We start from the raw sequence: 115343 nt of genomic DNA on the forward strand, positions 1-115343 counted from the left end.
ATGCGGCCATCAACGACTTTCGACAAAACCTCGATCCGCTGCAAATCGCGCTCGCTCATCGTGATCAATCCCATCCGCAATCTCCCCGGTATCATTCAGATCCGGGGAGTGTGACATTCCAACTTTGCAGAAACAGGACACTTTAACTTTGCGGCTACATACGATAATCGCATAACATATATTATGGAACTTAGTTTGTCCAAAAGGCGATGTTTTTTCGATCCTCACTTGATCTAAGCGATACGCGCAGGTGCAAACGGTGGGTGGTTCTATAAGTCGTCACCCTGGGGCATTCTCCCGATCCAGACCATCGAGGCGCTTTCAGGACGAGCAGTTATGAAAGGTTTTCTCCGTAAAAAAGCATCATTACAGTGAAGACGAGAACACCAAAGCCTGCCAGGCCGAAAGCGCGAAAAGAGGAAGCTCGACCTTTCTTAAGCAGCGCTGCCACAAAAGCGCACAGAGACCAGAGTGCCGTGAAAATTATCAATAACCAGGAATACACAAACGGACCAAGGTCGTAGCCTCCCCCGCCAATTGATGGTTTAGAACTTGTATCGACTTGAGCTGCTATCAGAACCGACACAGGGACAGCTAGCATCAGCAGCCAAATATAGAGCGACTTGTGTTTCATACGGTTTAAATCGCTTTTTTTGGAGGTCGATCCGCCAGTTCTGGCGTATATGTTTGACCCGGTGTGGCTCGTCAATATCGTGATACCTGCTCTACTAGACTGCACGGCGAACGCCAAGGGAGCTTTCCATCCCCGGCAGGAACAACTCAGTGGCGCGGGACAGACATGTCGGTGCTTGAAACCTAACGCGAGACGTCGACTCGAGTTCGGGCGAGGGTATCCTCCCCGATAGGCGGGTTTCTCTGCTATGTAACTTTGCCTTGCTTGGCCAGGAAATCAAGAAGAGCGCGCACTCTGGAAGGCAGCGGGCCACCCTGCCCTATATGAATGGCATGAAACTCCTCCCGGTCCCCAGGATTATACTCGTCGAGCACCGGCACCAGTCGGCCGGCCCTCAAATCATCGCGTATCGTGAAGTTGGCGAGACGGGCAATTCCATTTCCAGCGAGTACCAGTTGGCGCAGCGCCTCGCCGTCATTGGCCTGGACACGGGCGACGACTGGGGCAAAAATCGTCGCGCCTTCCGATATTAACGGCCAGCCATCCATCGAGCGGGTGTAACCAAGGCCCAGCCTGTCATGCCTTTCAAGCTCCTCGATAGTCCGGGGAAGGCCACGCCGGTCGACATAGGAGGGAGCAGCGACGATCGTCATTGCAGTATCGCCAAGCCTACGCGCGACGAGGCTCGAACTTTTAAGCGGGCCTGCTCGAACTGCAACGTCCACTCGCTCCTCAAGCAGATCGACGACAAGGTCGCTTTGTACGATATCGACGGTAATCGCAGGATATCGCTCCAGGAATTCCGGGAGTATGCCGGCGAGGACATGGGTGGCATAGGAGGCGCTGGTGCTCAGGCGGAGGCGGCCACTGGGCACCTCACCCGCACTGGCGATCCGCTCGGCATCTTCGATGTCTGCCAGGATACGCGTAGCGCGCTCGAAAAAGACGCAGCCTTCCGAAGTCAACTTGAACACGCGTGTCGAGCGATTGATGAGACGGGTACCCAGCCGCGCCTCCAGTCTCGCGACCAGTTTGCTCACCGCCGACGGCGTCATTCCGACGCTGCGAGCAGCTGACGAGAAGCCACCGCGCTCGACAACCTGCACGAAGACTTCCATTTCTCCGGATCGATTGACTTCCGCTCGAGCCATCTGGTCCCTGATTTCACAAATGTTGTTCCCACCCGCAATCTATATCACGAAAGCCGGATCTCCTATCTCTTCCCCATCAGGTGGCGCAAGTCGCTTCCATTTCTCAAGAAAGGAAGACCAGATGGAATATCGTTCTCTTGGCCGATCAGGCCTCAAAGTCTCGGTCCTGAGCTTTGGTGCAGGCACGTTTGGAGGGGCAGGTCCCCTTTTCAGTGCGTGGGGCACGACCGATGTCTCCGAGGCAAGGCGACTTATCGATATCTGCGTCGAAGCGGGCGTTAATCTGTTCGATACCGCAGATGTCTACTCGAACGGTGCATCGGAGGAGGTGCTGGGTGCAGCGCTGGAAGATCGTCGCGAGACCGTGCTGATATCGACGAAGACCAGCCTGCCTATGGGAGAAGGGCCGAACGATGCTGGTTCCTCCAGGTTTCGCTTGATCAGATCGGTCGAAGACGCACTTCGCCGGCTTCGGACGGACTATATAGACATTCTGCAACTTCATGCCTACGACGCCCGGACACCCGTCGAAGAAGTCTTGTCGACCCTCGATATGCTCGTTCGTGCGGGAAAGGTCCGCTATGTCGGCATCTCGAACTTTTCGGGATGGGAAATCATGAAGTCGCTGGCGGTTGCCGACGCGTACGGATGGCCTCGCTACATTGCCAATCAGGTGTACTATTCCCTTCTCGGCCGAGACTACGAGTGGGATCTGATGCCACTGGGTATGGATCAAGGCCTTGGAGCACTCGTCTGGAGTCCGCTTGGCTGGGGGAGGCTCACGGGAAAGATCAGGCGCGGCGCTCCCCTGCCGGAGAGCAGTCGTCTTCACGAAACCGCAAGCTTTGGTCCTCCGGTCGATGAGGAGAATCTCTACCGCGTCGTCGATGCCCTTGAAGACGTCGCAAGACAACTCGACAAAACAGTTGCGCAAGTGGCGCTCAACTGGCTTACAGGCCGGCCCACGGTATCTTCCATTATCATGGGAGCGCGAAACGAAGAGCAGCTCCGGCAAAACCTCGGAGCGGTCGGTTGGCATCTCACCGATGATCAGATTGCTCTCCTGGACAATGCGAGCGTCTTGACGCCGCCATATCCGCATTTCCCCTATCATCGTCAGGAGGGCTTTGCCCGCCTTAATCCGCCGATGGTAGGTTCCAAGATGCGTGGATATTGAGCGTAATGTTGCGATTAATGTGGTGGATCCGGCTACAAAAGTTATGCAGAAAGACCAACCCACACCGCTGTGAGAATACCAGCGCTATTGGCACTGCGTTACTTTGTCGGCTGAGACCGTGCGCTCAGTTTATGTCCGTCCGGATCACGAAGATAAGCGACGAAGGCCCCGTTCGGGCGCTCATTCGGCGGGTTCTCGATCGATGTGCCGCCGTGCATAACACCGGCGTCGTGCCACGCCAAAACATGCTCGCGGCTCAGGGCGGCGATTCCGATTGTCCCGCCATTGGCAACGGTCGCCGCCTTGCCGTCGATCGGTTTCGTGATCATCAGCCGTCCGCCTTCGTGAACATAAATCAGTCTGCCTCTCGCATCCATCTCGCCGGGTCTGCCGCCCAATGCAGCGAACGTGGCGTCGTAGAAGTTTCTTGACCGCTCCAGATCATTACTTCCGATCATGATGTGCGTGAACATGGTCTCATCTCCCGTAAGGCAGTGCGCTGGCAGCAGGGGGCGAGCTCCCCCTGAGCCAGGAGCTCAATTGTCCGCTTTCACCGTACACCGTCCCGGGGGCCTCGCAAAGCGTGGCGAATTTGAAGGGAATTATCGTCCCAGGCTTTCTCAAAGAGTGGAAGAAATGTATTCAAAAAACAGCAGGCCGTAAGCCTTCCACCGCCTGGTCCGTGAGATGCGAAATCCTATATTCATCGATCAGGTCGCGAATACGCTGCGCGACGAAGATTGCATGCTTGGTAACCTGCGGCAGTTCTCCGAAAGTGCCGCGCGCAAGCGGACCGGCAATAAAGAGTGAAGTCGTGCTTTCGCCTGAAGCCGATACGGGATTAGACTTGGCATCGACCAAGATGCCAAGTCCGGTCGAGCAGGGTTGCAACAGGCCACCCTGCTCCAGTTCTCGAAGCATGGCTTGGCTTTGAAGGATGCCGCCATGCGCCGGGCCCGTGGTAACGACGATCGCGTCGACATCGAGCGCTTCGAGAAGGCTAGTGCGCTGGGGTCGAAGCATTGCCCTGTAGCCGGCACCAATCCGCGGTATGCAAGTGAGCGAGGCAGCCCGAACATTCATTCGGCCGCTTGCGATCAGTTGCTCCACAGCAGCTTCCACCTGCGGAGCGATGCGAAAGCGATGAACATCCCAGACCGGCCGCAAGTGTCGGGCAACGCGCCGTCTCTCAATGACAGGCAGATTTTCCCATATGTCCCTCCCCTGCGCCCTCAGCGCATCCACGACGCTATGCCACGTCATTCCCCGTTCCTCTGCTTCTCGCAGCGTGTGGCGAACCTTATGGAGCAACTCGCTTTCAGAGGTGAACGGTTCAGACAGGAAATCGCCGAAAGGCTCCTGCCCGACAGGGCCATGGCCGCGAGACCGCAAGCCTCTGCGAGAGAAAGACGTTATCTGGCCAACATGGCCCCTTCTCTTGAGCGATGCAACCACATCGGCGGAGGTCAAGCCATTTCCGACGATGAGAACTCGATCTCCAGTCTCGACGGCGTCGATCGGTTAGCCCGACGAAATCGCCAAGGCGACCCTCTTCCTCGCCTCCGACGATGCGAGCTTCGTAAACGGCGCCGAACTGTTTGCCGATGGTGGCCAAGCCCAGGTCTAAACCCTTGGACGGGAGCGGGCCGCGCCCGCTCTTTTTTCTCCTGGGGCACCAGCGTTTACAGACCCATCAGAATGCACCAATCTGTTTCGATGAAGTCGCTCTGGTTCAAACGGCCTCCAAAAAGCAACGTTGAATCGCTGACTGGTCAGGACTTCAATGAATGAGATACGTTGGCTTCGTTTATCGCGGAAGACGATGATAAACTTATTCTGATGATTGAGAGAAAATATGGAAATTGAATCCAATATCGACATCGTATCCAATGAGTTGGAATCCATTACCATTACTCGGGTTGAGGCCAAGAACCCAAAGTGCGTTGCTTTGTTCGCAGTCGGTCGTGGCGGTAATCCGTCACGCCACCGTCATTTGCTGCAGACCTTGGCTAACGGGAATTGCACGGTCATCGCACCACACTTTGAAATGCTGACCTCAATCGCCCCGACCAAGGCCGAGTTGGACATGCGCATCCGCAGGCTCGAAGCATCTATAGACGATTGCACCTCCAGCAATCTCCCCATCGTGGGTATCGGGCATTCCATTGGAGCTACGGCCATGCTCGCCCTTCAAGGTGCCGAGGGCGAAACCCTTGATGGGCAGCAACTGATTACAGGCTCCACGCCACGCCTCGAGCGACTGGCCGTCTTGGCTCCGCCAACGGACTTCTTCCGCCGACCAGGTGCGCTTGACCGTATCAAGATGCCGATGAAAATCTGGGTGGGAGCCAAGGACACAATCACGCCCCCGGCCCAGTCTCGTTTTCTCATGGATGTTCTAACCGCCCAGGCATCTGTGTCGCTCCAAGTTGATCCCGATGCCGGCCATTTCACATACATGGACGAATTGCCACCAAATGTCCCGGAACCTCATCCAGATCGACACACTTTTCTCGCTGGCTTGGCCGATCAAGTAACCGCGTTCTTAGTCGCATAGCGGCTAATGCGGTTAGCAGATAACCGTCATGCCGCGACCGTGGGACAAGCATTGCTTTTAAAACACCCGGTAGGTCCGCATGCTGTCAGCGATTTGTCCACGCGCCCTGGCAGATAGCCTTGAACAGGTCGTTGACGCGTCACTCGACGCTAACGTCTTTCCACTTGGTCTATTGGTCGAGGCAAGTGGCTCGCTGCGTTGCCTCAATGCTCGCTGATAGTGCGGCGAGTTGCGAGGGCCGGCCACCAGTCGCGTTCAGATCCGCATGGGCAAAATGATCGAACAGGCCGTGATTGAATAAACTGTTAGCTCTCACGGAGCCGAGAGCTCGATCCACTGGTGTGGAATACCGGGCACGTCAGTTTCAGCTTTAAGGCCAGCTCGGCCACCCTGGCACAGAGAAGGGAGAAAAAGCCAATCCCTCAACCAAACCCTGATCAGAAAATCGTACTCGAAGGTGGCGCACTTCTCCTTGGAAATCGGCTCAGTTCCTCGTTGAAACCGATGTCCAGGGGTCAGGCACGGTCGTAAGTGAAGGACGTCAGCAATGTCGTCACGAAGTTGCTCGCCCGTTCCTTTACAAGCACTTCAGTCCACTCGTCGGTTCCTCGAAGTCGAAGATCGGAGTGGATGCTGTCGACCGCAGCTTCTTCAATACGTTTTATATGGGCCTTGAAATTCGCTTCTCCACCGTCATGGTACATGTCGCGAATGACCATGCGCAGGATTTCCTGGATAGCGATTTGCCACGACGTGTTGATTGCCTGGAGCTCGTTATTATCCGGTGCCATGGGGATGCTTTCGTTAGAGTGTCACCAGCATGACGCCGTCATGTTGTGGGGTCGGCGTGCAAGCGCAAGGTTAGGCTTGTCTTGCCTTGCGGTTAGCGTAGCGCCGGTCGCGTTCAGCCTTTCGCATCGTCTCATCTTCAATGACCCGGGCTATACGTGCCTTTTCGGCACTCTCCCGCGCTTCGATTTCTGCGACTGCGACCGCCTCAATCGCTGCCTGGCGCTCCAAAGCGTCGGTCTCGATACGCTGCTGTTCCTCAAGCTTCGTGCGCTCGCGTTGAAGACGTCGCTCTTCTCGAGCTGTGGCAATGGCTGCTCGTTCTGCCTGTCTTGCCAGCCTGGAAGGTTCTAAAGCGGTCTTTGCCGCGCGGTACGCATTGAGCAGAGCAGCTTTGGCTTCGGTAGATGCGGCGCGACGGTCGGCGACGTCATTGTTTCGGGCGTTCTTCATGGATATCCTGATAATGAGTGGAAGAGAGATCATCGCGTTTTGGCGCGTTTTATGACCAGACTGATGGAGCAGTGGCCCTGCCTTCTTGGCAAGACGTGCCGCTGGCAGCCATTCGGTCTACGGGGCGTGGGCGCCGTATTCCGACACTACCGCAAGGTTGCTTTTGACAGAAAATAACATCTGGATGCCGGTGAAGCAGATCGTCGTCTGCGAGCCGGATCCACTTTGTTTTTCTGCTCTTGCAATCTCAATTGGTTCGGCTTGAAACCGAAACGAAAAAGGCCAGGCAAAACGCCTGACCTTAATGAAGCAGCTTCCGACAGTGCCAGTACATCCGTGGTCAAAGGGAAGCAAATCTTGATTTATGCGGCCTGCAGATTGGTAGCAGACATCTTGCCCGACTTGTTGTCGCGCTCGAGTTCGAAGCCGATCTTCTGGCCTTCAACGAGCTCGCGCATTCCGGCGCGCTCGACAGCGGAGATATGAACGAACGCATCAGCGCCGCCATTGTCGGGCTGGATGAAGCCGAAGCCTTTGGTGGAATTAAACCATTTTACTGTGCCAGTGGTCATGTTGAACCCTTTCAAAGCATAGAGTGTAGGACCGCGAAGCTGATGCTGCGCAGCGAGGAAACCGACTATTTTTGAAATGGAAGTTCGCTTAAAGCGCGGTGCCAATCGCGCGGTAGACAAAGCTCGGCAAGCAAAAGATCGATGATGTATGTATAACGGACTGAAGTCGTCGCGTCAACGATTAGTTTTCAAATAATGCAAAGTCACCTTTAGGTTGTGCGGCGCGTCGGGACGCAGGGTGCCAACTCCTGCCCGCGTGGTGCCGGTTTTTCTATGCGTGGCAACGGTCTGATTGTATCTCTGAACCCTAGGTTTTCTCCAGGGTCCGTGCAGCCGACAAGGGCATTAGCCTCATGTGAGAGACCGGACGGGCGTTTCCATATCAATAAAAAAATGCCGGCCGCGGCGGCGGCCGGCTCATTTTGGCGATATCTGCCTCACATTGCTCAATTCAAGGGGAAACGCTCAGGTCGGAAGGTTGCGAGCATGGGATGTTCGGTGCCTGTCGCAACCTCGAACGCGAGCAGCTCGCCCACGATGAGGCCGAGTGTAGCACCGCTGTGGCTGAAGGCCACGTAGTAACCGGAAATACTCTTGATGGCTCCAATCACCGGCTCGCCATCGCCGGGGATCGGTTTGCCACCAACGTCGATGGAAGCCACCTCGAGTTTCGGATTGCCTTCCATCACCCGCGCAGCCTCAACCAAAAGCTCTGAAACAACGCTATCGTCGATATCATAGCTGCCGTCTGCACGCACTGTCACACCCTCATCGGCCGCCCAGTCGGCATCCAGGGAGAATGTGCGGCCCGGCGCCGGGCGAACGGCGACGCGCGGTGTATTGAGAACAGCGCGCAGGGGATGGGCGAGCGGTCTCGTCTGCACGAGAAGGGCGATCGGTGTCCCGTCGGCAATGGTCTGTCCGCTTTCCGCAGCCATCTTCGGGACGGCAGGACCGGTGGCAAGCACGACGGCATCCGCCCGATGGAGAACAGCATTTGCAGTTTGCGCGCCAATGACACGACCACCCTCGATCACCACCCGTGCAGCACCTTGGTCCGTTACCAGAACGCCACCGAGTGCGAAAAACTCCTCAAGCAGCACACCAATCAGCGTCGGCAAATCGACCCAGCCTTCGCCGGGATTGTAGATTGCGCCCTGTGGAGTGATTGCGCCGGCGTCGACACCGGGCACGACGCGGGCGACTTCGGCTGCTGAAAGGCGCTGCGCATCATAGGCAAGCGAAACTTCGTGGCGATAGGCCGCGTCGATCTCGTTGCGCTCGTCATCCGCGTCCCAGGTCAACCCGCCATCAAAGCGAAGCCATTCTGCGCCGGGATTCTGCGCCGCGAGTGTGCGATACCGGTCGATGCCGGCCATACGCAGCCGATGATAGGGCTCAGAGCGCATGCGTGCCGAGTTCAGCCAGGACAGCGAGCGGCCGGAGGCACCATTGGCCGGCGGCCCGTCATTGAGGATCGTCACCTTAATGCCGCGCCGCGCAAGCTGTACGCCAGTGGAAACGCCGAAGATACCGGCGCCGATGATGACGGCCGAAGAGATGGTGTTGTCGGTCATGGAATTGGCTTTCAATCAATTGTCATACGGATGGGGGTAAGGCATCGGGGATCTCCCAGCGACCGCTGGCTGCGGAGCGGAACAGCGCGTCAATCGCCGTCATATTCGCGATTGCGTCGCCAAGCCCCGTCTCGAGTGGTCCGCCGGAGAGGACAGCCTCGGCGAATGCATCGGCCTGTTCGCGATACTGGTCGACAGGCCCGATCGCGATCTCCTCGCGGCCGCCGCCGGCAAGATCGCGACCATCATCAAAGACAAGAATGGTCGGCTCATCAGCCGGTGCATTGAAGGGAATGGGGATTTCCAGACGCCCGCGCGTTCCAAGCACCGTGACCTTCTGCGTGAGGGAGAGTTGTGTGGAACAGGTGAAGGCAAGCTGCCTTCCCTCTGGAAACGCCAGCAGCCCGCTCGTCAGCCGGTCCGTGCCGAAGACGGGATCGCGCTCCATGAGGGCGATCGCCCGTACCGGTTCCGCGTCGAACAGGAACCGCGCCGTGTTGATGGCGTAACAACCAACGTCGAACAGACCGCCGCCGCCAATATCAGCCTGGTTGCGTACATTCCCGGGGTCGTCGAGATAATAGGAAAAGATCGTCTGGATGGCCCTCACCTCGCCGAGGCGCCCCTCGTCAATCAACGCGCGCGCCTTTTTCCATTGCGGATGGTGGCGCACCATGAAGGCTTCCGCGACCGGCAGGCCCGCCGCCTTTTGTGCCGCTGCCAGTTCCCTCGCCTGCTCGGCATCAAGCGCGATCGGTTTCTCGCAGAGTACGGGTTTGCCCTGCGCCAGTGCCTTTATCGTCAGTGGCACGTGCAGATGATTGGGCAAAGGGTTGTAAATTGCGTCTATTTCCGGATCGGCAAGCAGTTCCTCGTAGCTGCCATAGGCCTTGGCGATGCCGAAGCGGGCCGCCATCTCCTTCGCCTTCGCGGCATCGCGCGAGGCGATTGCCGCAACGCGCCCCAGGCGGCTGGACTGGATGGCGGGAATGACCGCCTTGGCAGCAATGCCTGCGCAACCGAGCACACCCCATCGTATCGTTTGTGTCATTGGTTTCTCCTCCCGGCGCTCAGAGCACTTCCGCTAGGAAGCGCTGGAGACGCGGGCTTTGCGGGTTGTCGAATATTGCCTCTGGCGTGCCGGCTTCAACGACGCGCCCCTCGTCCATAAAGACGACCTGATCGGCCACCCGGCGGGCAAATCCCATTTCATGCGTGACGACGACCATGGTCATGCCACGCGTGCCGAGCTCAGCCATGAGGTTGAGCACGCCCTTGACCAATTCCGGATCGAGCGCACTCGTCACCTCGTCGAAGAGGATAACCTCCGGTTCCATGGCAAGCGCACGGGCAATGGCAACGCGCTGCTGCTGCCCGCCGGAAAGACCGCCCGGACGGTGGTGCTGGCGGCTCGCAAGGCCGACATCGGCAAGCCTTGCCTTGGCAATGCGCTCGGCCTCGGCTGCGGGCAGGCCCTTGATCTTCGTAAGCGACAGCATGACGTTTTCCAGCGCCGTGTGGTCGGGAAAGAGGTTGAAATGCTGGAATACCATGCCGACCCGGCGGCGCAGCGTTTCCGGCTTCATTGCGAGAATGCTTTCGCCATCGATAAGAATATCGCCGCTCTTCGGCTCGACCAGACGGTTGAGCCCACGCAGCAAAGTCGATTTTCCGGATCCGGACGGGCCGATGATGCAGGTGACGCTGCCTGGCTTGACTAAAAGATCGACACCCCTCAGCACATCAAGATCGCCATAGGCCATGCCGAGACGGCGCACATCAAGGCTGCCGCCCTTGAACGAGACGCCAGTCGCGCGAGCTGCACTGTCGAGTTCACTGACTTCCTCCAGTCCGCTGGTGAGGACGGCGGGGCGCTGCTTGCCAACCCGCAGACGATTGTCGATCGCATTGACGACATGGGTAAGCGGCACGGTAACGACGAGATAAAATACGCCTGCCAGCAGGAGCGGTGACAGATTGCCGGTCACCACCGCCTGGTCCTGGCCCACGCGAAAGATCTCACGCTCTGAGGCCAGAAGCCCGAGGAAATAGACCAGGCTCGAATCCTTGACGTTGCCGATGAACTGGTTGACGAGGGCCGGCAGAACGCGGCGCACGCCTTGCGGCACGACGATAAGGCGCATGCCCTGGCCATAGCTCATCGACAATGCCCGGCAGGCCTCCATCTGCCCACGGTCGACGCTCTGGATACCAGAGCGGAAAATCTCGCCGATATAGGCACCGGCAATCAGGCTGAGTGCCAGAATGCCGAGCGGATAAGGCGATGGACCGAAGAGCTCGCGGCCAATGCGGGCAAAACCCTGGCCAATGAGGAGAATTGTGACGATGGCCGGCAGGCCGCGGAAAATATCGGTATAAAGACGAGCGGGAATGCGCAGCCAGGGCGAGCGGGAAATGCCCATGATCGCGAGCATCATGCCGATGGCGACGCCAAGCACAGTCGAGGTCGCAGCCAGGATCAGCGTATTCTTGAGACCAACGGTGATCATGGTCGGCAGCACTTCGGCCATGGCATTCCAGTCGAGGAAGCTACGGCGCAGGTTTTCAAGCCAGTTCATCAGGATATCCCTTGAAAGAAAGGCCGGTCCGACCGGTAAAGGCCGGACCGGAAGGTGGCATCACTGCTTGGGAAGATATGCCTGCGGCATCGGCGTGCCGGGGAACCATTTTTCGTGCAGCTTTTTCCAGGTGCCGTCCTGCATGGCCTCTTTCAGGCCCTTGTTAAGCGCCTCGCGCAGCGCATCGTTACCCTTGCGGATGACGAAGCCGGCGGGCGCGTCGAAGCTCGGAATGTTGACTGCGACTTTTAGCGCCGGATAACGGGCGGAATAGTCCTTTGCAGCCTCGAAATCGAGGAAATGTGCATCGACCGTCCCGTTGTTGAGTGCGGAAACGGCAGAATTGTTATCCGGGAACTTCACGAGATCGGTGCCGGCAAAATTCTTCTCGGCATAGATTTCCTGAAGTGTACCCTGCACCACACCGAGACGCTTGCCTTTGAGACCCGCTGCATCGGTGATGCCTGGCTCCGAAGTGAGGACGCTCAAGAAACCTGCAAGATAACCATCAGAGAAATCAATGGTCTCCTTGCGCTTGGCAGTCGTGCCGATCGCAGCGGCCGCAACATCGAAGCGGCCGTTGGCGACAGAGGGCATCAGGGCCGAGAATTCCTGGCCGGTGAACACCACCTGTTCCTTCTTGAACCCAAGACGTTCGGCTACGTTGAGGAACAACTCTATGTCGAAACCGGTAAAGTTGCCGTCGGCGGTGGTGAAGGCATACGGCTTGGCATCGCCCATCGTGCCGACACTGATGGTGGCGGGATCGATGAGGCCAAGCGGATTGTCGGCAAGTGCGGGCGTCGCCGCGCCTGCAAGGACACTGAGTGTGATCGCGGCCGTGGTCGAGCGAATTTTTGCGAAGGCGGATGTTAAGGCTTGGGTAAATTGCATTGTTTTCTTCTCCTCTGGTGTCGTTGTCTGCGATAAATTCAAGGCGCACGGGTCCCACCCGGTCGGCGTATGATGTCACCTACCCGGCCCACGCAGTTCGCATGTCGGAAGTCTTTTTATGTTTGAGACCGGTCTCAATTAGAAAGAGACCGGTCTCTTTGGATATTGGCAATTGTTATCTTCGCATTTGCCAGTCGTCAAGTTCTCTTGTAAGGCTACCGCTTATGGACAAGATCCCACCTAAAACTCCTTCCGTGACAGTCGCTGACGTCGCACGCCAAGCCGGCGTCTCAAAGGCAACGGCTGCACGCGTACTGGGTGGCTACGGAACCGTCAGCGACCGGGTGAGAGAGGCGGTCCTGGCAGCGGCTCAGTCGCTCGATTATCGCCCCAATGAGCTTGCTCGCAGCATGACGACAGGTCGTTCAGGCACCATCGGCGTCGTGGTGGGAGATATTGAAAACCCCTTTTTTAGCCTTGCCGTGCGAGGCATCACGGATATTGCCCGGCAGGCAGGCTTCACCGTCATCCTCACTAACTCGGGTGAAGACGTCGTTGCGGAAAGAGCGGCCATCCGCACTCTGCTTGCCAAGCGTGTCGACGGTCTCATCGTCTCGCCGGCCAAGGAAAACGATGTCGAGCATCTGCATGAGGTTATTCGCTCGGGGCTGCCGCTCGCGTTGCTCGATCGTGGAAGCGACACGCTCGATGTCGACACCGTTATTGCCGACGACCGGCATGCTGCCGAGAATATTACACGCCGGCTGATTGCGCTCGGCCACCGCCGCATCGCCTATTTAACCGCCTGCGACACGCCGGATCAGCGGTTCCGCAGTGCAGACGACATCAGTACCGGTTCGGTCAGGCGACGCATCGAAGGGTATCTTGGTGCGTGCAGTGAGGCTGGTCTGACCAACATGGAAAGCTGGGTACGGGTCGGTGCCGTCACGCAGCAAGAGACGCATCGCATCGTTACCGAAATGCTCCAGTCGGCGCAGCGTCCGACGGCAATCATTGCATCGGACAGTATAATCGGCCTGGAGGTGTTCAAGGTTCACCGTCAACTGGGGCTTAGCATCCCGGACGACCTGTCGCTGGTATCGTTCCATGATGCGGATTGGACGTCTGTAACAACGCCTCCCGTGACCGTCGTGCGCCAACCCGTCTACGATCTCGGTGCGACGGCGGCCAGGTTGCTGGTCGACCGGCTAAATGGCAAAGGTCAGACGGTCCGCAAGGTCGTTCTGAAAACCGAAATCGTTGAACGTGCCTCCATGCGGGAAGCACTTTGACTCGGTAGACGGTGTTGAAATGCTGCTTTGATCCCTCCGTCTTTTGTGACGGCCCCTCGCCGATCGATCCGCTGTCACTATTATCGCCAACGTAAAAACGGCGCTGGTCCTCGGTCAGACAGAATCCGATAGATCGGCTCGCAGCCGGCCCCTTTTAGTATGGCCGAGTGGTTGCCTCTTGAGATCGAATGTCGTTCGATTCGCCATGGTGTAGATTTTTTGCAGTGAAAATCTCGTTTCGACCGACGCTGATGACCTTGATTGCCGAGCAAAAATGCAGTTGCCGCCGCAGGGGCAGGATGTCCGAAACATTCTATAAGTATCTGATTGTAATTTATAAAATGGCCGCCTCTATTCCCCTGTCAACCACGGATGTCAATATCCGGTTAACCGTAAATAACTGGACGGCGAAACAGAATCATGTTGTACCTTTGGCGGACGATGGTCGGCAAACCGGCGAATGCCCGCCAAGAGGAAAATATGGCGATAGCAAAACACGCAGAAATGACGAGCGGTCAGAAGGAAGACGCGGGCGCCAAGATCATGCGCCATGCGGGTCTTCTGTCTCAGCAGTTGCAGGACCTTCGCACCCGCATGTATCCTCCGAAGTCGGAGAAAAGCCTGCGGCCGTTCCTCACCAACGAAGTCTCCAAGCTGACCTCAATACCCGATTCTACGCTGAAACTCATGTCGAGCGAAGGCCGTGGACCGATCCCTGGCCGGCTGGAAAATAACCATCGTGTCTATACGCTTGCTCAGATCAATGAATTGCGCGAGCTCTTTGCCGCCCAGAAGCCTTCTGAAGCGCTGAGATTTTCTCCTCGCCGACGCGAGGGCGAGCATCTCCAGGTCGTTGCGATCGCCAACTTTAAGGGCGGCAGTGCCAAGACCACGACCTGCGTCCATCTTGCGCATTATCTCGCGCTGCAGGGCTACCGCGTCCTTGCTCTTGATCTCGATCCGCAGGCATCACTTTCTGCACTGTTCGGCGCGCAACCTGAGTTTGACGTTGGTGCCAACGAAACGATCTACGCTGCTCTTCGCTACGACGACGCCGAGCGCCGGCCAATCCGCGATATCATCCGCAAGACCTATTTCGACGGGATCGATCTGATACCCGGCAACCTCGAAGTGATGGAATATGAGCATGAAACGCCGCGGGTTCTGGCGCAGAAATCGGGCTCGGGAGCGATCTTCTTCGAACGGTTGAAGCTTGCTCTTGCCGAGGTTGATCAGGACTATGACGTCGTCATTCTCGATACTCCGCCGTCTCTCGGGTTTCTGACGCTGAGTGCGATTTATGCTGCGACCAGCATGATTATCACGGTACACCCGGCGATGCTCGATGTCGCATCCATGAGCCAGTTTCTCCTAATGATGGGAGATCTGATAAGCGTGCTCAACGAGAGCGGAGCACAGCTTGATCAAGATTTCATCCGCTATCTCATTACCCGCCATGATCCCAACGACGCACCACAGTCTCAGGTCGTTGCGTTGATGCGCCATCTCTTCGGAACGGATGTGCTTCTTCCGACGCTGATTGAAAGCACTGCTGTCGAGGCAGCAGGACTTGCAAAGCGCTCGATTTACGAACTCGAAATGGGCCAGATCGGCCGTGACACGCATAAACGCGCACGCGAGGCGGTTGATGCCGTCAACGAAGCGGTCGTGAAACTCATCAACACCAGCTGGGGACGCACATGACCAACAAGTCATCGCGTAAATCCATCGTTGCAAATTTTGGCCTGCTGTCGGCGGAACTTGAAAACCGGCTGGCGACCGATGCTCCTGTCTCCCCGCAGCAACCTGCACCAACTGCACGTGTCGGTGCCGGCGTGATCGGTGCGGCGCACAGGGCGATCGACGACATCAAATCGGAACGCGACCGCCTCAAGGCGCTTGTTGAATCGGGTGGTGGTGCGATCAGAGAGCTCGACCCGTCAAAGGTCGATCCCTCTCCCTTTCCCGATCGTCTTCCAGATGACGATGCATCGGATTTCGAGTCTTTCAGGAACTCGATAAAGTCCGAGGGGCAAAAGGTCCCGATCCAGGTCCGCAAGTCACCAGCATCGCCCGATCGCTATCAGGTTATCTACGGCCATCGCCGGCTTCAGGCAGCCCGCGATCTTGGAATTCCGGTCAAGGCGATCGAAGTCGAGATTTCCGACGTCGAGCTTGTCATTGCGCAGGGTATTGAAAATGCCGATCGCCAGGATCTGACCTGGATCGAGCGCACCCTGTTTGCCCGCCGTATGGATGATGCCGATGTGAAGCCTCGTGATATCAAGGCGGCATTGTCTATCGACGATCCCGAGCTTGCACGAATGCGAGCGGTTTATCGCGCCCTTCCGCTCGATATCGTCGAGACAATTGGTCGGGCAGCCAAGGTCGGTCGTCCAAGGTGGGTGGAGTTTGCAAAGGCTTTCTCCGAACAGCCTGACCTGCACGATGAACTGCGCAGCGTGCTTTCGGCCGCTACGCAAAGACGGCTTGGATCCGATCAAAAGTTTCTTGCCGCCTTTAACGCCCTGAAACCTGCCGCACCGTCGAAGGCCGGCAAGATGATTGCCGGCGCCGCAGGCGAACCACTTGGCAGCTTTTCTCGCACGAACAGGGATATCCGTATTTCTGCGGATACACCGGCCGGAGCAGAATTCCTGCGTTTCATCGAGGCGCAGCTGCCATCACTGGCTGAGCGGTTCACGCGTGAAAGATCAAAGATTTGAACTGAAGCTGAGAAACAGACTTCGGAACCATTTTAAGTAAGGAAAACGCGCAAAAGAAAAAGGCCCCCGAAACGTTGCCGTCATGGAAGCCCTTCTCGTCGTGTGAGAGCTAGAGAATCGCATTTCCATGAATCCTAGTCAAGAGTCTTTGGCACCGTTTTGGTGAGCGTAAATCTTTTGCCTTTTTGAAGAGGCGAGGGACATGGAAGGTGGACAAGTGACGACGCCGTTTGGGCGGCGGTCGGTAACGCTTGCGCTTGTGAAGCAGCAGATTGCCACGACCAGGATCAAGGAAGGCAAGTCGGCAGACAAATGGAAAGTTTTCCGCGACGCATCGGAGGCGCGAGAGGTGCTTGGTCTGCAGGATCGCAGCCTTGCAGTGCTCGATGCGCTTCTGAGTTTCTATCCTGAAAATGAGCTGCGCCAGGACGCACAGCTTATCGTTTTCCCGTCGAACATCCAGCTGTCAATTCGTGCGCATGGCATTGCGGGCGCTACCCTGCGGCGTCATCTTGCCTTGCTTGTCGATGCAGGGCTGATCATCCGCAAGGATAGTGCAAACGGCAAACGCTACGCCCGAAAGGATGGTGAAGGCTCGATCGAGCACGCCTTCGGTTTTGACATATCGCCGCTTTTGATGCGCGCCGAGGAACTGGCATGCCTTGCCCAGCAGGTGGCTGCCGATAGGATCGCGTTCCGCAGGGCAAAGGAGAACCTAACGATCTGCCGGCGGGATATCCGCAAGCTGATTACGGCGGCCGTCGAAGAGGGAGCTGCAGGCGATTGGGACGAGCTGGAAGAACAATATCTGGCCGCTGTCAGGCGAATTCCTCGAAACCCGACGCTCGACGAACTGAGAGATTTGGGCATCGAGATGGATAATTTGCGGCAGAACATCATCAACCAGTTGAATTCCGATGATTTTTCTTCAGAAATGACCACCAATGATGCTCAAAATGAGCGTCACTTACAGAATTCAAATACCAACCTCCTTAATGAACTTGAACCTAGCTCTGAAAAAGCGCAGGAGGCGAAGCCGAGCCAGAATAAGCAGGCCGAACATGTGCCGATTAAGGCTTTTCCGATTGGTCTCGTCTTGCGCGCCTGCCCCGAGATTTTAAACTACGGTCCTGAAGGCCAGATCAGAAACTGGCGAGAACTCATGACGGCCGCCGTGGTGGTCAGATCGATGCTCGGGGTGAGCCCGTCCGCATATCAGGAGGCCTGTGAGGTGATGGGTCCGGAGAACGCAGCAGTGACGATCGCCTGCATTCTCGAGCGGGGCGGCCACATCAATTCGGCCGGCGGGTATCTCAGAGACCTAACCAATCGGGCCAAGCGAGGTGAGTTTTCGCTGGGGCCTGTGCTGATGGCGCTATTGCGGGCGGCCGGTCATTCGGTGAAGGCAACGGGGTGACGTTGACGTAATGGATGAGGGTTCCCGTTGCGCCGGTGTTTCCATCTGGAGACTGGAGCATTTGAGGAATCCACATCCAGGTTTGGGGGCTTTCCCTTCATTTTCCGGCCTTCCATATCAGTTCCTTCCGCCTTAATGTTTACGACCCAACGACAGCTGAACTCTTGTTGGATTGCAGCCAGGTTAAAAGGCCGAGAGAGACTGACATCAGCTACCGGACGTTGTTCACGGAGCTGATGCGGCGGACGTTGGGTGCCTAACTTGCGGCGGACTTCCGTTTGGAAGGGTAGTTCGTGACTGTGACGGTCAAATAACGCGACTATTGGTATTTCAATCTCACTAGCGCCGTGGACAAGGATGAGCGAAGCTATTTCGGGTCACACTACGATAAGCAGATCACGGTGCGGTATGATCATACGGCGCCCAGATGAAGATTGTGGTTATGGATTGGGGATTGATCACTTTCACCCCGGCAGCCTCGAAAGTGCTTGTATAAGTCATGTCGAGGCAAAAAGTTCTTTCATGGCACTTCCTCCCAAGGTGCCATGTTGAATATCTAACCCGTTAATGCCATCGCGCACTTGGACGGGCCGTGAGCGGCTTCGGTATCCTCCTCAGAACACGAAGCTGCCGTGTCCTGCTAACTCGGCAGATACTCTGCGCTCCAACTCTCGCTGATCGTGCCGGATGCAATCAACCGATCGATCTCGTTATCGGTGTAGTTCAGGTCGCGGAGAACGGCGCACGTGGAGGCGCCGTACTTCTCCGCTGGCGTTATAGCCGTCACCTTGCCGACTGCCGGACGGATGGCGAAGGGGTCGAGCTGAGTGACGGTGTGCCCGCTCGGATGGTCTGGAAAAACCGAGAATGAATAACTGCCCCGGTCGATCCCCGGCGTGCCGTCGGCAATGCGGGCGCTGCGGCTGCGGATCTCCTCGATGTTCTCGCAGAGAGATACGCCGATATCGGCTTTCTGCAGGCGCTGTTGCCAGGTTTCAGCAGGTGCCGTCATGAAGGCTTTCGCCAGATAGGCCTCGCGATCGGATGCGGCCATCTCGACAATTGCCTCAAGCCCCTCCGCCCTGCCGAAGCGTGGCAAATCAACTTCCGAAGCACAGAGGAGAATATGATCCCCCGACGCCGTTTCGTAGAGCTGCGACAGGGCGTTATATCCCTTGGTCTCGCGACCGGAAGGCTCATCGAAGGGACCTCGGTTGGCATAGTCATAGCAGAAGGGTATCTGGGCGAGACCGGTAAGCGCTGACAGCGAGGTCCGCGGACGGCCGATGACCCCGGTTCTGGATTTCTGATACAAAGCCGCTGCAATGCCGAGCGCAGCGCCGAAACCGCACATGACGTCAATGGTACCGACATGGGCGTGTTCCTCCGGCGTGTCCATGGAGCCGCCAAAACGTAACATGATGCCGGTTGCCGACTGCACGAGGTCGTCATAGCCGAGATAGTCGGTACGCGGACCGGTGCGCACGCCGCCGAAGCAATCGAGCTGGCAGAAGATCGCTTGGGGGTTGAGCGCTTTCAGGCTTTCGGCATCGAGCCCCATCGCCTTGACCTGACGGTCGGTGGCGTTCCAGACAACGACATCGACTGAGCGCACCAGTTCTTCGAACACGATGCGGCCATCGGGCGAACCAATGTTCAGCAGCACGGACTGTTTGCCGCGCATGTGGGACATGCCGAAGATCACGGTGTTCCAGCAGTCATAGAGCGGCTTGGCCGGATCGATCTTGATGACCTCTGCACCGAAGCGGGCAAGATAGGCGACCGAATGCGGACCGGCGATCACATTGCACAGATCGAGAACCTTGACGCCGTCCAGCCAGCCGCCGGGAGCCTCATTCGCTACAACCGGCAAGGAAGGGTGCTGCATGCCGGCGAGCAGTGCTAGCGCCTCCTTGGCCGTTCCCCAACGTCTCGGGCTTGGCGTTAACATAGATTCGGCGCTCTCCTGCAGCCAGGCCATAGGCCCCGGCTGGGTCATGCGGCCGAAGATCGGATCGTCCACTTCGATCATGAGGCCGGCAGCCTTGGCATGATCGTCGGCGATCCATTCCTTCAGCCAGCGTTGCGGCGCACCCGGAAACAGCCCTTCTCCGAAGACACGTTCCCATTCAAAAGCCGTTTTGGTCAGGAAAACATCCTTCATGCGAGCCGCGATTTTGTCAGCCCAGAATTTTGGGAGCGGATAGACACCGAGCGAAACGTCCGAAGACCACTGCGAAACTGGAAGATAGGTGTCTTCCTCCTCGCGCAGTCCTTCAGCAACGAGCTCGTCGTAAATGCCAAGCGCTTGCAGGCAGCGTTTGGCATGGTTCTTGTGGCTGGGGCAGACCACGTAGACATCCGCCCGTCGGCGCACCTATAGCTGCGATAGAAGGGATCGAGAAACTCCTGGAGGTCGTCAAAAGACATGTCCATTTGCGGGTCCTCGCCGCGCCGACGCTCGATTTCCCGCTCACGCTGGGTTTTATAACGCAACGGATAGTCGTCAATCAGAATGGAGTTGTAGGACAGGCCCTCCATGACGGCGCTTGCCAGCGGCACCTCAATATGATCGCCGTGGCCGGTGCGCTCACGCGCCTGAAGCGCCAACACCGTCGCGGAGGCCGCAAGCATCGTACCATATGCGGAAGAGAGTGGGAGCGGCGAGAAAGACGGGTTGATACCCATAAGAACGCGGTTTAAGCCCATATCCGTAAAGACGCCCGACGAGGCTGCGATCACTGTCTCGAAGGCTCGCCAGTCCCGGGGGAGTTCATCGTCGGAGGCGAAACCTGGGATAGACAGGGTGATCAGCTCAGGCCGCGATTTACGCAAAGTCGAAAAATCGATCCCGAGCCGGGCAAGCACACCGGGGCGGAAGTTCTCGATCACAATATCAGCCTCGGCCACCAGCGCTTTCGCCTCAAGCAAACCCTTCTCCGTTTTGAGGTCGAGTGCGACGATCAGCTTGTTGCGGTTGAGGATGGCGTTGGCGGGATTGTCCCAGAGCGGCCCGCTGGGGGGATCGATATGCACGACGGTCGCGCCGAGATCGCCAAGTATCATGGCCACGGCCGGGCCAGCAATATACTGCCCAAAATCAACGACTCGAACGCCGGAAAGCGGAAGCGTTGAACGTGCTATTGATGTCATCCTGTAACCTCCCCCAATAGTTTTCTATGCGTGTGCGTCAGCAACAATCCAGCCGGCTGCCTTTTCGGCGATCATCAGCGTCGGCGCATTGGTGTTACCACTGGTGATCTTCGGCATGATGCCCGCATCGACGACCCGCAGTCCCGCGATTCCGCGAACTTTGAGGCGACTATCGACAACCGCCATAGGATCGTCATCCCCGCCCATCTTCGTCGTACCAACCGGATGGAAGATGGTATTGGCAATATCGCCCGCGAGCCGCGCCAGCTCCTCATCGCTTTGGAACTGCGGGCCCGGTTTCCACTCCTCCGGCCTATATTTCGCCAATGCTGGCTGCGACACGATTTTGCGCACTTGCCGCAGACTTTCGGCAGCAATCCTGCGGTCTTCGTCCGTGCTGAGATAGTTCGGCGCAATCGCCGGCGCGTCCGACGCCTTATTGGAGCGAATACGAACGCTGCCCACGCTCGATGGATTGAGGTTGCAAACGCTGGCTGTGAAAGCGGGGACAGTGTGCAACGGTTCGCCGAAGGCGTCGAGGCTGAGGGGCTGGACGTGATACTCCAGATTGGCGTGGGCCTGGCGTTCGTCCGAACGGGTAAAGGCGCCCAGCTGCGAGGGCGACATGCTCATCGGACCACTGCGTTTCAACGCATATTCGAGCCCTATCATCGCTTTACCAAAGACGCTGTTGGCGAGCGTATTCAGCGTTTTCGTATTACCGACCTTGAAGACGGCACGGATCTGCAGATGGTCCTGAAGATTTTCTCCGACACCTGGCAGGTCGTGTTTGACCTCAATACCGAAACGCTTCAGCAATCCCGCTGGACCGATGCCAGATAATTGCAGGATTTGTGGTGAGCCGATGGCGCCGGCCGACAGAATGACTTCTCCCCGCGCCCCAACCTCCGTGCGCTGCCCTTGACGCTCAACAATAACACCGATGCACCGCTTGCGACCAGATGCCTCGTTCGCAAGGATCAAACGCTCGACATGAGATTGCGTCCAGATCGTTAGGTTTGCGCGGTTTTTCGCTGGGCGCAGGAAAGCCTTGGACGTGTTCCAGCGCCAGCCCGAGCGCTGGTTCACCTCGAAATAGCCGACGCCTTCATTGTCGCCACTGTTGAAATCGTCCGAACGCGGAATGCCCGCTTCCATGGCGGCTTCTGCAAAGGATTCGAGGATATCCCATTTCAGCCGCTGCTTCTCGATGCGCCATTCGCCGCCATGGCCATGCATGTCGGAAAACCTGCTGTTGCCACCAGTCTTCGGGTCTGCGCCATGGTCCAGCCGGTAGTGGTCCTCATGCGCCTTGAAATCGGGCAGGCAATTTTGCCAAGACCAGGCATCGTCGCCGGTTGCCGTTGCCCACCCGTCAAAATCGCGTGCCTGACCACGCATATAGATCATGCCGTTGATCGACGAGCAGCCACCAAGCGTCTTACCGCGAGGATAGCGTAGCGAACGACCGTTCAGTCCGGCGTCCGGTTCGGTTTTGTACAGCCAGTCTGTGCGCGGGTTGCCGATACAATAAAGATACCCGACCGGGATATGTATCCATGGGTAGTCGTCCTTGCGGCCGGCTTCCAGCAACAGGACACGTTTTGACGGGTCACGACTGAGGCGATTGGCAAGCAGGCAGCCTGCAGAGCCACCACCGACGATAATGTAGTCAAAAACGTCGTGGAAATTGCCGGAACCACCATTCCTCAATGGGTTACCCTCCAATCGCGATGGAACACCACACAATTATAAGACTGGACACTTTGCAGTGGCATGCCATGCTTCCTCCCTGCTTTATATGCAGGCATAGCCAACATTCGCTCGTGAAATCCAATGACAAATTCAACCAAGCATTATAAGTGAAATTAATATGCTGGAAGGTATCGATCTGAGAACATTGCGAGCGTTCGTTACCGTGGGGCGAGAAGGGAACGTCACCCGCGCCGCCGAGCACCTGCACGTTACGCAGCCTGCGGTGACGCTTCAGTTGAAACGCTTGGCCGCTGACACCGGGCTAACCCTGTTCCGGCGGACCTCGACAGGTTTGGAGTTGACACAGGAAGGTGCACTGTTGGCGGCAAAGGCCGAGCAAGTGCTGGCGGCGCTGACGGACTTCGGCCAGACAGCCGGGCGTTTATCGACCGGCGTCCGGGGAAAATTGCGGATCGGTACGATCATCGATCCGGAGTTCACACGATTAGGGGCGTTTCTGAAAGCACTTATCGAAAACGGGCCAGGTATCGAGACAACGCTGCGTCATGGCATGAGCGGCGATGTGCCGGAGAGGCTGAAGCGAAACGAACTCGACGCCGGTTTTTATCTTGGTGATCCAAGGGACTATGACCCGCCGACCGATATTACTGGAGGGAGTACCGCGTCGCTTTTCCACTCTCGCGCACTTGCGCAATTGACCTATTGCGTTGTCGCTCCGCCATCGCTCGCCAACTTTGTTCGAGGGGCCAACTGGTTACAGCTTGCCTCCCTCCCCTGGATCGGCACGCCACCCGCATCGGTCCATAACCGGATGCTGGCACGGCTGTTCACCAATCTTGGCGTTCGCCAACAGATTGTCGCCCAGGTCGATCAGGAAGCGTCAATGATTGCCATGACACGCACAGGGATAGGGCTGAGCCTTTGCCGGGAATCGATTGCCCTTTATGAACAGCAGTCTCATGGACTGGTCATCGCTGATAATGTGAAGCTCTCGACGACCTTAAGTTTCCTCTGCCTGGAAGCGCGTATGAGCGATCCTTCTATCGTCGCTGCATTTGACGCAATCAAACGAGTTTGGGTTCAGTAAACCGACTTAGCGGTGAAGCTCTTGATAGGAATCGAACCGTCGGTGCGCCAGTCCCTTCACACACGCAGTGCATCGATGACGGCGCGCAGGCCAGCCGACAGGTATTTTCGCGTCGGGTAATAGAGATAGAGCCAGTCCTCGGGCGCACTCCAGGATGCCAGGCATTCGATCATGCTGCCGTTCTGGACATAGGGACGCGCGCGCTCTTCCCAGACGTAAGCCAGCCCCACGCCCGAAAGTGCCGCCTCGACCATCAGTTCATGGTCATCGAGCGACAGAGATCCGGTCGGCTCGAATTCGATGATCTTGCCAGCGCGGCTGAACTCCCAAGGGTAGGGTTTGCCGCTTGGATAGATATTGCGAATACAGACATGGTGACGCAAATCATCCGGGGTTTTGGGGCGCGGATAACGTTCGAAATAGCTTGTTGAGCCCACGACGGCAAACCGAAGCCGCGGTTTGATCTTCACGGCGGTCATGCCATCGCGCAGACTTTCTCCAAGACGGATGCCGGCATCGAACCCCTCCTCCACAATGTCGACAAGGCGGTCGGTAGCGACGATTTCCAGCTGAAGCCCGGGATTTTCTGCAATCAGAGGACCGATGACTGACCGGAATACGAACGGTGCGACCGAATTGGGCGCATTGATGCGAACCTTGCCAAAAGGCGTATCGCGAAACTGGTTGAGGGCATCGAGCGCCGAGCCGATCTCGCCGAAGGCGGGCGACAGTTGCGCAAGCAACATTGCCCCGGCATCAGTCAGCGACACGCTGCGGGTCGTTCGATTGAGCAGACGAATGCCGACGCGTGCCTCGAGATTACCCACCGCATGGCTGATCGCCGAGGCCGTCACCCCGCGCTCTTCACCGGCACGGCGAAAGTTGCGGTGACGGGCGACCGCATCGAAGGCCGCGAGTTCAGAGAGATCCGTACTGCGCATTGTCAAATCTCACTCATCATTGAGAGGAAGATTATCTCTCTAATCCTGATCGTTGAAAAGGTCCAGATTTCTCCTCGCAAACCGGCGCTTGTGCCGGACCACACAGGAGATAGGACAATGGCCGACTTCATTCCTCCCGCCCACAACACTGCATCACCCTTTGCCGACATGCGCGGTCATCACGTTGCCGTCCGCACGCCGGACCTCGAAACCGCAAAGCGCTGGTATGTCGAGAAACTCGACTTCCGTGTCGTTGCCGAATGGGACTACGCCGACGAACAATTGGCCTATCTCGCACCCGCGACTGACGACCATTTCTATGTGGAAATCCTGGGTGGCGGCGATCCGGCGCCGGCGGAGGTCCGCCCTTATACCGATCTCGGCGATAGCCTCAAATATGCCGGCTACCACCATTTCTGCCTGAATGTCGCAAGCGTCGACGCCACTGTCGAGGAATTGCGGGCGCGCGGCGTCACCATCGTGACCGAGCCGTTCGAGCTTTTGGCAATCAGCCGCCGCCTCGCCTTCTTCTGCGATCCCTTCGGCAATCTGATCGAGCTGGCGGAAGTCCTGCCGTGACCCTTTCTCACCCGGCTGGCCGTCACGGCATCGCGATGGCCAGCACATCAGGAGAATATCCCATGACGAACTCCATCATGATTATCGGCGCCGGCCCCGGCATCGGGCAGGCCGTTGCGGAGAAATTCGGGCGGGAAGGCTGGCATGTCGTGCTCACCGCTCGCAATGCCGATCGTCTCACCGGTCTGTCCAGAACCCTTTCCGGGCAAGGTCTCCACGTCTCGACTTTGCAAGCTGATGCGACCGACCCGGTCGCACTGCGCAAGGCGGTCGCCGAGGGCGACCGCCTGTCCGGCGGGCTGACGGCGGTCCTTTTCAATGCCGCGTTCGTGCGTGAACAGGATCTGTTCAGCATGCGCGACGATGAGGTCACGGACGACCTCGCCACCAATGTCGCTGCCGGCCTTCACACAATCCGGGCATCCGTTGAGTTGTTCGGTGCCCGCGGCGGTACGATCCTGGTCACAGGTGGCGGCCTCGCTGTCTCACCCCATGCCGGCTATGCCAGTCTCGGCCTTGGCAAGGCGGCCCTTAGAAATGTCGTCGAAGGTCTGGCCGGCCCTCTCGCCGAACGCGGCATCCGCATCGCGGTGGCGACAATCGCCACACTCGTCGGCCCCGGATCGACAGAGGCGAGAGAGGCAGCCGACACAATCTGGACGCTGGCGACGGACCCGACCGCAGGGTGGGAAGCCGTTTACCCCGCAGACGCCTTCAAGGGAGACTGACATGACCGAAACGTTGACTTTGATTGCCAGGCTGACGGCCAAGCCGGGCTGTGCCGCGACGCTTGGCGAAGCGTTGCAGGCTCTGGTCTTACCGACCCGCGCCGAGGGGGGATCGATCGACTATCACCTGCACCGCGACAACCATGATCCCAGCGTCTGGATTCTCTATGAGAACTGGCGATCGCGCGCTGATCTCGATGCGCATTTTGAGCAGCCCTACACCAAAGCCGTCATGGCGCGCTTTCCGGAGCTGCTGGCCCGCGACATGGAATTGACATTCTGCACCATGACATCGCCGCGCCCTTGAGCCCCCGGCCCAACGCTTTCCCCATCAATCCAGCATCAAGGAACACCCTCATGAAAATCTGGTTCATCACCGGCGCCTCGCGCGGCTTTGGCGCCCTCGTCACCACACGCGCTCTTGCACAGGGCGACGCCGTCGTCGCTACCGCCCGCAATCCCAAAGCGATCACCGATCGGTTCGGCGAGCATCCCAACCTGCTTCCGGTCGTCCTCGATGTGACCGACGACAGACAGGCAACCACAGCGGTCAAAGCAGGGATCGAGCGCTTCGGCCGCATCGATATCCTGCTCAACAATGCTGGGTTCGGATTGATGGGTGCCGTCGAAGAAGCAACCGTGGCTGAGGTCGAGGCTGTATACCGCACCAACGTCTTTGGTCTCCTCAACGTGACCCGCGCCGTCCTGCCCTTTATGCGCCGGGCCCGTTCCGGCCGCATCCTGAATATCTCGTCGATCGGCGGCTATCGCGGCGCAGCAGGTTTCGGGGTTTACTCCTCGACCAAATTCGCCGTCGAGGGGCTGAGCGAAGCCCTGCATGACGAACTGGCGCCGCTTGGCATCCATGTCACCGTCATCGAGCCGGGTTATTTCCGCACGGATTTCCTCGACAGTTCGTCCTTGTCGGTGAGCGGCAATATCATTGGCGACTACGAAGCGACCGCTGGCAAGGTCCGCACGATAGCGGCCGGACTCAGCCACAACCAGCCGGGCAACCCTCAAAAACTGGCAGAGGTCCTGATCGCCTTCGCTGACGCCCCCAATCCGCCGGTCCGCCTCCCGCTCGGTAGTGATACCGTCGCAGCGATCGAAAAGAAGCATGCACAGGACAACGCCATTCTCTCCGAATGGCGCGCCGTCTCGGTCTCGACCGACTTCGCCGTTGACTAATGACGACGCTCGTCTGGTTAAACTTCTTCCGATGGGAGGCCGCTTTCGGGCCTCCCATCGCCTTGAGCAGATTTGCACGCAACGATTTGCCGTTATTGGTCGCGGCGTCGGCTAAAAACCTCTGCGAATTAGCGTTTCTCGCCTGTACGCCTCTCAGCTCCAGCGCGGTGGCGTCCCAATGTGATCTTTCAGCGCTAGTGTGAATGCCTTGACCTTGGCAGATGGTACCTGAAGCGCGCGTAGAAGATAAATTCCGTTGGCCGCTTCATTCCATCTTTCGCCCGATAACGGTAGGCGTACAAGATCACCCACCTTCACCGAAGGTCCCGATACCCAGCTCGGCAGGAACGCCACACCCATCCCCGCTAGTGCAGCCCCGTTCAGCGCTTCAAAATCATCGGACCGGAATACAACGCGCTCACACGCTTCCCCGGTCGGCGCGCCAAGAATGCTAGACCACTCAAGAAGATCGTTGCCATGGAGCTTGTCGAGAAGGCGATGATTGCGAAGCTCGTCTTCGCTTTCCGGCACGCCGTGATGCTCAACATAGGCCGGGCTTGCCACGAGTATCCGATCGAGGGGTGCCAGTTTGGTTGCGATCAACGTGCTGTCGGGCAGTTCCCCCATTCTCACCACCAGATCAAGTCGCTCCGCGACCGGGTCGGCCAGTCGTTCGGTCAAGTCCAGCTCAACATGCAAGCCTGGATATTGCCACGCAAGCGATGCCAAGACAGGAATGACATACCGCTTTCCGAAGGTCGGGAAGCAGGCGATACGCAAAGTGCCACTGACCTCACTATCGAATGCCGTCACCTCGGCATGCGTATCGGCCAGATCGTCGAGCAGGCGCTGCGCACGCTCGAAGAGGTGACGGCCCGCGTCCGTTAATGACAGTGCCCGTGTTGAGCGGACAAGGAGAGGCACCCCCAGATCCTGCTCGAGCGCATCGATCTGCCGCACAACAGCCGAGGGAGTGACAGCCCGACGCCTGGACGCAGCTGAAAAGCTGCCGGCGCGGACGACGTCAACGTATACCGCCAGATGTTCAGCGAAGCGTGGATCCCTCATCTTTGCCTACGACGCAAAACCGTTCCGACCATTCAGTTGGTTATCATCCAAGGTCATCAGGAGCACATTCCTTCTCGTCAACGGGCAATTTTGCTCACCAAACAGAAGGAACACACCTATGGTCAAGATCCTTGATACAATTCTCTCACAATCCGCCTATTCCGCAGAGATCGACATTCCGCTCGAAAAGATCGACATTGCCGATTGGCTCTTCAACCTACCCGAAGCGGAATATCTTCGCTGTTGCCCGCCTGACCATATTGCCGCAGGCGTCACCTGGACTGACGACGGCCGTCGGATGTCGATCAATGTCGAGCAGATCGGCTCAGGCCTAGTGGTACAGCACTATGTGGCCGAAGCCGCCGAACCAACCTATTGCCGGATGAACTCGATCTCGGATGTCTTCACCGCCAGTGGCAGAACTCAGGTCAATGTCGTCTGGGAACTGATCGCTGAGAAAATCGATGACGGCAGGACGCGCTACACCAACAAGGTCACAGCGCATCCAACCGATGCGTTCATGAAGTTCATCGAAGACCATGGGGTCGCTTACGAAGATGCTGCAGCCGCCCGTCAGGCCGCAGGTGGTGACCACAACAGCCGCGAAACGCCACTGTTCGCTGCCAGCATCGCCCGGCGCGCGCTTTCGAAGTAAGGGAGGAACATGCGATGAAAGCGATCGTCTTTGATGAATTCGGAAGCTCGGATGTTCTACGGCGTGCCGAAGCACCCATGCCTGAAGTGCGTCCCAACGACCTTCAGGTGAAGGTTGTGGCGGCAGGTGTCAATCGCGCCGACCTTCTTTAACTCGAAGGCGTCTATGGAGCAGCGTTGCCTCGTCCCTGTCACCAGTTTTGCCGAGCCGGATCCGGCCAGCAAACAGGAAGGCGGCAATGTGCCCAATGCCTGGTTTGCCCGCGATGACGAGAAATCGCTGATGTTTTTTGCGGGAATCCATGTGCCGCGCTGGCAAAGTGTGCGGAAGGTCAGGGACGGCCTCACGACCGACGATCTCTATGGTTTTCTGACCACAGATCCCAACGATCTCGTGAAACCGATCCATGAGAAAGCCATGCCGGTTCTGTTGCTGAAGAAAGAGGACACGGACATCTGGATGCGGGCGCCGTGGGACGAGGTAAAACATCTTGTCCGTCCGCTTCCGAATGATGCGCTGATCATTCTGTCGCGTGAGCCCGATGGATCATCGATCGTGTCGAAATCCGGTGAGCCTGTAACGCACTGGCCTTCCGAGATCTCGTCGATGCGGCGCTGATCGGCTTCGATCGCCGCGAGTCTTTCACACTTCCTCCGCGGAACTCACTCCGCTTGGTTAGAACTCCTGCGTCGCCTATTTGGGCACGTCCGTCCCAAATTCATCGATCAGCGCTTCGACGAAGCTTCGTACCTTGGCGGTAGGCCGGCGCCCGACGGGGTAAATCACGTGCATTGGACGAGACGGACCCTCGTGGTCGGGCAGCACCTGGACGAGTCGCCCGGCAGTGATTTCTGCGTTCAGCACACTTTCCGGCCCCAACGTGATGCCATAGCCTGCGATCGAGGCATGCAACAAGGCCTTCCAGTCGTTGCTACGGATTCTACCGCTGATGCGCACCTCCTCGCTTTTGCCGCTGCGAGTGAACTGCCAGCGGCAGGGAGTCGAGGACGGCCCGTCGCCATAGGCAAGGCAATCATGCTGCTCCAGATCCAGTGGAATTCGAGGGGTGCCGCGCCGGATAAGATAGTCCGGAGACGCACATGCAATCAGCCGATAGGGAGCGAGAGGAAGCGCGATCAGCGACGAGTCTTCGACCTCGCCGATCCTTACCATCACCTCGAACCCCTCCTCCAACGGATCAACGAAACGGTCGTTGAGAGTAAGGTCTATTCGCATGTCCGGATAGCGATCGAGATAGCGCGTCACGAACGGCGCCAGACTAAAGGCACCGAAGGTCACCGGAGCATTGACCCGCAGCACGCCTTTTGGCTGGGAACGCATATCAAGTGCAACGGATTCAGCCGCCTCGACGTCTGAAAGCAGCTGCTTGCAGCGGTCATAGAAGACCCTTCCCACGTCGGTCAGACTTTGTCGCCGCGTCGTACGGTGAAGCAACGCCGTCCCAAGTCGGTCCTCCAGGAACACAACATGTTTGGCGACCATTTGGGGTGACATTCCCATGGCCTTAGCTGTGGCGGCAAAAGAGCCCAGGTCGGAGGCTTTGACAAAAACAGCCATGCTCGAAAGTTTGTCCAAGATTGCCCGCTTACAGTTGGGAATGCCTGCTTGAATTGGCGATTTATCTCAATGTGGCACTCAATTAAACCCATGTTTGTGAAATTAATCGGAGAGACATCATGAAAATTGGAATTATTGGGGCAGGCATGGTTGGCCGTGCCATCGGCAAGCTCGCTGTTGCTTTGGGCCATTCTGTCATGCTGAGCAATTCTCGCGGCCCTCAGACCCTGTTCAGCTTGAGCCGGAGCATGGGGTGCCAAGTAGGAACGGTCGAGGAGGCCGCCGCTTTTGGCGAACTCCTCGTCATCGCCATTCCACTCGCAGCCTATCGGTCTATCCCAGTTGAGCCACTTGAGGGCAAACTGGTGATCGACACGAACAATTACTACTTCGAACGAGACGGCCACATTCCAGAACTGGACTCAGGCGAGACGACGACAAGCGAAATTCTCGCGCGCCACCTGCCGCGATCGCGGATCGTCAAGGCATTCAATGCCATCATCATGGACGATCTTGAAAAGGATGGACAGCCGGCTGGATCGTCGGGACGTCGAGGTCTCCCTCTGGCTGGCGACAATTCTACCGACAAGGCGGTCGTCGCAAGGCTCTATGACCAGTTCGGCTTCGATGCAGTGGATGCAGGCCTTCTTGCCGAGGGATGGCGGTTCGAGCGCGGCAGGCCGGTTTATTGTGTGCCGATGGCTGCCGATCGCCTAAACGATGAGCTTGCGAAAACGATCCGCTAGATCGGTCCCGGAAGCGGCAAGGCGTCAGCTTTACATAGTCGAAGAGCAGAACCAACTGCGGAGCCGACTGCGCTCGTCCCCGCAGTTTCAATACCGAAGCAGCCAGCCTTCGCAGACCTTTCATCCAGAACCGCTTCAAGATCTGCCTGATTTCGGTTGTTACAAGCGCCCAAACAGGAAATGGGCATACCAGCTGTAGCGAGCAGCGCGAAAGCCGTTCGCCTCCCGCAAGACCGGTAAAAAGGGTTGACGCAGAAGGTTTGAGCATGGCGACAGCAAAGCCGGAAACCGAGACCGACAGCCCGGGGCTAGCGGGCCCGCATCTGAAATCTATGCCTCCGCCGTACCGCCTTATGCGGACTGGCACTGCCGTCGAAAACCGCGTCACCATGGTGGGTGATTTCTGGCATTCTCACAACACCGCTGTCTTAGGCCATGGACAACCAAGAAAGTCCATTTGATAATGAAATCGTATTCTAAATTATGGATCGTACAGAATGGATGCTTTGACCGACGTAGTGCAACTGCTAAGACCTAAGACAGTCCTCATGGGCAGCATGGTGGCATATGGAGATTGGGGAGTTCAGGTTCCGCCGCAATCTGGTCCAATGTTATATTTTATTATGGAAGGCTCGGCGCAGTTTCGCGCCAGCCATGGCGAAACAACGTCGCTGGAGACTGGCGATTTTATCCTGTCGGGAAATCCCACAGCCGACACATTCTTCAGCCGGCCTGACCAAGAGATCGTATTCTCCGATGAAGAGTTCAAGGCGCTCAACACGGTCGACGGAGAAATTAGGGTCGGCCAGGTTGGGTCGGAAACTCCGACGCGTATTATTGGCGGGTGCATACTCTGCGATCCAACGAATGCCGACTTGTTATCAGAGCTGCTGCCCACGCTTGTCCATGTCCGCGCTGAAGAGGGAATCGGAGCCCGTCTCGGCAACCTCATCGCTTACATACGTGATGAAGCGGCCAACTCCCGGGCTGGAAGTGACCTCATTTTGGCGCGGCTTTTGGAGGTCCTGCTTATCGAAACGTTGCGGCGCGAAGCCTCGACACTTCCAAACCCCGGAATGTTGCGTGGCCTTTCCGATCCCCAGCTTGCTCGGGCCATCAGCGACATTCATTCAGACGTCCGCCGCGGCTGGACGATCGCCGAGCTAGCACAACGAGCCGGAATGTCGCGTTCGGCCTTTGCCCGGAAATTCTCTGCGGCTGTTGGCCTCGCACCCGTTGAGTACCTTCTCAGATGGCGGATGGCCATCGCCAAGGACACATTGCGACATAGCCGGAGATCGTTAGAGGAAGTCGCCGAAAAGGTGGGCTACCAATCTGCCAGCGCCTTCAGCACTGCGTTCAGTCAGAGGGTCGGGTGTCCACCGAGCGAATTTGCGCGGATGGCAGGTGCGACCTAGATCACTTTGGTCATCGCCAATTCAGAGAAGAAATGAAGAGCCAACAAACAGCGCGATTAGGACGATACAAAACGCATAAAGGACGATCGATTATGGTTCGTCTTGGTTTTCAGATTTAGAAGGAACCATCCTAAAAACAAATTGGAGGTTCCAATGAAAACCATTCTAATTACGGGCTGCTCCTCTGGCTACGGCCTGGAGACGGCTCGTCACTTCCTCGCAAACGGTTGGAACGTCATCGCCACGATGCGTACGCCGCGTGAGGATGTCCTACCGCGCTCGACGTCACTTCGCATCCTGCCACTGGATGTCACGAGCGTTGACAGCATCGCAGCCGCGGTTGCGACCGCCGGCCCGATCGACGTTCTGGTCAACAATGCCGGAATCGGCGTTGTCGGCGCTTTCGAAGCAACGTCCATGTCGCATATTCGCAAGATCTTCGATACCAACACCTTCGGCCTGATGGCCATGACCCAAGCGGTGATCCCGCAGATGCGCGAACGCCGTTCCGGCGCGATCATTAACGTGACGTCCAGCGTCACCTTGGCTGACATGCCTCTTGCAACAGCCTACAAGGCCAGCAAGCAGGCGATTGAAGGTTTCACCGGATCATTGGCACACGAGCTCGGCTATTTTGGTATTCGCACCAAGCTGGTCGAGCCAGGCTACGCTCCCACAACGCGGTTTACCGAAAACACGTCGGTGCGCATCGAGGACATGATCCCGCCAGCCTATGCCGATTTTGCAGCTCCAATCTTTGCCTCCTTCGCAAAGCCCGCACTGACAACGAAGGAAACCGACGTTGCCGAGGCGGTCTGGGCCGCGGTCGCGGACACCGCTGGTCAGCTTCGCTTCCCTGCCGGTCCAGATGCAGTCGAATTGGCACGCGCTGCTGGTATTATCTGACCTTTGGGCAGTGGACCGGGCGGCGGAGGAACCTTTAGTCTGCCGCCTGACGCCTCTCTGGGTATGACGGCTAACGACTTGGCGGAGCACTGGAGCGGCGACGCCAGATGCTGCTCACTTCCCGCAGCTCTTGAGGGGATACGAAGTGACGACCGCAATATTCTAATCAAACTCTAGCTGCGCCAATATCATTCCTCCTGACGACTTGTCGAAACCTCGATATCCAGCTTTATTACTGGAAATATCTGGAGGATCAGATGGCTAGCTCTCAGACACGCGCAATGCAGAAATATAGAAGCCGCCTGGGCGACCGCGGTCTCGCTCGTTTTGAGGTGCTCGGGCGCGATAGTGATCGCAGCCTGATTAGATCACTTGCGCGCCGATTGGCCGAAGATGGCCCGGAAGCAGCCAATTTACGAGCCTTTGTAAGCGAAACTCTCGCTGGAGAGCCGCCGAAAAAAGGAGGGATTGTCGCGGCACTCCGCCGATCACCACTGGTTGGAGCAAATCTCGACACACCCCGTTCACGCGAAGAAGGTCGCGAGATCGATTTGTAATGCGCTATTTGCTCGACACCAACATTCTCAGCAATATCACGAAACCAGAGCCTTCAGCGTCATTGTTGACATGGATGGCTGAACAATTTGACGATGATTTGTTCATCGCGTCTCTCACTATCGCCGCGATACACCGAGAAATACTCGAGAACCCGGAGGGTAAAAAGCGAACTGCTCTCGAAACTTGGTTGGAGGCAAGGAGGGGCCGCTGTCACTCTTCGCAGGTCGCATCCTTTCGTTTGACGAGAAGGCAGCCCTCGTTTGGGGAGAGCTGATGGCACAAGGAAGGGCAACCGGCCGCCCGCGTAGTGCGCTGGACATGATTGTGGCTGCCATCGCCCAATCCAATAGCTGCGTTGTTGTCACCGATAATGAACGAGATTTTCACGGGATCGAAATCATCAATCCTGTCCGAGGAAACGCAATCTAAAACAAGTGCTAGATTTAGCTCTTGAAAGGATCGGAACCAAGGACGCCTTTGTTTTTATTTTCTCATCGCCACAAAATTTCTAGGCACGGGAACGAAACATCAAATGTAACTCGCTTTATCGGTCGATATGAGTGAGCGGTAGCGATGCGGAGATTACGCTTGCTATTCTCTGCATCTGAGCCCGATTATGAGCCATGACCGATATCTGGCAGTCGCCCCTGACCATTTCTAAGGCGGCACGTCAGGCTACGTTACCTGCAATAGATCGATCACGACAGCGTGGTTGGCTGGCTTTCGAACGACCAATTCATAACCGAATTGCGAAGGAGAGCGATTCTGGCGTAGCCATTCGAGCGAAGGCGCCTTGTTAGTGACCACTATGAGCGGTTCGCGTTGATCAGCCTTTGCGACATCAACGATCACCGCCAGGACCTCGTGGTCCGGATTTCCATGTTTGCCGTTCGCCGAGAGCAGATAGATGTCAGCAGGCAGGCGTTCGAAGTAGTTTTCCGTGACGTTTCTATCGCTGCCGTGGTGCTAGACCTTGAGAAGGCGAAGGTGGTGGGCGGCACCTGTCGCGACAGCACCGCTCTGTTCGAGGCCGTTGAGAATGTGATCGCCCCGCGCATCTCCGGTGAGAAGGATATTACCGGCCGGCGTCCTTCCGAAAAACCTGATGAGAGCGGAATCGAACAATCGGTTACGTAGATAATGACTTTGGTTGAGTTCACTGGACTAGCGGCAATTTATTTCTGCAATGACAGCGAGTACCGGGTATGCCTACGTTCACCCGTACGCGTCAGTGCGCCAATCTCCACGAGCTGCTGAAGGTCGCGTGTTGCTGTAGCGCGGGAGGTGTCTGTGATCGAAATGTAGTTTTCGGCACTTAGCCCCCGCTTGAAGCCTGCCGTGCCTTCCTTGAAGATGCGCGCGACTACTTTTTCCTGCCGATCGTTTAGCTGGCCCCGAAAACGATGATATAACTTTGCTTTCTGAATGAAGAAATCTATGCGCTCAAGCGTCGCCCGTTGAGCATCCAGGATAGTTTCTGAAAAGAAAATGACCCAGTCGGTGATATCGAGCGTGCGCTGATGCCGCTCAAGCTCTGAGTAATAGGCCTTCCGGTGTTTCTCGATTGTGAAGGCGAGTGAAATGAGGCTTGGCTGCCCTATGTTTTGCGCTAGGGATTTCTCGGCGAGCGCGCGTCCAATTCGGCCGTTGCCATCCTCAAACGGATGTATGCTTTCAAAGTAAAGATGGCCTACTGCGGCACGCGTCAAAGCTTGAAGCGAGCATTGGCCATCTGGCCCTGATTGATTGAACCATGTGATGAAGGTCTCCATCTCAGCGGCAACCCGGCGCGACGGGGGAGCCTCGAAGTGGATGGTGGGCTTGTCCAATCGACCTGACACGATCTGCATGGCGTCTTCATGCGTGCGGTAAGCCCCAACCGTTTCAATATATTTGTTTCCCGCCATCAGCATTGAATGCCAGTGGAACAGTCCCTCATGACGCAGCGGCCTATGCCAACTTCGATAGACATCTGCCATCATCTCGGCGATCCCCCGCTCTTGGGGGCGGATCTGTCTATCATCAGTGTTTAGCCCGAACTGTCGGCGGAGTGACGACTGGACACTCACGCGGTCCAGAAATTCCCCCTCAATCTCTGAGGTCTTGACCGCTTCGTCGCTCAGCAACTCAATGCGAAGTTGGTTGCTGTCGTCCTCGTTCAAATGCCGGACAGCACCGATAACCTCTCCGGCTGATTGCAGGAATTTCTGCTCCAGCGGTACCAGGCTTGCGGTGTCGCACCTGAAGTTTGGCCAATCAGTGTTTCGCCAGTTCCATTCCATGAGTTGTAGAATCCCTCTCTATAACTCATAATTATTGCCATAAATGAGTTATTGCAAGCCTATCTATCGCTCAGCACCACAATCGGCAGCTCTCCATTCAAGAGGCAGCGATCGACAGCCAACCACTTGCCCTAAACATATTTTGTTAACGGGCGCTCAAGCGAAGAGCTGCAAAAACGATCCGTTCGTCGACCATGATGGCAGCTGACGGATTATCCGATTCAATAAGTGCGAAGATGGCGTCTCGATCTTATCGCGCAAACGCTGAGCAAGTAAGCTTCACGACTTGCGTGCCACTGCTTCAAGCCGCGCTTACCCGCTACGTTTCTCAAACTGTGCCTCGACTTTACCGTCCGAGACGCCCGGTCGAGAGAAATTAGTTCAGCCCCACCTTGTTACGGGCGGGGCTGGTCAAATAAATGCATGGATAATGGCTTGCGGATAATCTATTGGGCCAGGTGCGTGAGGCGAGGTCTATGCTCGATCTCCTGCTACGCAAATCGCCCCCTACGTTTCGTCGAGGCGGGTTTGAAGAAGGTCCATTCTGCTTCCAAACCAATGTGGATTGAAGCAAGTTGACACCTGTCGGCGCTCAGTTTCCTTTGGCCTCGTTATCTTTCTTAGCCTGATCGTGATGCCACTTGATGGCGTAGTACATGCCAATGCCCAGTACGATAATTTTGAACGGCAAGAAAACTATTGGGAAAAAGTCCACCCATTCCAGGTCAGCCATTTCGAGTACTTCCAGTCTGTTGCTTGGAATTGTCTATGCTTTTGCATAGGACACACCCGAAATGCTCCTTTAACAACTCAATTACAAGATCGACAGGCATGGTCTTTTTGACGCAGCCTCGCCTCCTTTGTGCCGGCTGCTAACGTGATACAGGGCTCCTCAATCAGGAGCGAGACGCCGCCGCGCGCAGGTGCATGCTGTCTATCAGGCTGGATGGAAAGACTGTTGACACCGATACGGTCGGACCGGTCTCGGCCTCGAATGCGAGTTGGCACGCGTTTGGATCGGATGGCCGCATCGCTCTCACATTCCAATCGGTTCACGCCCGTAGGCACAAGTTCGTTGACGACGTGCCCGGAAGCTCGCATGTCTACAACTGTTTCGAGAACCTGGCCGCCAGTGCTTCTGATCCGCGCGCCAGCAATGCGACATCGACACCGACGGCAGTGAACAGCGTTCCCAATTCCATGCAACGTGCCGCGAACTTCTCGTCAGGCGTGAGTATTCCTGCCGGCTTTCCGAGCCGTTTGAGTAATGCGATCGTATTTTCAATCGCCTCGACCACTTCCGGATGGCCTGGTTGTCCCGGATAGCCGAAACTGGCTGCGAGATCCGCCGGGCCGATAAATATCCCGTCCACCCCTTCGACCGATGCCATGGCCTCGATATGAGCAATAGCCTCCCGCGTTTCGACTTGAACGAGAACACAAATCTCCCCCTCCGCCTGCTGGGCATAATTCTTTACCCTGCCGAAACGTGTGGCACGCGTAAGGGCCGAAACGCCTCGAATTCCTTTCGGTGGATAGCGGGTTGCTTCCACCGCGGCTTTCGCTTCGTCTGCATTTTGAACAAAGGGTATTAGAAGAGATTGTACACCAATATCTAGGAATCGCTTGATCAGCACAGGATCGTTGACAGCTGGGCGCACCACCGGGGCGACATCGTAGGCGGCGATCGCCTGCAATTGTGGCAGCACGGTCAGCACGTCGCTGGGGGAATGTTCGGTATCAAACAACAGCCAATCGAAGCCGGCTGGCGCCACGATTTCGGCAGCGTAGCTCCCTGGAAGCCCGCACCAAAGTCCTATCTGGCTTTGCCCGGCCTGCAGTTTTGCTTTAAATTTATTGACTGGAAGATCCATCTCTACCTCACGTAAAAGAGACGCCGATCGAGCCAACTGGCCCATAATCAGCCTGAATGACATCGCCCTTTATGATGTCGACCGGTCTCGTAAATGAGCCCGCAAGGACGATCTGACCTTTTTTCAAGCCGCCGCCGACGGCATGAAGTTTGTTGACCAGCCAGGCAACGCCGGCGGCCGGATGACCCATGATCGCGGCTGAAACCCCCGACTCTTCGATAATGCCGTTTTTCGACAGAGTTGCTCCGACCCAGCGTATGTCGATATCAAACGGGCGGATCACCCGCCCACCCACGACGATTGCTCCGAAGGCTGCATTGTCGGCGATTGTGTCGGTAATCGCACGCGGAACTTCGGTTCTGTAATCGATGATCTCGAGCGCAGGCAGAATGAACTCCGTCGCGCGCATGACGTCATAGATACGGGTGCCCGCTCCTTCCAGGTCTTCACCCATTACGAACGCCAACTCGACTTCCAGGCGTGGCTTGATGAACAAATCCGCATTAATTTGCGCGCCATCATTGTAGAGCGCATCATCCAGGATCACCCCATAATCCGGCTCGGTCATCTTGGATGCCATTTGCATGGCGCGAGACGTCAGACCTATTTTGTGGCCGACAATCCGCGCACCGCGCGACACACGCAACTCGGCCCAAAGCGCCTGAATGCGATACGCATCCTCAATTTCGAGCTCGGGATAAGTTTTGCTGGGTTGGACAATGGGAGTCCGCGTGGTTTCGGCCTCCAGGATGGCCCTGGCTGCTGACTGGCGTTGTTCCTCGGTAATCATTATCCGGCTCCAAATAACGTTATTTTATTGGCGGGCGCGGCAAGAGAGCCTCGCCTGCTTCCATGACATAAGTGTAGTCGAGCGAGAACCACGGCGCCTGAATGTCTCGGTTGGTTGGATGCGGTTCGTCGTGGCGAATGAAATCGCCGGTGAGTGCCGCAGTCACGCCAAACTGAACGTCGGATTCGATATTCGGATCGCTCGGATCGAAAACCTGCGAAATCAGCGTCTTGTAGCCCCGCTTGAAGATCAGCGCGTGCAAATGTGCTGGTCGATAAGGATGACGGCCCTGAGCCTTGAGCATGCGTCCGACGACTCCATCGACGGGGATGGGATAACCAACCATCTTGACTGTCTGGAACCAGAAACGTCCCTCCCCGTCCGTCGTGAATTTGCCGCGCAAGTTCATTTCCGCCTGATCCGGATCCTGGTTCTCATAAAGACCGACAGGGGATGCGTGCCAGACGTCGACTTCGGCACCTGATATCGGATTGCCTTCGCGATCGATTACACGAGCATGGACGAAAAGCGGGGTACCAGGCGTGTAGGACCGGATGATCGTGCCGCCGTTTTCAACTCTCGGAGAATTCAGGCGCCAAAATGGTCCAAGAAGCGACTGTGAAGTCTCTGTTTGCCCCTTGTCACCGTTATTGAGCAGGCAGACAAGGGACGAAACGCCAAGTGAGCCGGACATGAGGACAAATTCGTTATGACTGTCGGTTTGCATTTGGCCGATCTCGTTGAGAATAGCAGTCGCTTCACGGAATTCCACCTCGGTCAGCCGCACTTCGCGAACGAAAGCATGGAGATGTTTCACCAGCGCCATCAGGATGTCCCGCATCCTTGGATCAGAGGTCTGGCCCATGGCCGCAATCACGGCGGGCGTTAAGTCTCTTTCAGATTTAATCACCATCGTTACCTCCCAACGCTCGAGTGATACGTAAATAATCGATTATCTGTCAAGCGCTCATCAACGCCCCCAGCGTCAGGATTGGTGAAATTACAAAATTGTGAGATAAATAGCCGATATCGGCGTTTTTTCTCGATATTCTGGATTGTCCTGTCAAACGATGATGGAAAACTCCAAATTCGTTGACAAGAATAATCGTTTATAATATCGCCCATCAACCAAGCGCGACATTCGCGTGGGAGGTTTTATGAAGCGACAGAGTGCATCACCCGACGCACCCAGCGAGCAAGCTGGAAATGGTGACTTTGCCGATGACGGCAAGAATACGATTGGAAGCCAACTGGCATTCCGGCTGCGCGAAGCAATTATTTCCGGAGGGCTGGAGGCTGGCAGCAAGATCAATCTCGACAAGGCGCGACAGTCATTCAATGTGAGCCTCAGCCCCTTGCGCGAAGGGCTTGCGCGCTTGATTTCCGACGGGCTGGTAGAGTTTGAAGACAATCGCGGCTACCGGGTCGCGCCAGTATCACTGGCAAATCTGGAAGAGATCACGAGTCTTCGCGAGGAGTTGGAGGTTTTCGCGTTGAAAGAGTCGATTAGGCTCGGTGACGCGGAGTGGGAAAGCAATGTCATGCGCGCGCTTCACAAGCTCAACCGTGCCGACCGCGATGCGAACAAGCCGGAAACTCTCGAATATTGGGAGATGGCGCATCGCGACTTCCATCTAACCCTTATTTCGGGCTGCGGAAAGCCGCTTCTCCTGCAGTTCTGCAGGACCCTACTCAATCTAAATGATCGATATCGCAGAAAATTCCTGACCCAGACTTCAGGCGATCGAAATGTCAGCCAGGAGCATAGTGAAATCGCTCAGGGCGCTGTGGCGAGAGACAGCGATTACGCGACTGACAAGCTTCGTCAGCACATCCATCGCACCGGCGCTAACCTGCTTGATCATTTGGCTCGTACCGGAGTTGTGCGATGACCGATGCGGTGAAAGAGTCGCTCGTCGGCATCGCCCATTTCTCTGCGATCCAACTGCCGCCCCAGCAGTTCGTCAGGCATGCTGCAGTCGCAGGGTTCAATTCCGTAGGGCTTCGGCTGCATCCCGCTTTCCCTGGGGCACCCTATTACAAGCTGCCGCAGGGCAGCAGGGATGCAATGGAGTTTCGAACTCTACTCGACAGCGAAGGCATCAACGTTTTTGATATCGAGTTTTTCATTATCGGCCCGGATTTTAACGCTGCCCTCGTCGAACACATCGTTGCCGCCGCCGCCGATATTGGAGCCAAGCGCCTGTCCGCATGCGGCGACGATGGCGACTTGCAACGGCTAATCGGCAACTTGACGGAGTTCTGCCAGCTTGCCGCACGATATGGGCTGGCTGTCGACGTTGAGAATATGGGTTGGCGCACTATCACCACCTATAGCAAGGCTGCTGCGCTGGTCACGGCGTCCGGCCAAGACAATGCAGGTATCTTGGTCGACGCCATTCACTTTTTTCGAAATGGCGGAAAGATTGACGAGATCAAAACTGATATCGTACGGCATGTGCAGCTCTGTGACGTAGTGGGGCCGGCACCCAAGCGTCCAGAAAACATGATGACCGAGGCCCGGGCAGGACGGTTGGCGCCAGGGGATGGCATATTGGGGTTGAGCCAATTGCTAAACAAAGTTGCTGGCCATGCCACGATATCGGTAGAGGTTCCATTGGTTGGCGACATCGATCCGCTGGTTCATCTGACAACGCTCAATATGAAGTCCCGGAAAATTCTTCAGCGCGTAGCCGAACAGGTTTAAAGAAGCCTTTGTCGGGCTCCCCCTGCCCCGCTCAGCGGCGCCGTTAATGGGGCTGTGCGGTACGAAAGTTTCTTTAGCGAGCCACAGGGCGCTGTGGGTCGCCGTCCGATCGCCACGACAGTTCACCAGCCCTTGTTTTGGTTCAGGGTTTGGGCAATCGAACTAAGCGGCCATTGGGCGTGAGGCTAAACGAATTACGGAATCAGGTCAGTGGCCTGAAGAATATGGTGGTCGCAGCCTGTTCGCCCCCTCGCCCCCTCCCCGTATTCATGTCCATTTTACCTCGGCGGTCGGATTTCATAGTTTCCGTTCCTACGCGCGCTGTTGGTGGCCTTGGGTCGAGGGATCGAGCAGCAGAGGTTATCCTCACACTGAAGTGCACATTCTGTCACAGCATAATCAGATCCGTCTGTTGCTGCACCTTACGGGCTCGGATGTAAATGCATCAGGAATGCCGGTTGTCCACGTCCCTGCGCTGCTCAATTGGATATTGTCGCTTGGTGTAGGTCGTCTGGGTTGCGGTGACGGTTTTGCATGAGATCAACTGCCCCCTGCCCCCTGCCCCCTGCGCCGTGCCCCGGCCTCGGTATGACTGTTGACCGTTGAAGTTGATGGAGGACTGCAAACCTTGTCAGCTGACAAGGTTGTCGGTAGCGAGCGTCGTAAACCGCTGACACTGGTAGCTGGGCGAACTTTAGCGGTCGCGACAACTGATGATCTGGTATCTGGGCTTCTTCAAGAGATGAGCTGATCCGTAGCCAGAGCCGCGTCTCCAAAACCTTGTCAGCTGACAAGGTTTTCGCCCTTGGACCTGGGATATCAACTGTCGCAAAATCATCGATGATGCGCTCACGCCTTCGCTGCTTGTACTGTACGGATCAATTCTGCCCGTTCACAGATATCAGCGGACAAAAAGTCGCCTCTTGTCGGGTCAGTGCTGCTGGCTGCGGCTTCAAGCCGGCGGTGCGGTTCAGGGCGCGTGAAAGCCTTTGTCGCCCGTCCCGGCCCCAGGGAACGAGCCTGGCAGGGTATTAAATCAGTTTTGACCCGGGCAAAATTGTTAAAGGCCGGGCACCGGGGTCTAGCCGAGGAAAACGTCCGACGAAGTCTAGCCTTTTCCGGAGCCGTCTACACCGCCTTGATTGCGTCCTGGCGCTTCTCTTGAAAAGGCTGCATTTTTGTCAGGTTGATGCAGCCTTTGCCGCCATGAAAGCAACTTGGGTTCGCTCGACAATCAGCTTTCGCGCCAACTACACGACGGCGCAAAAGAACAGTCGAAAAAACACACTTGTTTAGCGAACGTATCGATCGGATTGCCGAGGGACTGAAAATGGACAGCGCCCTTCGACGGTCTGTGTCGTTTGAAAGACCTATCGGCCAGTTAAGGCAGCTGATCAGAATATCCCAAGCACATGGCAAGTGAGGAATTTGACTACCAGAACCACCAGAAGGACCGAATCCTCGCTGCGCCCATTATTTGCTCTCGAAATATTCCCCTTGGTAGCGGGGCATCTGCAGCGGAAATGCCTACTAAAATTGGAATGGGGGGAACTTCAGAAAGCCTGCTTATCTGGAGGGACAGCAGAGAGATCTCTGCCTGTCGGCAGAGGAGGGCGGTCACGAGGGTAGAGACCGTTTGTCGGATCCCGCTCCAGATTTTTCCCAGGCAGCGAATTTTGCTTGAGATATCAGGTTCTTTTCGCAGTTCGTAAATGGGATTGGGTAGAAGCGGTCATAGATCTCATCGAAACTCGAAACGAGCAGCGCAAAGCCGGCCATCCACTGCACTTTCGTCCACGAAAAAAGTATCCCCTTGGGCGGTCGATCATCTCAAATACTGCAGGCTGTCCTGGACTAAGGTGCTGTCGGAGATCGATGATATACCTGCCTGCGTACCAAGATCCTCGCGCAATGCATCATCGATGGCGGCATCCAACGCATAAGTGATAGTTTGGCTCTTAGCTCTATCGTCGAGAAACGCGAGAGATCGCCTCAACAGCCTATGCTGCAGCCAAAGGACAGGCCAGAGGATCCGAACGCCATATCGGACGCCGATTTGTTCAAAAATGTTTAGGCGGCTGAATAATTTCACGCTGCCGCTCTTATGCTCGGCATACATCGTGGGCCAACCCAAGGAACGAGCCTTGCTTGCCTTTCACAATTCGCGAGTGCTCAATCACGTGATGGATGACTTCATGCAGCCAGATCAAGGGCGTGCAGTGAGCAATAAGAAGATTACGGCGTGACTCCTGAGAATTTTGTAGGAGAGCATTCAGTCCAGCCCTTTCAATCGAAAAGCAACGGCCAGATCAGTCCACCCACTGATCACTGATTTTTATTCCGAAGCCTTCTAGATCCTTGATGTTGGGCGTCGCAAGGGTCAATGGGTGAGCGACGGCTGTAGCAACCATCGAGCCATCCATCGAGGCGAGCCGGCGACCATTTCGCTTGGCAAGCGCCATAAGATAGGCCTAGGCGAAGGCGGCATGACCTGCCACCGGAATAATCCTGTTTTCTTAAGCGTTGAGGCGGATCATGCGTGAGCCGTTCGTCCAAGGCGCCACCCGCTATCCATCAGCGCGACACCGCGGCGAGTTTCAGCAATAGAGACGATGCTGATTAAGGTTCGATCCACGTCCAGCCCGTCAAGGCACTTCAGACACCCTTCATCAGGGCGAGGCTTTGTAACTTTCGACAGAACATTCGTATCGAGTAGAAGTCTCACAAGGACAGGCCACGGGGCTCGTCGTGTTGTCTCTCAGTATCCAAGTCGGCGCCGTATAGGGGCGATGCCGACAGAAATTCCGCAGGCGATCCCCTGCGAGTAATTTTCTTCAGCCACTCCTCTGCAGAAACAACAACCACGCTCGGTTTTCCTTTGCGGGTAATCGTCTGAGGCGCCAACTGGGCGCTCTCTCTTTGATCGTCTCTGGTGAAGCCTGCCTTGCTTCTGCACGTATCGATCATCGACTTAGGCAGAGGGAGGCATGCCAGCCTGTGGAGAACGTCAGAGAAGCGGGCTTTCCGACCCTGCCTAGGTCTTCAGGGAGACCGATTGACTGTGCAACCAGTTCCCACAAGCCGGGGCGTCTGATGCTACGCATGAGCGCCATTACAGAATGCATGCCGCACGCCCGCTTCGCCGTGTAGCGTTGTTATAGTAGCTGGAAGCCTGCTGCATCGACCGGTGTCTGGACTGCTCCATCGCCTCGAGAAGAGGAATTCCGCGATTGGCGGCCTCCGTCAAATATCCCGATCGTAACCCGTGCGCCGAAAACTCCCCACTGTCTAGCCCGGCCATCTGTGCCCGCTGCTTCAGGATCGCATTGACCGACTGCGGATCGAGCGCACGCCGCGAAACGGTGCCCCATCGCCCAATTCCCCGAAACACGCTGCCCTTTTCGATCTTTGCGGCCGCCAGCCAGGCGTTCAGCGCCTCGACAGGTCGGCCTGTGAGATAGACGACATCGTCCTGCTCGCCTGTCGTCGTTTTGGTTCGACCAAGATCGATGGCAAGTGAGGGGAGGGGGGAACCGTCGTTCACCTCGATCGGTGGCTCGACTGTCAGCTGCTCGACGCGTAGCCTGGCGATCTCGCTGCGTCGACGGCCGCCGGAAGCAAAGGCGACCATCAGGATTGCCTTGTCGCGTAGATCGCGCAGGCTGTCTGACTCGCACGTCGCCAGCAGCTTTGCCAGAACGTCGCCAGTGACGGCCTTTGCGCTCTTGCGCGCACGGGTTCGCGGAACGGCGCGCACGGCCAGACGAATGGCTGACTTAAGAGCAGGGGATGCGAAGGCACCCGTAAGGCCGCGCCACTTACTCAATGTCGACCAGCTGGCCAGCCGGCGCCGCACCGTGTCAGGCGCGTGCGGGCCGACGGATTTCAGGAAACCCTGACGCCTTAGATTTTTGTCGACATCATCGGGCATGCCGTGGTTGGGGTCACTTGCGCGCTTTTCCGGATCCCACAGATGATGGGCTACGAATTTGAGCAGCAACGCCTCGGGCGCCGGCCAGGGCAGGGACTGTCCGGTGGCAGCGAGACCCCAGGCCTCCAGGTAGGCAAGATCAGACGTCAGGGCCCTCAGTGTATTGTCGCCCATTCCCTGATTAACGAGATGCCGCAGCGTCTCGATGTCATCATCGGTCAACAGCTCGGCAAGCTCGTCGCGGCGTTCGAGCGGCAAAACGGACGCGATGGTATCGAGCTCCTCGGCGCGCCGCTCGACGGACGTGTGTGATGTCTTCGCTTTAGGCACGATAGGCTCCAGATTCGCGGGTTTCGGCGGCCGTTGGCACCGTGATTTGCCCCGATTTTCCTCGATTTGCGCCGCGAAATCAACTACCATCGATAAGTGGTACTTATCGATGGTTAGGACATCAACCGCCAACCATACCATGTGGCGAACCCAAACTTTTCCATAGAGTTCCTATAAGAAATCATTTACCATAATATCAATGGCTTACGATTTTTCGAAAATCAGCATGACAGCCCTGATGCGGCCAGCTTTCGACGCCGGCATCGCGCTCACCCGTCTGGACGAGCGTATCGCACGCTCGCCGGTCGGTCCGGGCTTCCTCGAACGCACCCAGTTCACCGATGCCTGTGCCTCGCTGTGGATTGACGGCGAACTCGTCCATCTCGAAGACCTCGTCCTGCACGACGCGACGAAGGATATTCGCACACCGACCCACGAACTGACAATTGCCCGCGACGTCCTGCGCACTCGCCGGCGCATTGCCACCCAACCACATGGCTGGGCGCTATCCGCCGACGGCATTCGGACACTGCGAAAAACCTCGGAGATCACATCGGCCGACACAGACGAGGCGACGACCGCCGATGCCATTCAGCGCGCGGTCGCAACCAATCCGGAAGGGGAGGGGGAGGATGGTGATGACGTCGAAAATCTCCCCGGCGTCGACTACGCCGCCATCGATGCGGTTCTGGCCCGATCGGAGGCGGCAATCGAGAATGCAACACGGCCCGGCCGAGGCGGCGCGGCGGAAAAAGATCCGCTGGTCTATGACCTCGACTGGGACGAGGATTCCAGGCTCAACGAATGGCGCGGCGTGTTGCGGCAGGCAAACGATTTGCCGGCGGTGCTGCAGGCCATCATCGCCCTCGATGCCTGGAACGAACTGTCCGTCCTTCAGCATGCGCCCTGGCTCGGCCGGCTGCTCGCCGCGTCGATCTTGCGCCAGGCCGGCATCACCACCGGTGCCCATCTCGCAGCCATCAATCTCGGCCTGAAAACCATCCCCGTCGATCGGCGCCGGCATCGCGATCGGGAAACCCGGCTGCTGGCCATCGCCCACGGATTTTTGGCGGCCGCCGAGATCGGCATGAAAGAGCATGACCGGCTGACGCTGGCTCTAACACTGATGGAGCGAAAGCTCGATGGGCGCCGGACGTCTTCAAAACTGCCGGAGCTGGTTGAGTTGGTGATGGCCAAACCGTTGGTGTCGGCAAAAATGGTGGCAAAGACGCTCGAGGTGACGCCGCAGGCGGCGCGGCGGATTGTTTTGGAGCTGGGGCTGAGAGAGATGACGGGGAGGGCGAGGTTTCGGGCGTGGGGGATTGTCTAGTCACGAGACGATCGGCGCGCTTCGCTCGTTTTCGGGCTATCTACTAACGCCTGAGGTGTCCTCGACCTATTTCATCACAAGGGGGTTTCTGTCCCACACCGGGTTCGCGAAGCCTTGCGATCTGCCCCACGCTAAGAAGGAACTTGGCTCAACCGTGAGGAGCGCCTTCTCACGTCGCAGGTTTCGATCGTTAGCGACAAAGCGGGTTGGTGAAGACGTGAAGGCTATGCGTCTCGGGCCCGAGCCCACAACGGTCTCATGCCCTTCGAAGTTGGAAGGTCCGTTCGCGCGCCCATTTCGGACGAAAAGCGTGAGTGACTGTGCAGTTTTCGTAAGGTTGGCGGAAGTCTATATACAATCATTGATATACATGATTCTGATATGCTTGGCCGCGTGTGAATCAACTCGGGGGAATGCGTGGGGCTCTACGAACGATGGTGCGATGCCACCAGAGAAAGGGATAAGCGGAAGCGTTACTGGACCTATATCGAGAAGGATGGAGGCCGAGACGATATCAGAGACGACCTCGCCGAGACCATCCGCTCGCACTACGACCGCCTTGAACGCATTGCCGATGACGTAAAGCGGCTCGGCTACAATGTTGCTGCCACAATACTTAGCGAGGCAATGCCTCAAACGCCAAAGGGCCGTTCTGGCGATCTTGGCGAAATTCTTGCAACGGAGTTGGTGGAAGAAGAGATCGGCCTGCGCGTTCCTGTACGCCGTCTTCGCTACAAGGATGGCCGCAACATGGCCATGCGCGGCGATGACTTTATAGGCGCTGGCTACGACGGGGCTGGCGAAAAGCTCTGGCTCCTGAAAGGCGAGGCCAAGAGCAATGCGAGGCTTGGGAAGGCTACCGTCACGAGCGCCCGCAAGGTGCTCGACCGTGACAACGGGCGCTGTACACCCGATTCTCTGCTGTTCGTCGCCAATCGCCTGCTCGACAGCAACGACCTGGACGACAATGCATTGGGCCGAAGCCTCCGCGACGAGGTGGGATTGAAGTCTCTCCGCGCCGATCGCATCGACCACATGCTCTTCACTGTCTCGGGCAATGGTCCGCACGCTTCGCTGAAAGACGACCTCCAAGCTGCGGGAACCAACCGAGACCACTACGTAGTGAATATTCACGTCGAAGATCACCAAGACTTCATCAAGGCGATGTATCAGGAGGCGGAAGATCTTGGAGACGATTGACGAGCTGACCACTTTTCTGGAAGCCGCAACTGTCGACGGCATTCTTGGGCGCCTCCTCTATCGCGGCGCCGCCTGGTCACTGATGCGCGAGGAAGGTGTCCTGCCGCCCAATGCGCCGCCGCTCGGCGTGACAATCGAGACCGATCTTGCAGAGCACGCCTTTGCCCTGCTTCGAGGTGCGATGGCGCTACGCGCTCAAGCTGGCCCCTCGGAATTGACTAGCAAGGCGTTTGAACGTGCCGCCAACGCCTTCGAAGCCCTCGTGCGCAACGGCGATCCGGGGGCGGCCGATCGCGGTTTCCGCCGGATGCTGGCTGCCGCAACCTACCACCTTGCCGGTTTCTCGGCCGTCGCCTATTCGCTCTTCAACGAGACCGCGGAGGACCTCAATGTATCGCCGGGCGAGGCGGCGATCAGGCACCTAATCCTGCGCGATCTCGGCGAAATGCGTGCTTTCGTCCGTGATTGGCTGAATGATGCCGCCCATGGAGATGAGCAGATTGCCGAGGTGCTTCGCGGCGAAGAACCCGACATCGATGAGGTTCTGTCGACCATACTCAACACGACGATCTGTCGCGCTCTCGCACATTTTGATTTCGCGCTCGAGACAGGTGAAACCGAGCCGATCGAGGATGCACGTGCATTGCTGCGGACCGCAGTCAGTCTTGCGGACAACGCCGAGAACGTCCCCCTGTGGTGGATTTCGAACCTCTGTCTCCACCTGATCGATGACCTCTGGCAGCACTCGCTACACCAGAACCTACCGACCGAGCCTCCGGACGGAACGGAGGAAAGATACCCGGATCTACGGCGGCTGTTCATCTCATCGCTCTACGCCCGCAAGACGTCCGAGGTGGAGCTATGGCCATCGCAACGCGAAGCGGCCCGGCGTTCCACTGACGTTACCGACGATCTCGTCGTCGCCTTACCGACTAGTGCCGGCAAGACGCGTGTTGCGGAGATCGCAGCACTGATGACCTTGTCGTCGGCCCGCCGGGTGCTGATCGTCACACCGCTGCGCGCCCTCTCCGCGCAGACCGAACGCTCTTTCAGAAAGACTTTCGCGCCGCTCGGCTTCAGCGTCTCTTCGCTCTATGGCGCGAGCGGTGTTTCGGCTGGTGACGAGGATGCCTTGCGAACCCGCGAGATCATCATCGCCACGCCCGAGAAGCTCGACTTTGCGCTGAGAAGCGACCCTTCGCTCATCGATGACGTCGGCCTGATCGTCCTGGATGAAGGACATATGATCGGCCCGAGCGAGCGCGAAATCCGGTACGAGACGTTGGTACAGCGTCTGCTTCGACGCGCGGACGCGGGAGACCGCCGAATTGTATGTCTTTCCGCTATATTGCCGAGTGGCGACGAACTCGACGATTTGACCGCGTGGATCCGCTCGGACGAACCGGGCGGGCCGGTTCGGTCCGACTGGCGCCCCACGCGTCAGCGGTTCGGCGCACTAACCTGGCGGGGTAAGGACGCGCTGCTTCGGCTAGACCTTGATGAGAACGGCCCCTTTCTCGACAAATTTGTTGTCGAAAAGCCCCCACTAGGGAGGGAGAAAAATTCTTATCCCCGCCAGAACTCGCATCTCACTCTGTTTGCAGCGTGGGAGTTCGCAGGCCAAGGCAAGCGGACTTTGATCTTTTCCACCCAAGCGAATTGGGTCGAGAGCTACGGCAAACAGGTCGTCGACCTCTGCAAGCGCGGCTATCTTCAGTCCCTTCTGGACGATGAAGGGTCGATCGCCCGCGCCCTGGAGATCGGAAAGGAATGGCTCGGCGAGGAACATCCCGCAGTTGCCTGCCTGAAAGTGGGCGTTGCCATTCACCACGGTCGGCTTCCAAGTCCATTCCTGCGTGAGCTGGAATCGTTGCTTTCTGAGGGAACGCTAAAGGTGATCATCGCATCACCGACGTTGTCGCAAGGCCTTAACCTGAACGCCGCTGTGCTACTGGTGCCCACGTTGTATCGGGCGTCAGAAAAGATCCAGGGAGAGGAGTTTGCGAATGTCGCCGGCCGCGCGGGCCGCGCCTTCGTGGATGTCGAAGGGCTCATTGTCCACGTAATGTTCGACAGGGTCGATTGGCGAAAGAGGGAATGGCGAAAGCTCGTTGCTTCAGCCAAAGCCCGTACGCTCAAGAGCGGTCTCATCCAAATCGTCGCCGAGATTCTGGAGCGACTTTCGCGGGAAGGAATTCTCGATCGCGAAGATGCCTGGGAATATCTCGCCAACGCCCGTGAAGCCTGGAGATCACCTGGGGAGGAAGCTTCTTTGGCAGAGCGCTTGGCTGCGTCGAGACAAAATGATGCTGATGTGACTGACATCGATAGTGACGACGATGATGCCGAGCAGGAGGAGTCCATTGAAGAAGAGCCGCTTTCTCAGATCGTCGAACGTCTCGATGCGACCGTATTTGGCCTGATAGAAGCGCTTGACTCAGATAGCGCCGACCTGCCGAAACTCCTGGATGATGCTCTCAACGGATCGCTCTGGGCCCGGCAGATCGCCCGCGAGGACGAGGACGTCGCTCCGCTCCATAAAATGGTGTTGGAGGCGCGTGCCAGGCTAATCTGGAAGACCACGACGGCGCCTGCAAGGCGGGGTCATTTTGCCATGGGTGTTGGACTGGAGGCCGGTCTTGCAATCGATGCAATGGCTGATGTGCTGGCCGAACTCCTCGACCGGGCCGATGGCGCAGCGCTGGCCGGCGATATTGACGTGCTTGTCGATGCCCTCAGCGGCCTCGGTGAGCGTCTGCTTTTCATGCGGCCCTTCATTCCGAGCAAGGCGAATGCGCTTCCTGCGAACTGGACGGTGATCCTGCGCAGTTGGGTGGCTGGCGAGGATGTTTCCACGATAGGACCGCAGAATATGCGCGCCGTGGAGGAGGCGTTCATCTATCGATTGGTCTGGGCACTCGAGGCTGTGCGTACCCGCCGCATGTCGCTCGGGTGGTCGCCGGAAACGGTAGTCGGGGGCGCTGCAGCATCCGTTGAAACTGGCGTTCCGCAACTCATGATGTCGATGCTTATCCGCGCGGGACTCCCATCGCGGCGCGCGGCGATGGAGGCGATCGAAGATGCGAAGCCGGCCTTTGTTAGTCCGGCCGAGATGCGAGCCTGGCTCGAATCCGACGAGATCACCGCCTATACCGACGCCGGCAACTGGCCGACTCCTGACACGGCCGCTCTTTGGGCGCGTTTTCGAACGGAAGCACTCAGTGGCGGCATCCAAAAGTGGTCGGTCGAACACTACAGTCGTCTGCTTGATATCGAGGTAGCCCCCCCTGCTGGCCTCTATCGGATAGTCACCGACGAGGGTGACGGGCGGACCTGGTTGGCCACACCTGACTATCAGCATATCGCTGCCTTTAGGAAGCCAGCCGTCGATCCCAAGCCCAGTCTTTTTTCAGGCCGGTTGTCGGGGAACACGAGGCTGGTGGAGGCCCTGCGTATAGGTCGAGGCAAATTACGCTGGCCGAAGGCGGATACCTGATGAAGTCGGTCATCAGGTTGTACTTTCGGTGCGGTTGTCACCAAAGCGTGCATTCGGTAAAGATCGAGTGCCTGGCTCGATACGACGGTTGCACGGCCGTCTTAGCTTTGCCTAAGAGGACAGGACATGGCGGGTGACATCCGAACCTTACTCATGAGTCTGCTGCAGGGGATGACCCACACCCAGTTGAGCGAGGAGCCGTCGCGAATTGCCGGACTGGTGGTGCCCAGCGAGGATGGACTGTCGAAGCGGCAGCGTATCGATATGGCCCTTTCGCCCCTTTCAGAGGCACAACTGGCGCAGTTTGCACTAAAATTTGCTGCCCACCGCGGCGACGTCAATCTCGACGAAGCCGGCCGAAAGGTTCTCGAGGCGGGCGAGCCGCTTCTCTCGCAGATCACACGGCGAGATGTCGCCCGCACTTTCGGGGACGATCTCGCGGGCGAGCGTAGCACGGTGGAGATGGTCGGACGCTACTTCCCTCTCTCCTCCCCCATCGATGATTTCCTTGGCAGCAACGGTCGAAGCTTGCGTGACCGTGTTGACCGCCACATGGATCAAAACCCCGGTGACTGGTCGGTGGAGCATCTCTTTGGTGAAATCGGTGCGTTTGATTGCTCCAGAGCACGCTTCGCCGCTTTGCTGGAGGAGGCCGTCCACCCTCTTTCAAGGTCGGGTGACGATCAGCTTCAGATGATCGGCGCTATCAACAAGATCCTTGAACGCGACGGTTACGAGCTGGCACAAAAAAGCGAGCTCTCAGGCCATCCGATCTTCGGGTTCCGTGCTATCGTGAGAGGGGTGGGTGGTCGGCCCAAGAACTTGATCTTTGCCTCCCGGGGAAAGAAGCCAGAGATCGGCTTTGCCGACGCCATCAACAATGACATCGTCATTCTATCTGGTGAGGAGAGCTGTTTGGTCTATGAACGACCGATCGGTTCGAACGGCCTTCGCTGGTCCGAGCTCGTCGACTGGTGGAGCGATGTCACACCAGGCGGGAACGCAGCGAGTCTCGGAGCGCGTTTGCAGGAATCTTTAGCCTCGGAAGCTGAACGGAGGCTTTTCGCCGGCTACTTCAAGGCGTACCGTTCGGACCTGGGTGAGGCGTTACCGGCGCTCCTCCCACAAGTTTATCTTCATTATGACCCTGCTGTTGTGAAGACCCTGCGTCACCGCCTTCCACTTCCACGTCAACGCATGGATTTTTTGCTGCTTCTTCCCGGAAGGCAGCGCGTCGTGGTCGAAGTTGATGGCCAGCACCATTTCGCGGAAAACGATCGTCCATCATTGAAGATCTATGCTGAAATGGTGTCAGCAGATCGCGAGCTGCGCCTTGCTGGATATGAAGTCTATCGCTTCGGAGCGAACGAACTCGTCGGGGCCGGCGCTGAAGTGAGGGTGACCGACTTCTTCGATAAGCTCTTCCGATTGCATCGAGTTCGACAGTAACAGATGTGTCGGGCATTGGGAAATTGAGCTTTCAGCAGCCCTATCGGCTCCGAACATAATCAATGAGACGGTCCACGAACCCTTCTCTCGCGCAATCGGCCTGGGGCAGGTCTGTCGTCGGATCGAAGAATGCTTTCAGCATATAGCTTCCGATCTCTAGCGCTTCACTTTCGTCGGTCAAGCCGGAGAACTGTTCGAAAGCCTGACCCAGTCGTTGCGCAGCGTGCGGATGGGTTGTGCCGCCGCGGCGTACATCGTCGATAAGGCCGATCCATATGAAGGCTACGCAGATCGCAAGCGTCCGGAACTCGCGTTCCTTTGCATCCATGACCTTTGCCAGGATCCAATCCACGGCCCAGGCGTCAGCCTCGAATTCTTGTTGGTGAGCTTGGGGAGAGTCTGGCAAGTGCTTTTGCACGATATGACCGCACTCGTGCAGCACGACGACGCTGGCCGCCGCCAGGAATAGATTGGCAACGAGTCCATCCGGCGTAGAAAGCGGGGCCGCGTGATATGGAGCAGGCAAATCCGCGCTCCAGGATGCCGCCGAATCCCTGATGAGGGCGACGGCAGCGTGCTTGAATTCCACCACTTCGGAGCCCGGTCCACCCGGCTCGATGACGATCGTTGATTTGCCCGCCGCAGCGGCAGCCCTCACGAGGTTCATCATCGCGAGCACCGCGGCGGCTACCGCCCATATGCTCAGCATCGCCGCGTAGGTCCCCGTGATTTTCTTTTCCAACGGATAAGCGGTAAAGTTTGCCCGCCCCGCGGTGATGTCCAGCGGCCACGGCTCTCCCTGCATTTCCCTGACCAGCTCGTCAACACGCTCCGGTGCGATCCGAAACGGACTTTGAGCAAGCAAGTGGACAAAGCCTTGCATCAGTCGTTCAGCATCAGTCATTCGAGCCACCTCCCAGATCGCGTGCGGGGAAAATTATCTAGACATCTCATCAATCCGGCTCCCCCTCATCGAAGAAAGCCGTATCTGCCGAGCAGAAGCCGAATGTATGTGGGGGTTATTGCATAAACCTGCCTTGAGACGAGCGCGCCGTCAGGATGGGCTTGAATGTGCTCCCCGCTTTCGACGTCGTAGTAATTGAGAGCGATTTCTGCGGGCCATGGGAAGTTTGGGTCAAACGGCACCTCTGCATACGGATTAAAATAGACCTGAAGCCCATCCAGATGGGTTTCACGATGAAACGATGAGTGCTGAATGAGCACATCTGCGCCGCCGATCTGTTGCTCGCTCTCTCCTCGTTGCGTGAGAAGGTAATTCAGCGCGGCGCGCTGAAACCGGTGCGTGCCGACCTGCCAGAGCACGGAACCCGGCGCAATTTTGTGCTTGTCGATTACCCTGTAGCGGGTTGCCCGGACTAGCCTATTAATCTTACTTTCAACGACTGCTTTTCCAAAGGTTCCGACCGTCGAGAAGAAGACGGCGCTGATCTCCTTGAACGAATCGTTCGTGAAGATCCCCATCTCCACCGGAGCACCGGAAGGCTTCAGGAGCGAGGTTATCTTGCCTTGCTTCCCATAGTCTGGCCCTTCGAGCACCGGCGGCGCCAAGCCAAAAAGGACCATGTTGATAAGTTCGTTATTTTGAGTGAGCGATAGGTCGCTATCGAAGGGGGCGATCGCAATGACGAACGGCCGACCTTGCACGTGGCTCATCGAGGAATACGGGTGCTTCTTTCCATTCCTTCCGCGGAACAGATCCAGCTTGTCCCTGATCTTCCCGGCAAGTTTAAGCGCACCACGAGTCTTGAAATCTTGCGCGTCAAAGGTCTTCCGCTGCTTCGCAGTCGGAGGCTGATCAGAGACGACAGCTTCTATGTTGAACTCGTAGTTTCCGGGTCCTCGGACAAAGAAATCCGGCGCCGACTTTGAAAAGTCCACACTGCATTTCAAATCAATGAGCGCTCTATTCAGATATAGCTCCCACATCGAGGAATTGAACGTCGTTTGAAATTCCTTGATGAACTTCTGGCTCTCTCCCCTACGATTCAGCAGGCCAGTCGCCCAGTTTTGAATGATGGGCTGCACCTTTGTGTAGTCTGGATCGGCCGAGATAAGACGGAAATGATCGTTGAGTTTTTCTTGCGGGAATCGCGGAGTGAACAAGTCTAACATTCATGTACCGTTCGCGTGTTACAGTTGCGCATCGCCCTGATCACGCGGCACAGAGGTTTCCTATGGGGCCGGTTAATATGGGCCACGATCCAAGCGCCGTAAAAATAGTCTCGCGGTAACTAAATTTATCTGGAGCCTGAATGTCGCGTCTTCTTCTTCGGACAGCCCGGGATGCCCACCGTGGGGATGCATCCGGCTCATAAGTGCCTGGACAAATGGAGATTTTTTTCCATCAGGACTCCATTCATTGTAATCTGCCAAGAGAAACGGCGGTGTGACGCTTCCACCCAAGAAGTCTCGCTTCTGCCGGCTGTCCAAAGTATGATCGCAACCCGCCAGGACCGCAATCTCGTTAAAGTAGCTCTCAAGGAAGTTCCGAAGCTCGCCATTTGCACCTGACCACTCGCCTCGCTGGAACGCGGACATCGCTCGAGACAAATGGCCTTCGGCTGTGGTCAGTTGGTGTTTCCTAAGAAGTTGAATGACTTCGTTCTCAGCCTCTCTCATGTCCAGCTCGGGCGCATCGGCTGGCAACATTCTTACAAGCGTTGCGGATGCTTTGGCGGCTCGTCTTCCCCACACGTCGTCTTCCTCATCAGGTTCAACGATTTCAAAACCGTCGAACCTAAGACCTGCTTTCAGCTTTTGCCACGACGCCGTGTCCTTTTTAGTTAGCCAGTTCGTGAGGGCCTTCTCGATCATGGCACGCTCCAAGCTGACTTGGCCGGATTCCGTATAGACTAACAGACCACCTTCGATAGCAGCCTTGGAGAGACTGACGACTCTTGCCGATTTGCTGCCCCCTCCGCCCCGATCCTCAATTCCCCATTGCACTTCGAGAACATCAATGTCGCTATGGGAATAGCTATCCGAAATAACTTCAGCAGCGGCGACCACTGTCATCCTATTGAATTCACTCATTGTCCTTCAGTTCCCCGGTCTGAATTATGAAGCAAGATCATTGAACTTGCGCACAAACGCAGCTTGCAGATCAAGGTCGGTGAGTAGATCACGGCCGTAGCCATCGATATAGTTTTCGATGAGCGTTTGAAACGTGTTTCGATAGACGATCTTCCGCGAGCAATCGACGCCGGTCCGCCCTGACGCGTGAATGGCCCAGCCGCCCTTGGTGCTTGCCTCATGCAATAACGCGCAACGCACCTTACGATAGAATTCAAGAGCATCGTCAGGCGTGAAAAGCGCTTTGAACGGCACGGTTTCCGCCAGAAATGATGCAAAAAGCTCTCCGCTCGCGCTGTACTCGAAAGGCGGCTGGGGGTTTCTGTGGCGATAGACCAGACCACCACGACATGCCGCGAGAAATTCCAACATGGCACACTGAATGGAGACTATGCTGAAACCCTCACCCTCCCAGCTTCCCTCGTTCTGGAGAAGACGGATAGGCTTGAGATATCGGCTTTCCAGCCGCTCAAAGAAAAACTCTTGAAAAGCGTCTGCCCACGGTGACGCATCACCGCCGATTATTAGCTGACTTGACAATCGTCGCCAGTCTTTGTCGCTTCGACGCGGCGCCAAGAATATTTGCTTATCATTTCCTATGTCCGCTCCGGTCATACGTCTCTGCTCCCAAAAATAAGACTCTACCTTTGAGGGAAGTTGACATGTCAGGTGAAAAATATCAAGCTATCTGACATTAGGAGATTCGAATGAGCGACGGTCCGCATAAAAGCTTGCCTCTGCGCCATGGATACCAACGTGTTGCCGCTTGGGCGTACAAGCCTGCCTTTACCGTGAATCAGATTGGCGAGGCGGCCGAGGCCGCGTTGTTGCGCGATGTCGCCATCGAAGTTGCCCCTACAATCAAATCGATACTCGCCATTGTCGACGGCCAAGACCTTCTGAGTTTGGCCTCCACTACGCATGACCAGCTTGATCGGCTGCGGGTGGATCCGGCAGTCGATACGTTGGCTGCCAATGCTGTCGAGGGGGCTCAGATGGCACTCCGAGAAGGATATGGCGGGCTTGTCGCTTTCGAAAAAGGATTGGCTTCTGCTTTGGCTGAACGCCTTGCAGCTGGAGGCCGGGCTATGGAGGAGCACTATCTCGTCAAAGCTGGGTCTGGGGCATGTCAGCAGATGCGCCGGCGAATGAACGAGACGATCATGCACATGACGAACAGCGGCACTTTCGATCGTATGGCCAAATCCATCCTGGGTGATCGCTCTGTCAGCGTCGCTCGAAACCCAACTGTTCATGATGGTGTCGATCAGGGGGTTCCGTTTTGAGCACGATACCGACTGATGTTCCCGCAATTCGGGTCGCTGTGATCGAGCCAGGGCGTAAGCCCGGCGACGGCTGGCACTCAGCAGAAATCGGCAAGGCTATCGTTTTCAAGACCGAGGATCTGGATGATTATCGGACGAAGAATTGGGACAGCCGCGTTTACGACGCCATGCTCCTGATCGCCGCTGTCGAATATTGCGACAAGGCACTAAAGCGGTCCGGCCTTCGTTGGGCGCGGCGATTTGAGCTTACGCTACCGGTACATGATGTCGCGCACTGGCAGAATCTCGATGTTGCCGGCGCAATCGTTGGCGCATTGAAGTTTTTGACCGGCGACGAGTGGAACATCAACTTCATCGCTGCATCGGTGGATGTCGAACATGATTATGGACGGCAAAGTTTGCTGGAGTGGGGGGATCCTGGCCGGACGATAACGCCCTTCAGTGATGGTCTCGATTCGCGAGCCGTATCGGCCATCCTTGGGGCGAAGGGGCGGACTGATAGGTTGATACGGGTCCGGGTCGGCTCGAAGGCCGATGACCGCCCACTCCGTGATCGCAAGAAGGTTCCGTTTTTGAATATTCCCTTCTCCGTCAAGATGCGGCATGTCGGCGGAATCAAAGAATCTTCCGTCAGGAGCCGTGGGTTCAAATTTACCCTGCTAAGCGCGATTGCAGCATATCTGGTTGGGACGCATGACGTCGCAATGCCGGAAAGCGGGCAGGGCGCTCTTGGTCCTACGCTTGTCCCAACGAGCCACGGCTATGAAGACTATCGCAACCACCCGCGGTTCCTGCGCAAAATGGAGGAAGTCGTCCAAGCAATATTTCATCATCCTGTCTGCTTCCGGCTTCCGCAGCTGTGGAGCACGAAAGGACAAACGCTTGCTGCCTTTGCTGAGATCGAGAGTAACCCGGATGAGTGGAACAAGACCCGATCGTGTTGGCAGCAAAGCCGCAATTCCTCGTTTGATGGCGAACGCCGGCATTGTGGAATTTGTGCAGCATGCATGCTGCGTAGACTGAGCTTTCATTCTGCCGGCGTCAGCGAGCCGAAGGAAAACTATATCTGGGAAGACCTTAGGGCCGGTGAATTCGCCGATGGTGCCGTCAAAGGGTTCACCAAGGTGACGCGCGCAATGCAACGCTACGGCATAGCTGGGGCATTGCATCTTGATCATCTTGCCGAAATGCGCTTTTCCACGGTGCATCAGCCACGCGTGAAGCGAAGCGCCTGGCAGCTTGCAGACCATCTGCAAATATCGACGGGCGAGGCCGAAGAGCGACTCTTCGGCCTGCTGGAACAGCATGACAGAGAATGGAAGGCCTTCATGAAGGATCTTGGGCCAAAATCATTCGTCGCCCAATGGTTGGCGTGACCGATATGAGTGAAGGTCATGACCAGCTCAATCCCGAGCAACTCGGCGAGCGGCTTCGCATTGCCCGGGAGACCGCAGCGAAGACGCAAGCGGACGCGGCTGCCCTGATCGGCGTGGCACGCACTACTCTCGTTGCCATGGAAAAAGGCTCTCGGCGGGTCAAGATTGGCGAGCTTCAGCAGCTCGCCCGCTTTTACGGCACCAGTGCCAATGCGATCCTACGCAAAGAAGCTGTGCACGTCGAGCTCACCCCCAAATTCCGCAAGCTCGCTGACCACGAAGAAGCATTCGTGGCGAAAGCCGCAGAGCTTATGTCAGATCTTGTTCGGGCCGATCTCGAACTAGAAAGGCTTCTCGGCATTTCCCGTGTCCGTAACCTTCCGCCGGAGCGCGCCATTCTCGCGGGCGACGTTCGCCAACAGGCTGAACAGCATGCCTTGGAACTCCGTCATTGGTTAGGACTGGGGCTCGCTCCCGTCTCCGATATTGGCGCGGTCCTGGAGATGCAGATGGGCGTGCGTCTCTACGTGCGCCGCCTGCCGGCGAAAATCTCGGGGCTCTTCGCATTCGAAGAATCTGTAGGCGCCTGCATTCTTTTGAATTCAAGCCACCCTCTCGATCGGCGCACGCAAACTGCAGCCCATGAGCTTGGGCACCTCGTTGCAACGCGGACTCAGCCGGAAGTCAATGAAATCGACGAGCTCGAAAGCTCGCGAGAAGAGAAATATGCGAATGCGTTCGCCAGGGGGTTCCTCACCCCAGCCCAAGCAGTCCGCCAGAAGTTTGAGGAGGTCACGGCCGGCGCATCGAGTCTGACGCGGCGCCATGTCATCGTTCTCGCTCATTTTTTCCATGTTTCCCGGGAGGCGATGGTGCGGCGCCTGGAGGAGCTGCAGTTGACGAAACGCGGCACCTGGGACTGGTTTCAGGCGAACGGTCACATCACGGATGACCATGTGAGGCAGGTTCTCGGTGATGCAGTCCAAAATGATCGTATGAAGGACGAAGCCGCTTTGCCGGTCCCGCTTAAAACCGGGCTGATGGCCTATCAAGCAGCAAAGCGCGGTCTATTGAGCGAGGGCCAGATCGCGCGGATGCTGCATATGGATCGTGTCAAAGTGCGCGACATCCTCAGCGATCTCGATACCGAAGAAAGCGGGGCCAATGCGGCAACCTCTATTCTCCGGTGATGTCTCAGCTTATCTCGTGGTCGATACGAGTGTGATCATTAATCTCAATGCGACGGGACGAGCGAGCGATATCGTGCGCGCATTCGGAGTAAAGCTTCGGGCATCCGCCGTCGTCCGCGATGAGCTCGTCGCCGACCGTTTCAGTGCACGAAATGATGCAGAAATGGCCGCAGCGCTCGTAAGCGAAGAATTGCTCGAGTTCGTCGAACTCGATGATGAGGGTGAGCGCATCTTTGCAAGCTTGGTTAGTGGCAGCGCCGCAGAAACTCTGGACGACGGCGAAGCTGCAACACTCGCGGTTGGGGCGGTATTGGGACATACGGTTGTGATAGACGAACGCAAGGCTCAGAGGATTGCGGCCGAACGCTTTGCTGGCATGCAGATCATCGCCACTGCGGATATCCTCTGTTCCGAGCGCATGGTCGCAAACCTGGGTGCGGAACAAGTCGGAGATTTAATCTTCAACAGCTTGGCGGGGGCAAGAATGTTTGTTCCGGAAAGACATCATGGCTGGGTGATCGATTTGCTCGGCGCGCGTGCCGTCGAATGTCACAGCCTCCCGGCGGCACTACGCCAGGTGGCCAGTTCGATGACGTGACGTTGCCCATTGTGAGCCCGGCAAGAAGGACATGACAGGATGATCATAGATGTGAATGAGCGGCGTGCCGGACCTATCGCGCTTCATGGGCTTTTCAACGCCGATCGCGCCTACACGATCTTTTACGACGAAACCAACAATCATCGCCTCGTCCACATTCGCGAGAACGGGCTGAACATCCCCGAACCAAATTGCTTCGTCGTCGGCGGAGTGGCTTACGATGGGCCGCAGCGCGTCTTTGACCTCGGGCATCTACGCAAAATACTTGGAGTGCAGGACAATGCCCCCGAGATCAAGTTGAAGTATGTCGCGACGGGCGGATTTCTGCAGATGCTCAGCAGCAGGAAACTGGAGACGTTTCTGCGCTGGATCAGCGAGCAGGGCCTCTATGTCCACTATTCGGTCGTTGATCCAATTTATTGGAGCATTGTCGATATTATTGATTCCATTTTGTCGGACGACGTGGCGACGCATCTCATCCCTTTTGAGCGTTCTCTCAAAAACGATCTTTTTTCAATTCTCCGATACGATTTCGAAGGCTTAATTAATCTCTTCCGGCGCTACACATTTCCCAATGTCGGTTCCGAGAGGAGGTGTGACTTCATTGATGACCTGTTGGACCTCGCCGAAGCTCGATCCGATTTGCTCGATCACTTCAATTACATGATGCTAAAGGGCGTGTTGCAGCTGGGGCGAAAGATCAAATCGCTTCCCTTCCTTGAGGCAGAAGCTCCCAATGTTCTGGTCGATAGCTTCGGTCATTTTTTTCTGGAGCGTCTTTATATCCTTAAGAACGCGTCGCACATCCTGGACGTCGAGGAGCTCGTTATCGACTACCTCAAAGATTTGACCTTCGTCGACGGCAAGACGAAGATGAACCATTTTCGGTTCGTCGTCTCCCACAGTGAACCAGGAATTCAGATCTCAGATGTTGTGGTCGGCTTGCTGGGCAAATATTTCTCATTTATTTGTGCGACAGCGGACGATGATTTGGTGGAAACTCGCCAAACATTGAAGCCTCAACAGCTTGTGAACCTTTCGCTTCTGTCGGGCATTCTGGAGCGCTCTGTTGAGGAGAATCCTGTTTTTGCCCATGCGGTCATGAGCAATCGAGATAGAGCAATGTCAGAAGAATTTTGGGCGCCCGCGTGACTGCAATTGGTGCGGCGGATTGGGTCGAGGCTATTTTTAGTCGGCGTGGTGCAAAACTACAAATTGAAGTGGAGCTGCGGCTTTTCGAAGTCGGCGTCGTTTCTGTCCGCTTTCGTCAGTGATGACAACGTAACGCCGAGCAAGCGGACGGAAAGTTTGAAAGGGTAAACCGTCGTCAGCAGTTCAGTTGCGATACGGAGAACGTCACGGCCATCTGCAAAGGGTAGGACGCTTGTCTTGCTTCGTGTTGCTTGCGTGAAATCCGAATATTTGATCTTCACGGTCACGGTTTTGGCCTCGATACCCGACGACCTGCAATAGCCCCAAACCTTATCCGCAAGCGGCTTCAGCTCGTCCCTGGCAAGCCCCAGGTCATTGATGTCTTGGATGAAGGTATCTTCTGCTCCTACCGACTTTCGCACCCGATCCGATCGCACCCGACGCTCATCGATACCGCGGGCGATTCCATAGAAATAGCCACCCGACTTCCCAAAGTGCTGTGACAAGAATTGCAGCGATTTCGTTTTCAGATCCGCCCCGGTTTCGATACCAAGCCGATGCATCTTTTCCGCGGTGGCCGGACCGACGCCATGAAACTTCTTGACCGCAAGTCCTTCTACAAAGGTAGGCCCGTTCTTTGGGGTGATGACGGCCTGCCCGTCGGGCTTGTTGAGATCCGAGGCCATCTTTGCGAGAAATTTGTTGTAAGAAATGCCGGCGGACGCATTCAAACCAGTAACCGCTTTGATCTTCGTGCGTATCTCCAAGGCGATTTCCGTCGCGATCGGCATTTCCTTTAGATTTTCGGTCACATCAAGATAGGCCTCATCCAGTGACAAGGGTTCGACCAAAGACGTGTACTCGGCGAAAATTTCGCGAATTTGCCGGGAGACTTCGCGATAGACTTCGAATCGCGGTTTCACGAAAATCAGGTCAGGGCATTTGCGGGCAGCAGTTACCGATGGCATTGCCGAATGAATGCCAAAGACGCGCGCCTCATAGCTCGCCGTGGTCAGCACGCCTCGGGCGCCTGAACCTCCGACCGCTATCGGTTTCCCACGAAGATCCGGATTGTCGCGCTGCTCCACGGATGCGTAGAAGGCGTCCATATCCACGTGGATTATCTTTCTAATTTGGGCAGTGTTATTCATTTCACTATCCAACAGTCTGCGGTAACGAACGAGAACAAAACAAGAACGTATCATGGTGGATGGAAATTGCAACCCGTTGAAGGGTCATGCATCGAGGAGCGCTGCATCGCTTGCAATCCGTAAAAGTTTTGCTATCTTTTGTTGACGGAGCCGAGCGCCAGGGCTGCAAGCGACCCAAAAGGCGGCATATCCAAGACTGTATCCTGAACGGCAACCATTCAGCCGGCGCAGGGTGTTCATAAAGCGCTTGCGACCACCCCTCCACGACGCCGGTGTGAATTGGATTTGTCATGACTATCCAAAAAGATTGCGCAGATCATCTGCGCGTAACCTATCGAAATATGAGCGGCGAGAAACTTCGTTCGTCCCATGCCCATGAGCTTGTTGCAGCTTACTTCGGTTACGGGACAGCTGCCGCTCTACAAGCTGATGTCACGTTTCCTCTATCCTCCTTGGAAGAGGCTGAAATCCTTATTCCGGACATTGATGGTATCAACCGGCGGCGTGCGGAGCTCTCTAACGTCCCTGCTGAGCTTCCCGACGGCAGGGTCATAGCAGAGATTATTTCGACGTCTCTTGAGGCGGCTGGGCATTTCAGGGGAGAGATATGGGATTCGACCTACCTGAGTGATGACATCAACGATTACATCCAGCGCGACCCCATGGTAATTGAAAACGAACTCGCTGGAGAGATCGCAACGACCAACGCCTATTTCGATGAGCTCTACATCGAGGAGACGAACGTGGAGTCTCATGACGATAGTTTGATCGCAACACTGTCGGGGTCGCTCAACGGTGAGCAGGATCAGGATCGGGCGTTCCACGGCGATAAGATCAAGTTCACGAGCATCATGACAATGCGTCGTGCTGCCAGCCGTGTCGGGTACTTCGAGCCGGAGTTCGAGACGGGTGGGAGCGTCGACGATTCGATGTATTACGATCCTGAATTAGCTTGAAATGGTAGGGGGCCGCCTCAGGGCGGCCCCTCTTTCATCCGAATTTAAAGTTCTGTCACTTCAGTTCGACAGCCTGTTTTCCCGAGAAAAGTGCGAATCTTGCCACCCGGCTTCGGCGCCAGCCGCGAGAGGGGGCAGGACTGCTGTTTGATTTCATCGCGCGAGCATCCTTGATTTTACTCTAAAAGTAACATATTAGCTGCAATATGATATCTTTTGGAGTAATATCATGATTACAGCTGAACAATGCAGGGCGGGGCGGGCCCTTGTCGATTGGTCTCAAATCGAACTGTCCGAACGTTCGCGCATCGCTAAAAAGACAATCGCAGATTTCGAGCGCGGCAATCGCGCCTACCATCCGAAAACGTCTCATGCGGTCAAGGTCGCTCTCGAATCGCATGGCGTGATCTTCATTCCGGAAAACGGGGGCGGGGTAGGGGTTCGTCTTCGCAAGGCGATGCCGCGCCTGTTTCGCCGTGATCCCGTTGACGGCCGTGAGTGGATGGCATTTGCCTTTGACTACAAGGGACAGCGCCATACAGGCTTCGTCACCTACCGCTCGCTGGTCCGGATCGCGTTGGATAGCCTTAGCCCGACCGAGATCTTCGATCGGGATAAGGCACGGATCCTGCTGATCGCATCTGACAAGATTGATGCCGGCCAGGTCGACGAGCATGGAAGGGTGCTTGTTGACTGGGGTGATCTGTCGCCCGTCGAGTTCGATAGCGATGAAGAACGCGCACGAAACAGTGATGGCGACTGAGACGGCGAGATGCGTCAAAATGCTTCGCGTTATGCCATGAAGAACTGTTTCGCATCTATCAGGTGACCGAAATTTCAGTTACTTAACAATACCGAGGTACAGGCCGATGGTTCGATTCCGCTCAAGGCGGTCAATGCTGGTTTACTCGCGCGGGTGAACTGTTGGCCGGTGAAATCGTCGCGGGAAAGGAGCATCCGCTGCTTGCAAACTTCCGTCCCGCCCGCTTCGCCCTGGATGTCAGCTGGGGGAAGCCCTATTTGAGCGTTTTCGAAGCGGAGACCAGCGTGACTGTCCGTTCCGCCGAACGTAAGGTGTTTATGGCGTCCTCCGGTGCTCCGTCGTCGGTGATCACTTCATCGATTTCGGAGACGTCGCAAAGCGTGCAAAAACCTGGCGCGGCAAACTTTGAACTGTCCACCAGCAGAATCGTTCGGCGGGCGGAAGAAATCATGGCGCGCTTGAGCGATGCGACTTCCAATGCCGATTCCGTGAGGAGGGTACCCGTTACCGCCGATGCTCCCGTCATGCACACATCCGCATGCAACGTTCTGATAAAGCTTTCGCCGGGCTCCCCCGCCAGATGCCGGTACCTTGGCCGGATGGTGCCGCCGGGCAGGATAACTCGCCAGGATCTGATGTCCGCCGCGAAGTCGGCTATTTCCAGACTATTCGTGACGATCGTCAAGGGCAGGTCGCGGTCAGCAGTCGCCCGGACAGCCTCCATTACGGTTGATGAACTGTCGAAGATCACGCTGTCGCGAGCGCTAAGCCGGAGCGCCGCTTCCCGGCCGATCGCAACTTTCTCGGCGTGCTGTAGCTGAGCATTGACTGAGGTTTCACGCTCGAACGTGGCGCGCATCGGCTGCAGGAGATGCGCGCCGCCATGCGTCCGCTCGAGATATCCCTTTTCCACCAGATGCTCGAGGTCGCGCCGAACGGTCGATTGCGATCCGCCGATCGTATCTGCCAGTTCCTGGATACTGGCGGCACCGTTGACCCGCAGATGCTCCAATATGAGGGCACGCCGCTTCGACGGAACGATATCGACGCGCTTGCTGAGTGACTCCATAATTCTCGCCTCATCTCCGTTGGCCCTGAGTAAGCCACAATGACTGGCGCTCGATGTCAGTCATTATCTACCAACTTGTGTAGCCGCAATCCACCACCACCACGGAACCGGTCATGGCACTGGAGGCGTCCGAGGCGAGGAACAGGATTGGCGATGCGATTTCGTCCGGCCTGGCGACCCGCTTCATCGGTGTCATGTCCATCCAGATCGGCATGAGGCTAGCCTCGCTGAAACCGCCACGGGACATGACCGTATCCACATAGGTGGGAGCGACGCAATTGACGCGCACACCCCGTTCTGCCCATTCGGCCGCCAGGGAGCGCGTCATGTGATGCACGGCCGCCTTGGCGGAATTGTAGTGAACCTGACGTTGCGGCTTGTTGGAAATCAGTCCAGACATCGAGCCGAGCGTGACGATCGAACCGCGACCGCGTGCGAGCATGGGCTTTGCAAATTCCCGGCACGACCAGTAGGCGCCGTTCAGATCGACATCGAGTACCTTCAGCCAGACCTCGTCGGTCATCTCTTCGCCGCCGGTATCCGGCCATGCGATGCCGGCATTGGCGATCAGGATATCGACTGCTCCGTACCGTGCGTTCGCGGTGCGCGCCGCTTCTGCTACCGCCCCGGAATTGGTAACGTCGAGAAGGACGGCGTCCACCTCGTATCCCTTATCCTTCATCTCCTTGCGACCGGCCTCCAGAACCTCGCTGTTCATGTCGGAAATGATCACCTTGGCGCCGGCTTCGGCGAGCGCTTCTGCCGATGAAAGACCGATTCCTCTGCCGCCGCCGGTAACGAAGGCGGTGCGCCCTTCCAGCCGATATTTTTCCAGATACATGTGCGTTCCTTTACGTACCGATGTCTTCAATTCAATAATGAGGGCCATTCGCCCGACAGTACGCCCAACCGAACGGCCTCAGCTAAATCGCTGCTTCCATTGCCCCGCTCTTCTTCCCGAGGATAAGAAGGCAGCCGGCGGTGAAGCTGTCTCCAAGCCCGAGCGTGGTGGCGGGCTTATCGAGATAGGGTGCCGAGCATGCGACGAATGACCATTTTCCGCGTCGGCTATACGCAGTGAATGGGACATCGAGAAACTGCACATTCGGATCGATCGTGACGGTGTCCACCGGCGCTCCGTTTGCAGCCCGTGCGGCGGCAACGGCACATCCGGCCATGAGGGCACGCAATTCCCGGGCAGGATCGTCGAGCGTCACGGACGCGGCCCAGGTGTCGGCGTGGATGCAGATGCGATCGAGATCCAGGCGCTCGGCAAGCGCGATCATCGCCTCCATCGGGTTTCCGGCGGAAGGGTCCATTGCAAGCAGTTCGGAATGATTCATGCCGAGCGAGGTGATAGCACCCCGGGCATTCGAAAACACCGCCTCCAGCGGCGCCTTCGGGTCGTAACAGGCGAGTTCGAAATGGATCGTCTTCAGGCCAGCGGCTTTCCAGGCCCGTCCCAGGTCGAAAACCTGCCGGCTCGCCGCTTCCATCCGGTCGAGCGGTTCGTCGTTGAGCCCGGAGAGCAGGCCCGCCGCCGCGCTCGACGCCGTGCTTTTTGACATTTCCCAGAAATTCCGGTCGTTCTGGACGCCACGATCGCAAAACCGGACGATGATCCTGGACGAGCGCCCGGGAACCAGATCGCCGATCGGCCGGCCGGCGGTGAACTCGAAGATGAAGATTTCGGGAACATGGTCGCCCGACGGCCTGATGTTGGCGACGTTCACCGCCTTGCCGTCCTGCGCGAGCAGGACACCGGCCGGAATATGCCTGAGCATATGGGGGTAACGATCTTCCAGCGCGATCAGTGCCCGCGCCCCGAGCTTCGAAAGCACCCATGCGGCCTGGGGACCGGTTCCGCCCAATGCATAGCGGACCTTGAGGTTGTCGCGCAGCCAGGCGGGCCCCTGCGGCCAGTCGAGCCTGACTTCGCCGTCGATCCCGCGCGAAACGCGCTTTAGCAGCATGGCCGCGAGGTCGCCCGCTGGGGTGTTCCTGGCCGCGTCGAGCAACGGCTGCATATCGTGCATGTTGATCAGGGCATCGACACAGGCGCTCATTCCGCACAGGAAGAGGCCGGTATGGAATATATCCGGATCGCCCGATGCGGCCGACAGGCCCGCCGTCAGCGCGCAATATCGGGTTCTCCAGTCTGCCTCCGCCACCTCTTCCATCGTTCCCGCTTCCTCCTGCATCGTCACAAGGATGATGCCTTCCTTGAAGCTCCAAGATCTACCAAAATCTTCCATGCTGTCAATCGAATTTGCGCAGAAATGGCAATATGGGCCAAAAACACCCTCGTCGGATCGATATTTTTTGCGTGACAGCATAATCTTTACGCAAACTGAGTGAAAAATTGGCGAAAAAGCAAATGAAATCGCGCGATGGGAGAATTTTTGCAGTGCGGGATCTACGCGGCGGCAAACGTTGACGAAACGGCAACGCTTTGGTGCTTGCATTTTATATATTTGTTTTAGTTATCTTATCTTAAAAATAATAGTGCTTCGTACGCGTCTGATTAGGCCTCATCCGAGCAAAGAGCGATAATCCTTTGCTCTCTTTAGAAAGATATTGACAGATAATGAAAACTGTCTCTTTATGGAAGCAGCACCGGAAAAGGCACGACAATCGCTGTATTGCACGCCGAAAAATTCCATTCACCGAGGAAGCACCAATGGCACTTACGAGACTTGACCGGAAACTGGCGAACATCAGGGCGGGGCGTTACACGCGGTCCGATTTCGTAATCGCCGATGCAAAGGACAGCGATGTCGGCGCGGGTGTGACCGCCACCGGCTTCGACTGGTCGGCCAGGCCACCGCGCCGCCGCAACAGGCAGGAGTTCATCGCCCAGATCGAGGAGATCATCGAGCAGGATATCGTCGACATCATGCTGCTGTCGCAATCCAATCTTGAGCTCCTTGACGAGAAAGGCGCCTTTGCCGGCAGTGAGATGAAGCCGGCCATTCGCGCCAATCTCGAAAGCATGTGCTGGGGGGCAGTCCGCCACGGAACCTATACCAAAACCGCTTCGGTGCCCTACCGGGACGCCAATCTCGCCCGTGTCGTCGCCAATTATCCGACCAATGGAACGGATCTCGGCTTGTACTCGGTGTCCTTTAGTAACGACGTCGATGCAGACACGCGGACATTGGAAGCCTTTGCTGTGTTCCGGGCGGAGGCCGCACGGCACAATTTCAAGTATTTCTACGAGGTCTTCAATCCCAGCGTCGACATCGGTCTTAGTCGCGAGGAAATCGGCGAGTTCGTCAACGACAACATCATCAAGTCGCTTGCAAGCGTTCCACGCGCCGAGCGGCCGCTGTTCCTCAAGACACCGTTCAACGGACCGAGGGCGCTCGAGGAGCTTGCCGGTTTCGATTCCGAATTGGTCGTCGGGGTTCTCGGCGGCGGTGCTGGCACGACGCGCGACACGTTCGAACTCGTGTCCCAGGCTGAGCGCTACGGCGGACGGCTCGCTCTGTTCGGCCGCAAGATCAATCTTGCCGAAGCGCCGCTATCGCTCATTGTGTTGATGCGCCACGTCGCCGATGGGTCGCTGGCGACAGATGAGGCCGTGCGGGCCTATCACGGCGAATTGCAAAAGCTCGGCCTGACGCCGGCACGGTCTTTGACCGAGGATATTTCGATCACCGAAGAGGTGCTGAAACCTGCAGCCGCCAAGGCTGCCTGAGCATTGGGAGATCGGAGTCGCGGGCAGAAGTGCAGCGTTTGCGTCTTCCGGCTTGCGAGACGGCATGCATGAAGCATGTGCGGGCACGAGGAGGTGCCTGTCGCGTGGTAAGCCAACAAGGAGGAGGAACACACATGAAGACGAAGTTGTTACTTGCCGTCAGTGCGATCGCCATGGCGCTCTCCAGCGGGAGCGCATGGGCGCAGGAAAAAGAGGTGACCGTCTGGTCTTGGTTCGTCCAGAGCACGATGCAGAAATCGATCGCAGCTTTCGAGAAGGCTCATCCCGGTACAAAGGTCAATTATACATACTACAACTATTCGCCGGAATATGTGACGGCCCTCAAGGCCGCTGCAGCCTCCGGCAGTCTGCCTGACATAATCGGCCTGCAACCGGGATCGCTCACCCAGCAATATCGGGACAATCTTGAATCCGTGAACGAACGCGCCGCCAAGGAATGGGGCGCAGACTGGGCTGAAAAGATCTTTCCGGTCAATCGTAAACAGATGCTGATGGGCAATCCGGCAGGCGACGAAAATTATTACATCGTCCCGCAGGAATCACAGGTTCTGTGCATCTGGTACAATCGCAAGCTTTTCGAACAGCTGAAGATCGCGGTGCCGAAGACCTATGAGGACTTGAAGGCGGCATCCAAGGCGCTGACTGATGCCGGTCACATTCCCATGTTCCAGGGGGCTGCGGATGGCTGGCAGAACGAGAACGTCTTCCTGATGCTCGCCAATCAATTCTCACCGGGCATTGTCGATAAGGCCCAGGCCGGAGAGACACCGTGGACGGCGCCGGAACTGGTTTCGGCCATGACCGCATGGAAGGGTCTCTTCGATGACGGCGTCTTCCAGCAGGGCGCGCTTGGGGCACACGCCTATCCCACCGGCGCGCAGTTGTTTGCCCAGGGCAAGGTCGGAATGATGGCGCTCGGCTCGTGGTGGATGCAGGAAAGCAAATTCCCGCCGCCGTTGTCTGAATTCGTCGAGAATATGGACGGTTTCGATTTCTTCTACATGCCGCCTGTCAAAGAAGGCAACAAAACCAGTCCACCGGTCGGCGGCATCGACATCGGCTATGGGCTGACCAAGAACGGCGGCAAGAATGACGCCGCCTGGACATTCCTGGCCGAATTGACCAACGGCGTCGGCCTGCAGGAAGCCCTCAACGATCTCAACGACCTGCCTGCGTTTGCCGGACACCAGCCGAAGGGTGACATCACCGAGCACGTCAAGCAGTTGTCGGCGCGGTTCATGGAGGATCTGCCGAAGGCGGAAAACCAGCGCTTCGCATCTCCGGCTGTCGCGGAAGCTCTCGACAATGCGCTGGCAGGTGTCGCGGCAGGCAGCCTCGAAGCAGAAGCCGCCCTTGCAACCGTTCAGGCAGCCACAGAAAAGGCTCTTGCCGCCAAGTGAACGGCCGCCGGTCGGCCGGGCGCCCCCGCGCGCCTGGCTTTTCTGATCTCGAAAGGTAATATCGATGCACGTGGATACCCTGCATGCCGGACGGCCGGCCGCGATCACGCTTCGCCGGTCGCGGTCGCTCTATCCGACGCTTTATGCGTTTGCCTTGCCGGCGACCCTCCTGTTCGTCGTGTTCATTGCCTACCCCATCGTCTGGGTCGCCGGTCAAAGCGTCTATACGAAATCCAATGCCGCCGAAGCGATCTTCGCCGGCTTCGGAAACTACCGCTCTGTCCTCACAGACCCCACCTTCTGGATCGTCGTGCGCAACATGGCCCTGTGGGGTGTCATTACCATACCGGTTCAGATGCTGGTGGGCGGACTACTCGCCTATTTCATCGAACGCCACACGAATGCGCTTCGCGGCTTTTTCCGCACGATGTTCTTCCTGCCGGTGGTCACATCGGTCTCGGTCGTCAGTCTCGTCTGGGTGCAGATCTACGCGCCCTATTACGGTATCGCCCAGGAATATCTGAAGCAAGTCGGCATCGTCATGACGAACTCAGCGATTGGCGATCCCAAGACCGCGATTTATGCGCTCATCGTCGTCAACATCTGGCAGTGGACCGGCTTTTCCATGCTGATGTATATTGCTGGCATTGCCAATCTTCCCAGCGAGGTGCTTGATGCCGCCCGGATCGACGGCGCCAAGGGCTGGCGGCTTGCGGTCCACGTCATTGTGCCGATGCTCGCGCCGGCGACGAAGTCTCTGTTGCTTCTCGGCGTCATCGGAACCCTGCAGACCTTTCCCATCGTCCACCTGATGACCGGGGGCGGCCCGAACCGCGCCAGTGAGGTGTTCGGCACCTTCATCTTCAAGCAGAGCTTCGTGCTTGGCGATACCGGCAGCGGCGCCGCCCTCTCCGTCATCGTCCTCGTCGTGGCGCTCGGCCTATCGCTTGTGCAGATCGCTCTCCTCGGGGCGCGGCTCTCGCCGACTGCAAAGGGGCGGGCGTCATGAGGACGCTGACACGACCCGCCCTGCGCAGTCTCGTCATCCACGCGGTGCTCTTCCTCGTGCTGGGAATCTGGATGGTTCCGCAGGTTTATATGATATCGGTCGGGCTGAGAATGCCGGCACAGGCGTTCGATCCTCAGCTGTTCACCTGGCCCGTCACGTTCCAGAACTTCATCACCGTGATCCGCGACAATCCGCTCGGCGGCATCTTCCTCAACAGCCTGATCGTGACCGTGGCGACCGTTGCGATCGTGGTCGCCGTTTCCTCGCTCTTTGCCTTTGCCTGCGCTATCCTGAGGCTCAAGGGGACGATGATCCTCTACGCGACGCTGCTGACGACGCTGATGGTGCCGCTTGCCTCGCTCGTCCTGCCGCTCGCTATTCTGCTGAAGAATTTCGGTTGGGTGAACACCTATATCGGCCTCATCCTTCCCTATTCGGCGCTGGGCGTACCGTTCGGCATGGTGATCCTCAAGGCCTTCATGGAGGATGCGCCGAAAGAGTTGTTCGAAGCCGCCCGGGTCGACGGCTGCAATGCCTGGCAGACCTATTGGCATGTGGCGCTGCCGCTGGTGCGGCCGGCACTCGTATTCGTCACGATCTGGCAGTTCATCGTCACCTGGAACGAGTTCTTCCTGGCGCTGATCGTTCTCACCAAGAGCGAAATGAAAACGCTGACCATCGTGCCAATGCAGTATTCCGGCCTCTACATGGCCAATCCCGGAGCGCTGTTTGCAGTTCTCACCATCATCGCAATTCCGCTCATTCTTCTTTACGTGCTGGTGCAGCGTGCGTTCGTGCGCGGGCTGCTGGCCGGCGCCGTGAAAGGCTGACCCCATGGCAACGCTTTCGATCGACCGCATCACCAAACGCTTCGGGGCTCTGACCGTCATCCCAGAACTATCGCTGACCATTCCTGACGGTGAATTCTGCGTTCTGGTCGGCCCATCCGGCTGCGGCAAGTCCACGCTGCTCAGGATCATTGCCGGCCTGGAGCCGATCAGTTCCGGCCGCATCCTGATAGACGGCATCGACATGAGCGGCGCTGAACCGCCGGAACGGGGCGTTGCCATGGTCTTCCAATCCTACGCGCTCTATCCGCATATGGATGTCGGCCGCAATATCGGTTTCGGCTTGGAAATCGCCCATACACCACGCCGGGACATCACCGCACGGGTCGGCGCGGCCGCCGAAAAATTGCGTCTATCCTCCTATCTTCGCCGCAAGCCACGCGAGCTTTCCGGCGGGCAGAGGCAGCGCGTGGCGATCGGCCGGGCGATCACGCGCAAGCCCAAGCTGTTTCTCCTCGACGAACCACTCTCCAATCTCGATGCCGCCTTGCGCGTCGGCATGCGCGTGGAAATTGCCCGGCTAAAGGCCGAACTGGCCTCCACCATGATCTATGTGACCCACGACCAGGTCGAGGCGATGACGCTTGCCGACCGTATCGTCGTCATGAATGGCGGCCGTATCGAGCAGGTGGGAACGCCGCTCGATCTCTACGAAAGGCCCGCCAATCTCTTCGTCGCCGGCTTCATCGGTTCGCCGGCCATGAATTTCCTGAAAGGCCGGGTGACCGCCTGCACAAACGGAATTGCAACCGTTTCGCTGGTGCTGGGGTCGAGCGTCGACATTCCTGTCTCTTCCCCGGTCGAAATCGGACAGGAGGTGGAGCTGGGCATCCGTCCCGAACATATTCCGTTTTCGGCGGAGGAAACGTCGGGCGTGTTCATGGCCAAGGCGTCCATGGTCGAGATGCTGGGCAGTGACACGTTCATCTACGTGCTGCAGGGGGAGGAGAACCTCGTCATCCGCGACAGCCACGGCCGGCGGGCCCGCGCGGGCGACCGGATCGCGATTTCCTTTCCCCCCACCGCCTGCCATCTTTTCGACCAGGCCGGACTGCGTATTTCCGCAAGCCCGAAGGAGAACGGAGCCGCGCAGCCTCTGGCCCACGTGCATGGCAAGGCATCATAGACCGCGAGCACTATCGCATCGCAGGATCGTTTGCGGATACAACAGGGAGGAAAGAGATGACGAATTTCCAGGGACGCACGATTCTTGTAACCGGCGGCAGCGGCGGAATCGGCGGCGCCACCGTCCGGCACCTGCGGGCCGCGAATGCGGACGTGATCGCCGCGGGGCGTTCGAAGGAGGCGCTCGATGTGATCGCAAAGGAGACCGGCTGCCGGACCGTCGTTTTCGATCTCGCCTCTGAGGCAGAAATCCGTACCGCCCTGGAAGGCGTCGACCTGTGGGGCGTCGTCAATTGCGGCGGCTTCGGCGGAGAAATCGCCACGCCGATGGACACGGATATTGCGATTTTCGACAAGGTCATCAGCATCAACGCCCGCGGTGCGCTACTGGTGACCAAATACGCCACCCAGTCGATGGTGCGACTGGGAAAAGGCGGCGCCATCGTCAACGTTTCCAGCCAAGCCGCGCTGGTCGCTCTCGAAGGCCATATCTCCTACGGCTCGTCGAAGGCCGCGCTCGACAACATCACACGCGTTTCGGCGCTGGAGCTCGGGAAATACGGTATTCGCGTCAACAGCGTCAATCCAACCGTCGTGATGACGCCGATCTCGTCCGGCCACTGGAGCCAGCCGGAGGTTGCCGAGCCGTTCCTGAAACAAATGCCGTTGGGACGCTGGGCCACGGAAGACGAGATCGCCGCTCCCATCGTGTTCCTGCTGAGCGATGCTGCCTCCATGATCACAGGCGTCTCCCTGCCGATCGACGGCGGCTTTTCCTGCCGGTGACCCTTAGTCGATAGTCAGTCCTCGCGATCCGAACAGTGGAGCGGGCGCTGAACCTGACTCAAAGCCATCCTCACTCGGAAAGCCTGCGCACCTCCTCCCGCGGCAGGCTTTTTCATTTTCGGCGCCTCGTTCCTGCTACAGGTTGAGATCGAGTTGCGGCTGCCCGTCGGTCGCGTCGATGAGTTGATCGTTCGTCAGCGACGAGAGGGTCACGCCCAACAGGCGCACGGACCGTTTGAAGGGATAGACGGTTGCCAGAAGTCCTGATGCCGCGTCGAATACATCCGCCATGTTTGCGAACGGCACTGTGCAAGTCTGACTACGCTTCGCCTGGGTGAAATCCGACTATTTGATCTTTACGGTCACCGTCTTGCCGCTGATGACCTGTGCCTCGCAATAGCGCCAGACCTTCTCCGCAAGCGGCTTTAGCTCCGCCGTCGCGCGTTCGAGACCATCGATATCCTCCGCGAATGTGTCTTCAGCTCCGACCGATTTGCGGATGCGGTCGGGCCTGACCTGGCGCTCATCAATGCCACGGGCGATGCCATAAAAATAAGGACCGGACTTCCCGAAATGCTCCTGCAGGAAGATGAGCGACTTCGATTTCAGATCGTGCCCGGTTTCGATCCCGTATTTGCGCATGCGCTCAGCCGTCGCCGGCCCGACGCCATGGAATTTCTTGACGGGGAGGGCTTCAACAAAGCGTGGCCCGTTCTTCGGCGTGATGACAGCCTGGCCATTGGGTTTGTTCAAGTCGCTGGCCATCTTGGCGAGGAACTTGTTGTAGGAAATGCCGGCTGAGGCGCTGAGCCCGGTGACCTGCTTGATCTTGGCGCGGATCTCCTGGGCAATCTCGGTGGCGATCTCCATACCCTTCAGATTCTCGGTGACATCAAGGTAGGCTTCGAATGCTCAAACTATCTGGCCAACGCAGGCTATGCTTCCGTCAAAACATGAAACGCCCTAGCGGTGATGCGCGCTCTATAATGACCGCGATACCCCCGACCGATGCCGATGCACATTGTGGAGAATACGTAGCGCGCACCGGCTCCCCTCACATCCAATCCGTCTGTCCCGGCAATCCCCGTACCAGACATACCCGAGCGGATGGCCAAGCGCATGTGCGCCACCGGCGAGGCCGACGCCGGTTTTTGCCTGGCCTTGCCAACGCCCACTCGAAATCTGACGGCGCTCTATGTTTTGATCCGACGCAGGACGCTTGCTAGTGCCGCAGTCAACGCCTCAATTCCGCCACCCTGCTCGAACTCTCTGAAGAACTGCTCGTTCAGGCCACCTCTCGTAGAGAACTCGCGTCGTAGATCGCCCGGAGGGCGCTCGACCGATTTTGCGCTGACCTTGCCGAGGCTGGCAAAAAGCGAAACAAGATAATCTCGTGCTTTTTGATCGGGTATGCCCTGGCTTGCCAGCCAATCTGTCGCGCCCTCCAGAATACCAAAATAAGTCCCCATCATGGCGCTCGCCGCTGTGAGCAGATCGTACTCATTTTGAGTTTCGCATTCGACGGCGGCTCCGAGCTCCGAAAAGAACGAGGCGGTGCGGAGTTCGGGTGGATAGAGCATCGTGACACCCGTTCGGTCGGCGACGAATGGAAGTGGAACCGCCCGGACGAGATCAACCTTTTGGTCGATCCACTCCACGAGCTTTGCTTCCTGAACCGCGGCGATGAGACTGACAATGAGCTGATCAGGGCGAAAGCGCAGCGACCGTATCACCTCCTCGGCAACCTGCGGGCGGACAGCGAGGAAGAGCATATCCGCGGCATCCACGATTTCCTGGTTGCTGCTGGCGATCCGAACGGCAGGATATCGTTCCGCGAGCTTTGCAGCCACGTCGGTATTGCGAGGCGAAACCAGAATTTCGACCGCAGGATTCGGCTTGGCGAAAACACCGGTGATAATCGCCTCGGTGATTGTGCCGGTGCCAACGAAACCCAATGTGCCTTCCATGACGGCCCTCAATCCCTATCCGCTTCCAGTCGAGCATTCACCATCCGGGTCTGCCGTTGCGGCACCTCCCGATCAGTCCAGGGCGTATCTGCGCAGACCGTGTGCGCGGCGAGTACCGCCCTCAGCGCAATTGGACGGTAGTGAACAGAGAGGTCCAGCTCTTTGGCGATTTCAGTTTTTCTGTCCTTCAACTGGGCCTCCTTCAATTTGGTACAAGGAAGGAAACGAACAGATCGATGAGGTTTCCATGATGGTGCGTTTGCCGTCGCTGTTACGGTTGATATTTGACCATGGTACCGCCGCCGGTCGCCTGGTCAGTGGGAAAGACCTCGATACGCGACACATCGACGAATGTCGGGAGCGTGATCACGTTGGCGATAATGGTGGCAATATTCTCGGGCTGGATTGGGCGATAGCCATCGTAAAGAAGCTCTTGCGCCTGGTTTCCGGCGATTGCCGTGCGATAGAGTTCAGTCTGGACCCGGCCCGGCACAACCTCGCTGACGCGGACGGACGTCCCCAGCAAATCGCAACGCAAGTTGTCGCAAAAAAGGCTCAAGCCTGCCTTTGAGGGGCCGTAAGCGCCCATGGAGGGGTAGGGTGCATGACCGCCGCTGGAGCCGAGATAGATCAGATGGCCGCGTTTCCTCTCAACCATTCCGGGGAGGAACGCCCGCGTCAGATGCATCGGCGCCTTGAGGTTGATGTCGATCATGGCGTCAATCTCGGCGGGATCGATTTCATGGAACGATGCCCGGGTAGAGAGAATGCCGGCATTGTTGACGAAGATATCGACTTCGACACCAGATAGTCGGTCGAAGATTTCTCCTGTATCGCGCACATCTGCCTTGATGGGCTTGGCGCCGGAAAGCGCCGCCAATTCCTGCAACTTGTCTTCGTTCCTGCCAACGGCGTAGACTGTCAGCCCAAGCTCGCGCAGTTTCAGGACCGTCGCACGGCCAATCCCGCTGGTCGCACCGGTAACGACAGCAGTGCGATAGGGGAGAGGTTCAGACATAGATGTAACCTCCGCTGATGACGACGTTTTCGCCCGTCGCATAGGTGTTGCGGCTACTTGCCATCATGACAATCCATTCCGCCATCTCGACCGGCTCGGCCGCCCGACCCAAAGCGCTCGCTTTTGCCAGTTCCGGGAGAAAGCCGAGTTCCTTGGCGCGGTCAGTGGCAAAGCCGGCGGGCGCGACAGAGTTGACGAGGATCTGATCCTTCGCACATTCCTGCGCGAAGGACTTGGTGAGGCTGACGACCGCTGCCTTGGTCGCCGCATAGTGGGCGTTTTGCGGGTGCGCCTTGAATGCGTCGACGGAGGTGATGTTGACGATCCGGCCGGTCACCACCTCAGGCGGGTTCACGTAGTTGCGCATGTGCAGAACGGCGGCAACCATCATATGGTAGGTGCCCTTGATGTTGATTGCGTTTTCGAGATCCCAGTCCGCGTCGGTGATCTCGAGGATCGACTTGCGTGGGTAAATAGCCGCGCTGTTGACCAGGGAATGGACACGGCCAAGCTTCTGGGCGACCGCATCAAAGCCATGATGCGCGCTCTCACCGATGGATATGTCGGCCGCAGCGGTTGCCACTTCGACCCCCAGGCCTCTCAACGTTTCGGCTGCCGTTTCGAGCAGTTGTTCGTTGCGATCGATCAAGCCGATTTTCGTGGCGCCATGCGAAACCATAAGCTTTGCGGTCGTCAGGCCCAGCCCGGATGCTCCGCCAACGATAACCACCGTCTGGTCTTTCATAGTCCACCCCTTATTTGGTTGCCTTGATTTATTGGTATGATATCACTTATATGCCAACTTTCAAGGTTTCAAGATCTTTTTTCGGACGCGCAAATGATCCCTCGCCTCGTCGCCACATCTTCCCACGCCATGCCGAGAACCGGTTTCTTCGAACACCTTGTCGAGGCGGGGTTTCGCGGAGATATCGACGTCAGTGAGGCGACACGCACCGTGTATTCCACTGACAATTCAATCTATCAGGTTGCGCCCGCCGGTGTCCTTTTTCCGCGAGGCGGTGACGATTTGGTCGCCATTTCAAAGGTGGTCTCAGAGCCGAAGTTTTCGACCGTCGTCCTCGCCATGAGGGGCGGCGGAACGGGCACGAATGGCCAGTCCCTTTCCGACGGTATCGTTGTAGATTGTTCGCGCCATATGAACCGAATTCTCGAAATAGACCCGGTTCGACGGATTGCTCGCGTCGAAGCGGGTGTCGTCAAGGATCAGTTGAACAGGGCGCTCGAACCGCATGGGCTGTTCTTCGCGCCTGAGCTCTCGACCTCCAACAGGGCGACGATCGGAGGGATGATCAACACGGATGCGTCCGGCCAGGGGTCGTGCGTCTACGGAAAAACCAGCAATCATGTAATAGGCCTCCGCGTCATATTTGCGGACGGAACCGATTGGTGGTCCCGTGCCACGACGCCGCAGCAACTGGCGCAGTTGCAACAGCGATCCGATCGCGTAGGGGAGATCTGCCGTGTCCTCGATCGGATTGAGCGGGACAATCGGATGCTGATTGACCAGACTTTCCCGAAACTGAACCGTTACCTCACCGGCTATGACCTTGCCCATCTGAGATCGGAAGACGGCGGGCTGAACGTGAATTCTGTCCTCTGCGGATCGGAGGGTACCCTGGCGATGATCGCCGAGGCGGAACTGAATCTGCTTCCAATTCCTGCCTGCGCCGCGCTCATCAACATCCGCTACGAGAATTTTAACACGGCCCTTGAAGACGCGCGCGAGCTGACGGCCATGAGGGTGGCTTCCGTCGAAACCGTGGATGAGAAGGTGTTGCGCCTGGCCAAGGGTGACATCGTCTGGCCGGCAATCTCGCTCTTCTTTCCCGATGATGCCGCGGGAATGGCCAACGGGATCAATATCGTTGAGGTTCTTGCGGACAATCAGGACGAACTGGCCGGTAAGATCGCGACGGTGACCTCGCGACTGGACAGTCATCCCATTCCGGGAAGAAACGGTTTTACGGTTGCAACGTCCAAGACGGACATCGACGCGATCTGGACGATGCGCAAGCGGGCCGTGGGGCTGCTCGGAAATGTCGAGGGGGCCGTCCGACCCGTGGCATTCGTCGAGGACACCGCAGTGCCGCCCGAGAATCTGGCTGCCTATATCCGGGAGTTCAGAGAGCTCCTGGACGGCGAGGGCCTCGAATACGGCATGTTCGGTCACGTCGACGCGGGTGTTTTGCATGTGCGGCCGGCACTCGATCTGACGCGTGAGGATCACGCTCTCCTGGTCAGGCGCGTGAGCGATAGCGTTGTCGCACTCACCCGAAAATATGGTGGCGTGCTTTGGGGCGAACATGGAAAGGGGGTCAGGTCGGAATATGTGCCGCTCTTTTTCGGCGATCTTTATCCGTGCCTGCAGGAAATCAAACAGGCGTTCGATCCCTTCAATCAACTCAATCCCGGCAAGATCGCGGCCGCCGGGCCGGGGGATCTCACAAAGATCAATGAAGTGCCGCTGCGCGGCAGCTTCGATCGCACCATCGGCGCCGAGATCCGCGCAGCCTTCGACAATGCAGCCTACTGCAACGGCAACGGCGCATGCTTCGATTTCAGCGAGACCTCGCTCATGTGCCCATCGTTCAAGGGAAGCCGTGACAGGCGCTATTCGCCAAAGGGCAGGGCTTCGCTCATGCGCGAATGGCTTCGCTTGCTGACAACAAACGGGATTGACCCGAGACGCGAGGCGGAGCGTCAAAGAAGCGCCCTCGGCTTCGGGCGCGTGGTTACTCGGGCCTGGAATTCAATCAATCCCGCCAACCGATCGGATTTTTCCCATGTGGTCCGGCAATCGATGGACACCTGTCTCGCCTGCAAGGCATGTGCTGGACAATGCCCCGTGAAGGTCAACGTTCCCGCGTTTCGGGCAAAATTCCTTGAACTGTACTATGGACGGTATCTGCGTCCTCTGAAGGATCCCTTGGTCGCGTCCATCGAAACAGTCCTGCCTGCGATGGCTTGGATGAAGTCGAGCTACAACGCATGCGTCGGCAGCCGAATTGGCCGGCGTCTTTTGACGTTCGTGGGATTGACGGCGCTGCCTGAGATGTCGCCGCGATCTGCCCGACGAGGGTTCAAGGATCGCGGTGTCGCAACCGCGACGCCTGAGCGGATCTTGCGCCTTCCGGCGGAAGAGCGTGCCCGGACGGTTGTCTTCGTACAGGACGCTTTCACGACATATTTCGATTCCCAGGTCGTTCTCGATGCCATCGACCTGGCACGACGAATGGGCTTCATTCCCTTCGTGTCAGCGCTCCACGAAAACGGCAAGGCCCTGCATGTCCACGGATATCTCGGCAGATTTGCGAGAAAGGCATCGGATACCAGCAGCTACCTGAACGCACTGTCCGAAGCGGGAGCGACGCTCGTTGGATTGGATCCGTCAATGACGCTGGTTTACCGCAGCGAATATGCGAACCTGCCTTCGATCGGCAAGGTGCCGACGGTTCTGTTGCCACAGGAGTGGCTTTCCAGGAACCTGGATCTCCTTCAACGAGGGGCCGTTCTCGGTGATATCGGGGTTTTCAAGCTGTTTCTTCACTGTACGGAACAAACCAGCGTTCCGGCCGCCGGCGCTCAATGGTCGGCTATCTTTGCAAGTCTCGGGATCAAACTGGCTCTGGCGAAAGTCGGGTGTTGTGGAATGGCCGGCACCTTCGGCCACGAGGTTCGCAATCGCGGATTATCTGACGCAATCTATGCGCTGAGCTGGACTGATGCGTTTTCTCGCCCGGAAGAAGGCGAGACATTGATGGCGACGGGGTATTCCTGTCGGTCTCAGGTGAAAATCATGGAGGAGAAGTCCCTGAAACATCCGCTTCAGGTGATCAACGCTCTCATTGTTGATAAATCGCCGTCGCTTAGCTAGGATTGACATGATATGTGATATGTGAGGTCTCTATCGAGTCCGCCGAAATTTGGAGCAATAATGTGTCCGTGATAACCCAGCGCGGCAACCTTGCCGAAATAGTCGTAGCGCAATTGACCACGCGCATCGACTCGGGCCTCTATACGCCCGGCGAGAAGATACCATCGAGCGCATTGCTATGCGAGGAGTTCGGCGTCAGCAGAACGGTCATTCGCGAGGCGCTGACGTCGCTTAAGGTCAGCGGACGCGTTATCGCCCGTCAAGGCGCCGGCGTGTATGTGACCGACAGGGACAGCAAGTCGCTCAATTTCGAGATCAGCCGGATTGACGACATCAGGTCTGCGATGCAGATCCTTGAATTGCGCCTTGGCGTGGAAATGCAGTCCGTTGCACTCGCCGCGGCACGACGCACGCCAGAGGCACTCGCCGAGATCGCCAGGGCCTATGATCATCTCGAGGGTCTTCAGACGGACGACGCAGAGATTGAAGCGCAGGCCGATTTCGAATTTCATCTAGCGATCGCAAAGGCCACGCGCAATCCGCATTTTCCGCGCTTCCTGGAAGCGGTCATCGGTGAAATTAGCTTTGATCTCGTGTTGAAGCATCGCCAGTCGGCGCGGACCTATCAGAGCTATCTGAAGAAGATCAACAAGGAGCATGCAGCGATCATGTCGGCGATCACCCAAGGGGATGCCAAGGCTGCCAAGAACGCCCTGGCGCAGCACCTTGAGGAAAGCCTCAATCGCTACCGGACCATGCTGGACGAGCCCGCCAGCACCGAACTGGCAGAATAATCCATGCGAGCCGTGCGCCAGTTTCTCGCGTCGCTCCTGGCTCTCTATGTCAACGCGTTCCATGATCCGGCGCGAGACGAGATCGACTCCAGTCCCAAGCCGGGGCGATGGGGCTGAAACATACAAAGCCCGCCCGCGCCAGCAGGCGGGCTTTGTCGTTCTGCTTGGCTATCGACCTTGCGCGATGGCCTGGTCGCGAATTTGCGAGAGGCTCATTTTCGGGGTCAGCGCCTCAGGATCAATCCTGATCTCGATCAGCGCGGGTTTTCCCGATGCCTCGGAACGCAGGAAGGCGTCGGCGAACTGCTCTGTCGCCTCGACCGTTTCACCGTGTAGCCCGTAGGAACGGGCAAGGGCGGCGAAGTCGGGGTTCGTCAGCTGCGTGCCGGAAACGCGGCCAGGATAGCTCCGTTCCTGATGCATCCGGATGGTGCCGTACATGCCGTTGTTGATGACGAGAAAGATGACACGCGCATCATACTGCATTGCCGTGGCCAGCTCCTGGCCGTTCATCAGGAAGCAGCCATCGCCTGCAAAGGCGACCACCGTGCGGGCTCGGTCGGTAATCTTCGCGGCGATCGCTGCCGGAACGCCGTATCCCATCGAGCCGTTCGTTGGTCCCAGCTGTGTGCGGAAGTGCCGGTACTGATAGAACCGGTGCGCCCATGCAGAGTAGTTGCCGGCGCCGGTCGTCAGGATCGAGTCGGCGGGCAGATGTCCGCGCAACCACGCCATGATGTCGCCCATCTGGACAGGACCGGGAACCTGTGGGTGCACCAGGTTTTCCAGATAATCAGCATGCGCGGTCCTGGTCCATTCCGTCCACCGGGGCGGAGCTGCCGGCTTGAGCTTGATTGCCTGCGAGAGAAAAGCACCGACTGCCGCGTTGATTGGAAGCGTCGCATGATAAACACGCCCCAGTTCTTCCGCGCCGGGGTGAATGTGAACAAGGATCTGCCTGGGAACCGGGATGTCGATGAGGGTGTAGGCCCCCGTCGTCATTTCACCCAGCCGGGCGCCGATAGAGATGAGGAGATCACAGTCCTTCACGTGCTGAATGAGTTTCGGGCCTGCGGCCAATCCCAGATCACCCGCATAATTGGGATGCGTGTTGTCGAACAGGTCCTGGCAGCGGAAGGACGCGGCAACGGGGAGAGAAAACGCCTCAGAAAATTTACGAAGGTTGTTGACCGCAGCTGTCGTCCAGCCGCCACCGCCGGCGACAATCATCGGCCGTTCGGCCTTATCAAGAAGGGTGACAAGTTCAGCGAGTTGCGCCTCGCCGGCATGGGCCTCGACCTTCTTGAACGCTGGAACATCAGCAACGGTTACTTCATCCGTCAGCATATCTTCCGGCAGCGCAACGACGATCGGTCCCGGACGACCGTTCATGGCCCTGTGGAACGCCTGGCTGATCAATTCCGGAATGCGGGCGGCGTCATCGATTTCGACAACCCATTTGGCCATCTGGCCGAACATCCGGCGATAGTCGAGTTCCTGGAAGGCTTCCCGTTCGACCTGATCGCGTGCGACCTGACCGATGAACAGAATCATCGGGGTCGAGTCCTGAAAGGCCGTGTGAACACCGACGGAGGCGTTGGTCGCCCCAGGCCCGCGTGTCACGAAGCAGATGCCGGGTTTACCCGTCATCTTGCCATAGGCTTCCGCCATATAGGCCGCGCCGCCTTCCTGCCGGCAGACGATCAGCTCGATGTCGTCGGCGGCGTCATGGAGTGCGTCCAGTGCCGCAAGATAGCTCTCGCCCGGCACGCAAAAAGCACGTTCGACGCCATGGATACGCAATGCGTCAATAAGAACCTGCCCGCCATTGCGGGTGTTTTTGGTGGTCGCCATCGGCATTTCCCCTCACTCTATTCTGATTTAGATGACCGCGTCTTCCAGGAAGGGGCGGTTGGCTGGCACGCGCTCGTACCCAAACGGCGACAGATCGAGCGTCTTGAAGGCGCCGTAGGTGATCAGTTCACTCAATCCCCGGCCCATGGCTGGCGATTGCTGGAGACCGTGCCCGCTGAAGCCATTGGCAAACAGGAAGTTGCGGACCGCGCTATGAGGGCCGAGAATGACGTTATGGTCGAGCGTGCAGTAGTCGTAATGCCCGGCCCAGGCATTGACGACCTTGATCGCCTCGAAGGCCGGGACGCGTTCCGCGAGGATCGGCCAGATTTCTTCCTCGAACTCGTCATGCATGACGTCGAAATCTTCGGGGTCAACTTCCGGGTCATGCTTGGGATAGGTCCCCATCAGATAGAACTGGCCCTCGGGGCGGAAGAAGACGCCGGTCGGATCGATCGTCAGGCCGACCACGCCCGGTAGCGGCGTCTTGCAGTCGACGACGAAAAGCGACCTGCGGCGCGGCTCCACGGGAATGTCGAGACCGGCCATGCGCGCCATCTTCTTGCCGCGGGTGCCCGATGCATTGACCAGGGTGCCACAGACAATCGTTTGCCCGCTTTTGGTAGTCACCGACACGATCCTGTCACCCTGACGATTGATTGCGATCACCTCGTCTTCGATATATTCGGCGCCAAGAGAGCGTGCCTTCTTGCGGAACCCTTGCATCAGGCCGGAACTGTCGAACCAGCCTTCCCCGCGCTCGCCGTAGCTGCCGAGCGTCAGACCTTCGAGGTTAAGCCACGGGAAGCGAGCGCCGAGCGCGTCCGGCTCCAGCAGTCTGACCTGCGCCCCGCACGACACCTGCGTGGCGTGGTTCCGTTCCAGAACCGCCCGCCCTTTTTCGTCGCCTGCCAGAAACAGGTAGCCGTTCTCATGGAAGCCGAGTTCCGGCGCGTCGCCATCAACAATGACATGCGTCCTGAAGTCCCGGATGAAGTCGGTGCCGAATTGCGATATCTGAACGTTGATCGGATTGGAGAATTGATGACGGATCGAACTCGACGAGAGCGCGGTCGCCGACCGGGCATAACTCCAGTCCTTTTCGATCACCAGGATCGAGCCTTTGAAATCGGGATTGGTGGCGAGGAAGTAGGCCGTGGCGCTGCCGACGACCGCGCCGCCGACAATCACCACATCATAGGACGTCTTGGAAGATTGCATGATTGCACCCGTTATTTGTGATCGTCTTCGTAATGACCGGCGGCACAGAAGCTTCCGCCCTGAAACCGCACGGCCGGATCATTCGGGTCGCCCTGCGACGTGTTGGCCAATACCTTTTCGCGGTAGTCGTCCGCGCTGTCCTGCGGCTTGTAGCCGAGGACGGCGGCCGTCCGGTTGTCCCAGAAGGACTCGCTGTTGTTCGACATGCCGTAGGCCACCATGAAGCCGACGCGGGGGGCCGCAAGGCTCTTTTCGACGAGCTGCCGGCAGTCGCGATAGGATAGCCAGGTGATCAGGTGGCGGCGGTCGGTTGGCTCGGGAAAGCTCGAGCCGATGCGAAGCGACACCGTCTCGATGCCGAACTTGTCGAAGTAGTAGCGTGCGAGATTTTCCACGAACGTTTTGGAAACGCCGTAGAGACTGTCCGGCCGTGTCGGGACATTGCCGTCGATCATCTCGGTGCGTTCGTAAAAGCCGATTGCATGCACCGAACTTGCATAGACGATACGTTTCACGCCGTGCTGCCGCGCGGCCTCGTAGAGGTTGTAGCTGCCTGCGATGTTGGCATCGAGAATGGTCTTCCACGGTCCTTCAAGACCCTGGCCGCCCATGTGGATGATCGCATCACAGCCTTTGACCGCCGCAGAGACGGCGTCGAAATCGGCAAGGTCAGCCGGCATATCCTCCTCGTGAGGCGCCAGATCCTGGCACGATTTGCGTGCGGATAGACGAACGATTTTGCCAAGCTTGGTGCCCGATTTGCGCAGTTCGGTCCCGAGCGCACCGGCAGCACCGGTGAGAAGCGTACGCTGGTAATCAGTCATGATCTTATCCCGCAATCATATTCAACGAAGTTGGGCGAGCGCGTCGGCGACCCGATCGATCGCAATAGACAGGTTTTCCTGCGACGTCGCGAATGACAGGCGGATATAGGGTTCGACGCCGAACGCCGCCCCTGGAACCGTCGCCACCTTGGCGGATGTCAGCAGGTAGCTCGCCAGTTCCGTATCGTTGCCGATGCGGCTGCCGTCCGGGGCGGTCTTGCCAATATAAGCGGCGAATTTCGGGAAAAGATAAAACGCTCCGTCAGGTGGCCGCACTTCCAGGCCCGGGATTGCCGAAAAGCCCTTGGCGACCAGCGCACCGCGCCGCTTGTATTCGGCAACGGCGCGCGTCACGAAGTCCTGCGGCCCATTCAGAGCCGCCGCTGCGGCGATCTGCGAGATCGACGAGGGGCAGGTCGTGCTTTGCGACTGCATCTTGTTCAGAACCTTTGTCAGGCTCGTTGGACCGGCGGCATAGCCGAGCCGCCAGCCGGTCATCGCATAGGCTTTCGAAACCCCATTGATGATCAGCGTCCGGTCGGCAAGCTGCGGGCAGGCATTGGCAAACGACGTGAACGGAACATCGCCGCAGACGATATGCTCGTAAATCTCGTCCGACATGACGGACACGTGTGGGTGACGGTCCAGCACCGCGCCCAGCGCCGCAAGCTCGGCTGCCGTATAGATGGCGCCGGTCGGGTTGGAGGGGGAATTGAACAGGAACCAGCGGGTCTTCGGCGTAATGGCCGCTTCGAGGCGCTTCGGTGTCAATTTGAAATCATCTTCCACGCCGCAGGGGACAACCCGCGGAACACCGCCATGGAGGATGACGATATCCGTATAGGAGACCCAATAGGGAGCGGGAACGACGACCTCGTCGCCCGGCTCCAACGTGCCGAGAAAGGCATTGAACAGAATTTGTTTTGCACCATTGCCAATCGAAATCTGGTCCGTGGCGTAGTCCAGACCGTTTTCGCGCTTGAACTTTGCAACGATCGCCGCGCGAAGCTCCTCCAGGCCATCGGGGCTGGTGTATCGCGTCTTGCCGTTGCGCATCGCTTCGATTGCCGCTTCGACGATAAAGTCCGGCGTTTCGAAGTCCGGCTCGCCCAGCGAAAGGTCGATGACGTTCTCACCCTTGGCGCGCATCGCCTTGGCGGCCATCGAAACGGCCATGGACGGTGACGACTTGATGCTCGCTGCCTTGGTGCTCTCGAACCTGATCATATTCATGCTTCCGCTCCTCCCGCCTTTTTGTCTGTGCCCGTCTTCTTGTCCGTATATGTCTCTGCCTGCTCAGCCGTGATGTAGCCTTGCTTCAGATCATGGCTCACCGTCGTGGCAGGCCGCTCGGATGGATCACCATAACCGCCACCGCCGGGAAGCTGGAGAACGAGCTTCCTGTCTGCCGGCACGAACTGCAGGCCCTTGCCGCGCAATTGGGTGCCATCATCCAGCGAAACCGACCCGGAAGCACCGGCCTGGCCGCCGTCGCGGCCGCGCGCCGGATGTTCGAGCCGGTCGAACATGGCCGAAAACCGGAAGCTGTAGCCTTCGGCAGCCGAGATCTCGATGGTTTGTCCGAGACCGCCGCGATGCGCACCGGCGCCACCCGATCCCTCGCGCAATTCCTTGCGCCAGACGATCACCGGGCCGACATTTTCGGTCGCCTCGATCGGCATCGTGTGCACGCCGCTTGGAAAGGCGGTGGCGTTGAGGCCGTCCAGGGCAGGGCGCGCACCGCTTCCGCCGGAATTGAACATCAGGATTTCAGCACCCTTGCCGCCGATCTGGTCGGAGACCGGGCGAACGCTCATGTGAAGGTTCCAGAGCGCGCTGGCACCTTCGGCCGGCACCTGGCCGGGCAACGCCTGGTGAAGGGCTCCCAGCACGAGATCGGGGACAAAATGACCGAGCACATGACGGACAGCCACGGGTGCCGGCCGTTTTGCGTTGAGAATGCAGCCTTCCGGCGCAACCACATCGAACGGCGCCAGCGAAGCGGCATTGTTGGGGATCTCGGGCGCCACCACGCATTTGATGCCGTAGCAGGCATAGGCCTTGGCATAGACGAGAGGGACATTGATGCCGAACTTGCTCATGCCGGAGGTGCCGTCAAAGTCGACCAGCACGCCGTCGGCGCCGATGGTGAGCTTGGCAGCCAAGGTCACCGGCTCGTCGTAACCGTCGAGATCGAGGCTGTAGGACCAGCTTCCATGTGGAAGATTGCGTAGCCGCTCGAGGGTCGCTTCGCGGCTGTGCTTGAGAATGAACGCGCCGATCGTGCCGAGATCGTCGAGATTGAATTCCGTCAGCATGTCGATCAGGCGGCGATGACCGGTTTCGTTGCAGGCCGCCAGCGCATAGAAGTCGCCCACCACCTTGTCGCTTTCGCGAACGTTGTTCCTGACGATCTCGATCAGTGTGCGGTCCAGTTTTCCGCGATCGAAGAACTTCATGATCGGGATGAAGAGGCCTTCTTCATACACTTCGCGCGCGTCGGGCCCGAAGCCGCGACCGCCGATATCGACGACATGCGCCGTCGATGCGAAATAGCCGACCAGTTTGCCGCGGTGGAAGGACGGCGTCACGATGGTGATGTCGTGAAGATGGCCGGTGCCTTTCCAGGGATCGTTGGTGATATAGACGTCGCCCTCGAAAATATTGCCGGGGCCGATATCATTGATGAAATGCGCAACCGATTCCGCCATCGCGTTGACGTGGCCGGGCGTGCCGGTGACGGCCTGCGCCAGCATCTGACCTTTAAGATCGAAGACGCCAGCGGACAGGTCGCCCGCTTCGCGAACGCTGGTGGAAAAAGCGGTTCTGATGAGGGTCTGCGCCTGTTCCTCGACGACCGAGATGAGGCGGTTCCACATGACCTGCATATGGATATCGATCATGGACTGGTTCATGGGATCTTCCTCAGAGACGGGTTACGAGAAGGCAGCCGTCGGTCTGGACGGTTGCCTTGAACGAAGAGGTGAGAACAGTCGACGTTTCCCGTTCGACGATGACGGCAGGGCCGTTGACGACATTGCCGGGTACCAGATCGGTGCGATCGTGAATGCCTGCGTCGAGAAACGCGTTGCTGGCCGCATCGAAAAGCTTGCGCTGCGATGCTGGTGTCACCACGGCGCCCGTTGCGACGGGCGCAACCCTGGCGACGTCCGGAAGCGGTGAGCTTGCCTTGACCGACCAGCTGACGATCTCGATTTCCAGCCCCTCGATGGCGCGGCCAAAAAAGCGGGCATATTCAAGCTCGAACAGTTCAATGATCGCGGCAGCACTCGTGCCATCGAATTGTTCGAAGGCGAGGGCGACTGGAATGTCCCAGCCCTGTCCGGCATAGCGCATGAACACCGTGCGCTCGATGACAGGCTGCACGCCCTCGAGACCGCCTTCGACAAAGCTCAGAGCCTCGTCGGTCATCGCGGCGACGAGTTTATTGGCCTCCGCCGCATTGAACCGCTGGAGATTGAACACAGCGCTTCGCACAGATTCGTAGCCGAAAGGAGCCCGCAGAAAGCCAATCGCCGAGCCGACGCCGGCGCCGGGCGGAACGAGGAAGGTCGATATGCCCATTTTTTCGCAAAGACGTGCGGCGTGGAGCGGTCCGGCGCCGCCGAAGGTGATCATGGTGAAGTCGGAGATGTCCTTGCCGTTTTCAACCGTGTGAACGCGTCCGGCATTGGCCATGTTTTCATCGACCATCTCGCATGTGCCATAGGCGGCCGCATCGGCGTCCAGATTGAGGAGCGCGCCGATCTCGTTCACCATTGCCGCGCGGCCTGCCTCAACGGACAGCGGAATGGCACCGCCTGCAAAATTGTCGGGATCGAGCTTGCCGAGAATGAGGTCGGCATCGGTGACTGTCGGCCGGGTGCCGCCGCGCTGATAGCAGGCAGGCCCGGGCTCGGACGCCGCGCTATGCGGGCCGACGCGGATCTGGCGCATCGAATCGACGCTGGCGATGGAACCGCCGCCGGCGCCGATTTCAACCATTTCGACAACCGGAATGGAAATTGGCATACCGCTGCCTTTGCGGAAGCGGTAGGTCCGTGCCACTTCGAATGTCTTGGCGGTTTTGGGAACCTGCTTCTCGATCAGGCAGATTTTCGCCGTTGTCCCGCCCATGTCGAACGACAGAACGGCATCGAGACCATGGTGGCGCGCAATGTCGGCAGCGAAGATAGCGCCGCCCGCCGGGCCGGATTCCACAAGGCGAACCGGAAACTCGGATGCGCTTGTCACGGAGACGATCCCGCCGCCCGAATGGATCATGTAGACCGGGCAGCCGACGCCGATCTCTTTCAGGGCGATCACCAGCCGGTCCAGATAGGATTTGATCGCCGGCTTTACATAGGCATTTGCGCAGACCGTGTTGAAGCGCTCGAATTCGCGCATCTGCGGCGACACCTCGGACGATATCGAGACCGAGAGGGCCGGCATGCGCTCAAGCATCGCTGAGCGGACCTGTGCCTCGTGCGCGCCGTTCGCATAGGCATGAATGAAGCCGATCGCAACGCTTTCGTATCCGCCAGCTTCAATCGCGTCCACAGCGGCTTTCACCGAGGCGTCGTCGAGCGCAAGCAACACCTTTCCGGATGCATCGACGCGCTCGCGGACAATGAAGCGGTCGGCGCGCTCGATGAGGGCGGGCGGCAAGACAATGTTCAGATCGTACTGCTCGAAACGGTTTTCCGTGCGCATTTCGAGAACATCGCGAAATCCCTCCGTCGTGACGAATGCCGTTTTCGCACCGCGCCGCTCAATCAGCGCGTTGGTCGCGAGCGTGGTGCCGTGGATGAGGATGTCGATCTCTGAAAGGTGAATGCCGGCAAGCTCGGCGACCGCCTTGACGCCTTTGAGAATGGCCCGCTCAGGAGCGGTGTAGTCCGTGAGGATCTTGGTGGAATGCAGCGCGCCGTCCAGATCGAGAGCGATGTCGGTAAAAGTTCCACCGATATCGACTCCGACGCGGCAGTTTCGTCGTGCATTGTTCACCATTTTTGATCCCCAGTTTCGTGAGCAGCTATTTGGTCCCGTTCATACAGGCGCGCACATTATCTTCGCGTTTTCAATAGCTTCCAACCAATTTTACAGCAGTCGGGCGCGCCGATAATTCCGCTTGACGTTCATCGGATATATCACTTATCATACATGTGTCAACTGGAAAGCAACCACGACGCCTCCAACGGCTAAAGCGCCCCGAGCGCAACGGAAAGGAACTTTTGAGATCGATTGCACGGCCCTGAGCGGTCGCAAGAAAACCAGGACGCGGGACGCACCTGCGCCGGATGAAGCCAACGAACCGGTTTTAAACCAGAGGGAAATGATGATGAAATCCGTAACAAAATTTTTGGCTACCACTGCGGTGATGACCTCGCTGCTCGTCGCACCCGCGCTTGCCGCAGACACGATCAAGATCGGTGTGGCAGGCCCGATGACCGGTGCCAACGCCACATTTGGCGAACAGGTCTGGACCGGCGTTTCGGCCTATATCAAAGACGTGAACGCGGCAGGAGGCGTGGAAGGCAAGCAGATCGAGCTCGTCAAGGGCGATGACGCCTGCGAGCCGAAGCAAGCCGTGGCAGTGGCAAACCGTTTTGTCGATCAGGACAAGGTACAGGCGGTTGTCGGTCATTTCTGCTCTTCAAGCACCATTCCGGCATCGGAAATTTACAATGACGCCGGCGTTCTGACCGTAACGCCGTCTTCCACCAATCCGATCGTGACGGATCGCGGCTTCGACACAATGTTCCGCACCTGCGGCCGCGACGACCAGCAGGCCGTGGTGGCAGGTGGCTTCATTCTCGATACGCTGAAGCTCACCAAGATCGCGCTGATCCATGACAAGGACACCTACGGCCAGGGCCTGGTGGACGCGCTGAAGCGGACCCTTGCGGAACGTGGCGTCGAGCCGGTTCTCTATGAAGGCCTGACCCGTGGCGAACGCGACTTCAACGCGCTTGTCACCAAGATCAAGAGCTCCGGTGCAGAGGCCGTCTATTTCGGGGGGCTTATCCCGGAAGCTGGCCCTTTGATCCGCCAGCTTCAGGAACAAGGCCTCACTGTCAAATTCGTTAGCGGCGATGCGCTCGCGCAGACCGAAATCGTAACATCCGCCGGCGGTGCGCAGAACCTGACGAATGTCTACTACTCATCCGCGGCTGATCCCCTGAAAGACCCTGAGACCGCCGACGCCCAGGCTACATTGAAGAAGGCAAATATCGCGCCGGACAACTACACGCTGTTTGGTTACGCCAGCGCCCAGACCATCGTCGCTGCGCTGCAAGGCACCAAGGATGGCGATGTGAAATCGCAGATCGAGTGGCTGCGAAAGAATGACGTCAAATCGGCGGTCGGCAAGCTCGGCTGGAACGACAAGGGCGACGTCAAGGACTTCAAGTTCGTCTTTTACAAATTCGACGACAAGGGCACCCCCGTCGCTTCGAACTGACATCCGCACAAGCGAGCCGGCCGAGGCATCTTCGGCCGGCATTCTTTTGCCAAACAATAAAAATGGGGGTCGCCATGGATTTTTACATTCTGGCACAACAGCTGGTGAACGGTATCACACTGGGCACGATCTACGGCTTGATCGCCGTTGGCTACACAATGGTTTACGGTGTTATCCGGATGATCAATTTTGCACACGGCGACGTGTACATGGTTTCCGCCTATATCGCAGCGATTTCGCTTGCCTTGCTGAGCTTCTTCGGGGTCCAGTCGGTTCCTTTCGCGCTTGTCTCCGTACTCGTCATCACCTGTTTCGTCACTGGCGTATACGGCTGGGCGATCGAACGGGTGGCCTATAGTCCGTTGCGCGGCTCGACAAAACTCGCCCCATTGATCTCCGCCATCGGCATATCGTTGATGCTGCAAAGCTATGTGCAGATTGCCCAGGGCGCTCGCGATCAGGGCGTGCCGATCTTGATCAGCGGCGCCTTTCGCTTCGGCACGGAAAAGGATTTCGCGCAGATCACCTACATGCAGGTCGTGATCTTGCTGGCGTCGCTGATTGCCATGGCGATCCTGACCTATGTGATCAACCACACGCAGATCGGCCGGCAATGCCGGGCCACGCAGCAAAACCGGGGAATCTCTGCCGTTCTCGGAGTGAACACCGACAGGATCATCTCGACGGTTTTCGTCATCGGAGCCTCAACGGCTGCCGTTGGCGGGACGCTGGTGACCTTCAACTACGGATCGTTCAACTTCTTCATCGGCTTCGTCATGGGTATCAAGGCGTTCACCGCCGCCGTGCTCGGCGGGATCGGATCGTTGCCCGGCGCCATTCTTGGAGGGCTCTTGCTTGGACTGACCGAAGCGCTTTTCGCAGGCTATGTCAGCACGGACTACAAGGACGTTTTCGCCTTCGCCCTTCTCATCATCATCCTGTTCTTCCGCCCCTACGGTCTGTTGGGCCGGCCGGAAATCCAGAAGGTCTGACCTCAATGGAAAACGCTATCAAGCCAAATCTAGTTGTGAAGCTGGCCAAGGAGGCACTCTTCACCTTCGTGATCGCTCTTATCGTCCTGGGTCCGATCTCCGGTCTCGTTCTTGAGGGGTTCTCGTTCAGAAGCGAGTTGGCGCGCGCCCTTTCGCTTGCTGCAACCGTCGCTGCAGGACGCGTTCTTGTTTCGCTGGCGCTCACCACTGCAATCGGCTCAAGGCTGCTCGAACGCTTCAACCGCAATAGCGGAGGCGGGGTAACCGTCAACACGGGCAAGGAGAAATTTCCCTACCCTCTTCTCGCTCTGGTGATAGTCGGGGGCCTGGTGTTCCCAGCCTTCTCGGACAAATATTACCTTGGTGTGGCAATCCTCGCCCTCATCTACGTTTTGCTCGGCCTTGGCCTCAATATCGTGGTCGGTCTTGCGGGGCTTCTCGATCTCGGCTTTGTCGCTTTCTATGCCGTCGGCGCCTATCTTCTGGCGCTGGGGTCACAGTATCTCGGGCTGGGCTTCTGGAGCGCGCTCCTCATCGCCCCATTCCTCGCAGGCCTGTTCGGTATGATCCTGGCATTCCCTGTCCTTCGTATGCACGGCGACTACCTTGCCATCGTGACGCTTGGATTCGGCGAGATCATCCGCCTGGTCCTGACCAACTGGCTGGAGTTTACAGGCGGGCCGAACGGCGCTCCTGCGCCGCCACCGACACTCTTCGGGCTCGAATTTACCAGAACCGCTCGCCAGGGCGGCGTGCCCTTCCACGAATATTTCGGTATTCCCTATAGTGCCGACTATAAATTCTGGCTGATCTACATCGTACTGTTTCTCGTCGTCTGCGCCGTGGTCTATGCGGTCCATCGCTTGCGCGCCATGCCGCTCGGCCGCCTGTGGGAGGCGCTCAGAGAAGACGAGATCGCCTGCCGCTCGCTTGGGGTGAACCACGTGTTCACCAAGCTTTCGGCCTTCATGCTGGGGGCTTCCACCGGCGGTCTCGCAGGCGTCTTCTTCGCGGTGCATCAGGGCTTCGTGAATCCCACGTCGTTTACATTCTTCGAGTCGGCCTTGATCCTTGCAATCGTCGTCCTCGGCGGTCTGGGATCGACGGTCGGTGTCATCTTCGCCGCACTGGTCCTGACCATTCTGCCGGAGGTTTTGCGGGATTTTGCCGAGTATCGGGTTTTTGTCTTCGGCATTCTCATGGTCGTCATGATGATCTGGAAGCCACGCGGGTTGGTGCGGATCACGCGGCCGGCCTTCTTCCCCTCGACGTCATCCGCCGTTGCCATGAATGCGAACCAGCCTTTGGAGGTGGCACGATGAGAGACGCTGTCCTCCAGGTCGAGAACGTGACGATGCGGTTTGGTGGCATCGTCGCCAACAGAAATGTCAGCTTCAAGGTAAAGCAGGGCGACATAACGGCATTGATCGGGCCGAACGGCGCAGGAAAGACCACGATTTTCAACTGCATCACCGGCTTCTATCGCGCCAGCGAAGGCCGCATCGTCCTGCAGTCGAATGGTCGTTCGTGCAACATCGGTGATTTGATCACCAAGCCGATCGTAGGTGGCTCACACCTGGTTACACGCGCAGGCATCGCCAGGACCTTCCAGAACATCCGGCTCTTCAAGGAAATGACGGTCGTGGAAAACCTGCTGATCGCACAGCACCTGGCAACCACCAACAACCTTCTCAGTGGCATCTTCAAAACGCCGCGCTTCCGCAAGACAGAGGTCGAAGCCATCGATCGGGCCTACTACTGGCTTGGTCAGATGAACTTGGTTGAGGATGCCAACCGCCTTGCCGGCCAACTGCCCTATGGTCGTCAGCGCCGTCTGGAAATCGCTCGCGCCATTTGTACCTCTCCAAAGCTCATCTGCCTGGATGAGCCTGCGGCGGGCCTCAACCCCTCCGAGACGCGGGAACTCTCGCAGGTGATCCGGCGCCTGCGATCGGATCATGACCTGACCGTTCTCGTGATCGAGCACGACATGGGTCTCGTGATGAGCATCGCCGATCACATCGTTGTCCTCGACCATGGCGAGGCGATCTCGGACGGCACCCCAAGCGAGGTCGCAAACGACCCTGCCGTCATCGCCGCCTATCTCGGCGTCAGCGAAGAGGAAGTAACGCAATGAGCACTCCAGCACCCGCATCCAAACCTCTGTTGGAATTCGTCGGCGTCGAAGCCCATTACGGCGCGATCCAGGCCCTGAAAACCGTCGACGTGCACGTGTGTGCGGGCGAGATCGTCAGCCTGATCGGCGCCAATGGAGCGGGCAAGACCACCTTGCTCTCCACGATCTTCGGCGTCCCGCGTGCATCATCGGGTCAGATCCGCCACCGCGGCGAAGACATCTCCAAGTTGCCCACCAACACGATTGCGAGACGGGGCATCTCTCTCGTTCCGGAGGGCCGGCAGATTTACCAGGACATGACTGTCGAGGAAAATCTGATGATGGGCACCACGGCGATCGGAATGTCGCACTTCGATGAAGACCGGGCGGCGATGTTCGAGCTTTTCCCTCGGCTGAAAGAACGCCGCAATCAAACTGCCGGAACCATGTCCGGCGGCGAGCAGCAGATGCTTGCCATTGCGCGTGCCTTGATGGCGCGTCCCGAGCTCATCCTCTTCGACGAGCCGTCGCTCGGCCTGGCACCTCTTGTCGTCAAACGGGTCTTTGAAGTTCTGGCGGAGATCGCGGCGATGGGAAAGACGATTTTCCTGGTCGAACAAAATGCCAATCATGCGCTGAAGCTGTCTCAACGCGCATACGTCATGGTCAACGGAAAGATCCAATTGTCCGGCGACAGCGCTTCGCTTCTCGCCAACGAGGACGTGCGCAAGGCCTATCTCGGTCTTCACTAATTCAGGAAACGACGATGTTACATAAGAATCTCATTGCCGGTGAGTGGGTCGGCGGCGACGCATCCACCAACATCAATCCTTCCAATACCAACGAGGTTGTCGGCGAATTCGCCAGGGCCTCCACTGACGACACCCTGGCTGCGATTGCAGCCGCCAAAAGTGCGTTTCCCGCATGGTCGCGATCGCCTATCCTCGAGCGCCACGCCATCCTCAAGAAAGCTGGCGATGAAATCATGGCCCGCAGGGAGGAGCTTGGGTCACTCCTCGCCCGGGAGGAGGGAAAAACCCTTCCCGAGGCGATCGGTGAGACCGTCCGCGCCGCGCAAATCTTCGACTTCTTCGCCGGCGAGGCCCTGCGCCTTTCCGGAGAGACACTGCCATCCGTTCGGCCGGGCGTCGGTATCGAGATCACCCGCGAGGCCGTCGGCGTCATCGGGATCATCACGCCGTGGAATTTTCCGATCGCCATTCCCGCCTGGAAAATCGCGCCGGCACTGTGTTTTGGAAACACCGTGGTCTTCAAACCTGCCGACCTCGTTCCCGCCAGTTCCTGGGCCCTGGTCGAAATACTGCATCGGGCGGGTCTGCCAGCAGGCGTCCTCAACCTCGTGATGGGGAAGGGCTCAGTAGTCGGACAGACGATACTGGATAGTCCTGATGTGAATGCGATCACTTTTACCGGATCGACAGGCACCGGAAAGCGCGTCGCCATCTCCTCTGTCGAGCACAATCGGAAATTCCAGCTCGAGATGGGCGGAAAAAATCCGTTTGTGGTTCTCGATGACGCGGATCTGACGGTCGCTGTTGAGGCTGCAGCCAATTCATCCTTCTTCTCGACGGGTCAGCGCTGCACGGCATCCTCGCGTCTGATCGTCACAGAAGGTGTCCATGACCGGTTTGTCGCAGCCCTTTCCGAGCGCCTAAAGTCTCTTGTCGTCGACGATGCCCTGAAAGCCGGCACCCAGATCGGCCCGGTCGTGGATGCGAGCCAGCTCAAACAGGATGTCGACTATATTTCGATCGGGAAAGGTGAGGGGGCAAAGCTCGCCTTTGGAGGCGATATTCTTAAGCGAGAAACTCCCGGGTTCTATCTCCAGCCGGCGCTGTTCACCGAGGCCACGAATGCGATGAGGATTAGCCGGGAAGAGATATTTGGCCCAGTTGCAGCGGTCATCCGCGTCAAGGACTACGAGGAAGCGTTGTCGGTGGCGAACGATACCGCGTTCGGTCTGTCCTCCGGCATTGCGACGACGAGTCTAAAGCACGCAACGCATTTCAAGAGAAATTCGGAAGCCGGCATGGTCATGGTCAATTTGCCAACAGCGGGCGTGGATTTCCATGTGCCGTTTGGCGGCCGCAAGGGTTCGTCCTACGGGCCACGCGAACAGGGCAGGTACGCCGCCGAGTTTTATACAACAGTCAAGACCGCCTACACGTTGGCATAGCTGGAGATACAAAGATGAAAATCATGGTCACCGTCAAGCGTGTCGTCGATTACAACGTGAAGATCCGGGTGAAGCCGGATGGTTCCGGGGTTGAGCTTGCCAATGTGAAGATGTCGATGAACCCGTTCGACGAGATTTCGGTCGAGGAGGCGTTGCGGCTGAAGGAAGCCGGCAAGGTCGAGGAAGTGGTCGTCGTCTCGGTTGGCCCGGCCAAGGCCGAGGAGACGCTGCGCACCGCTCTTGCCATGGGCGCCGACCGGGCGATCCTGGTCGAGACCGATGATGCCGTCGAACCGCTGGCGGTTGCCAAGATCATCAAGGGCGTGGCGGAAGCCGAACAGCCCGGCCTGATCATCGTCGGCAAGCAGGCGATCGATGATGACTCCAACCAGACCGGCCAGATGCTGTCAGCGCTGCTCGGCTGGGCGCAGGGCACGTTCGCCTCGAAGATCGAGATCGGTGACGGCAAGGCGCAAGTGACCCGCGAAGTCGACGGCGGTCTGCAGACCATCGAGATCAAACTTCCAGCCGTTGTTACCACCGACCTGCGTTTGAATGAGCCGCGCTATGCCTCGCTGCCGAACATCATGAAGGCGAAGAAGAAGCCGCTCGACAAGAAGAGCCCGGCCGATTTCGGCGTCGATACGAGCCCGCGCCTGAAAGTTCTGAAGACCGAGGAGCCCTCGGGTCGCAAGGCCGGCATCAAGGTCAAGACGGTCGCCGAGCTGGTCGACAGGCTCAAGAACGAAGCCGGCGTGCTTTAAGGTCCAGAAAAGGAGACTAACACCATGGCCATTCTTCTTCTGGCTGACCACGACAACGCAACGCTTTCCGACCAGACCGCCAAGGCGCTGACGGCTGCTGCCAAGATCGGCGGCGACGTCCACGTTCTCGTGGCCGGCAAGGGCGCCAAGGCCGCGGCCGATGCGGCGGCAAAACTGACCGGCGTTTCCAAGGTTCTGCTTGCCGACAGCGACGACCTTGCCAACAATCTGGCCGAGCCCTTAGCAGCCCTGATCGTCTCGCTGGCCGGTTCCTACGACACCATCCTCTCGGCCGCCACCTCGACCGGCAAGAACGTCCTGCCGCGCGTTGCAGCGCTGCTCGACATCGCCCAGATTTCGGAAATCATCGAGGTCATCTCGGCCGATACCTTCAAGCGCCCGATCTATGCCGGCAATGCCATCCAGACGGTGCAGACGACCGAGCCCAAGAAGGTCATCACCGTTCGCACGGCGTCCTTCGCCTCGGCCGGCGAAGGCGGTTCGGCTGCCGTGGAAACCATCACGGCTGCGGCCAATCCGGGTCTTTCGACTTTCGTCAAGGACGCCCTGTCCTCGTCCGACCGTCCGGAACTGACCTCGGCCAAGATCATCATCTCCGGCGGCCGGGCGCTCGGTTCTGCGGAAAAATTCCAGGAAGTCATCCTGCCCGTCGCTGACAAGCTCGGTGCCGCCGTCGGCGCATCGCGCGCAGCGGTCGATGCAGGCTATGCACCGAACGATTGGCAGGTTGGCCAGACCGGCAAGGTCGTCGCCCCGCAGCTCTACATCGCGGTCGGCATATCCGGCGCCATCCAGCATCTGGCCGGCATGAAGGATTCAAAGGTCATCGTCGCCATCAACAAAGACGAGGAAGCCCCGATCTTCCAGGTCGCAGACTACGGCCTCGTCGGCGACCTCTTCGTCATCCTGCCGGAACTCGAAAAAGCACTCTAAGAGGCGTTGTTGCAGGGATCGGAGCGCAGGTGAGACGACGGATTCTACCAAAACTTGGAGGAAGATAAGGGGCTCAGGTCAGGACTAGACGACGATCGAGCCGATTGTCTCGACGAAGCCGTATGCCGCGCACAATACATTCCTTGATCATCGACTCTTGTTTGGTGAACTTCGTCAGGGAAATCAAAGTTACGTCGGAGGGACCGATGCCCTGAAAATAGGTGTGGCAGCGTCCGCTTGCATTGCTCATCGATCAAAAGACTGGCGTTTCCTTCCATACTTTTCCAACCACCGTCTGGCTATAACCGTCGGCGAAGACGGCACGCATATAGTCGGTATTGAATGGATCAAGCATCTTATAGGGAATTTGCTGATCGATTGATGCGATCCTCAGTCGGCTGCCGGTCCTTTGACTGTGGTTATAGAGCGCAAGCAAAGCTTGTTTGGTCTGCGATTTCACCATCGTCGCATAAGAACGACCGGCGACCGAGATTGTAGAGTTGTTCGTCGTTGCAAACTCCGGAATGAGGGCGTTGTTCACAACCACATAGATATTAAGTCGCTGTTTCGTAGGGAAATTCGATTTGATCGGTGATGCGAGCACTGCCTCAGGCAAGCCCAAGAACTGCGTGGATGCTCCGCCATCGGAGTGCAGTTCCTCAATTTGCTTGGAGCCGGACTTGGCTTTGATAGTCACTGCTGGAAACACGCCTGGTATGCTGGCGGAGGCGATCAAAACATCCCGGAAGAGCGTTAGCGCCTCGGGCTGGCCACTGCTCGCAATGGCGCCCATGTTCCATACAACACCGCGCTGTGAATCAAGATTGGTCGTCAAGACAAAAAGCCGTCTTCCCCGACGGTGTTCAGCCGCGATTTGTTGCAAGACACCGTTTGTTATGTATTTCGAAATCATCTGCCGCAATCGCTCGCCTTTGAGTATGCTTGTTCCCAAGAGCCCGGTACCCATCCACCTTGCGTCTATGAGTTCCTTTGCCTGGCCTCCGGTATAAAGCTCGGAAAGCTCCGTGTCGTATGTCGAACCCAGAAACGCATAGGGCGCTATGAGCGCGCCTGTGCTCACTCCTGTGACAACGTCGAACACTGGGCGCGTTTGTTTATCGCTCCAGGCCGATAGAACGCCGACTGTAAATGCTCCTCCTGATCCTCCACCTGACAGGCAGAGAATGTTGAGGGTCTTTGCTGAGGTGAGCGGTACCCACTGGGCCTGGTCCCCAAGGCTGGCACGCGATGCATCGACATACGCGCGGATATTCTCGAAACCGTCGATATAAGCGACCGCCGCGTCACGGGCTGTGTAAGCAACCCGGGCTGTTGTCACGCAACCGGAAACGGTAAGGGAAACGAGGATCGCAAGCGTCAAAGCAAAGGCCCGATACGGTTTTCGCTTGCCTGACAAGGCAGAAATATAGCCATCCATGCATGCCCGTGCGACGAAAACCAGCGGTGTTAACCCCATCATACCCTGCCATCTGTAAGCGAATCTTGATCCATTGGAGGGCCTTGGTTAGAAATCTGGTACAGGCACTCCCTCGTCCGATACCCCATGGCCAAATCAGAGCGGGAAGACCAAAGCCGTCACGAATTGAACAGGCAGATCCAGAACCTAAGGGCGGCGGGCGATTATTGACTGGCGCGATAGACCGGAATTGTAATCTCTACACGAAGACCGCCGGACGCCTTATTTTGGGCTGTCGCCCTGCCACCATGCCATTCGGCTGCCCGGCGCGTGATAGCAAGGCCGAGGCCGAACCCTGAGCGCGCGGTGGCAGTGGAACTTTGAGAGAATGGCTGGAAAATGGCCTCCAATTCCTCTTCTGGCACACCGAGGCCTTCGTCTTCGATCGACAGTAAAAATTGATGCCCCTTCACCTCTGAGGCGACAAGTACCGATGTGCCAGCTTCCGTGTGTGCGATCGCGTTGCGGATCACGTTTTCGAGTGCCCGATAAATCAGTTCGCCATTGACCGAGGCTACACACGAATCGACGCCTTTATACCGGACCTCTATTCCCCGGCCCTGGCCTTCGAAGCCGGCGTCTTCAATAATCTCCTTGACGAGATCGACGACATCCAACGTCTGGCGGTCAAAGCGCAGGGTATCCCGTTCAGATAGCCTTGCCAGTGTCAGGATTTCCCCAACCAGTTCATCGAGACGTTCAACCTCCCGCCCCATTCGCTCGATCATCGCCGTCAGTCGCATGGGGTTTTGCTGCAACACGCCGATGGCTGCCTGCAGCCTCGATAACGGCGAGCGAAGCTCATGGGAGACATCATGGAACAACTGCTGCTGGGCGACCTGAAGTTCCTGAAGGCGCGCCGCGGTGATATCCAGATCGTGCGCCAGAGACGTTATCTCGTCGCGTTTGCTGCCGATCGTATGGGCTATTCGCACATCGAGTTGGCCGTTTGCCAAGGATCGAAGCCCGTAACGAAGCTGCTCGACCGGAGTAATGAAATAGCGGCCCAGCCAGTAAGCTGCCGCTGCAGCTGCAAGAAGTGCCGCCAGCCAAGGTACCGTCCGTGGCCATGTCTTGGAAACCATACTCTGTGCCGAACCGGCAATCCGTACCTGGTAGCAGTTCCCATCCCACACAGCGGTTCTGATGAGGTCATTGCCGTTGGCCAATGCACAGTCGATTGCCGGTCCGATCGGGACTATACTGATCGGGATGGTGCGACCCGTTCGTCCCATGGCCGCAATTAGGTGCGTCGCTGCCTCCACTCCGTCTGATTGAAGAATCTGCGCCGCAGTTTCCAGCGCAAGGACGTGCTCACGGTTGAGGATTTCTTCCTCGAAGGGCGACTCAAACAGTATGCTGATCGCAAATAGCAGCGCTATGGACCCGGCCATGGCCAACCATACGACGGTGAAGAACTTCCAGAACAGTCGACGCATTGCTAGCCTTCTAGTAGCTGATAGCCACGACCCCGCACGGCCTGTATCCAGGACTGTCCGTCCGCGCGGGCCCCGAGCTTTTGACGAATACTGCTGATATGGACGTCGATCCGTCGGTCGAATGCGGTCAGGGGCTTGCCGAAAGCCCGCAGCGAGATCTCCTGCTTGGAGACAAGCTGGCCGGCAGACCGCACGAGAACCTCCAGCAGGCTGAACTCTGTGCCGGTCAGTTCAAGCTGCGCACCATGCCACTCAGCTCTCCGGTTCGATGGATAGAGGACCAATTCGCCGGTCTTTAATTCTTCTACCGAGCCATCCCGTTCTGCCCGGCCAGAACGGCGGAGGATCGCGCGGATTCGGGCCGACAGCTCGCCTGGCGAACAGGGTTTGGAAACATAATCATCCGCTCCCAGATTGAGACCGGAAATACGATCAATATCGTCACCGCGGGCCGTCAGCATCAGCACCGGTACGTCGCTTACCTGCCGGATTTTCCGCAAGACCTCGATGCCATTCATACGAGGCATCATGATGTCCAGAACGATGAGATCGGTTGAGGACGACATTGCTTCGGCGACACCGATCCTGCCGTCCGCGGTTGTCTCGACGGCGAAACCTTCCTGAGTCAGGTATTCGCAGAGCAAATTCGTGAGCTCGATATCGTCATCGATCAAAAGTACCTTGGTCATGTGTTGCATCCGTCAGGTCAATGCGCGCACCTTTAAGGCTTGCAGGCGGCGAATACAGCACTTTTACATAACTTAACACGTTCTTGACCGACATTAACACCACGATCCCTATAGTGCGGCCGACAGCTTTCGAAGCAGCACGGATCCCATGCGCAGTATAGTTTCTTGTTTAATTTCGATCTTCGCCACTGTGGCGTTACTCACCGGCTGCACGAGCTTGGGCGAGCTCAAACCTTCGAGGTCTGTCGTGGCCGCCTACTGGCACGCGACATTGCCGCATGGCGGTCGTCCCGCCGACCTTTTGTCCTGGTGGGCAAGCTTCAAGGACCCCTCATTGGATGGACTGCTGGGCCTGGCGGCACGCGAAAATCCGTCGGTCCAGGAGGCGATTGCCAATATCAACAAGGCTCGAGCCACGCTCGATACCGCAAGAGCAGGCCTTTTTCCGTCGCTCGATGGCTCGGCGTCCGCAACCCGCGAGGGCAACAAGGGTGACGATGTCAACAAAATCACTGCCGGAGCAAATAAAAGTGGCGCTCTGGATGCCGGATGGGAGCTCGACCTGTTCGGCAAGACCAAGAAAGAGACACAAGCCGCGGCGTCACGGGCTGAGGGTCAGATCTGGTCGTGGCATGACGCACGGATTTCCGTCGCGGCCGAAGTTGGTGACTACTATGTGCAGTATCGCGCTTGTCGTCAGCTGGAACGGCTTTACCGCGATGAACTTGCTTCGCAGACAGAAACGATCCGTGTCACTGAGAAATCGGCACAGTCAGGATTTACCTCGACGGCCGATCTGGCACTTGCGCGTGCGAGCGCAGCAACATCCTCGTCCAACTTGACTGCTCAGCGTGGGGATTGCGAGATCATTGTCAAATCGCTCGTCCAGCTGACAGGCGGAGATGAGCTCGTCGTCAGAAAACTTCTAGGGCTGGGAAAGAGCCGCATTCCTCAGCCACCTGCGCTGCGAATAGCGTCAGTGCCCGCTGAGGTCTTGAGGCAAAGACCTGACATCAACGCCCTGGAAGCCGAAGTCGCAGCGACGATCGCAGACGTCGGTGCAGCAAAAGCTGATTTATATCCCAGTCTCAGCTTGAGCGGATCGATTTCAATCAGCGAGTCCACCGTGACGGGCAGATCAGTCCCATGGTCATTCGGGCCTGCGCTGTCGATACCGCTGCTTGATGGCGGGGCAAGAAGGGCAGAGGTGAGAAGCGCCGTCGCGGACTATGATATTGCCGTCGCGAGTTACAAATCTGGCGTTTTGAGTGCTGTCGCCGAAGTCGAGATGGCTCTCATCCGGGTCAATACGGCATTGCGGCGGATCACCGATGCCAAGACCGCGGCTGACAATTATCAAAGCTATTTCAGCTCAGTCGACCAGAACTGGAAGTCCGGCGGGGTCAGTATCCTTGACCGCGAAGAGGCCCGTCGGTCGGCGCAATCGGCCGCAATCACCCTCATCGAAATCAGGCGCGACGCGGTCCAATACTGGATTGCCCTCTACAAATCTTTGGGAGGCGGCTGGTCCGCCCCGGATGACGCCTCGATTGCCTCTGTCAATGGAATACACTGATGCGTAGATTTGCCTTCATTCCTCTCGCGATGGCGCTCGCCATAGCGCCCTATTTTGTGCTCCCCTTTACTGCCCGGGGCCAGGAAGTCGAACAAAACGACACTCAAGCGGCGGCATTGACCGTCAGCGTTGTCAAACCAGAGGTTTCGTTGTGGCCGGTGACTATCCCGGCGAGTGGTCGTCTTGCTGCATGGCATGAGGCGATAATTGCCGCCGAGGTCAGCGGACTGAGGATCATTGATGTCAAGGCGGATGTCGGTACATCCGTGAAGAAAGGCGACCTGCTCGTGCAGTTCGCGCCCGAGACCTCGCAAGCGGAACTTGAACAACAGCAAGCTGCCGTCGAAAAGGCTAAAGCTGCCTTGGAACAAGCAACCATCGATGCCGAGCGCGCCCGCGGATTGACAGGCTCCGGTGCGCTATCAAAGCAGCAGACGACAGAATACCTGATTACGGAGCGTAAAGCGAAAGCCGAACTCTTTTCGGCGCAAGCCGCGTTGGCATCCGCGCAACTTACATTGGATCGCACCAAAATTTACGCCGTAGACGATGGGGTCATTTCCGAACGCTCGGCATCTCTTGGAAACGTCGTCACCGCCGGCGACGAACTGTTCAAGCTCATCCGACAGAACCGGGTCGAATGGAAGGCCGAGTTGCCGATCAAGCGTTTGGCTGACGTCGAAAACGGTACAAAAGCGATCATCCCCACGCCGATCGGTGACGTCCGCGGTGAGGTCAGGCTGATTTCGCCGACGACATCGACTGACAATGGTCGAGTGACGGTCTATGTGGCCTTGCATCCGGACGCGGGCATGCCGCAGCCAAAGACCGGCATTCTGGCCAGTGGTTATTTTGAATTTGATCGCACCGATGCGCTCACGGTTCCCGCAACTGCCGTTACCCTGAGGGACGGCTTCTCCTACGTGTTCATTGTGAACGAGGCAGACCAGCCGACTGTCACGCGCAAGCGTGTCGAGATCGGTCGGCGACAGAACGACCGCGTCGAACTCGTTTCGGGAATTGAAAAGAATGACAAGGTGGTGACCTCCGGCGGCGCATTCCTCGCGGACGGTTCAACTGTGCGGGTATCAGAAGGCTCTGCAACCGCCAAGACGGAGGAGACAAAATGAATTTCTCCTCCTGGTCTATCCGCAATCCCGTTCCGCCAATCCTACTTTTTGCATTGTTGACCGCTTGTGGCCTATGGGCCTTCAATCGTCTCGACGTGCAAAACTTTCCAGATATGGATCTTCCAACGATTGAGATTAGCGCTTCACTCGATGGGGCGGCAGCTGCTCAGCTCGAAACGGAAGTGGCACGCAAGATCGAAGATGAGCTGACTGGTCTCACACAGCTCGATTCTGTCACCACGACGATCACTGACGGCTCTGTAACCATCTCTGTCGCGTTCAAAGTCGGAAAAGATACTCAAGTCGCGCTGGACGAGGTGAAGAGCGCCGTCGACCAGGCGCAGGACGACCTGCCAGAGGACATGAACGCGCCCACTGTCTCGAAACTGTCGCTAAATGCTTCGCCGTTGATTACCTACGTGGTGCGTTCCGACAAACTGGACGATGCGGAATTGTCGTGGTTCATCGACAACGACATGTCGCGAGCGCTGATGGCTGTGGAAGGTGTGGGCGAAGTCGGGCGCCTGGGAGGCGTCGACAGAGAAGTCAGGGTGGAGCTCAACGCAAACCTGCTCGATGGCTTGGGATTGACCGCAAACGATGTCAACGGGCAGCTCGAAGCGGTGCAATCCGATCTGTCAGGCGGGAAAGGAAGAATTGGCGGCGAAAGCCAGTCGGTTCGCACCTTGGCGGCCGCAGACAGCGCCGATCAGCTTCGCGGAACGCCTATTCCTTTGCCAAAGGGAAGCTGGGTTCGCCTGGATGAACTTGGAACGGTCACCGATTCCCATAGCGACATCACCTCGCTGGCATATCTGAACGGCAAACCGGTCATTGCGGCCCAGATCAAGCGGTCTAAAGGCTATTCAGATATCGCGGTTACCGAGAATGTCCGCGATGCGATGAAAGTGTTTGCTGCGGCCAATCCTCTCGTGACAATCGAGGAAGCCTACAACACGATTGTTCCGACCGAGCAGAATTATGAATCGTCGATGCACATGGTCTACGAGGGGGCGCTGATCGCAATCTTTGTGGTCTGGCTGTTTCTTCGCGATTGGCGGGCGACTCTTCTGGCTGCCGTTGCATTGCCGCTGTCGATCATACCCACGTTTCTCGTGATGTATCTGCTCGACTACACGTTGAACACGATCACGCTCTTGGCGCTGTCATTGGTCGTTGGAATTCTCGTCGACGACGCGATTGTCGAGATTGAGAATATCGAGCGACACCTCAATATGGGCAAAAGTCCATTCGACGCGGCCATGGAAGCGGCAGACGAAATCGGACTGGCGGTTATCGCCACCACTTTCACATTGGTCGCCGTGTTTTTGCCCACGGCCTTCATGGGCGGAATTCCGGGCATCATCTTCAAACAATTTGGCATCACGGCTTCCGTTGCCGTTCTTGCCTCTCTTCTGGTAGCGCGGTTGATCACGCCGATGATGGCGGCATATATTATGAAGGCGAGTGGCACGAAGCATGAAGGGGACGGTCGTTTGATGCGGTCCTTTCTTTGGCTCGTAAAAGGCGCACTTCGGCGCCGCTGGATACCAGTGCTCGGGACGGCAGGATTCCTGGCACTAACGGTGCTGCTCCTTACCAATCTGTCGACTGGCTTTTTTCCGGCGTCTGACGAAGGGCAGACCCAGGTTTCCATAACCACGCCTCCCGGGTCGACGATTGAGTCGACTGACGAAGCCGCGCGAAAGGCATCCGAGATCATCGCTGGCGTGGATCATGTCACCTCGGTGTTTCAGGCAACAGGCACAGCGTCGACCGGCGGCATGAACAGTACGTCGAATGCAAGCATCGACAGTGCCACGATCGTCGTCAATCTCACACCGATCGACGACCGCGATATCAAGCAGTCACAAATCGAAGCGGATTTGCGCAAAGCTTTGGAGCGGTTGCCCGGTGTTCGTGTGGAAATCGGCTCGGGCGGCAATGGAACGGAGCTCGCTCTCACGCTGGCGGGCGATGACTCCGAACTTCTGGAGCAGGCAGCGGCAAGCCTTGAGGCCGATCTGCGCACCCTGCCAGGTATCGGCAACGTGACGTCATCGGCAGCTATGCAATCGCCGGAGGTTACAATCAAACCGGATCTGGCGGAAGCCGCGTCTCTGGGTGTAACGTCCCAGGCAATCGCCGAGGCTATTCGGGTCGCGACCGCAGGCGCCTATGACGCCGCCTTGTCGCAACTCAATCTACCCGAACGCCAGGTGCCCATCCGGGTAATGCTCGACACGACAAGCCGACAGTCACTCGATGCCATATCCTTGATCCCTGTTGAGGGCAAAGAAGGCAATGTTTCGCTCGGTGCCGTTGCCGACATTTCTTTGGGATCCAGCCCCAGCGAAATAGATAGGCTCGATCGGTCACGCAATGTCTCCCTAACTGTCGAACTGAATGGTAGGAACCTGTCAGACGTAATGGCGCAGGCTGCTCAGTTGCCCAGCTACCAGAACTTGCCTCAAGGCGTGAAATTTGTCGAACAGGGCGAACTCAAGCGTCAAAGCGAGCTGTTCAGCAGTTTCGGCACCGCCATGGCGATTGGCATCTTCTGCATCTACGCCGTTCTGGTCCTTCTCTTTCATGATTTCCTTCAACCCGTCACTATCCTGATGGCCCTGCCGCTGGCGCTTGGCGGGGCGATGCTACCGCTAGTTCTCAGTGGTACAAGCTTCTCGATGCCGGCGGTGATCGGTCTGCTGCTCTTGATGGGCATCGTCTCAAAAAACTCAATTCTACTTGTCGAGTACACTATTGAGGCCCGCAGAGCTGGCATGTCCCGTTTTGATGCGCTCGTCGATGCATGTCACAAGCGTGCCCGACCGATCGTCATGACAACCATCGCCATGGCCGGCGGCATGCTTCCGGCGGCGCTCAGCCTTGTGTCGGGCGACTCCAGCTTTCGCCAACCCATGGGCGTCGTCGTGATCGGCGGCCTGATTACCTCGACCTTCTTGAGCCTCCTGGTCATCCCGGTGGTCTTCACACTGTTGGATGATGTGCTGAGATCGTTCAATGTACGGTTTTCAAAGAGTAAGGTCGCGTAGCATGCTGCTGATGGCAATCGCGGAGAAGCCCGCTGGAGTATTTTTATCTAGCATGTGACTCGATACGGTCGAGAGCAGACTTCAACGCTCGAACGATTGAAAGCCTCCGGCGTCGCCTTGACGATACCGGAGGTAACGGCTTCAGCCATTGCCAGTCTTTCTTGCTTCAAACAGGTCGAGTAGGGCCGGATAATCCGCTCCGGCTCACCGAGGCCTTCCTGGAGGGCCTCGGTCTGAAGGTTGCCGCCTTCGGCCGACCTTTTGAAGCTCTACCTTGGATAGTGCTGTCTCAATCAAGGCAACATAGAGTCTTTTGACCATCGTTGCGGCGGGGGATCTCTTGAATTTTTTGCGAACACCCGTAGCTTTCGATCCGTCACACTTCCGCGATGAATTGGTTTTCGATCGCACCGAGGCCGTTGACCTCGACGCGGACGACGTCTCCGGGTTTCATGAACGTCTTCGTCGCAATTCCGACGTTGGAGGGGGTGCCTGTGATGATGACATCTCCAGGCTCTAATGTCATGACCGTCGAGAGGTAAGCGATCTGGTCGTAGATGTTGTAGATCATGTCGCCGGTCGATGTTCGCTGCCGCTCCTGTCCGTTCAGCGAAAGAGTGAGTGTCAGATCATGCGGATCGGTTATCTCGTCATCCGTCGTGATCCAGGGGCCGATGGGGCCGTGCGTGTCGAACGATTTGCCGAGCGTATAGGTGGGTGAACGGAACTGCCAGTCCCGTGCGGTCACGTCATTGGCCACCAGATAGCCGGCAATGACGCAGCGGGCTTCTTCGCTATTCACATGGCGGCAGCGCGTGCCGATGACAAAGCCCAGTTCAGCCTCGTAATCGACCGTCGTCGAGGCACTGGGTACGACGATGTCGCTGTAGGGGCCGTTGATGCAACTGACCTGTTTGTTGAACCACAACTGGCTCTCGGGGATCTTGATGCCGGCCGCCGCCGCTTCTTCGGCATGTGCCTTGTAGTTCATGCCGATCGCCAGGAACTTCCGCGGATCGGCGATAGGGGCCTCCAGGTGCACGGCGTCGAGCGCGAATGACGGCTCCCGCGCAGCCTCCAGGTCAGGCCGCAGAGCCTCATACGCTTCTAGCAACAGGCGCATTGAACCTCTGCAATCCGGGGTCACGTCGGTCAGATCGACAACCTTGTCGCCCTCGACCTTGCCAAGACGGGTGGCGCCGTCGATCGTGAATCTTGCCAATTTCATGATGTATTTCCTTGTTCAAATTGGTTCGACAGCGCGCATGGAATTGACCGAAACCGCGATCCCGGGGCCGGAAAAGGCGACCATCTGCACCTTGGTTACTTCGAGAATGTCGAGATCGGCCATGCCGTTGACGACATGCGCACTGAGCGGCAATTGCTCGAACGTGGCCCGATGCCAGCTCAGACCGCCCTGGGCAGACCAGCGTTTGAACTCGAAGCCATCGAAATTTATATTGCCAACCCTGCCGTCGATTCCAGGTGGCGGCGCGGCGGTCGTGACATAAGCTACATCGGCGCCCTCGCGTCCGCCAATACTGGTACGTGGCAGGTATTTGTAATACATCGCCGGGCCGTTATCCGCCCCGGGGAGTGCCCGTTCATCGCCGGCCTCTGCCAGGTCGGTAAGCGAGATGTCGAAGAATTTGAACCCCATCCATGACGCCGAGCAGGTGGCGGTTTTGCGCTCTCTATCGTGTGCGATTTCCGGAATGTCAGCAAACATCTTGGGAAAGCCCAATTCGTCGCGTCCGGTCATGATGGCATCGGGTGCGCCCTCCCATAGCACCGGGCAGAAGGTACCTTCCAGCGTTTCCGTCCTGCCGCGATAGGTTACGGGAAAGTCGACGACGACGATGCCGTAGCCGCGCCCGGCCAACCAGTAGAGGTTCTTGAACCAGGCGCAGGAAACGGTCAGCAGCGGCTCGCCTCGCAGTTCCATAGCTGGCGGAAGCAGGGCCTCCAGTTTTTTTGGATCTGTGCGATAGGTGACGGCCATCCATTCAGCGTTCATCCGGCCGGTCTCTTCAGGCGCCCACATGCCACCACCTGGTTTTTGGCGCGGTCCGGGCGCCGGCCCGAAGACGACGGGCATGCGGTAACGAAAAGCACGGTTCAGTGTAAAGCTCATCTAGCCAATCTTTCCTAAAGAAGGCGCGCATCCGCGCAGGGCCCCGAATTGCCTAGGCAGCGGGATCGAACGGAATGCCGGGGCGAAGGAACGACGCAGTCGGTGGAGTGCCCCAAAGGTTCAGCCAACGACCCGCCAGGCCTTCCGAGGTGTCCCAGCTGCGTGGCTCATAGGCGTCGTCGTTGTCGATCCGATCAAGCTCGATCGAATTCTCAACCAGGCAGCCATGGGGGTCGGCGTAGTAGGTGAAGATGTTCCCGCCCGCACCGTGGCGACCAGGGCCCCAGACCAGGGCCCGATCCTTCTGGGAGAGATTGTCGGCAATCGTCTGCAGATCCTGAAGCGAATGCAGATCAAAGGCATAATGATGCAGTCCACTCTCACCCGGACCCATCGCAATCGTGTGGTGATACCCGTCTTCTGCCCGGTACCAGCGCAGCGCACCATCCTCCGTCATGTCTGACAGCTTCAAGCCGAGGACCTTTTGGCAGAACTCGCCATAGGCGGCGGTATCCGGGGCAAAGGAGTTGATGTGCTCGACCCGACGGGGGCGCGCACCCGGGGCCGCATAGCTGTAGTGTTGAGGCTGGTTGCGAGCGATCGGGGTATGAACCTCGAATATGGTGCCGCCGGGCGCGACCAGACGCACGGCACGATCGTAATGCTTGCCGAAAGGCCTGTCCGATAAGATCTCCAGACCGTCCGACTTTGCGCGACGATAGACCTCGTCGACGGCTTCCGCACTCACAGCCTCAAGCCCGCACGCAACGGCTTTTCCGTCGCCCTTGATATACGTCACTTCGTGATGGCGGTCATTGCTGGTCAGATACACCGTTTCGCCGTCAACTTCGGTGATCCTCAATCCGACAACGTCGCAAAGATCTTTTGCCGCACCCAGAGGGTCAGGCGACGAGATGACCACGTGGCCCATTTGTCTGATCAGATAAGTCATGGCTATCTTCTTTCTCTACATCACCGCTTTTACTGCGGGCCGGTCTGCAATCCGTTTGAGATAGGTTTGGATGTTCGGCCACGCGGAAAGGTCGATCTCCTGAGGCCTGGTCCAGCTGAGAATGACAAAGGCGTAGGCGTCCGCGATCGAAAAACTATCACCGGCGAGATAGTCGCGCGCAGCCAACCGTTGATTGAGGACTCCGAAAACTCGGGGCAACAGAGCCGTCTTGACGATCTCGCGAAACTCCGGCGGCGTGTTCGGGCGGTTTAACGGTGAAAAGCTCTTATGCAGTTCCGTAGCGATGTAATTGGTCCATTCCAGCACCCGGTACCGCTCTATCTTGCCCGGCGGTGGCAGCAATCCGGATGCCGGCGCCTGGTCAGCGATATATTGCATGATCACGGCGCCTTCGGTCAGAACCTCGCCACTTCCGAGAACAAGTGCCGGAACCTGACCTTTTGGATTGACTTCGAGAAAACTCGTCCCGTCAGGAAGTGTCTTGTCCCTCAAGTTGACTTCCACCGGTTCGACGGCGATGCCGGCCTCTTCGAGGACGATGCGGGATGCCGTCGAGCAGGCGCCGGGTGTGTGATAAAGCTTCATGTATTAGACTCCTGGAAAAGATTAGTTGAAATTCGGTTCCGTCATGCCTCGAACGAGACGAGATCTTAAGCGCCGCCCCTCAAGGGCGTTTTGGCGGTGCAATCCTATTCACACCGCTCCAATGTTCCGACAACCGCTCATCGCGGATCCGGTACGCATCGAAAACATAGTAGTCGTATGTAGCACCGGGATTGTCGGGGTCCGGTTGCGGCAAGGACGCAGCCACTACGACCATATCGCCCTCGGCCACGATAAACGCCGGAGGAATGCTCATCTCATCCGGTTCCGGAACCGGACCGTTCGGGAATACAGATCGCACGAACCCCTCAAGCCCTTCACGACCGCCTGGAAGGTGACTGTTGTGCTGCTTATAGTCTTCGGTGACGAAGTCCTTGACGGCTTCCGGGTTCTGGCCGTCGAAAACACGACGGTAGAACTCCCGGACTAGGTGCTTGTGGCGCTCAAGGCGATTTTGGCCGCCGACCTCTAAATCATGCATTGCTACGTTCTCCTGCTGTGGCACACAAAGTCGCTTACGGCCCACGACGGGGCGAAAGACCCAGGCCGCCGCTCAGGTCGAATGCGAGTGCCGCGTAAAAGACGAAGCCGTCTTTTTGCCTGCTCGTTGAAAAATCGGCCAGAACGGAGGTGTTTGGATTGACGAGGTAAGCAGCGCCAACGTCGAGAATGCCGTTGCCGAAAATTCCCGTGGTTCCATGCAAATCAAACATGAAAGTGTCTTTCGGCTGCGCCTCATCAATTCCTGAGATGAAGAGCCTGGCGTTGCGTTCATATTGTGCTCGTTCGTCGCTGAGGCCGATATAACGAACAGAGGCGCCGATCGTCGCGAGCGGATTTTCTGCCCAGAAACCTGAATATTCGAGACCAGCATAGGCCTCCCATGGATAGGCTTGCCCCTCACCAAAGGTGTGGAAGATACCCCCGTAGACTGCTAGGTTTTCTGGGATAATACCGCCCGAAGGGTTGCTCCAGATCACCTTGCGAGCCTGAGCGTAAATGCCGCTCGTGCCACTTTCGTGCGTGAGGATTGTTGGAGCGGGGCCGAATGTCGGATTTCCCCATCCGTCATTGTAGAGAGCATCCTCATAGGGAGCCGAACGGTGATACGCACCGATTTCAAACTTCAATGGATTGGTGCTTTCCACGAACGTCTCGTCATGACGAAGGTTGGCGATTGCGATATACCCTTCCGAGTTGCCGGATTGCCAATCCCAACCATTGCCGCTTTGCCAGTTATCGGGATTGTCCTCGATTATTCCGAACCCCAGCGTTGTGATGGGTGTCAGTTTGTAGGCGGCCCTTGCACCCCAAACCGAAAGCGACTCTCCGGGAATATTGAGACTGATAGCCTGCGTAGAATTGAGGCAGCCAAGACCCCCACAGAACCCCTTGGTCATGAAGTCTCGAGCCGGGCCCATGCGGCCTGCCTCGATCTGGAAGCGGTCATCGAAAAAGTCAGCCTCAAGTGTGAGACGCGTAAGATCCGTGCGAGAGTCGACGACTGGCACCGGAAAAAAGGCGTTCGATAGATCAAACAGGTAGTTCTCGACATTGTATGTCGGGTAGTTGATCGTCTCGGTGAAGTTGATGCGAAGATCGGGAGACAGATGGCCCGTGGCACCAAAAATGAACATACCATAATTGGCCGACGAGCCGCCTTCGAAACCAAAGGAAGGCGCATTCTGGTAGATGTTGACGTAGTCCAGTCGTAGATCGATTCCGTTGTCGCGAAGAGACTTGCCGATGTCCGCCAATGGCCCCGAATAGACCGGCTCGCGAATGCCCCCTATGGCGGGAGGAGTGTCCTCCAAAACCAGAGCGGGTTCTGCAGCCAAAGCTGGAGCTACGAGTGCCAGTAACAGCGGCACAGTGGTCATATATAGAATTCGCATTGTTATCCTCCCCTAAGAATAAACCTATTCACTCGGCCGCAACTGGATTGACTGACTGCTCTTCCTTTCGCCTGCGACTTTGCGGCGGCACAGCAGCGACAATGGCGAGCAGCGCGACGACGCAAAGGCCTGTCACGATCACGAACATCCACCCATATGTTCCTGTCTGATCAAAGACCGCCCCCGCCGAGCCGGCACCAATTGCGGCGCAGAGTGTTGAGACCGGCATCATCGAGCCCAAGATGGTCGAGAAGGACT

Annotated in this window: 100 protein-coding genes and 6 pseudogenes (1 of these 106 running past the window's edge); 53 read left to right on the forward strand and 53 right to left on the reverse strand. The window is 57.6% G+C overall.

Features of this window, described 5'->3' with window-relative positions; translation table 11 throughout:
- Window positions 1-334: 334 nt before the first annotated feature.
- Together ACQZ63_RS24095 and ACQZ63_RS24100 are read right to left on the reverse strand one after the other, a co-directional pair.
- Window positions 335-751, reverse strand: coding sequence for a hypothetical protein (locus ACQZ63_RS24095; RefSeq protein ID WP_236776475.1), 417 nt, complete (start codon window positions 749-751; stop codon window positions 335-337).
- 128 nt (window positions 752-879) lie between these two features.
- Window positions 880-1785: a LysR family transcriptional regulator gene (locus ACQZ63_RS24100; protein WP_076845683.1), complete on the reverse strand. Its 906-nt coding sequence runs from the start codon at window positions 1783-1785 to the stop codon at window positions 880-882.
- A 121-nt stretch (window positions 1786-1906) separates the two neighbouring features.
- Between ACQZ63_RS24100 and ACQZ63_RS24105 the strand changes: the two genes are divergently transcribed.
- Window positions 1907-2962, forward strand: coding sequence for an aldo/keto reductase (locus tag ACQZ63_RS24105; RefSeq protein ID WP_112179253.1), 1056 nt, complete (start codon window positions 1907-1909; stop codon window positions 2960-2962).
- 98 nt (window positions 2963-3060) lie between these two features.
- Here ACQZ63_RS24105 and ACQZ63_RS24110 read toward each other — a convergent pair whose 3' ends face one another.
- Together ACQZ63_RS24110 and ACQZ63_RS24115 are read right to left on the reverse strand one after the other, a co-directional pair.
- Window positions 3061-3435 (reverse strand): VOC family protein, encoded by a 375-nt coding sequence (locus ACQZ63_RS24110; protein ID WP_111790369.1) that lies wholly within the window; start codon window positions 3433-3435, stop codon window positions 3061-3063.
- Window positions 3436-3604: 169 nt separating this feature from the next.
- Entirely contained in the window at window positions 3605-4225 is a 621-nt protein-coding gene (locus ACQZ63_RS24115) for an FAD/NAD(P)-binding protein (protein ID WP_236776476.1), read from the reverse strand.
- A 265-nt stretch (window positions 4226-4490) separates the two neighbouring features.
- Between ACQZ63_RS24115 and ACQZ63_RS24120 the strand changes: the two are divergent.
- Both ACQZ63_RS24120 and ACQZ63_RS24125 read left to right on the forward strand, forming a co-directional pair.
- A pseudogene (locus ACQZ63_RS24120) lies at window positions 4491-4589 on the forward strand (SDR family oxidoreductase); the annotation flags it as partial.
- Between the two features lie 228 nt (window positions 4590-4817).
- Window positions 4818-5519 carry an alpha/beta hydrolase gene (locus ACQZ63_RS24125; RefSeq protein ID WP_112179256.1) on the forward strand — a complete coding sequence of 234 codons (702 nt, stop codon included), beginning with the start codon at window positions 4818-4820 and terminating at the stop codon, window positions 5517-5519.
- 515 nt (window positions 5520-6034) lie between these two features.
- Here ACQZ63_RS24125 and ACQZ63_RS24130 read toward each other — a convergent pair.
- The 7 genes from ACQZ63_RS24130 to ACQZ63_RS24160 all read right to left on the reverse strand — a co-directional run bounded on the left by ACQZ63_RS24130 (window position 6035) and on the right by ACQZ63_RS24160 (window position 12383).
- Entirely contained in the window at window positions 6035-6310 is a 276-nt protein-coding gene (locus tag ACQZ63_RS24130) for a hypothetical protein (RefSeq protein ID WP_003519315.1), read from the reverse strand.
- Between the two features lie 70 nt (window positions 6311-6380).
- The gene (locus tag ACQZ63_RS24135) at window positions 6381-6761 is read right to left on the reverse strand and encodes a DUF6481 family protein (RefSeq protein ID WP_003519316.1); all 381 of its coding nucleotides are present in this window, start codon (window positions 6759-6761) and stop codon (window positions 6381-6383) included.
- A 362-nt stretch (window positions 6762-7123) separates the two neighbouring features.
- A complete protein-coding gene (locus tag ACQZ63_RS24140) occupies window positions 7124-7333 on the reverse strand; it encodes a cold-shock protein (RefSeq protein ID WP_003519318.1) in 210 nt (69 codons plus the stop codon).
- 446 nt (window positions 7334-7779) lie between these two features.
- Entirely contained in the window at window positions 7780-8910 is a 1131-nt protein-coding gene (locus ACQZ63_RS24145) for an NAD(P)/FAD-dependent oxidoreductase (protein WP_112179258.1), read from the reverse strand.
- Between the two features lie 22 nt (window positions 8911-8932).
- Window positions 8933-9961, reverse strand: coding sequence for a Gfo/Idh/MocA family protein (locus tag ACQZ63_RS24150; RefSeq protein ID WP_112179260.1), 1029 nt, complete (start codon window positions 9959-9961; stop codon window positions 8933-8935).
- Window positions 9962-9980: 19 nt separating this feature from the next.
- Entirely contained in the window at window positions 9981-11489 is a 1509-nt protein-coding gene (locus ACQZ63_RS24155; protein ID WP_112179262.1) for an amino acid ABC transporter permease/ATP-binding protein, read from the reverse strand.
- A gap of 60 nt (window positions 11490-11549) precedes the next feature.
- Window positions 11550-12383: an ABC transporter substrate-binding protein gene (locus ACQZ63_RS24160; protein WP_065658948.1), complete on the reverse strand. Its 834-nt coding sequence runs from the start codon at window positions 12381-12383 to the stop codon at window positions 11550-11552.
- Window positions 12384-12607: 224 nt separating this feature from the next.
- Here ACQZ63_RS24160 and ACQZ63_RS24165 point away from each other — a divergent pair, with 224 nt between their 5' ends.
- The 4 genes from ACQZ63_RS24165 (at window position 12608) to repC (ending at window position 17818) form a co-directional block, all read left to right on the forward strand.
- A complete protein-coding gene (locus ACQZ63_RS24165) occupies window positions 12608-13675 on the forward strand; it encodes a LacI family DNA-binding transcriptional regulator (RefSeq protein WP_173998034.1) in 1068 nt (355 codons plus the stop codon).
- Between the two features lie 420 nt (window positions 13676-14095).
- Window positions 14096-15379, forward strand: coding sequence for a plasmid partitioning protein RepA (gene repA, locus ACQZ63_RS24170; protein ID WP_003518687.1), 1284 nt, complete (start codon window positions 14096-14098; stop codon window positions 15377-15379).
- Window positions 15376-16401 carry a plasmid partitioning protein RepB gene (repB, locus tag ACQZ63_RS24175; RefSeq protein ID WP_173998036.1) on the forward strand — a complete coding sequence of 342 codons (1026 nt, stop codon included), beginning with the start codon at window positions 15376-15378 and terminating at the stop codon, window positions 16399-16401. The genes repA and repB overlap by 4 nt, the downstream gene beginning before the upstream one ends.
- A gap of 202 nt (window positions 16402-16603) precedes the next feature.
- Window positions 16604-17818 carry a plasmid replication protein RepC gene (gene repC, locus ACQZ63_RS24180; RefSeq protein ID WP_173998038.1) on the forward strand — a complete coding sequence of 405 codons (1215 nt, stop codon included), beginning with the start codon at window positions 16604-16606 and terminating at the stop codon, window positions 17816-17818.
- Window positions 17819-18458: 640 nt separating this feature from the next.
- Here repC and ACQZ63_RS24185 read toward each other — a convergent pair.
- Window positions 18459-20971 (reverse strand): annotated as a pseudogene (locus ACQZ63_RS24185) (CoA transferase).
- A gap of 24 nt (window positions 20972-20995) precedes the next feature.
- Complete coding sequence (locus ACQZ63_RS24190; protein WP_173998041.1) at window positions 20996-22684, reverse strand: GMC family oxidoreductase; 1689 nt, start codon at window positions 22682-22684, stop codon at window positions 20996-20998.
- A 160-nt stretch (window positions 22685-22844) separates the two neighbouring features.
- Between ACQZ63_RS24190 and ACQZ63_RS24195 the strand changes: the two genes are divergently transcribed.
- On the forward strand, window positions 22845-23774 hold the full coding sequence (locus tag ACQZ63_RS24195; protein WP_025591781.1) for a LysR family transcriptional regulator: 930 nt from the start codon (window positions 22845-22847) through the stop codon (window positions 23772-23774).
- 56 nt (window positions 23775-23830) lie between these two features.
- On the opposite strand, the gene ACQZ63_RS24200 is transcribed toward ACQZ63_RS24195, so the two are convergent.
- Window positions 23831-24715 (reverse strand): LysR family transcriptional regulator, encoded by an 885-nt coding sequence (locus tag ACQZ63_RS24200; RefSeq protein ID WP_025591783.1) that lies wholly within the window; start codon window positions 24713-24715, stop codon window positions 23831-23833.
- Between the two features lie 117 nt (window positions 24716-24832).
- Here ACQZ63_RS24200 and ACQZ63_RS24205 point away from each other — a divergent pair, with 117 nt between their 5' ends.
- The 4 genes from ACQZ63_RS24205 (at window position 24833) to ACQZ63_RS24220 (ending at window position 27213) form a co-directional block, all read left to right on the forward strand.
- The gene (locus ACQZ63_RS24205; RefSeq protein WP_013637024.1) at window positions 24833-25294 is read left to right on the forward strand and encodes a VOC family protein; all 462 of its coding nucleotides are present in this window, start codon (window positions 24833-24835) and stop codon (window positions 25292-25294) included.
- Window positions 25295-25356: 62 nt separating this feature from the next.
- Window positions 25357-26022: an SDR family NAD(P)-dependent oxidoreductase gene (locus tag ACQZ63_RS24210; RefSeq protein WP_111784016.1), complete on the forward strand. Its 666-nt coding sequence runs from the start codon at window positions 25357-25359 to the stop codon at window positions 26020-26022.
- 1 nt (window position 26023) lies between these two features.
- On the forward strand, window positions 26024-26329 hold the full coding sequence (locus tag ACQZ63_RS24215; RefSeq protein ID WP_003517063.1) for a putative quinol monooxygenase: 306 nt from the start codon (window positions 26024-26026) through the stop codon (window positions 26327-26329).
- A gap of 50 nt (window positions 26330-26379) precedes the next feature.
- A complete protein-coding gene (locus ACQZ63_RS24220; RefSeq protein WP_003517066.1) occupies window positions 26380-27213 on the forward strand; it encodes an oxidoreductase in 834 nt (277 codons plus the stop codon).
- A gap of 153 nt (window positions 27214-27366) precedes the next feature.
- Here ACQZ63_RS24220 and ACQZ63_RS24225 read toward each other — a convergent pair whose 3' ends face one another.
- On the reverse strand, window positions 27367-28281 hold the full coding sequence (locus tag ACQZ63_RS24225) for a LysR family transcriptional regulator (RefSeq protein WP_025591789.1): 915 nt from the start codon (window positions 28279-28281) through the stop codon (window positions 27367-27369).
- Between the two features lie 118 nt (window positions 28282-28399).
- Here ACQZ63_RS24225 and ACQZ63_RS24230 point away from each other — a divergent pair, with 118 nt between their 5' ends.
- The 3 genes and pseudogenes from ACQZ63_RS24230 to ACQZ63_RS24240 all read left to right on the forward strand — a co-directional run.
- On the forward strand, window positions 28400-28936 hold the full coding sequence (locus tag ACQZ63_RS24230; protein ID WP_025591791.1) for a hypothetical protein: 537 nt from the start codon (window positions 28400-28402) through the stop codon (window positions 28934-28936).
- Between the two features lie 14 nt (window positions 28937-28950).
- Window positions 28951-29088 (forward strand): hypothetical protein, encoded by a 138-nt coding sequence (locus ACQZ63_RS24235; protein ID WP_236776477.1) that lies wholly within the window; start codon window positions 28951-28953, stop codon window positions 29086-29088.
- 13 nt (window positions 29089-29101) lie between these two features.
- Window positions 29102-29554: pseudogene (locus ACQZ63_RS24240) on the forward strand (SOS response-associated peptidase family protein); the annotation flags it as partial.
- Window positions 29555-29629: 75 nt separating this feature from the next.
- Here the strand turns inward: ACQZ63_RS24240 and ACQZ63_RS24245 are convergent.
- Window positions 29630-30532, reverse strand: coding sequence for a LysR family transcriptional regulator (locus tag ACQZ63_RS24245; RefSeq protein ID WP_025591793.1), 903 nt, complete (start codon window positions 30530-30532; stop codon window positions 29630-29632).
- Between the two features lie 101 nt (window positions 30533-30633).
- On the opposite strand from ACQZ63_RS24245, the gene ACQZ63_RS24250 reads away from it, so the two are divergent.
- The 6 genes and pseudogenes from ACQZ63_RS24250 to ACQZ63_RS24275 all read left to right on the forward strand — a co-directional run bounded on the left by ACQZ63_RS24250 (window position 30634) and on the right by ACQZ63_RS24275 (window position 35279).
- Window positions 30634-31260 carry an NADPH-dependent F420 reductase gene (locus ACQZ63_RS24250; RefSeq protein WP_025591795.1) on the forward strand — a complete coding sequence of 209 codons (627 nt, stop codon included), beginning with the start codon at window positions 30634-30636 and terminating at the stop codon, window positions 31258-31260.
- A gap of 497 nt (window positions 31261-31757) precedes the next feature.
- The gene (locus ACQZ63_RS24255; RefSeq protein WP_025591798.1) at window positions 31758-32678 is read left to right on the forward strand and encodes an AraC family transcriptional regulator; all 921 of its coding nucleotides are present in this window, start codon (window positions 31758-31760) and stop codon (window positions 32676-32678) included.
- A 153-nt stretch (window positions 32679-32831) separates the two neighbouring features.
- The gene (locus ACQZ63_RS24260; protein WP_025591799.1) at window positions 32832-33584 is read left to right on the forward strand and encodes an SDR family oxidoreductase; all 753 of its coding nucleotides are present in this window, start codon (window positions 32832-32834) and stop codon (window positions 33582-33584) included.
- A 257-nt stretch (window positions 33585-33841) separates the two neighbouring features.
- On the forward strand, window positions 33842-34141 hold the full coding sequence (locus ACQZ63_RS24265) for a hypothetical protein (RefSeq protein ID WP_080670375.1): 300 nt from the start codon (window positions 33842-33844) through the stop codon (window positions 34139-34141).
- Window positions 34141-34571 (forward strand): annotated as a pseudogene (locus ACQZ63_RS24270) (PIN domain-containing protein). Before ACQZ63_RS24265 ends, ACQZ63_RS24270 begins: the two are co-directional and overlap by 1 nt.
- A 393-nt stretch (window positions 34572-34964) precedes the next feature.
- Window positions 34965-35279, forward strand: a complete 315-nt coding sequence (locus tag ACQZ63_RS24275; RefSeq protein WP_025591803.1) for a hypothetical protein — start codon at window positions 34965-34967, stop codon at window positions 35277-35279.
- Window positions 35280-35317: 38 nt separating this feature from the next.
- Here ACQZ63_RS24275 and ACQZ63_RS24280 read toward each other — a convergent pair whose 3' ends face one another.
- The 5 genes from ACQZ63_RS24280 to ACQZ63_RS24300 form a co-directional block, all read right to left on the reverse strand.
- Window positions 35318-36424, reverse strand: coding sequence for a Fic family protein (locus tag ACQZ63_RS24280; RefSeq protein WP_025591805.1), 1107 nt, complete (start codon window positions 36422-36424; stop codon window positions 35318-35320).
- Between the two features lie 592 nt (window positions 36425-37016).
- Window positions 37017-37157, reverse strand: coding sequence for a hypothetical protein (locus ACQZ63_RS24285; protein WP_003518781.1), 141 nt, complete (start codon window positions 37155-37157; stop codon window positions 37017-37019).
- Window positions 37158-37527: 370 nt separating this feature from the next.
- Entirely contained in the window at window positions 37528-38298 is a 771-nt protein-coding gene (gene hpaI, locus ACQZ63_RS24290) for a 4-hydroxy-2-oxoheptanedioate aldolase (RefSeq protein WP_025591807.1), read from the reverse strand.
- A gap of 7 nt (window positions 38299-38305) precedes the next feature.
- Entirely contained in the window at window positions 38306-39088 is a 783-nt protein-coding gene (hpaH, locus tag ACQZ63_RS24295) for a 2-oxo-hept-4-ene-1,7-dioate hydratase (RefSeq protein ID WP_013637040.1), read from the reverse strand.
- A 19-nt stretch (window positions 39089-39107) separates the two neighbouring features.
- A complete protein-coding gene (locus ACQZ63_RS24300; RefSeq protein ID WP_013637041.1) occupies window positions 39108-40001 on the reverse strand; it encodes an intradiol ring-cleavage dioxygenase in 894 nt (297 codons plus the stop codon).
- Between the two features lie 244 nt (window positions 40002-40245).
- On the opposite strand from ACQZ63_RS24300, the gene ACQZ63_RS24305 reads away from it, so the two are divergent.
- A complete protein-coding gene (locus tag ACQZ63_RS24305) occupies window positions 40246-40980 on the forward strand; it encodes a GntR family transcriptional regulator (RefSeq protein ID WP_025591811.1) in 735 nt (244 codons plus the stop codon).
- Entirely contained in the window at window positions 40977-41795 is an 819-nt protein-coding gene (locus tag ACQZ63_RS24310; RefSeq protein ID WP_025591812.1) for a sugar phosphate isomerase/epimerase family protein, read from the forward strand. The genes ACQZ63_RS24305 and ACQZ63_RS24310 overlap by 4 nt, the downstream gene beginning before the upstream one ends.
- A 2309-nt stretch (window positions 41796-44104) precedes the next feature.
- On the opposite strand, the pseudogene ACQZ63_RS24315 reads toward ACQZ63_RS24310, so the two are convergent.
- The 3 genes and pseudogenes from ACQZ63_RS24315 to ACQZ63_RS24325 all read right to left on the reverse strand — a co-directional run bounded on the left by ACQZ63_RS24315 (window position 44105) and on the right by ACQZ63_RS24325 (window position 46056).
- Window positions 44105-44520 (reverse strand): annotated as a pseudogene (locus ACQZ63_RS24315) (PIN domain-containing protein).
- The gene (locus tag ACQZ63_RS24320; protein WP_025590874.1) at window positions 44517-44762 is read right to left on the reverse strand and encodes a type II toxin-antitoxin system prevent-host-death family antitoxin; all 246 of its coding nucleotides are present in this window, start codon (window positions 44760-44762) and stop codon (window positions 44517-44519) included. The pseudogene ACQZ63_RS24315 and the gene ACQZ63_RS24320 overlap by 4 nt, the downstream one beginning before the upstream one ends.
- Before the next feature lie 145 nt (window positions 44763-44907).
- Window positions 44908-46056: a site-specific integrase gene (locus ACQZ63_RS24325; protein WP_025590875.1), complete on the reverse strand. Its 1149-nt coding sequence runs from the start codon at window positions 46054-46056 to the stop codon at window positions 44908-44910.
- Between the two features lie 190 nt (window positions 46057-46246).
- Here ACQZ63_RS24325 and ACQZ63_RS24330 point away from each other — a divergent pair, with 190 nt between their 5' ends.
- The 4 genes from ACQZ63_RS24330 to ACQZ63_RS24345 all read left to right on the forward strand — a co-directional run bounded on the left by ACQZ63_RS24330 (window position 46247) and on the right by ACQZ63_RS24345 (window position 53531).
- Window positions 46247-47386, forward strand: coding sequence for an RHE_PE00001 family protein (locus tag ACQZ63_RS24330; protein ID WP_173998337.1), 1140 nt, complete (start codon window positions 46247-46249; stop codon window positions 47384-47386).
- Window positions 47387-47803: 417 nt separating this feature from the next.
- Window positions 47804-48586: a HamA C-terminal domain-containing protein gene (locus tag ACQZ63_RS24335; protein WP_173998043.1), complete on the forward strand. Its 783-nt coding sequence runs from the start codon at window positions 47804-47806 to the stop codon at window positions 48584-48586.
- Window positions 48587-48713: 127 nt separating this feature from the next.
- Complete coding sequence (locus ACQZ63_RS24340) at window positions 48714-52082, forward strand: DEAD/DEAH box helicase (protein WP_448799437.1); 3369 nt, start codon at window positions 48714-48716, stop codon at window positions 52080-52082.
- Between the two features lie 126 nt (window positions 52083-52208).
- Complete coding sequence (locus tag ACQZ63_RS24345) at window positions 52209-53531, forward strand: AbiJ-related protein (protein ID WP_173998047.1); 1323 nt, start codon at window positions 52209-52211, stop codon at window positions 53529-53531.
- 40 nt (window positions 53532-53571) lie between these two features.
- On the opposite strand, the gene ACQZ63_RS24350 is transcribed toward ACQZ63_RS24345, so the two are convergent.
- From ACQZ63_RS24350 to ACQZ63_RS24365, 4 genes are all read right to left on the reverse strand, one after another.
- On the reverse strand, window positions 53572-54435 hold the full coding sequence (locus ACQZ63_RS24350; protein ID WP_173998049.1) for a phage exclusion protein Lit family protein: 864 nt from the start codon (window positions 54433-54435) through the stop codon (window positions 53572-53574).
- A 65-nt stretch (window positions 54436-54500) separates the two neighbouring features.
- Entirely contained in the window at window positions 54501-55664 is a 1164-nt protein-coding gene (locus tag ACQZ63_RS24355) for a hypothetical protein (RefSeq protein WP_173998051.1), read from the reverse strand.
- 72 nt (window positions 55665-55736) lie between these two features.
- Window positions 55737-56585, reverse strand: a complete 849-nt coding sequence (locus ACQZ63_RS24360) for a hypothetical protein (RefSeq protein ID WP_448799439.1) — start codon at window positions 56583-56585, stop codon at window positions 55737-55739.
- A gap of 24 nt (window positions 56586-56609) precedes the next feature.
- Window positions 56610-57239, reverse strand: a complete 630-nt coding sequence (locus ACQZ63_RS24365) for a hypothetical protein (RefSeq protein ID WP_173998054.1) — start codon at window positions 57237-57239, stop codon at window positions 56610-56612.
- Between the two features lie 92 nt (window positions 57240-57331).
- Between ACQZ63_RS24365 and ACQZ63_RS24370 the strand changes: the two genes are divergently transcribed.
- Genes ACQZ63_RS24370 through ACQZ63_RS24390 form a run of 5 tightly spaced genes read left to right on the forward strand, consistent with a single transcriptional unit; the run spans window position 57332 to window position 62226 of the window.
- Window positions 57332-57910 (forward strand): hypothetical protein, encoded by a 579-nt coding sequence (locus ACQZ63_RS24370; protein WP_173998057.1) that lies wholly within the window; start codon window positions 57332-57334, stop codon window positions 57908-57910.
- Window positions 57907-59286 carry a 7-cyano-7-deazaguanine synthase gene (locus ACQZ63_RS24375; protein WP_173998067.1) on the forward strand — a complete coding sequence of 460 codons (1380 nt, stop codon included), beginning with the start codon at window positions 57907-57909 and terminating at the stop codon, window positions 59284-59286. Before ACQZ63_RS24370 ends, ACQZ63_RS24375 begins: the two co-directional genes overlap by 4 nt.
- A gap of 5 nt (window positions 59287-59291) precedes the next feature.
- Entirely contained in the window at window positions 59292-60476 is a 1185-nt protein-coding gene (locus tag ACQZ63_RS24380) for an ImmA/IrrE family metallo-endopeptidase (RefSeq protein ID WP_173998076.1), read from the forward strand.
- Window positions 60451-61074: a hypothetical protein gene (locus tag ACQZ63_RS24385; RefSeq protein WP_173998078.1), complete on the forward strand. Its 624-nt coding sequence runs from the start codon at window positions 60451-60453 to the stop codon at window positions 61072-61074. Before ACQZ63_RS24380 ends, ACQZ63_RS24385 begins: the two co-directional genes overlap by 26 nt.
- Before the next feature lie 39 nt (window positions 61075-61113).
- A complete protein-coding gene (locus tag ACQZ63_RS24390; RefSeq protein ID WP_173998080.1) occupies window positions 61114-62226 on the forward strand; it encodes a DUF3800 domain-containing protein in 1113 nt (370 codons plus the stop codon).
- Window positions 62227-62282: 56 nt separating this feature from the next.
- Here ACQZ63_RS24390 and dinB (ACQZ63_RS24395) read toward each other — a convergent pair whose 3' ends face one another.
- Window positions 62283-63377: a DNA polymerase IV gene (gene dinB, locus ACQZ63_RS24395; RefSeq protein ID WP_173998088.1), complete on the reverse strand. Its 1095-nt coding sequence runs from the start codon at window positions 63375-63377 to the stop codon at window positions 62283-62285.
- A 290-nt stretch (window positions 63378-63667) separates the two neighbouring features.
- Here dinB (ACQZ63_RS24395) and ACQZ63_RS24400 point away from each other — a divergent pair, with 290 nt between their 5' ends.
- Together ACQZ63_RS24400 and ACQZ63_RS24405 are read left to right on the forward strand one after the other, a co-directional pair.
- Window positions 63668-64333: a hypothetical protein gene (locus ACQZ63_RS24400; RefSeq protein ID WP_236776481.1), complete on the forward strand. Its 666-nt coding sequence runs from the start codon at window positions 63668-63670 to the stop codon at window positions 64331-64333.
- Between the two features lie 229 nt (window positions 64334-64562).
- Window positions 64563-65096 carry a helix-turn-helix domain-containing protein gene (locus tag ACQZ63_RS24405; RefSeq protein WP_173998090.1) on the forward strand — a complete coding sequence of 178 codons (534 nt, stop codon included), beginning with the start codon at window positions 64563-64565 and terminating at the stop codon, window positions 65094-65096.
- Window positions 65097-65349: 253 nt separating this feature from the next.
- On the opposite strand, the gene ACQZ63_RS24410 is transcribed toward ACQZ63_RS24405, so the two are convergent.
- The 3 genes from ACQZ63_RS24410 to ACQZ63_RS24420 form a co-directional block, all read right to left on the reverse strand.
- Entirely contained in the window at window positions 65350-66165 is an 816-nt protein-coding gene (locus tag ACQZ63_RS24410) for a DeoR/GlpR family DNA-binding transcription regulator (protein ID WP_173998092.1), read from the reverse strand.
- A gap of 67 nt (window positions 66166-66232) precedes the next feature.
- Complete coding sequence (locus tag ACQZ63_RS24415) at window positions 66233-67006, reverse strand: SDR family NAD(P)-dependent oxidoreductase (RefSeq protein WP_173998095.1); 774 nt, start codon at window positions 67004-67006, stop codon at window positions 66233-66235.
- Between the two features lie 82 nt (window positions 67007-67088).
- Window positions 67089-68420: an ADP-dependent glucokinase/phosphofructokinase gene (locus ACQZ63_RS24420; RefSeq protein ID WP_236776482.1), complete on the reverse strand. Its 1332-nt coding sequence runs from the start codon at window positions 68418-68420 to the stop codon at window positions 67089-67091.
- A gap of 425 nt (window positions 68421-68845) precedes the next feature.
- On the opposite strand from ACQZ63_RS24420, the gene ACQZ63_RS24425 reads away from it, so the two are divergent.
- The 6 genes from ACQZ63_RS24425 to ACQZ63_RS24450 all read left to right on the forward strand — a co-directional run bounded on the left by ACQZ63_RS24425 (window position 68846) and on the right by ACQZ63_RS24450 (window position 75054).
- Window positions 68846-69865: a hypothetical protein gene (locus ACQZ63_RS24425; protein WP_173998096.1), complete on the forward strand. Its 1020-nt coding sequence runs from the start codon at window positions 68846-68848 to the stop codon at window positions 69863-69865.
- A gap of 134 nt (window positions 69866-69999) precedes the next feature.
- Window positions 70000-71286 (forward strand): ABC transporter substrate-binding protein, encoded by a 1287-nt coding sequence (locus ACQZ63_RS24430; RefSeq protein ID WP_173998106.1) that lies wholly within the window; start codon window positions 70000-70002, stop codon window positions 71284-71286.
- Between the two features lie 64 nt (window positions 71287-71350).
- Entirely contained in the window at window positions 71351-72295 is a 945-nt protein-coding gene (locus ACQZ63_RS24435) for a carbohydrate ABC transporter permease (protein ID WP_173998108.1), read from the forward strand.
- Window positions 72292-73125, forward strand: coding sequence for a carbohydrate ABC transporter permease (locus ACQZ63_RS24440; protein ID WP_173998110.1), 834 nt, complete (start codon window positions 72292-72294; stop codon window positions 73123-73125). The genes ACQZ63_RS24435 and ACQZ63_RS24440 overlap by 4 nt, the downstream gene beginning before the upstream one ends.
- 4 nt (window positions 73126-73129) lie before the next feature.
- Window positions 73130-74269 (forward strand): ABC transporter ATP-binding protein, encoded by a 1140-nt coding sequence (locus ACQZ63_RS24445; protein WP_173998112.1) that lies wholly within the window; start codon window positions 73130-73132, stop codon window positions 74267-74269.
- A gap of 56 nt (window positions 74270-74325) precedes the next feature.
- Entirely contained in the window at window positions 74326-75054 is a 729-nt protein-coding gene (locus ACQZ63_RS24450; protein WP_173998114.1) for an SDR family oxidoreductase, read from the forward strand.
- Window positions 75055-75189: 135 nt separating this feature from the next.
- Here ACQZ63_RS24450 and dinB (ACQZ63_RS24455) read toward each other — a convergent pair.
- From dinB (ACQZ63_RS24455) to ACQZ63_RS24475, 5 genes and pseudogenes are all read right to left on the reverse strand, one after another.
- Window positions 75190-75960 (reverse strand): annotated as a pseudogene (gene dinB / locus ACQZ63_RS24455) (DNA polymerase IV); the annotation flags it as partial.
- A gap of 287 nt (window positions 75961-76247) precedes the next feature.
- The gene (locus ACQZ63_RS24460) at window positions 76248-77021 is read right to left on the reverse strand and encodes a pyrroline-5-carboxylate reductase (RefSeq protein WP_173998117.1); all 774 of its coding nucleotides are present in this window, start codon (window positions 77019-77021) and stop codon (window positions 76248-76250) included.
- Window positions 77022-77029: 8 nt separating this feature from the next.
- Window positions 77030-77212: a hypothetical protein gene (locus ACQZ63_RS24465; RefSeq protein WP_173998119.1), complete on the reverse strand. Its 183-nt coding sequence runs from the start codon at window positions 77210-77212 to the stop codon at window positions 77030-77032.
- An 80-nt stretch (window positions 77213-77292) separates the two neighbouring features.
- Window positions 77293-78039 (reverse strand): SDR family oxidoreductase, encoded by a 747-nt coding sequence (locus ACQZ63_RS24470; protein WP_173998121.1) that lies wholly within the window; start codon window positions 78037-78039, stop codon window positions 77293-77295.
- Complete coding sequence (locus tag ACQZ63_RS24475; protein WP_173998123.1) at window positions 78032-78784, reverse strand: SDR family NAD(P)-dependent oxidoreductase; 753 nt, start codon at window positions 78782-78784, stop codon at window positions 78032-78034. Before ACQZ63_RS24475 ends, ACQZ63_RS24470 begins: the two co-directional genes overlap by 8 nt.
- 93 nt (window positions 78785-78877) lie before the next feature.
- Here ACQZ63_RS24475 and ydiJ point away from each other — a divergent pair, with 93 nt between their 5' ends.
- Window positions 78878-81934 (forward strand): D-2-hydroxyglutarate dehydrogenase YdiJ, encoded by a 3057-nt coding sequence (gene ydiJ, locus ACQZ63_RS24480; protein WP_173998125.1) that lies wholly within the window; start codon window positions 78878-78880, stop codon window positions 81932-81934.
- Window positions 81935-81996: 62 nt separating this feature from the next.
- Entirely contained in the window at window positions 81997-82728 is a 732-nt protein-coding gene (locus ACQZ63_RS24485) for an FCD domain-containing protein (RefSeq protein WP_173998127.1), read from the forward strand.
- A gap of 168 nt (window positions 82729-82896) precedes the next feature.
- Here ACQZ63_RS24485 and ACQZ63_RS24490 read toward each other — a convergent pair whose 3' ends face one another.
- The 6 genes from ACQZ63_RS24490 to ACQZ63_RS24515 are packed head-to-tail and all read right to left on the reverse strand — an operon-like array spanning window position 82897 to window position 91637.
- Window positions 82897-84582 (reverse strand): thiamine pyrophosphate-binding protein, encoded by a 1686-nt coding sequence (locus ACQZ63_RS24490; RefSeq protein ID WP_419457071.1) that lies wholly within the window; start codon window positions 84580-84582, stop codon window positions 82897-82899.
- Window positions 84583-84609: 27 nt separating this feature from the next.
- The gene (locus ACQZ63_RS24495; RefSeq protein ID WP_173998131.1) at window positions 84610-85803 is read right to left on the reverse strand and encodes an NAD(P)/FAD-dependent oxidoreductase; all 1194 of its coding nucleotides are present in this window, start codon (window positions 85801-85803) and stop codon (window positions 84610-84612) included.
- 11 nt (window positions 85804-85814) lie between these two features.
- Window positions 85815-86627: an NAD-dependent epimerase/dehydratase family protein gene (locus ACQZ63_RS24500; RefSeq protein ID WP_153516254.1), complete on the reverse strand. Its 813-nt coding sequence runs from the start codon at window positions 86625-86627 to the stop codon at window positions 85815-85817.
- 21 nt (window positions 86628-86648) lie between these two features.
- Window positions 86649-87860 (reverse strand): pyridoxal phosphate-dependent aminotransferase, encoded by a 1212-nt coding sequence (locus tag ACQZ63_RS24505; protein ID WP_173998133.1) that lies wholly within the window; start codon window positions 87858-87860, stop codon window positions 86649-86651.
- Window positions 87857-89542, reverse strand: coding sequence for a hydantoinase B/oxoprolinase family protein (locus ACQZ63_RS24510; RefSeq protein WP_173998136.1), 1686 nt, complete (start codon window positions 89540-89542; stop codon window positions 87857-87859). The genes ACQZ63_RS24505 and ACQZ63_RS24510 overlap by 4 nt, the downstream gene beginning before the upstream one ends.
- Window positions 89543-89552: 10 nt before the next feature.
- On the reverse strand, window positions 89553-91637 hold the full coding sequence (locus tag ACQZ63_RS24515) for a hydantoinase/oxoprolinase family protein (protein ID WP_173998138.1): 2085 nt from the start codon (window positions 91635-91637) through the stop codon (window positions 89553-89555).
- Between the two features lie 331 nt (window positions 91638-91968).
- Between ACQZ63_RS24515 and ACQZ63_RS24520 the strand changes: the two genes are divergently transcribed.
- The 8 genes from ACQZ63_RS24520 to ACQZ63_RS24555 all read left to right on the forward strand — a co-directional run bounded on the left by ACQZ63_RS24520 (window position 91969) and on the right by ACQZ63_RS24555 (window position 100113).
- On the forward strand, window positions 91969-93090 hold the full coding sequence (locus ACQZ63_RS24520) for a branched-chain amino acid ABC transporter substrate-binding protein (protein WP_173998140.1): 1122 nt from the start codon (window positions 91969-91971) through the stop codon (window positions 93088-93090).
- Between the two features lie 74 nt (window positions 93091-93164).
- Window positions 93165-94082, forward strand: coding sequence for an ABC transporter permease subunit (locus ACQZ63_RS24525; RefSeq protein ID WP_173998142.1), 918 nt, complete (start codon window positions 93165-93167; stop codon window positions 94080-94082).
- 5 nt (window positions 94083-94087) lie between these two features.
- Entirely contained in the window at window positions 94088-95404 is a 1317-nt protein-coding gene (gene livM / locus ACQZ63_RS24530) for a high-affinity branched-chain amino acid ABC transporter permease LivM (RefSeq protein ID WP_173998144.1), read from the forward strand.
- The gene (locus tag ACQZ63_RS24535) at window positions 95401-96219 is read left to right on the forward strand and encodes an ABC transporter ATP-binding protein (RefSeq protein WP_173998146.1); all 819 of its coding nucleotides are present in this window, start codon (window positions 95401-95403) and stop codon (window positions 96217-96219) included. The genes livM and ACQZ63_RS24535 overlap by 4 nt, the downstream gene beginning before the upstream one ends.
- Window positions 96216-96950 carry an ABC transporter ATP-binding protein gene (locus tag ACQZ63_RS24540; protein ID WP_173998148.1) on the forward strand — a complete coding sequence of 245 codons (735 nt, stop codon included), beginning with the start codon at window positions 96216-96218 and terminating at the stop codon, window positions 96948-96950. The genes ACQZ63_RS24535 and ACQZ63_RS24540 overlap by 4 nt, the downstream gene beginning before the upstream one ends.
- A 14-nt stretch (window positions 96951-96964) precedes the next feature.
- Window positions 96965-98395, forward strand: coding sequence for an aldehyde dehydrogenase family protein (locus ACQZ63_RS24545; RefSeq protein ID WP_173998150.1), 1431 nt, complete (start codon window positions 96965-96967; stop codon window positions 98393-98395).
- Window positions 98396-98409: 14 nt separating this feature from the next.
- Window positions 98410-99159, forward strand: a complete 750-nt coding sequence (locus ACQZ63_RS24550) for an electron transfer flavoprotein subunit beta/FixA family protein (protein ID WP_153516244.1) — start codon at window positions 98410-98412, stop codon at window positions 99157-99159.
- A gap of 24 nt (window positions 99160-99183) precedes the next feature.
- Window positions 99184-100113, forward strand: coding sequence for an electron transfer flavoprotein subunit alpha/FixB family protein (locus ACQZ63_RS24555; protein ID WP_173998153.1), 930 nt, complete (start codon window positions 99184-99186; stop codon window positions 100111-100113).
- Window positions 100114-100366: 253 nt separating this feature from the next.
- Here ACQZ63_RS24555 and ACQZ63_RS24560 read toward each other — a convergent pair whose 3' ends face one another.
- From ACQZ63_RS24560 to ACQZ63_RS24570, 3 genes are all read right to left on the reverse strand, one after another.
- Window positions 100367-101551 carry a patatin-like phospholipase family protein gene (locus ACQZ63_RS24560; protein ID WP_173998155.1) on the reverse strand — a complete coding sequence of 395 codons (1185 nt, stop codon included), beginning with the start codon at window positions 101549-101551 and terminating at the stop codon, window positions 100367-100369.
- 203 nt (window positions 101552-101754) lie between these two features.
- A complete protein-coding gene (locus tag ACQZ63_RS24565; RefSeq protein WP_153516241.1) occupies window positions 101755-103029 on the reverse strand; it encodes a HAMP domain-containing sensor histidine kinase in 1275 nt (424 codons plus the stop codon).
- Window positions 103030-103031: 2 nt separating this feature from the next.
- On the reverse strand, window positions 103032-103718 hold the full coding sequence (locus tag ACQZ63_RS24570) for a response regulator transcription factor (RefSeq protein ID WP_153516240.1): 687 nt from the start codon (window positions 103716-103718) through the stop codon (window positions 103032-103034).
- A gap of 148 nt (window positions 103719-103866) precedes the next feature.
- Between ACQZ63_RS24570 and ACQZ63_RS24575 the strand changes: the two genes are divergently transcribed.
- Genes ACQZ63_RS24575 through ACQZ63_RS24585 form a run of 3 tightly spaced genes read left to right on the forward strand, consistent with a single transcriptional unit; the run spans window position 103867 to window position 109480 of the window.
- Entirely contained in the window at window positions 103867-105294 is a 1428-nt protein-coding gene (locus ACQZ63_RS24575; RefSeq protein ID WP_173998157.1) for an efflux transporter outer membrane subunit, read from the forward strand.
- Window positions 105294-106424, forward strand: coding sequence for an efflux RND transporter periplasmic adaptor subunit (locus ACQZ63_RS24580; RefSeq protein ID WP_173998159.1), 1131 nt, complete (start codon window positions 105294-105296; stop codon window positions 106422-106424). Before ACQZ63_RS24575 ends, ACQZ63_RS24580 begins: the two co-directional genes overlap by 1 nt.
- The gene (locus ACQZ63_RS24585) at window positions 106421-109480 is read left to right on the forward strand and encodes an efflux RND transporter permease subunit (protein WP_153516237.1); all 3060 of its coding nucleotides are present in this window, start codon (window positions 106421-106423) and stop codon (window positions 109478-109480) included. Before ACQZ63_RS24580 ends, ACQZ63_RS24585 begins: the two co-directional genes overlap by 4 nt.
- A gap of 376 nt (window positions 109481-109856) precedes the next feature.
- Here the strand turns inward: ACQZ63_RS24585 and ACQZ63_RS24590 are convergent, their stop codons facing one another.
- The 7 genes from ACQZ63_RS24590 to ACQZ63_RS24620 all read right to left on the reverse strand — a co-directional run.
- The gene (locus ACQZ63_RS24590) at window positions 109857-110708 is read right to left on the reverse strand and encodes a fumarylacetoacetate hydrolase family protein (RefSeq protein ID WP_153516236.1); all 852 of its coding nucleotides are present in this window, start codon (window positions 110706-110708) and stop codon (window positions 109857-109859) included.
- Window positions 110709-110723: 15 nt separating this feature from the next.
- Window positions 110724-111614 (reverse strand): acetoacetate decarboxylase family protein, encoded by an 891-nt coding sequence (locus ACQZ63_RS24595; protein ID WP_153516235.1) that lies wholly within the window; start codon window positions 111612-111614, stop codon window positions 110724-110726.
- 52 nt (window positions 111615-111666) lie between these two features.
- Window positions 111667-112566 (reverse strand): VOC family protein, encoded by a 900-nt coding sequence (locus tag ACQZ63_RS24600; protein WP_173998161.1) that lies wholly within the window; start codon window positions 112564-112566, stop codon window positions 111667-111669.
- Window positions 112567-112581: 15 nt separating this feature from the next.
- Window positions 112582-113172 carry a glutathione transferase GstA gene (gstA, locus tag ACQZ63_RS24605; protein ID WP_153516233.1) on the reverse strand — a complete coding sequence of 197 codons (591 nt, stop codon included), beginning with the start codon at window positions 113170-113172 and terminating at the stop codon, window positions 112582-112584.
- Between the two features lie 79 nt (window positions 113173-113251).
- Complete coding sequence (locus tag ACQZ63_RS24610) at window positions 113252-113671, reverse strand: nuclear transport factor 2 family protein (protein ID WP_153516232.1); 420 nt, start codon at window positions 113669-113671, stop codon at window positions 113252-113254.
- Between the two features lie 34 nt (window positions 113672-113705).
- On the reverse strand, window positions 113706-115085 hold the full coding sequence (locus ACQZ63_RS24615) for a carbohydrate porin (RefSeq protein WP_173998163.1): 1380 nt from the start codon (window positions 115083-115085) through the stop codon (window positions 113706-113708).
- A gap of 28 nt (window positions 115086-115113) precedes the next feature.
- A protein-coding gene (locus ACQZ63_RS24620; RefSeq protein WP_153516230.1) for an MFS transporter crosses the window boundary here: on the reverse strand, window positions 115114-115343 show its 3' portion. The gene runs 1099 nt beyond the window's last position; 230 of the gene's 1329 nt are visible here — the last part of the coding sequence; the start codon falls outside the window, past its right edge; it ends in the stop codon at window positions 115114-115116.

Source organism: Agrobacterium sp. CG160-95, from assembly GCF_053521725.1.

Excerpts from the sequence above, each read along its gene's own strand:
- ACQZ63_RS24100 (WP_076845683.1), bottom strand. The coding sequence starts at position 1,785 with ATGGCTCGAGCGGAAGTCAATCGATCCGGAGAAATGGAAGTCTTCGTG.
- ACQZ63_RS24105 (WP_112179253.1), top strand. The coding sequence starts at position 1,907 with ATGGAATATCGTTCTCTTGGCCGATCAGGCCTCAAAGTCTCGGTCCTG.
- ACQZ63_RS24110 (WP_111790369.1), bottom strand. The coding sequence starts at position 3,435 with ATGTTCACGCACATCATGATCGGAAGTAATGATCTGGAGCGGTCAAGA.
- ACQZ63_RS24115 (WP_236776476.1), bottom strand. The coding sequence starts at position 4,225 with ATGACGTGGCATAGCGTCGTGGATGCGCTGAGGGCGCAGGGGAGGGAC.
- ACQZ63_RS24125 (WP_112179256.1), top strand. The coding sequence starts at position 4,818 with ATGGAAATTGAATCCAATATCGACATCGTATCCAATGAGTTGGAATCC.
- ACQZ63_RS24130 (WP_003519315.1), bottom strand. The coding sequence starts at position 6,310 with ATGGCACCGGATAATAACGAGCTCCAGGCAATCAACACGTCGTGGCAA.
- ACQZ63_RS24135 (WP_003519316.1), bottom strand. The coding sequence starts at position 6,761 with ATGAAGAACGCCCGAAACAATGACGTCGCCGACCGTCGCGCCGCATCT.
- ACQZ63_RS24140 (WP_003519318.1), bottom strand. The coding sequence starts at position 7,333 with ATGACCACTGGCACAGTAAAATGGTTTAATTCCACCAAAGGCTTCGGC.
- ACQZ63_RS24145 (WP_112179258.1), bottom strand. The coding sequence starts at position 8,910 with ATGACCGACAACACCATCTCTTCGGCCGTCATCATCGGCGCCGGTATC.
- ACQZ63_RS24150 (WP_112179260.1), bottom strand. The coding sequence starts at position 9,961 with ATGACACAAACGATACGATGGGGTGTGCTCGGTTGCGCAGGCATTGCT.
- ACQZ63_RS24155 (WP_112179262.1), bottom strand. The coding sequence starts at position 11,489 with ATGAACTGGCTTGAAAACCTGCGCCGTAGCTTCCTCGACTGGAATGCC.
- ACQZ63_RS24160 (WP_065658948.1), bottom strand. The coding sequence starts at position 12,383 with ATGCAATTTACCCAAGCCTTAACATCCGCCTTCGCAAAAATTCGCTCG.
- ACQZ63_RS24165 (WP_173998034.1), top strand. The coding sequence starts at position 12,608 with ATGGACAAGATCCCACCTAAAACTCCTTCCGTGACAGTCGCTGACGTC.
- repA (WP_003518687.1), top strand. The coding sequence starts at position 14,096 with ATGTTGTACCTTTGGCGGACGATGGTCGGCAAACCGGCGAATGCCCGC.
- repB (WP_173998036.1), top strand. The coding sequence starts at position 15,376 with ATGACCAACAAGTCATCGCGTAAATCCATCGTTGCAAATTTTGGCCTG.
- repC (WP_173998038.1), top strand. The coding sequence starts at position 16,604 with ATGGAAGGTGGACAAGTGACGACGCCGTTTGGGCGGCGGTCGGTAACG.
- ACQZ63_RS24195 (WP_025591781.1), top strand. The coding sequence starts at position 22,845 with ATGCTGGAAGGTATCGATCTGAGAACATTGCGAGCGTTCGTTACCGTG.
- ACQZ63_RS24200 (WP_025591783.1), bottom strand. The coding sequence starts at position 24,715 with ATGCGCAGTACGGATCTCTCTGAACTCGCGGCCTTCGATGCGGTCGCC.
- ACQZ63_RS24205 (WP_013637024.1), top strand. The coding sequence starts at position 24,833 with ATGGCCGACTTCATTCCTCCCGCCCACAACACTGCATCACCCTTTGCC.
- ACQZ63_RS24210 (WP_111784016.1), top strand. The coding sequence starts at position 25,357 with ATGACGAACTCCATCATGATTATCGGCGCCGGCCCCGGCATCGGGCAG.
- ACQZ63_RS24215 (WP_003517063.1), top strand. The coding sequence starts at position 26,024 with ATGACCGAAACGTTGACTTTGATTGCCAGGCTGACGGCCAAGCCGGGC.
- ACQZ63_RS24220 (WP_003517066.1), top strand. The coding sequence starts at position 26,380 with ATGAAAATCTGGTTCATCACCGGCGCCTCGCGCGGCTTTGGCGCCCTC.
- ACQZ63_RS24225 (WP_025591789.1), bottom strand. The coding sequence starts at position 28,281 with ATGAGGGATCCACGCTTCGCTGAACATCTGGCGGTATACGTTGACGTC.
- ACQZ63_RS24230 (WP_025591791.1), top strand. The coding sequence starts at position 28,400 with ATGGTCAAGATCCTTGATACAATTCTCTCACAATCCGCCTATTCCGCA.
- ACQZ63_RS24235 (WP_236776477.1), top strand. The coding sequence starts at position 28,951 with ATGAAAGCGATCGTCTTTGATGAATTCGGAAGCTCGGATGTTCTACGG.
- ACQZ63_RS24250 (WP_025591795.1), top strand. The coding sequence starts at position 30,634 with ATGAAAATTGGAATTATTGGGGCAGGCATGGTTGGCCGTGCCATCGGC.
- ACQZ63_RS24255 (WP_025591798.1), top strand. The coding sequence starts at position 31,758 with ATGGATGCTTTGACCGACGTAGTGCAACTGCTAAGACCTAAGACAGTC.
- ACQZ63_RS24260 (WP_025591799.1), top strand. The coding sequence starts at position 32,832 with ATGAAAACCATTCTAATTACGGGCTGCTCCTCTGGCTACGGCCTGGAG.
- ACQZ63_RS24265 (WP_080670375.1), top strand. The coding sequence starts at position 33,842 with ATGGCTAGCTCTCAGACACGCGCAATGCAGAAATATAGAAGCCGCCTG.
- ACQZ63_RS24280 (WP_025591805.1), bottom strand. The coding sequence starts at position 36,424 with ATGGAATGGAACTGGCGAAACACTGATTGGCCAAACTTCAGGTGCGAC.
- ACQZ63_RS24285 (WP_003518781.1), bottom strand. The coding sequence starts at position 37,157 with ATGGCTGACCTGGAATGGGTGGACTTTTTCCCAATAGTTTTCTTGCCG.
- hpaI (WP_025591807.1), bottom strand. The coding sequence starts at position 38,298 with ATGGATCTTCCAGTCAATAAATTTAAAGCAAAACTGCAGGCCGGGCAA.
- hpaH (WP_013637040.1), bottom strand. The coding sequence starts at position 39,088 with ATGATTACCGAGGAACAACGCCAGTCAGCAGCCAGGGCCATCCTGGAG.
- ACQZ63_RS24300 (WP_013637041.1), bottom strand. The coding sequence starts at position 40,001 with ATGGTGATTAAATCTGAAAGAGACTTAACGCCCGCCGTGATTGCGGCC.
- ACQZ63_RS24305 (WP_025591811.1), top strand. The coding sequence starts at position 40,246 with ATGAAGCGACAGAGTGCATCACCCGACGCACCCAGCGAGCAAGCTGGA.
- ACQZ63_RS24310 (WP_025591812.1), top strand. The coding sequence starts at position 40,977 with ATGACCGATGCGGTGAAAGAGTCGCTCGTCGGCATCGCCCATTTCTCT.
- ACQZ63_RS24320 (WP_025590874.1), bottom strand. The coding sequence starts at position 44,762 with ATGATCGATACGTGCAGAAGCAAGGCAGGCTTCACCAGAGACGATCAA.
- ACQZ63_RS24345 (WP_173998047.1), top strand. The coding sequence starts at position 52,209 with ATGGCGGGTGACATCCGAACCTTACTCATGAGTCTGCTGCAGGGGATG.
- ACQZ63_RS24350 (WP_173998049.1), bottom strand. The coding sequence starts at position 54,435 with ATGACTGATGCTGAACGACTGATGCAAGGCTTTGTCCACTTGCTTGCT.
- ACQZ63_RS24355 (WP_173998051.1), bottom strand. The coding sequence starts at position 55,664 with ATGTTAGACTTGTTCACTCCGCGATTCCCGCAAGAAAAACTCAACGAT.
- ACQZ63_RS24360 (WP_448799439.1), bottom strand. The coding sequence starts at position 56,585 with ATGAGTGAATTCAATAGGATGACAGTGGTCGCCGCTGCTGAAGTTATT.
- ACQZ63_RS24365 (WP_173998054.1), bottom strand. The coding sequence starts at position 57,239 with ATGACCGGAGCGGACATAGGAAATGATAAGCAAATATTCTTGGCGCCG.
- ACQZ63_RS24370 (WP_173998057.1), top strand. The coding sequence starts at position 57,332 with ATGAGCGACGGTCCGCATAAAAGCTTGCCTCTGCGCCATGGATACCAA.
- ACQZ63_RS24380 (WP_173998076.1), top strand. The coding sequence starts at position 59,292 with ATGAGTGAAGGTCATGACCAGCTCAATCCCGAGCAACTCGGCGAGCGG.
- ACQZ63_RS24385 (WP_173998078.1), top strand. The coding sequence starts at position 60,451 with ATGCGGCAACCTCTATTCTCCGGTGATGTCTCAGCTTATCTCGTGGTC.
- ACQZ63_RS24390 (WP_173998080.1), top strand. The coding sequence starts at position 61,114 with ATGATCATAGATGTGAATGAGCGGCGTGCCGGACCTATCGCGCTTCAT.
- dinB (WP_173998088.1), bottom strand. The coding sequence starts at position 63,377 with ATGAATAACACTGCCCAAATTAGAAAGATAATCCACGTGGATATGGAC.
- ACQZ63_RS24400 (WP_236776481.1), top strand. The coding sequence starts at position 63,668 with ATGACTATCCAAAAAGATTGCGCAGATCATCTGCGCGTAACCTATCGA.
- ACQZ63_RS24405 (WP_173998090.1), top strand. The coding sequence starts at position 64,563 with ATGATTACAGCTGAACAATGCAGGGCGGGGCGGGCCCTTGTCGATTGG.
- ACQZ63_RS24410 (WP_173998092.1), bottom strand. The coding sequence starts at position 66,165 with ATGGAGTCACTCAGCAAGCGCGTCGATATCGTTCCGTCGAAGCGGCGT.
- ACQZ63_RS24415 (WP_173998095.1), bottom strand. The coding sequence starts at position 67,006 with ATGTATCTGGAAAAATATCGGCTGGAAGGGCGCACCGCCTTCGTTACC.
- ACQZ63_RS24420 (WP_236776482.1), bottom strand. The coding sequence starts at position 68,420 with ATGGAAGATTTTGGTAGATCTTGGAGCTTCAAGGAAGGCATCATCCTT.
- ACQZ63_RS24425 (WP_173998096.1), top strand. The coding sequence starts at position 68,846 with ATGGCACTTACGAGACTTGACCGGAAACTGGCGAACATCAGGGCGGGG.
- ACQZ63_RS24430 (WP_173998106.1), top strand. The coding sequence starts at position 70,000 with ATGAAGACGAAGTTGTTACTTGCCGTCAGTGCGATCGCCATGGCGCTC.
- ACQZ63_RS24435 (WP_173998108.1), top strand. The coding sequence starts at position 71,351 with ATGCACGTGGATACCCTGCATGCCGGACGGCCGGCCGCGATCACGCTT.
- ACQZ63_RS24440 (WP_173998110.1), top strand. The coding sequence starts at position 72,292 with ATGAGGACGCTGACACGACCCGCCCTGCGCAGTCTCGTCATCCACGCG.
- ACQZ63_RS24445 (WP_173998112.1), top strand. The coding sequence starts at position 73,130 with ATGGCAACGCTTTCGATCGACCGCATCACCAAACGCTTCGGGGCTCTG.
- ACQZ63_RS24450 (WP_173998114.1), top strand. The coding sequence starts at position 74,326 with ATGACGAATTTCCAGGGACGCACGATTCTTGTAACCGGCGGCAGCGGC.
- ACQZ63_RS24460 (WP_173998117.1), bottom strand. The coding sequence starts at position 77,021 with ATGGAAGGCACATTGGGTTTCGTTGGCACCGGCACAATCACCGAGGCG.
- ACQZ63_RS24470 (WP_173998121.1), bottom strand. The coding sequence starts at position 78,039 with ATGTCTGAACCTCTCCCCTATCGCACTGCTGTCGTTACCGGTGCGACC.
- ACQZ63_RS24475 (WP_173998123.1), bottom strand. The coding sequence starts at position 78,784 with ATGAAAGACCAGACGGTGGTTATCGTTGGCGGAGCATCCGGGCTGGGC.
- ydiJ (WP_173998125.1), top strand. The coding sequence starts at position 78,878 with ATGATCCCTCGCCTCGTCGCCACATCTTCCCACGCCATGCCGAGAACC.
- ACQZ63_RS24490 (WP_419457071.1), bottom strand. The coding sequence starts at position 84,582 with ATGGCGACCACCAAAAACACCCGCAATGGCGGGCAGGTTCTTATTGAC.
- ACQZ63_RS24495 (WP_173998131.1), bottom strand. The coding sequence starts at position 85,803 with ATGCAATCTTCCAAGACGTCCTATGATGTGGTGATTGTCGGCGGCGCG.
- ACQZ63_RS24500 (WP_153516254.1), bottom strand. The coding sequence starts at position 86,627 with ATGACTGATTACCAGCGTACGCTTCTCACCGGTGCTGCCGGTGCGCTC.
- ACQZ63_RS24505 (WP_173998133.1), bottom strand. The coding sequence starts at position 87,860 with ATGAATATGATCAGGTTCGAGAGCACCAAGGCAGCGAGCATCAAGTCG.
- ACQZ63_RS24510 (WP_173998136.1), bottom strand. The coding sequence starts at position 89,542 with ATGAACCAGTCCATGATCGATATCCATATGCAGGTCATGTGGAACCGC.
- ACQZ63_RS24515 (WP_173998138.1), bottom strand. The coding sequence starts at position 91,637 with ATGGTGAACAATGCACGACGAAACTGCCGCGTCGGAGTCGATATCGGT.
- ACQZ63_RS24520 (WP_173998140.1), top strand. The coding sequence starts at position 91,969 with ATGAAATCCGTAACAAAATTTTTGGCTACCACTGCGGTGATGACCTCG.
- ACQZ63_RS24525 (WP_173998142.1), top strand. The coding sequence starts at position 93,165 with ATGGATTTTTACATTCTGGCACAACAGCTGGTGAACGGTATCACACTG.
- livM (WP_173998144.1), top strand. The coding sequence starts at position 94,088 with ATGGAAAACGCTATCAAGCCAAATCTAGTTGTGAAGCTGGCCAAGGAG.
- ACQZ63_RS24535 (WP_173998146.1), top strand. The coding sequence starts at position 95,401 with ATGAGAGACGCTGTCCTCCAGGTCGAGAACGTGACGATGCGGTTTGGT.
- ACQZ63_RS24540 (WP_173998148.1), top strand. The coding sequence starts at position 96,216 with ATGAGCACTCCAGCACCCGCATCCAAACCTCTGTTGGAATTCGTCGGC.
- ACQZ63_RS24545 (WP_173998150.1), top strand. The coding sequence starts at position 96,965 with ATGTTACATAAGAATCTCATTGCCGGTGAGTGGGTCGGCGGCGACGCA.
- ACQZ63_RS24550 (WP_153516244.1), top strand. The coding sequence starts at position 98,410 with ATGAAAATCATGGTCACCGTCAAGCGTGTCGTCGATTACAACGTGAAG.
- ACQZ63_RS24555 (WP_173998153.1), top strand. The coding sequence starts at position 99,184 with ATGGCCATTCTTCTTCTGGCTGACCACGACAACGCAACGCTTTCCGAC.
- ACQZ63_RS24560 (WP_173998155.1), bottom strand. The coding sequence starts at position 101,551 with ATGGATGGCTATATTTCTGCCTTGTCAGGCAAGCGAAAACCGTATCGG.
- ACQZ63_RS24565 (WP_153516241.1), bottom strand. The coding sequence starts at position 103,029 with ATGCGTCGACTGTTCTGGAAGTTCTTCACCGTCGTATGGTTGGCCATG.
- ACQZ63_RS24570 (WP_153516240.1), bottom strand. The coding sequence starts at position 103,718 with ATGACCAAGGTACTTTTGATCGATGACGATATCGAGCTCACGAATTTG.
- ACQZ63_RS24575 (WP_173998157.1), top strand. The coding sequence starts at position 103,867 with ATGCGCAGTATAGTTTCTTGTTTAATTTCGATCTTCGCCACTGTGGCG.
- ACQZ63_RS24580 (WP_173998159.1), top strand. The coding sequence starts at position 105,294 with ATGCGTAGATTTGCCTTCATTCCTCTCGCGATGGCGCTCGCCATAGCG.
- ACQZ63_RS24585 (WP_153516237.1), top strand. The coding sequence starts at position 106,421 with ATGAATTTCTCCTCCTGGTCTATCCGCAATCCCGTTCCGCCAATCCTA.
- ACQZ63_RS24590 (WP_153516236.1), bottom strand. The coding sequence starts at position 110,708 with ATGAAATTGGCAAGATTCACGATCGACGGCGCCACCCGTCTTGGCAAG.
- ACQZ63_RS24595 (WP_153516235.1), bottom strand. The coding sequence starts at position 111,614 with ATGAGCTTTACACTGAACCGTGCTTTTCGTTACCGCATGCCCGTCGTC.
- ACQZ63_RS24600 (WP_173998161.1), bottom strand. The coding sequence starts at position 112,566 with ATGACTTATCTGATCAGACAAATGGGCCACGTGGTCATCTCGTCGCCT.
- gstA (WP_153516233.1), bottom strand. The coding sequence starts at position 113,172 with ATGAAGCTTTATCACACACCCGGCGCCTGCTCGACGGCATCCCGCATC.
- ACQZ63_RS24610 (WP_153516232.1), bottom strand. The coding sequence starts at position 113,671 with ATGCATGATTTAGAGGTCGGCGGCCAAAATCGCCTTGAGCGCCACAAG.
- ACQZ63_RS24615 (WP_173998163.1), bottom strand. The coding sequence starts at position 115,085 with ATGCGAATTCTATATATGACCACTGTGCCGCTGTTACTGGCACTCGTA.